The organism is Streptomyces sp. NPDC047081, assembly GCF_040643775.1.
Lineage (GTDB): Bacteria > Actinomycetota > Actinomycetes > Streptomycetales > Streptomycetaceae > Streptomyces.
Genome location: NZ_JBEYUY010000023.1, coordinates 57,672 through 169,014, shown reverse-complemented (window position 1 = coordinate 169,014; position 111,343 = coordinate 57,672). Strand labels below are relative to the sequence as shown.

The 111,343-nt window shown below is 70.3% G+C and carries 107 protein-coding genes, 2 pseudogenes and 1 riboswitch (2 of these 110 only partly in view); of the genes and pseudogenes, 54 read left to right on the top strand and 55 right to left on the bottom strand.

Annotated elements, in window-relative coordinates:
* A protein-coding gene (locus ABZ848_RS35015; RefSeq protein ID WP_360838456.1) for a PH domain-containing protein crosses the window boundary here: on the bottom strand, positions 1-509 show its 5' portion. Its footprint begins 127 nt before the window's first position; the window shows 509 of its 636 coding nt (coding positions 1-509); the start codon lies at positions 507-509; its stop codon lies beyond the left edge, outside the window.
* Between the two features lie 226 nt (positions 510-735).
* Between ABZ848_RS35015 and deoC the strand changes: the two genes are divergently transcribed.
* The 5 genes and pseudogenes from deoC to ABZ848_RS34990 all read left to right on the top strand — a co-directional run bounded on the left by deoC (position 736) and on the right by ABZ848_RS34990 (position 4,599).
* Positions 736-1,689 (top strand): deoxyribose-phosphate aldolase, encoded by a 954-nt coding sequence (gene deoC / locus ABZ848_RS35010; RefSeq protein ID WP_360838488.1) that lies wholly within the window; start codon positions 736-738, stop codon positions 1,687-1,689.
* 6 nt (positions 1,690-1,695) lie between these two features.
* On the top strand, positions 1,696-3,126 hold the full coding sequence (locus ABZ848_RS35005) for an aldehyde dehydrogenase family protein (protein WP_360838455.1): 1,431 nt from the start codon (positions 1,696-1,698) through the stop codon (positions 3,124-3,126).
* Positions 3,119-4,024, top strand: coding sequence for an aldehyde dehydrogenase family protein (locus ABZ848_RS35000; RefSeq protein ID WP_360838453.1), 906 nt, complete (start codon positions 3,119-3,121; stop codon positions 4,022-4,024). The genes ABZ848_RS35005 and ABZ848_RS35000 overlap by 8 nt, the downstream gene beginning before the upstream one ends.
* A gap of 71 nt (positions 4,025-4,095) precedes the next feature.
* Positions 4,096-4,351, top strand: a pseudogene (locus ABZ848_RS34995) (type II toxin-antitoxin system Phd/YefM family antitoxin).
* Positions 4,348-4,599, top strand: a complete 252-nt coding sequence (locus ABZ848_RS34990) for a type II toxin-antitoxin system RelE/ParE family toxin (protein ID WP_360838451.1) — start codon at positions 4,348-4,350, stop codon at positions 4,597-4,599. Before ABZ848_RS34995 ends, ABZ848_RS34990 begins: the two are co-directional and overlap by 4 nt.
* Positions 4,600-4,664: 65 nt before the next feature.
* On the opposite strand, the gene ABZ848_RS34985 is transcribed toward ABZ848_RS34990, so the two are convergent.
* Positions 4,665-5,069 carry a hypothetical protein gene (locus ABZ848_RS34985; RefSeq protein WP_360838449.1) on the bottom strand — a complete coding sequence of 135 codons (405 nt, stop codon included), beginning with the start codon at positions 5,067-5,069 and terminating at the stop codon, positions 4,665-4,667.
* Between the two features lie 137 nt (positions 5,070-5,206).
* Here ABZ848_RS34985 and ABZ848_RS34980 point away from each other — a divergent pair, with 137 nt between their 5' ends.
* Positions 5,207-5,854 (top strand): uridine kinase, encoded by a 648-nt coding sequence (locus tag ABZ848_RS34980; protein ID WP_360838447.1) that lies wholly within the window; start codon positions 5,207-5,209, stop codon positions 5,852-5,854.
* A gap of 373 nt (positions 5,855-6,227) precedes the next feature.
* On the opposite strand, the gene ABZ848_RS34975 is transcribed toward ABZ848_RS34980, so the two are convergent.
* Positions 6,228-6,971, bottom strand: coding sequence for a SigE family RNA polymerase sigma factor (locus ABZ848_RS34975; RefSeq protein WP_360838446.1), 744 nt, complete (start codon positions 6,969-6,971; stop codon positions 6,228-6,230).
* Positions 6,972-7,202: 231 nt separating this feature from the next.
* On the opposite strand from ABZ848_RS34975, the gene afsQ1 reads away from it, so the two are divergent.
* From afsQ1 to ABZ848_RS34950, 5 genes are all read left to right on the top strand, one after another.
* Positions 7,203-7,880, top strand: coding sequence for a two-component system response regulator AfsQ1 (gene afsQ1, locus ABZ848_RS34970; protein ID WP_020141253.1), 678 nt, complete (start codon positions 7,203-7,205; stop codon positions 7,878-7,880).
* Positions 7,877-9,457 carry a HAMP domain-containing sensor histidine kinase gene (locus tag ABZ848_RS34965; protein WP_360838444.1) on the top strand — a complete coding sequence of 527 codons (1,581 nt, stop codon included), beginning with the start codon at positions 7,877-7,879 and terminating at the stop codon, positions 9,455-9,457. Before afsQ1 ends, ABZ848_RS34965 begins: the two co-directional genes overlap by 4 nt.
* Entirely contained in the window at positions 9,457-10,095 is a 639-nt protein-coding gene (locus tag ABZ848_RS34960; protein WP_360838442.1) for a hypothetical protein, read from the top strand. Before ABZ848_RS34965 ends, ABZ848_RS34960 begins: the two co-directional genes overlap by 1 nt.
* A 204-nt stretch (positions 10,096-10,299) precedes the next feature.
* The gene (locus ABZ848_RS34955; protein ID WP_360838486.1) at positions 10,300-10,878 is read left to right on the top strand and encodes a VanZ family protein; all 579 of its coding nucleotides are present in this window, start codon (positions 10,300-10,302) and stop codon (positions 10,876-10,878) included.
* Positions 10,879-10,971: 93 nt separating this feature from the next.
* The gene (locus tag ABZ848_RS34950; RefSeq protein WP_360838440.1) at positions 10,972-11,175 is read left to right on the top strand and encodes a PspC domain-containing protein; all 204 of its coding nucleotides are present in this window, start codon (positions 10,972-10,974) and stop codon (positions 11,173-11,175) included.
* Positions 11,176-11,249: 74 nt separating this feature from the next.
* On the opposite strand, the gene ABZ848_RS34945 is transcribed toward ABZ848_RS34950, so the two are convergent.
* Together ABZ848_RS34945 and ABZ848_RS34940 are read right to left on the bottom strand one after the other, a co-directional pair.
* Entirely contained in the window at positions 11,250-11,609 is a 360-nt protein-coding gene (locus tag ABZ848_RS34945; protein ID WP_242771426.1) for an ATP-binding protein, read from the bottom strand.
* Between the two features lie 140 nt (positions 11,610-11,749).
* Entirely contained in the window at positions 11,750-12,907 is a 1,158-nt protein-coding gene (locus ABZ848_RS34940; protein WP_360838438.1) for an adenosine deaminase, read from the bottom strand.
* 113 nt (positions 12,908-13,020) lie between these two features.
* On the opposite strand from ABZ848_RS34940, the gene ABZ848_RS34935 reads away from it, so the two are divergent.
* Positions 13,021-13,782 carry an alpha/beta hydrolase gene (locus tag ABZ848_RS34935; RefSeq protein WP_360838436.1) on the top strand — a complete coding sequence of 254 codons (762 nt, stop codon included), beginning with the start codon at positions 13,021-13,023 and terminating at the stop codon, positions 13,780-13,782.
* A gap of 2 nt (positions 13,783-13,784) precedes the next feature.
* On the opposite strand, the gene ABZ848_RS34930 is transcribed toward ABZ848_RS34935, so the two are convergent.
* Positions 13,785-14,738: a LysR substrate-binding domain-containing protein gene (locus ABZ848_RS34930; protein WP_360838435.1), complete on the bottom strand. Its 954-nt coding sequence runs from the start codon at positions 14,736-14,738 to the stop codon at positions 13,785-13,787.
* A 63-nt stretch (positions 14,739-14,801) separates the two neighbouring features.
* Between ABZ848_RS34930 and ABZ848_RS34925 the strand changes: the two genes are divergently transcribed.
* Positions 14,802-16,070 (top strand): MFS transporter, encoded by a 1,269-nt coding sequence (locus tag ABZ848_RS34925; RefSeq protein WP_360838433.1) that lies wholly within the window; start codon positions 14,802-14,804, stop codon positions 16,068-16,070.
* A 105-nt stretch (positions 16,071-16,175) separates the two neighbouring features.
* Positions 16,176-17,198: a sigma-70 family RNA polymerase sigma factor gene (locus ABZ848_RS34920; protein WP_360838431.1), complete on the top strand. Its 1,023-nt coding sequence runs from the start codon at positions 16,176-16,178 to the stop codon at positions 17,196-17,198.
* Here ABZ848_RS34920 and ABZ848_RS34915 read toward each other — a convergent pair.
* Entirely contained in the window at positions 17,082-17,468 is a 387-nt protein-coding gene (locus ABZ848_RS34915; protein WP_360838430.1) for an STAS domain-containing protein, read from the bottom strand. The two genes, ABZ848_RS34920 and ABZ848_RS34915, sit on opposite strands and share 117 nt — an antisense overlap.
* A gap of 120 nt (positions 17,469-17,588) precedes the next feature.
* On the opposite strand from ABZ848_RS34915, the gene ABZ848_RS34910 reads away from it, so the two are divergent.
* Complete coding sequence (locus ABZ848_RS34910) at positions 17,589-18,509, top strand: AEC family transporter (protein ID WP_360838428.1); 921 nt, start codon at positions 17,589-17,591, stop codon at positions 18,507-18,509.
* A 34-nt stretch (positions 18,510-18,543) separates the two neighbouring features.
* Here the strand turns inward: ABZ848_RS34910 and ABZ848_RS34905 are convergent, their stop codons facing one another.
* From ABZ848_RS34905 to ABZ848_RS34875, 7 genes are all read right to left on the bottom strand, one after another.
* Entirely contained in the window at positions 18,544-19,821 is a 1,278-nt protein-coding gene (locus ABZ848_RS34905; RefSeq protein ID WP_360838484.1) for a thymidine phosphorylase, read from the bottom strand.
* Positions 19,822-19,848: 27 nt separating this feature from the next.
* On the bottom strand, positions 19,849-20,241 hold the full coding sequence (locus ABZ848_RS34900) for a cytidine deaminase (protein WP_360838427.1): 393 nt from the start codon (positions 20,239-20,241) through the stop codon (positions 19,849-19,851).
* The gene (locus ABZ848_RS34895) at positions 20,238-21,524 is read right to left on the bottom strand and encodes an ABC transporter permease (RefSeq protein ID WP_360838425.1); all 1,287 of its coding nucleotides are present in this window, start codon (positions 21,522-21,524) and stop codon (positions 20,238-20,240) included. The genes ABZ848_RS34900 and ABZ848_RS34895 overlap by 4 nt, the downstream gene beginning before the upstream one ends.
* Positions 21,524-22,651, bottom strand: a complete 1,128-nt coding sequence (locus ABZ848_RS34890; RefSeq protein WP_360838423.1) for an ABC transporter permease — start codon at positions 22,649-22,651, stop codon at positions 21,524-21,526. The genes ABZ848_RS34895 and ABZ848_RS34890 overlap by 1 nt, the downstream gene beginning before the upstream one ends.
* Positions 22,648-24,228, bottom strand: a complete 1,581-nt coding sequence (locus tag ABZ848_RS34885; protein WP_360838482.1) for an ABC transporter ATP-binding protein — start codon at positions 24,226-24,228, stop codon at positions 22,648-22,650. Before ABZ848_RS34885 ends, ABZ848_RS34890 begins: the two co-directional genes overlap by 4 nt.
* Before the next feature lie 169 nt (positions 24,229-24,397).
* Positions 24,398-25,453 (bottom strand): BMP family ABC transporter substrate-binding protein, encoded by a 1,056-nt coding sequence (locus ABZ848_RS34880; protein WP_360838421.1) that lies wholly within the window; start codon positions 25,451-25,453, stop codon positions 24,398-24,400.
* Positions 25,454-25,759: 306 nt separating this feature from the next.
* Positions 25,760-26,980 carry an amidohydrolase gene (locus ABZ848_RS34875; protein WP_360838480.1) on the bottom strand — a complete coding sequence of 407 codons (1,221 nt, stop codon included), beginning with the start codon at positions 26,978-26,980 and terminating at the stop codon, positions 25,760-25,762.
* Positions 26,981-27,275: 295 nt separating this feature from the next.
* Here ABZ848_RS34875 and ABZ848_RS34870 point away from each other — a divergent pair, with 295 nt between their 5' ends.
* Both ABZ848_RS34870 and ABZ848_RS34865 read left to right on the top strand, forming a co-directional pair.
* Complete coding sequence (locus ABZ848_RS34870; RefSeq protein WP_360838420.1) at positions 27,276-27,554, top strand: hypothetical protein; 279 nt, start codon at positions 27,276-27,278, stop codon at positions 27,552-27,554.
* Between the two features lie 14 nt (positions 27,555-27,568).
* On the top strand, positions 27,569-28,237 hold the full coding sequence (locus ABZ848_RS34865) for a methyltransferase domain-containing protein (RefSeq protein WP_360838418.1): 669 nt from the start codon (positions 27,569-27,571) through the stop codon (positions 28,235-28,237).
* A gap of 11 nt (positions 28,238-28,248) precedes the next feature.
* On the opposite strand, the gene ABZ848_RS34860 is transcribed toward ABZ848_RS34865, so the two are convergent.
* The 4 genes from ABZ848_RS34860 to ABZ848_RS34845 form a co-directional block, all read right to left on the bottom strand.
* Positions 28,249-29,313 carry a hypothetical protein gene (locus tag ABZ848_RS34860; protein WP_360838416.1) on the bottom strand — a complete coding sequence of 355 codons (1,065 nt, stop codon included), beginning with the start codon at positions 29,311-29,313 and terminating at the stop codon, positions 28,249-28,251.
* A 40-nt stretch (positions 29,314-29,353) separates the two neighbouring features.
* Positions 29,354-30,292: an N-acetylneuraminate synthase family protein gene (locus ABZ848_RS34855; RefSeq protein WP_360838415.1), complete on the bottom strand. Its 939-nt coding sequence runs from the start codon at positions 30,290-30,292 to the stop codon at positions 29,354-29,356.
* Between the two features lie 15 nt (positions 30,293-30,307).
* Positions 30,308-31,573, bottom strand: coding sequence for an N-acylneuraminate cytidylyltransferase (locus ABZ848_RS34850; RefSeq protein WP_360838413.1), 1,266 nt, complete (start codon positions 31,571-31,573; stop codon positions 30,308-30,310).
* Positions 31,574-31,710: 137 nt separating this feature from the next.
* Positions 31,711-33,081, bottom strand: a complete 1,371-nt coding sequence (locus ABZ848_RS34845; protein WP_360838411.1) for a DUF6716 putative glycosyltransferase — start codon at positions 33,079-33,081, stop codon at positions 31,711-31,713.
* 198 nt (positions 33,082-33,279) lie between these two features.
* Here ABZ848_RS34845 and ABZ848_RS34840 point away from each other — a divergent pair, with 198 nt between their 5' ends.
* From ABZ848_RS34840 to ABZ848_RS34815, 6 genes are all read left to right on the top strand, one after another.
* Complete coding sequence (locus ABZ848_RS34840; RefSeq protein ID WP_360838409.1) at positions 33,280-34,266, top strand: glycosyltransferase family 2 protein; 987 nt, start codon at positions 33,280-33,282, stop codon at positions 34,264-34,266.
* A complete protein-coding gene (locus tag ABZ848_RS34835) occupies positions 34,266-35,603 on the top strand; it encodes an alpha-2,8-polysialyltransferase family protein (RefSeq protein ID WP_360838407.1) in 1,338 nt (445 codons plus the stop codon). The genes ABZ848_RS34840 and ABZ848_RS34835 overlap by 1 nt, the downstream gene beginning before the upstream one ends.
* 178 nt (positions 35,604-35,781) lie before the next feature.
* On the top strand, positions 35,782-36,756 hold the full coding sequence (locus tag ABZ848_RS34830) for a class I SAM-dependent methyltransferase (RefSeq protein ID WP_360838405.1): 975 nt from the start codon (positions 35,782-35,784) through the stop codon (positions 36,754-36,756).
* Positions 36,757-36,850: 94 nt separating this feature from the next.
* A complete protein-coding gene (locus ABZ848_RS34825; RefSeq protein WP_360838403.1) occupies positions 36,851-37,843 on the top strand; it encodes a glycosyltransferase family 2 protein in 993 nt (330 codons plus the stop codon).
* Entirely contained in the window at positions 37,833-38,234 is a 402-nt protein-coding gene (locus tag ABZ848_RS34820; protein ID WP_360838401.1) for a GtrA family protein, read from the top strand. The genes ABZ848_RS34825 and ABZ848_RS34820 overlap by 11 nt, the downstream gene beginning before the upstream one ends.
* Positions 38,231-39,502: an NAD(P)/FAD-dependent oxidoreductase gene (locus ABZ848_RS34815; RefSeq protein ID WP_360838399.1), complete on the top strand. Its 1,272-nt coding sequence runs from the start codon at positions 38,231-38,233 to the stop codon at positions 39,500-39,502. The genes ABZ848_RS34820 and ABZ848_RS34815 overlap by 4 nt, the downstream gene beginning before the upstream one ends.
* Here ABZ848_RS34815 and ABZ848_RS34810 read toward each other — a convergent pair.
* Genes ABZ848_RS34810 through ABZ848_RS34800 form a run of 3 tightly spaced genes read right to left on the bottom strand, consistent with a single transcriptional unit; the run spans position 39,492 to position 44,983 of the window.
* On the bottom strand, positions 39,492-41,192 hold the full coding sequence (locus tag ABZ848_RS34810) for a hypothetical protein (RefSeq protein WP_360838398.1): 1,701 nt from the start codon (positions 41,190-41,192) through the stop codon (positions 39,492-39,494). The genes ABZ848_RS34815 and ABZ848_RS34810 overlap by 11 nt on opposite strands.
* 3 nt (positions 41,193-41,195) lie before the next feature.
* Positions 41,196-43,520, bottom strand: coding sequence for a glycosyltransferase (locus ABZ848_RS34805; RefSeq protein ID WP_360838396.1), 2,325 nt, complete (start codon positions 43,518-43,520; stop codon positions 41,196-41,198).
* Positions 43,517-44,983, bottom strand: coding sequence for a glycosyltransferase family 29 protein (locus ABZ848_RS34800; RefSeq protein ID WP_360838394.1), 1,467 nt, complete (start codon positions 44,981-44,983; stop codon positions 43,517-43,519). The genes ABZ848_RS34805 and ABZ848_RS34800 overlap by 4 nt, the downstream gene beginning before the upstream one ends.
* A gap of 215 nt (positions 44,984-45,198) precedes the next feature.
* Between ABZ848_RS34800 and ABZ848_RS34795 the strand changes: the two are divergent.
* A pseudogene (locus tag ABZ848_RS34795) lies at positions 45,199-46,242 on the top strand (acyltransferase); the annotation flags it as partial.
* A gap of 23 nt (positions 46,243-46,265) precedes the next feature.
* Here ABZ848_RS34795 and ABZ848_RS34790 read toward each other — a convergent pair.
* Positions 46,266-46,919, bottom strand: coding sequence for a TetR/AcrR family transcriptional regulator C-terminal domain-containing protein (locus tag ABZ848_RS34790; protein ID WP_360838392.1), 654 nt, complete (start codon positions 46,917-46,919; stop codon positions 46,266-46,268).
* 71 nt (positions 46,920-46,990) lie between these two features.
* Between ABZ848_RS34790 and ABZ848_RS34785 the strand changes: the two genes are divergently transcribed.
* Positions 46,991-48,412, top strand: a complete 1,422-nt coding sequence (locus ABZ848_RS34785; RefSeq protein ID WP_360838390.1) for an FAD-dependent oxidoreductase — start codon at positions 46,991-46,993, stop codon at positions 48,410-48,412.
* Here ABZ848_RS34785 and leuE read toward each other — a convergent pair.
* From leuE to ABZ848_RS34770, 3 genes are all read right to left on the bottom strand, one after another.
* Complete coding sequence (leuE, locus tag ABZ848_RS34780) at positions 48,409-49,056, bottom strand: leucine efflux protein LeuE (RefSeq protein WP_360838388.1); 648 nt, start codon at positions 49,054-49,056, stop codon at positions 48,409-48,411. The two genes, ABZ848_RS34785 and leuE, sit on opposite strands and share 4 nt — an antisense overlap.
* 44 nt (positions 49,057-49,100) lie before the next feature.
* On the bottom strand, positions 49,101-49,673 hold the full coding sequence (locus ABZ848_RS34775) for a Uma2 family endonuclease (RefSeq protein ID WP_360838478.1): 573 nt from the start codon (positions 49,671-49,673) through the stop codon (positions 49,101-49,103).
* A gap of 99 nt (positions 49,674-49,772) precedes the next feature.
* A complete protein-coding gene (locus tag ABZ848_RS34770; protein ID WP_360838386.1) occupies positions 49,773-51,353 on the bottom strand; it encodes a methylmalonyl-CoA mutase family protein in 1,581 nt (526 codons plus the stop codon).
* A 149-nt stretch (positions 51,354-51,502) separates the two neighbouring features.
* Between ABZ848_RS34770 and ABZ848_RS34765 the strand changes: the two genes are divergently transcribed.
* Positions 51,503-52,336: a L,D-transpeptidase family protein gene (locus ABZ848_RS34765; protein WP_360838384.1), complete on the top strand. Its 834-nt coding sequence runs from the start codon at positions 51,503-51,505 to the stop codon at positions 52,334-52,336.
* A gap of 209 nt (positions 52,337-52,545) precedes the next feature.
* On the opposite strand, the gene ABZ848_RS34760 is transcribed toward ABZ848_RS34765, so the two are convergent.
* A complete protein-coding gene (locus tag ABZ848_RS34760) occupies positions 52,546-53,658 on the bottom strand; it encodes a hypothetical protein (protein WP_360838383.1) in 1,113 nt (370 codons plus the stop codon).
* Positions 53,658-54,320 carry an RNA polymerase sigma factor gene (locus ABZ848_RS34755; protein ID WP_360838382.1) on the bottom strand — a complete coding sequence of 221 codons (663 nt, stop codon included), beginning with the start codon at positions 54,318-54,320 and terminating at the stop codon, positions 53,658-53,660. Before ABZ848_RS34755 ends, ABZ848_RS34760 begins: the two co-directional genes overlap by 1 nt.
* A 563-nt stretch (positions 54,321-54,883) precedes the next feature.
* On the opposite strand from ABZ848_RS34755, the gene ABZ848_RS34750 reads away from it, so the two are divergent.
* A complete protein-coding gene (locus ABZ848_RS34750) occupies positions 54,884-55,474 on the top strand; it encodes an RICIN domain-containing protein (RefSeq protein ID WP_360838380.1) in 591 nt (196 codons plus the stop codon).
* Between the two features lie 404 nt (positions 55,475-55,878).
* On the top strand, positions 55,879-56,202 hold the full coding sequence (locus ABZ848_RS34745; RefSeq protein WP_360838378.1) for a hypothetical protein: 324 nt from the start codon (positions 55,879-55,881) through the stop codon (positions 56,200-56,202).
* Between the two features lie 9 nt (positions 56,203-56,211).
* Here the strand turns inward: ABZ848_RS34745 and ABZ848_RS34740 are convergent, their stop codons facing one another.
* The 4 genes from ABZ848_RS34740 to ABZ848_RS34725 form a co-directional block, all read right to left on the bottom strand.
* Positions 56,212-57,297 (bottom strand): acyltransferase, encoded by a 1,086-nt coding sequence (locus ABZ848_RS34740; RefSeq protein WP_360838376.1) that lies wholly within the window; start codon positions 57,295-57,297, stop codon positions 56,212-56,214.
* Positions 57,298-57,659: 362 nt separating this feature from the next.
* Positions 57,660-58,403, bottom strand: coding sequence for a hypothetical protein (locus ABZ848_RS34735; RefSeq protein ID WP_360838374.1), 744 nt, complete (start codon positions 58,401-58,403; stop codon positions 57,660-57,662).
* Between the two features lie 222 nt (positions 58,404-58,625).
* Positions 58,626-59,243 carry an RNA polymerase sigma factor gene (locus ABZ848_RS34730; protein WP_360838372.1) on the bottom strand — a complete coding sequence of 206 codons (618 nt, stop codon included), beginning with the start codon at positions 59,241-59,243 and terminating at the stop codon, positions 58,626-58,628.
* Positions 59,244-59,343: 100 nt separating this feature from the next.
* The gene (locus ABZ848_RS34725) at positions 59,344-59,793 is read right to left on the bottom strand and encodes a hypothetical protein (protein WP_360838370.1); all 450 of its coding nucleotides are present in this window, start codon (positions 59,791-59,793) and stop codon (positions 59,344-59,346) included.
* Between the two features lie 221 nt (positions 59,794-60,014).
* Between ABZ848_RS34725 and ABZ848_RS34720 the strand changes: the two genes are divergently transcribed.
* Positions 60,015-62,123 (top strand): peptidoglycan recognition protein, encoded by a 2,109-nt coding sequence (locus tag ABZ848_RS34720; protein WP_360838368.1) that lies wholly within the window; start codon positions 60,015-60,017, stop codon positions 62,121-62,123.
* A gap of 6 nt (positions 62,124-62,129) precedes the next feature.
* Here the strand turns inward: ABZ848_RS34720 and ABZ848_RS34715 are convergent, their stop codons facing one another.
* Both ABZ848_RS34715 and ABZ848_RS34710 read right to left on the bottom strand, forming a co-directional pair.
* Positions 62,130-63,602: an MFS transporter gene (locus tag ABZ848_RS34715; RefSeq protein WP_360838366.1), complete on the bottom strand. Its 1,473-nt coding sequence runs from the start codon at positions 63,600-63,602 to the stop codon at positions 62,130-62,132.
* Positions 63,603-63,710: 108 nt separating this feature from the next.
* Entirely contained in the window at positions 63,711-64,118 is a 408-nt protein-coding gene (locus ABZ848_RS34710; RefSeq protein ID WP_360838364.1) for a hypothetical protein, read from the bottom strand.
* A gap of 167 nt (positions 64,119-64,285) precedes the next feature.
* Here ABZ848_RS34710 and ABZ848_RS34705 point away from each other — a divergent pair, with 167 nt between their 5' ends.
* Complete coding sequence (locus ABZ848_RS34705) at positions 64,286-64,771, top strand: DUF1877 family protein (RefSeq protein ID WP_360838363.1); 486 nt, start codon at positions 64,286-64,288, stop codon at positions 64,769-64,771.
* 77 nt (positions 64,772-64,848) lie between these two features.
* Here ABZ848_RS34705 and ABZ848_RS34700 read toward each other — a convergent pair whose 3' ends face one another.
* The 3 genes from ABZ848_RS34700 to ABZ848_RS34690 all read right to left on the bottom strand — a co-directional run bounded on the left by ABZ848_RS34700 (position 64,849) and on the right by ABZ848_RS34690 (position 67,769).
* The gene (locus tag ABZ848_RS34700) at positions 64,849-65,421 is read right to left on the bottom strand and encodes a hypothetical protein (protein WP_360838362.1); all 573 of its coding nucleotides are present in this window, start codon (positions 65,419-65,421) and stop codon (positions 64,849-64,851) included.
* A gap of 96 nt (positions 65,422-65,517) precedes the next feature.
* Positions 65,518-66,021 (bottom strand): hypothetical protein, encoded by a 504-nt coding sequence (locus tag ABZ848_RS34695; protein WP_360838360.1) that lies wholly within the window; start codon positions 66,019-66,021, stop codon positions 65,518-65,520.
* A gap of 122 nt (positions 66,022-66,143) precedes the next feature.
* Complete coding sequence (locus tag ABZ848_RS34690) at positions 66,144-67,769, bottom strand: glycoside hydrolase family 20 protein (protein ID WP_360838477.1); 1,626 nt, start codon at positions 67,767-67,769, stop codon at positions 66,144-66,146.
* A 209-nt stretch (positions 67,770-67,978) separates the two neighbouring features.
* On the opposite strand from ABZ848_RS34690, the gene ABZ848_RS34685 reads away from it, so the two are divergent.
* From ABZ848_RS34685 to ABZ848_RS34660, 6 genes are all read left to right on the top strand, one after another.
* Positions 67,979-68,527: a 2-oxo-4-hydroxy-4-carboxy-5-ureidoimidazoline decarboxylase gene (locus ABZ848_RS34685; protein ID WP_360838358.1), complete on the top strand. Its 549-nt coding sequence runs from the start codon at positions 67,979-67,981 to the stop codon at positions 68,525-68,527.
* Positions 68,528-68,718: 191 nt separating this feature from the next.
* Entirely contained in the window at positions 68,719-69,099 is a 381-nt protein-coding gene (sdhC, locus tag ABZ848_RS34680; protein WP_079061657.1) for a succinate dehydrogenase, cytochrome b556 subunit, read from the top strand.
* 5 nt (positions 69,100-69,104) lie between these two features.
* Positions 69,105-69,587: a succinate dehydrogenase hydrophobic membrane anchor subunit gene (locus ABZ848_RS34675; protein WP_360838356.1), complete on the top strand. Its 483-nt coding sequence runs from the start codon at positions 69,105-69,107 to the stop codon at positions 69,585-69,587.
* 23 nt (positions 69,588-69,610) lie between these two features.
* Entirely contained in the window at positions 69,611-71,365 is a 1,755-nt protein-coding gene (gene sdhA, locus ABZ848_RS34670) for a succinate dehydrogenase flavoprotein subunit (RefSeq protein ID WP_360838354.1), read from the top strand.
* On the top strand, positions 71,365-72,126 hold the full coding sequence (locus tag ABZ848_RS34665; RefSeq protein WP_242771816.1) for a succinate dehydrogenase iron-sulfur subunit: 762 nt from the start codon (positions 71,365-71,367) through the stop codon (positions 72,124-72,126). The genes sdhA and ABZ848_RS34665 overlap by 1 nt, the downstream gene beginning before the upstream one ends.
* Positions 72,127-72,275: 149 nt before the next feature.
* Positions 72,276-72,794: a hypothetical protein gene (locus ABZ848_RS34660; protein WP_360838352.1), complete on the top strand. Its 519-nt coding sequence runs from the start codon at positions 72,276-72,278 to the stop codon at positions 72,792-72,794.
* Positions 72,795-73,407: 613 nt separating this feature from the next.
* Here the strand turns inward: ABZ848_RS34660 and ABZ848_RS34655 are convergent.
* The 4 genes from ABZ848_RS34655 to ABZ848_RS34640 all read right to left on the bottom strand — a co-directional run bounded on the left by ABZ848_RS34655 (position 73,408) and on the right by ABZ848_RS34640 (position 77,821).
* Positions 73,408-73,770, bottom strand: a complete 363-nt coding sequence (locus ABZ848_RS34655) for a hypothetical protein (RefSeq protein ID WP_360838350.1) — start codon at positions 73,768-73,770, stop codon at positions 73,408-73,410.
* 90 nt (positions 73,771-73,860) lie between these two features.
* Positions 73,861-74,784 carry a hypothetical protein gene (locus ABZ848_RS34650; RefSeq protein WP_360838348.1) on the bottom strand — a complete coding sequence of 308 codons (924 nt, stop codon included), beginning with the start codon at positions 74,782-74,784 and terminating at the stop codon, positions 73,861-73,863.
* A 155-nt stretch (positions 74,785-74,939) separates the two neighbouring features.
* A complete protein-coding gene (locus ABZ848_RS34645) occupies positions 74,940-77,429 on the bottom strand; it encodes a DUF4132 domain-containing protein (RefSeq protein WP_360838347.1) in 2,490 nt (829 codons plus the stop codon).
* Complete coding sequence (locus tag ABZ848_RS34640; protein WP_360838346.1) at positions 77,429-77,821, bottom strand: hypothetical protein; 393 nt, start codon at positions 77,819-77,821, stop codon at positions 77,429-77,431. The genes ABZ848_RS34645 and ABZ848_RS34640 overlap by 1 nt, the downstream gene beginning before the upstream one ends.
* Before the next feature lie 68 nt (positions 77,822-77,889).
* Here ABZ848_RS34640 and ABZ848_RS34635 point away from each other — a divergent pair, with 68 nt between their 5' ends.
* The 4 genes from ABZ848_RS34635 (at position 77,890) to ABZ848_RS34620 (ending at position 80,081) form a co-directional block, all read left to right on the top strand.
* On the top strand, positions 77,890-78,300 hold the full coding sequence (locus ABZ848_RS34635) for a VOC family protein (RefSeq protein ID WP_360838345.1): 411 nt from the start codon (positions 77,890-77,892) through the stop codon (positions 78,298-78,300).
* A gap of 95 nt (positions 78,301-78,395) precedes the next feature.
* Positions 78,396-78,803, top strand: a complete 408-nt coding sequence (locus ABZ848_RS34630) for a hypothetical protein (protein WP_242771850.1) — start codon at positions 78,396-78,398, stop codon at positions 78,801-78,803.
* A 5-nt stretch (positions 78,804-78,808) separates the two neighbouring features.
* Positions 78,809-79,309: a DCC1-like thiol-disulfide oxidoreductase family protein gene (locus ABZ848_RS34625; protein ID WP_360838342.1), complete on the top strand. Its 501-nt coding sequence runs from the start codon at positions 78,809-78,811 to the stop codon at positions 79,307-79,309.
* Between the two features lie 19 nt (positions 79,310-79,328).
* Positions 79,329-80,081 carry a TetR family transcriptional regulator gene (locus ABZ848_RS34620; protein ID WP_360838476.1) on the top strand — a complete coding sequence of 251 codons (753 nt, stop codon included), beginning with the start codon at positions 79,329-79,331 and terminating at the stop codon, positions 80,079-80,081.
* A gap of 5 nt (positions 80,082-80,086) precedes the next feature.
* Here the strand turns inward: ABZ848_RS34620 and ABZ848_RS34615 are convergent, their stop codons facing one another.
* Positions 80,087-82,492 carry an MMPL family transporter gene (locus tag ABZ848_RS34615; RefSeq protein ID WP_360838474.1) on the bottom strand — a complete coding sequence of 802 codons (2,406 nt, stop codon included), beginning with the start codon at positions 82,490-82,492 and terminating at the stop codon, positions 80,087-80,089.
* A gap of 166 nt (positions 82,493-82,658) precedes the next feature.
* On the opposite strand from ABZ848_RS34615, the gene ABZ848_RS34610 reads away from it, so the two are divergent.
* Entirely contained in the window at positions 82,659-83,348 is a 690-nt protein-coding gene (locus ABZ848_RS34610; protein ID WP_360838340.1) for a response regulator transcription factor, read from the top strand.
* Positions 83,345-84,826, top strand: a complete 1,482-nt coding sequence (locus ABZ848_RS34605; RefSeq protein ID WP_360838338.1) for a HAMP domain-containing sensor histidine kinase — start codon at positions 83,345-83,347, stop codon at positions 84,824-84,826. The genes ABZ848_RS34610 and ABZ848_RS34605 overlap by 4 nt, the downstream gene beginning before the upstream one ends.
* A gap of 48 nt (positions 84,827-84,874) precedes the next feature.
* Here ABZ848_RS34605 and ABZ848_RS34600 read toward each other — a convergent pair whose 3' ends face one another.
* From ABZ848_RS34600 to ABZ848_RS34585, 4 genes are all read right to left on the bottom strand, one after another.
* Positions 84,875-85,285: an ATP-binding protein gene (locus ABZ848_RS34600; RefSeq protein WP_360838337.1), complete on the bottom strand. Its 411-nt coding sequence runs from the start codon at positions 85,283-85,285 to the stop codon at positions 84,875-84,877.
* 95 nt (positions 85,286-85,380) lie between these two features.
* The gene (locus tag ABZ848_RS34595) at positions 85,381-86,937 is read right to left on the bottom strand and encodes an ABC transporter substrate-binding protein (protein ID WP_360838336.1); all 1,557 of its coding nucleotides are present in this window, start codon (positions 86,935-86,937) and stop codon (positions 85,381-85,383) included.
* A 203-nt stretch (positions 86,938-87,140) separates the two neighbouring features.
* Positions 87,141-88,481 carry a metallophosphoesterase gene (locus ABZ848_RS34590; RefSeq protein ID WP_360838335.1) on the bottom strand — a complete coding sequence of 447 codons (1,341 nt, stop codon included), beginning with the start codon at positions 88,479-88,481 and terminating at the stop codon, positions 87,141-87,143.
* 59 nt (positions 88,482-88,540) lie between these two features.
* A complete protein-coding gene (locus ABZ848_RS34585) occupies positions 88,541-88,780 on the bottom strand; it encodes a hypothetical protein (RefSeq protein ID WP_360838334.1) in 240 nt (79 codons plus the stop codon).
* Positions 88,781-88,871: 91 nt separating this feature from the next.
* Between ABZ848_RS34585 and ABZ848_RS34580 the strand changes: the two genes are divergently transcribed.
* A complete protein-coding gene (locus ABZ848_RS34580) occupies positions 88,872-90,170 on the top strand; it encodes a D-alanyl-D-alanine carboxypeptidase (protein ID WP_360838332.1) in 1,299 nt (432 codons plus the stop codon).
* Here the strand turns inward: ABZ848_RS34580 and ABZ848_RS34575 are convergent.
* From ABZ848_RS34575 to ABZ848_RS34560, 4 genes are all read right to left on the bottom strand, one after another.
* Positions 90,118-91,071 (bottom strand): YihY/virulence factor BrkB family protein, encoded by a 954-nt coding sequence (locus ABZ848_RS34575; protein ID WP_360838330.1) that lies wholly within the window; start codon positions 91,069-91,071, stop codon positions 90,118-90,120. The genes ABZ848_RS34580 and ABZ848_RS34575 overlap by 53 nt on opposite strands.
* Positions 91,059-91,487, bottom strand: coding sequence for a GtrA family protein (locus ABZ848_RS34570; protein WP_360838472.1), 429 nt, complete (start codon positions 91,485-91,487; stop codon positions 91,059-91,061). The genes ABZ848_RS34575 and ABZ848_RS34570 overlap by 13 nt, the downstream gene beginning before the upstream one ends.
* Before the next feature lie 167 nt (positions 91,488-91,654).
* Entirely contained in the window at positions 91,655-92,665 is a 1,011-nt protein-coding gene (locus ABZ848_RS34565; protein WP_360838328.1) for a decaprenyl-phosphate phosphoribosyltransferase, read from the bottom strand.
* Positions 92,658-93,176 (bottom strand): phosphatase PAP2 family protein, encoded by a 519-nt coding sequence (locus ABZ848_RS34560; RefSeq protein ID WP_360838326.1) that lies wholly within the window; start codon positions 93,174-93,176, stop codon positions 92,658-92,660. The genes ABZ848_RS34565 and ABZ848_RS34560 overlap by 8 nt, the downstream gene beginning before the upstream one ends.
* A gap of 133 nt (positions 93,177-93,309) precedes the next feature.
* Here ABZ848_RS34560 and ABZ848_RS34555 point away from each other — a divergent pair, with 133 nt between their 5' ends.
* On the top strand, positions 93,310-94,665 hold the full coding sequence (locus tag ABZ848_RS34555) for an FAD-binding oxidoreductase (protein ID WP_360838325.1): 1,356 nt from the start codon (positions 93,310-93,312) through the stop codon (positions 94,663-94,665).
* A gap of 12 nt (positions 94,666-94,677) precedes the next feature.
* The gene (locus tag ABZ848_RS34550; RefSeq protein WP_360838324.1) at positions 94,678-95,433 is read left to right on the top strand and encodes a decaprenylphospho-beta-D-erythro-pentofuranosid-2-ulose 2-reductase; all 756 of its coding nucleotides are present in this window, start codon (positions 94,678-94,680) and stop codon (positions 95,431-95,433) included.
* 60 nt (positions 95,434-95,493) lie between these two features.
* Here ABZ848_RS34550 and ABZ848_RS34545 read toward each other — a convergent pair whose 3' ends face one another.
* Positions 95,494-96,072, bottom strand: a complete 579-nt coding sequence (locus ABZ848_RS34545; protein WP_360838322.1) for a 2'-5' RNA ligase family protein — start codon at positions 96,070-96,072, stop codon at positions 95,494-95,496.
* Between the two features lie 136 nt (positions 96,073-96,208).
* Complete coding sequence (gene trpS / locus ABZ848_RS34540; protein ID WP_360838321.1) at positions 96,209-97,222, bottom strand: tryptophan--tRNA ligase; 1,014 nt, start codon at positions 97,220-97,222, stop codon at positions 96,209-96,211.
* 89 nt (positions 97,223-97,311) lie between these two features.
* On the opposite strand from trpS, the gene ABZ848_RS34535 reads away from it, so the two are divergent.
* The 4 genes from ABZ848_RS34535 (at position 97,312) to ABZ848_RS34520 (ending at position 100,708) form a co-directional block, all read left to right on the top strand.
* Positions 97,312-97,914 carry an RNA polymerase sigma factor gene (locus ABZ848_RS34535; RefSeq protein ID WP_242771909.1) on the top strand — a complete coding sequence of 201 codons (603 nt, stop codon included), beginning with the start codon at positions 97,312-97,314 and terminating at the stop codon, positions 97,912-97,914.
* A complete protein-coding gene (locus ABZ848_RS34530) occupies positions 97,901-98,905 on the top strand; it encodes a hypothetical protein (RefSeq protein ID WP_360838319.1) in 1,005 nt (334 codons plus the stop codon). The genes ABZ848_RS34535 and ABZ848_RS34530 overlap by 14 nt, the downstream gene beginning before the upstream one ends.
* 148 nt (positions 98,906-99,053) lie before the next feature.
* Positions 99,054-99,734: a hypothetical protein gene (locus tag ABZ848_RS34525; RefSeq protein WP_360838317.1), complete on the top strand. Its 681-nt coding sequence runs from the start codon at positions 99,054-99,056 to the stop codon at positions 99,732-99,734.
* 308 nt (positions 99,735-100,042) lie between these two features.
* Positions 100,043-100,708, top strand: coding sequence for a hypothetical protein (locus tag ABZ848_RS34520; RefSeq protein WP_360838470.1), 666 nt, complete (start codon positions 100,043-100,045; stop codon positions 100,706-100,708).
* Positions 100,709-100,759: 51 nt separating this feature from the next.
* Here the strand turns inward: ABZ848_RS34520 and ABZ848_RS34515 are convergent, their stop codons facing one another.
* Positions 100,760-102,211, bottom strand: a complete 1,452-nt coding sequence (locus tag ABZ848_RS34515) for a glycine hydroxymethyltransferase (RefSeq protein ID WP_360838315.1) — start codon at positions 102,209-102,211, stop codon at positions 100,760-100,762.
* Between the two features lie 43 nt (positions 102,212-102,254).
* A riboswitch (ZMP/ZTP riboswitch) is annotated at positions 102,255-102,344 on the bottom strand.
* Positions 102,345-102,446: 102 nt separating this feature from the next.
* Here ABZ848_RS34515 and rocD point away from each other — a divergent pair.
* Positions 102,447-103,652: an ornithine--oxo-acid transaminase gene (rocD, locus tag ABZ848_RS34510; RefSeq protein WP_360838314.1), complete on the top strand. Its 1,206-nt coding sequence runs from the start codon at positions 102,447-102,449 to the stop codon at positions 103,650-103,652.
* Between the two features lie 7 nt (positions 103,653-103,659).
* Here rocD and ABZ848_RS34505 read toward each other — a convergent pair whose 3' ends face one another.
* The gene (locus ABZ848_RS34505; RefSeq protein WP_360838312.1) at positions 103,660-104,844 is read right to left on the bottom strand and encodes a glutathionylspermidine synthase family protein; all 1,185 of its coding nucleotides are present in this window, start codon (positions 104,842-104,844) and stop codon (positions 103,660-103,662) included.
* 49 nt (positions 104,845-104,893) lie between these two features.
* Positions 104,894-105,247: a hypothetical protein gene (locus ABZ848_RS34500; RefSeq protein ID WP_360838311.1), complete on the bottom strand. Its 354-nt coding sequence runs from the start codon at positions 105,245-105,247 to the stop codon at positions 104,894-104,896.
* Positions 105,248-105,375: 128 nt separating this feature from the next.
* Here ABZ848_RS34500 and ABZ848_RS34495 point away from each other — a divergent pair, with 128 nt between their 5' ends.
* Positions 105,376-106,197 carry a DMT family transporter gene (locus ABZ848_RS34495; RefSeq protein ID WP_360838469.1) on the top strand — a complete coding sequence of 274 codons (822 nt, stop codon included), beginning with the start codon at positions 105,376-105,378 and terminating at the stop codon, positions 106,195-106,197.
* Positions 106,198-106,779: 582 nt separating this feature from the next.
* Here ABZ848_RS34495 and ABZ848_RS34490 read toward each other — a convergent pair.
* A complete protein-coding gene (locus tag ABZ848_RS34490; RefSeq protein WP_360838467.1) occupies positions 106,780-107,538 on the bottom strand; it encodes a DUF3050 domain-containing protein in 759 nt (252 codons plus the stop codon).
* Between the two features lie 252 nt (positions 107,539-107,790).
* Between ABZ848_RS34490 and ABZ848_RS34485 the strand changes: the two genes are divergently transcribed.
* The 3 genes in view from ABZ848_RS34485 to ABZ848_RS34475 are tightly spaced (at most 41 nt apart) and all read left to right on the top strand, a layout consistent with a single transcriptional unit that may run on beyond the window.
* Entirely contained in the window at positions 107,791-108,369 is a 579-nt protein-coding gene (locus ABZ848_RS34485) for a hypothetical protein (protein WP_360838465.1), read from the top strand.
* Between the two features lie 41 nt (positions 108,370-108,410).
* On the top strand, positions 108,411-110,642 hold the full coding sequence (pabB, locus tag ABZ848_RS34480; protein ID WP_360838309.1) for an aminodeoxychorismate synthase component I: 2,232 nt from the start codon (positions 108,411-108,413) through the stop codon (positions 110,640-110,642).
* On the top strand, positions 110,639-111,343 hold the start of the coding sequence (locus ABZ848_RS34475; protein WP_360838307.1) for a benzoate-CoA ligase family protein. Its footprint extends 891 nt past the window's final position; 705 of the gene's 1,596 nt are visible here — the first part of the coding sequence; its start codon is at positions 110,639-110,641; its stop codon lies off the right edge, out of view. Before pabB ends, ABZ848_RS34475 begins: the two co-directional genes overlap by 4 nt.

Sequence of the window (111,343 nt, the reverse complement as noted above, 5' to 3'; positions counted from 1 at the left end):
TCGCGCAGGTCGTCCATGGCGCGGTCGGACTCGGCGCGGTCGGCGCCCTCGGGGAAGTGCCGGGTGCCTGGGGTGCCGAAGCCGCCGATGCCGGGGCGTACCTGGCCGCTCGCCTGCGCGGCCCTGCGGGTGGCGCGGCGGGCGGCCTTCTTGCGGGCGCGGAGGGAGACCGGGAGGGCCCAGAGCTGGTACTTGGTGCCGGACTTGGTGACGGCCTCGTTCGAGTACGCCGAGCGCAGGGTGGCGATCTCGGCCCAGGGGAGGACGATCACGCGGAAGGGGTTGCGGATGCGGAGGCGGTCGTCGTTCGTGTAGACGGCGGGGCGGATCGTGAAGGCGACGATCAGGGGGACGGCGAGGATGAGGCCGGCGAGGGCGAACCACGGGGTTCGGCCGTGGCCGGTGACGATCGCGTCGATGCCGAGCCAGGCGGCGATGGCCAGCAGTACGGCTCCGCCGATGATGCCGGCACTGGAGCGGTAGGTGCGGTCGCTTTGCTGGGTCGTCATGCTGCGATTCTGTCGTAGAGGTTCGCCCCATCGCCTATGGGGATCTCTGAGTGCGCGAGTGCGAGTCGTGTGTGGCTGGTCGCGCCCACGCGGCGGAGCCGCAAATTGATACAGCCCCGCGCCCCTGGGTGGGCCAGCTCCCCTGCGTCTAGTAGAGCCGCTGAATTCCATCGCGCCCTCCGGGCTGTACAGCCGCTACGCGCGTAGATATGCTCGTCTGGTGACCATGCCCACCACTGCACCCCACGCACTTGCTGACGTCACCGCGTCCGGCAGCACGCTGCGCCGTTTCCTTCACGGGCTGCCCGGCGTCGACGCGGTCGGACTGGAGGCGCGTGCCGCCTCGCTCGGCACCCGTTCCATCAAGACCACCGCGAAGGCGTACGCCATCGACCTCGCCATCTCGATGGTCGACCTGACGACGCTGGAAGGCGCGGACACCCCGGGCAAGGTCCGGGCGCTCGGCGCCAAGGCGGTCCGCCCCGACCCGACCGACCGTACGACCCCGGCGACCGCGGCCGTCTGTGTCTACCCGGACATGGTGGCCACCGCCAAGGAGGCCGTCGCCGGGTCGACCGTGAAGGTCGCCTCCGTCGCCACCGCCTTCCCGGCGGGCCGCGCCGCCCTGTCCGTGAAGCTGGCCGACGTGCGGGACGCCGTCGCCGCGGGCGCCGACGAGATCGACATGGTCATCGACCGCGGGGCCTTCCTCGCGGGGAACTATCTGAAGGTGTACGACGAGATCACCGCCGTGAAGGAGGCCTGCGGGGCGTCGGCCCGGCTCAAGGTCATCTTCGAGACCGGCGAGCTGTCGACGTACGACAACATCCGGCGGGCCAGCTGGCTCGGCATGCTGGCGGGCGCCGACTTCATCAAGACGTCCACCGGCAAGGTGGCGGTGAACGCGACCCCCGCGAACACCCTGCTGATGCTGGAGGCGGTGCGCGACTTCCGGGCCCAGACCGGGGTACAGGTGGGCGTGAAGCCCGCCGGCGGCATCAGGACGTCCAAGGACGCGATCAAGTTTCTGGTTCTGGTCAACGAGACCGCGGGCGAGGACTGGCTGGACAACCACTGGTTCCGCTTCGGCGCCTCCTCGCTTCTGAACGATCTGCTGATGCAGCGTCAGAAGCTGGCCACCGGCCGCTACTCCGGCCCCGACTACGTGACGGTGGACTGATCGATCATGGTTTTTGAGTACGCACCCGCACCCGAGTCCCGTTCCGTCGTCGACATCGCCCCCTCCTACGGCCTGTTCATCGACGGCGAGTTCACTGAGGCGGCGGACGGCAAGGTCTTCAAGACGGTCTCCCCCGCCACCGAAGAGGTTCTCTCCGAGATCGCCCAGGCCGGCGCCGAGGACGTCGACCGCGCGGTGAAGGCCGCCCGCAAGGCCTTCGAGAAGTGGTCCGCGCTGCCGGGCTCCGAGCGCGCCAAGTACCTGTTCCGCATCGCCCGGATCATCCAGGAGCGCTCGCGTGAGCTGGCGGTCCTGGAGACCCTGGACAACGGCAAGCCCATCAAGGAGACGAGGGACGCCGACCTGCCCCTCGTAGCCGCGCACTTCTTCTACTACGCGGGCTGGGCCGACAAGCTGGAGCACGCCGGCTTCGGCGCGAACCCGCGGCCCCTCGGTGTGGCCGGCCAGGTCATCCCCTGGAACTTCCCGCTCCTGATGCTGGCCTGGAAGATCGCCCCGGCGCTGGCGACGGGCAACACGGTCGTCCTGAAGCCCGCCGAGACGACCCCCCTCTCGGCCCTCTTCTTCGCGGACATCTGCCGCCAGGCGGGCCTGCCCAAGGGTGTCGTCAACATCCTTGCCGGTTACGGCGACACGGGCGCCGCGCTCGTCGCGCACCCGGATGTCGACAAGGTGGCCTTCACCGGCTCCACGGCCGTCGGCAAGGAGATCGCGAAGACGGTCGCGGGCACCCGCAAGAAGCTCACCCTCGAACTGGGCGGCAAGGGCGCCAACATCGTCTTCGACGACGCCCCGATCGACCAGGCGGTGGAGGGGATCGTCAGCGGGATCTTCTTCAACCAGGGCCAGGTCTGCTGCGCGGGCAGCCGGCTCCTCGTCCAGGAGTCGATCCAGGACGAGCTGCTGGACTCCCTCAAGCGCAGGCTCTCCACGCTCCGGCTCGGCGACCCGCTGGACAAGAACACGGACATCGGGGCGATCAACTCCGAGGAGCAGCTGGCCCGGATCACCTCGCTGGTCGAGCGGGGCGAGGCGGAGGGCGCCGAGCGCTGGTCGCCGGCCTGCGAACTCCCGTCCTCCGGCTACTGGTTCGCCCCGACGCTGTTCACGAACGTCACCCAGGCGCACACCATCGCGCGGGACGAGATCTTCGGCCCGGTGCTTTCGGTGCTGACCTTCCGCACGCCGGACGAGGCGGTGGCGAAGGCCAACAACACGCAGTACGGCCTGTCGGCGGGCATCTGGACCGAGAAGGGGTCGAGGATCCTGGCCGTCGCGAACAAGCTCCGCGCGGGCGTCGTCTGGTCCAACACGTTCAACAAGTTCGACCCGACCTCGCCCTTCGGCGGCTACAAGGAGTCGGGCTTCGGCCGCGAGGGCGGCCGCCACGGCCTGGAGGCGTACCTCGATGTCTGAGAAGACCGAAAAGACCGACCGGCTGTCGGTCTTCAAGACCTACAAGCTGTACGTCGGCGGGAAGTTCCCGCGTTCCGAGAGCGGCCGGGTGTACGAGGTGACGGACTCCAAGGGCAACTGGCTGGCCAACGCTCCGCAGTCCAGCCGCAAGGACGCCCGGGACGCGGTCGTCGCCGCGCGCAAGGCGTTCGGCGGCTGGGCGGGCGCCACGGCGTACAACCGCGGCCAGGTCCTCTACCGCGTCGCGGAGATGCTGGAGGGCCGCCGGGACCAGTTCGCGCGCGAGGTCGCGGACGCGGAGGGCCTCGGCAGGTCCAAGGCGGCCGCGGTCGTGGACGCGACGATCGACCGCTGGGTCTGGTACGCGGGCTGGACCGACAAGATCGCCCAGGTGGTCGGCGGCGGAAACCCGGTGGCGGGCCCGTACTTCAACCTCTCCTCCCCCGAACCGACGGGCGTGGTCACGATCGTCGCCCCCCAGGAGTCGTCGTTCCTGGGCCTGGTCTCGGTGCTCGCCCCGGTGATCGCGACCGGCAACACGGCCATCGTGATCGCGAGCGAGAAGTCCCCGCTGCAGGCACTGTCGTTGGGCGAGGTGCTCGCCACGTCCGACGTGCCGGGCGGTGTGGTCAACGTCCTCTCCGGCCGTACGGCGGAGATCGCGACGCCGCTCGCCGCGCACCAGGACGTCAACGCGATCGACCTCGCGGGCGCGGACGACGTACTGGCGAAGGAACTGGAGATCGCGGCGGCCGACAACCTGAAGCGAGTCCTCCGTCCACAGCCTGTGGACGACTGGTCGGCAACCCCCGGCATCGACCGCATGACGGCATTCCTGGAGACGAAGACGGTCTGGCACCCGACGGGGTCACTGGGCGCGTCGGGCTCGTCATACTGAGCCCTCAAAACCGAGCCGCGCTTCCCCTCCGTCCGGGGGAGGCGCGGCTCTCTTTGTGCCACCATCCCAGCATGGTCGAGATCCCCATCAGCGCCGCCCGTTCCCAACTCGGCGACCTGGTCCGCCGCGCTGCCCATGGTCGCGAGACCATCGCCCTCACCGACCACGGACACGTGGCCGCCCTTCTCGTGTCGCCGCAGGTGATAGAGGACCTCGAAGACGCCCTGGCGGTGGCGGACTACAAGCCCCCGCAAGGCCGAGGGGACTCTCGGACCCGGTATCCCGATGGCAGAGGTTCGACGGAGGCTGGGGCTCGAACAGCAGTGAGCCACGAGATCGTCTTCGAGCCGCACGCCCTCGACTCTGCCGCCCGTTTCCTGGAAGAGGATCCGAACGGCTTCACCCTGGCCCTCGGAGCCATCGGCGAACTGGCCGATGATCCTCGCCCGGTCGGGTCGACCCCGTACATGTCACCCGATGTCCGCCGCCTCCGTGTCGCCGGCCACCGCGCCCTGTACGTCATCGGCGAGGACATGATCCGCATCAGGATCACCCACCTCGGCCGCACCACCTGACCGAAACCCGAGAGCCGCGCTTCCCATCCGTCGCGGGAAGGCGCGGCTCTCTCCTGCGCGTGCCGTCAGTGGTTGAGCAGGGTCGCGGCCTGGCCGAGGACCGGGATCGCGCCGATCGACTGGGCCTGGGCGACCGGGCCGGTCAGGGCCTGGGAGGCGAGGGGCTGGAAGTCGGCCAGCTGGGTGGCGACGCCGTTGTCGAGGGGGTCGACGCCCGTGCCGGCGAGGGGGTTGGGCTTGAGGCCGGCGACCGGGCCGGTGACGTAGCCGACGGTGCCGGTGAGGGCCTGGAGGCCGGACTGAGGGTCGATCTTCCCGAGGGAGGTGGGGCGGGTCCGCAGCACGTCCACGACGGGCTCGGTGTCCGCGGAGGCCGTCGCGGCACCCGCGCCGAGCGCCACGCCTGCCGTCGCGAGGGCGACCAGGGCGCGCTGGGCGGTCGGGGTCGAGGGAGACGAGTGTCGTGCCATTGCTGGTGCCACCTTCTACTGCTTTGCGCTGCACAGGGTAATGAGGACGACACGAAGGGTAGTTGAGGTGTGACGCGCACTCCAAAGACGACCCGCGGGGTCGGCAGGGCGTACGGAATACGTCAAACTGGTGTCCCGTGAGCATCCATCTCCCCTCCTCCGCCCGCGTCGTGCTGCTCTGCGGCCCCTCGGGCTCGGGCAAGTCCCTCGTCGCCGCCCGCTCCGGCCTTCCCGTGCTGCGCCTCGACGACTTCTACAAGGAGGCCGACGACCCGACGCTGCCGCTGGTGGCGGGGAGCTCCGACATCGACTGGGACCATCCGGACTCGTGGGACACGGAGGCGGCGGTGGCCGCGATAGCGACCCTGTGCCGCACGGGCCGTACGAACATCCCCGTCTACGACATCTCGCTCTCGGCCCGCACGGGAGAGGAGACCGTCGACATCGGCAGGACCCCCCTCTTCATCGCGGAGGGCATCTTCGCGGCCGAGATCGTGGACCGCTGCCGGGAGTTGGGCCTGCTGGCGGATGCCCTGTGTCTGAGCCGGGGCCCGGTGCGCACCTTCCGCCGCCGCTTCCTGCGGGATCTGCGCGAGGGCCGCAAGTCGATCCCGTTCCTGCTCCGCCGCGGCTGGCGCCTGATGCGCCAGGAACGCACGATCATCGCCCGCCAGACCACCCTGGGCGCCCACCCCTGCGACCGCGACGAGGCCCTGACCCGCCTGGCGGCGGCAGCGGTGGGCCGCCGCCCGGCACGAACGAATGCGGCGACCTCTCCGTCGTAGGTCCACGACCTGCTGACGGAAAGAACGCCGATGACCACCGCCCTCCGGGCCGGCCGACGCCTGCCCGTGACGACCACGCTGCTCGCCGCTGTCGGATGCTCCGGCCCCGGAGACACGGACCGAGGCGATCCTGGCGACGGTGCACGCTCGTTGAGCGCATACGAAAGCGGGACTGGATGGACCCCCCGGCCCTCCAGTCCCGCTCTCCCCCGTTCCCCCGTGCTCCCCCCGATTTCCCCCGTCTTCCCCGTGGGTACTTCCCCCGTCGGTCCCCCGTGACCCCCGTGGCCCCCTCGGGTCGTGCTCCCCCGTTTTCCTTGCTTCCCCCGTTACTTGCTTCCCCCGTGACTTGCGACTTGCTTCCCCCCAACCCTCAGGCGACGAGCTCCCCGAAGGCGTCCTCCTCGTCACGGCCGAAGGTGAGGACCTCGTCCTCGCGCAGGCGGCGCAGGGAGCGCCAGATGCTCGACTTCACCGTGCCGACACTGATGTCGAGGATCTCCGCGATCTCCGGGTCGGTGCGGCCCTCGTAGTAGCGAAGGACCAGCATCGTCCGCTGGAGTTCGGGCAGCCGGGCCAGCGCCTGCCACAGGACCGCGCGCAGTTCCGTGCCGCGCATCGCGTCCGTGTCGCCGGGCGTCTCCGGCAGTTCCTCGGTCGGGTATTCGTTCAGCTTGCGGCGGCGCCACGCGCTGATGTGCAGGTTCGTCATCGTGCGACGGAGGTAGCCGCCGACGGCCGCCTTGTCGCTGATGCGGTCCCATGCCTTGTACGTCGAGAAGAGGGCGCTCTGCAGGAGGTCCTCGGCCTCGAAGCGGTCACCGGTCAGGTGGTAGGCGGTGGCGTACAGGGAGGCGCGGCGCTCCTGGACGTAGGCGGTGAACTCCGCCTCCGACAGCGACCGACGCTCCCCCGTGTCCTCCCTGTACGCGCTTCCCCCGTGCGGTTCCCCCGTGAAACCGTCAACCACCGTCATGTAACCGGTGTGCTGACGCCCGGCGCCGCGAGCGCACCCCCGCCCGCTCACGGCGCCGGACTCCTTTGAACCCCGGCCCCCGTTCACGTCGTGCAGGCGCGTGATCACTGCGCTGTTGCTGTTGCCGTGCAGCGTGTTCATCTCGCGCCCCCCGTCGTGGACTTCCGGTGTTCGGTCTTTCCGGGCGGTGGTTCCTTGCCCGTGCCGAAAAGCTTGCCCTCGCACCTTCATGGCCGTGTCCGCCGACTGTCACAGACCTGTCACAGGGCCCGGCCGCAGGGAAGACACAGCCCGATCACAGAGAGAAGCGCTACGTGCACGTAGGTGTACAGGAGTCGAAACACCGACCCCGCATGGGCCAGAATGAGCCCCGTGCCTTCCCTGTTGCTGATCGAGGACGACGACGCCATCCGTACGGCCCTGGAGCTGTCTCTTACGCGCCAGGGACATCGGGTTGCCACCGCTGCCACCGGTGAGGACGGACTGAAGCTGCTCCGTGAGCAGCGGCCCGACCTGATCGTGCTGGACGTGATGCTGCCCGGCATCGACGGGTTCGAGGTGTGCCGGCGCATCCGGCGCACGGACCAGTTGCCGATCATTCTGCTGACCGCGCGCAGCGACGACATCGACGTGGTCGTCGGCCTGGAGTCCGGCGCCGACGACTATGTCGTCAAGCCGATCCAGGGCCGGGTGCTGGACGCCCGTATCCGGGCCGTGCTGCGCCGCGGCGAGCGTGAGTCGACCGACGCGGCGAGCTTCGGCAGCCTGGTCATCGACCGCGCGGCGATGACGGTGACGAAGAACGGCGAGGACCTCCAGCTCACCCCGACCGAGCTGCGGCTGCTCCTCGAACTGAGCCGACGGCCCGGTCAGGCGCTGTCCCGGCAGCAGTTGCTGCGGCTGGTGTGGGAGCACGACTACCTCGGCGACTCCCGCCTGGTGGACGCCTGTGTCCAGCGGCTGCGCGCCAAGGTCGAGGACGTACCGTCGTCCCCGACGCTGATCCGTACCGTGCGTGGCGTGGGCTACCGGCTGGACACGCCTCAGTGACGATCGCGCAAGGGGGGGTCCGCGGCTGGGCCGCGACCCGCAAGGGACATCTTTCACGGCTGCGGTTCACGAGTCTCAGGCTCCGGCTCGTCGTCGTCTTCGGCCTGGTCGCCCTGACCGCGGCCGTCTCCGCGTCCGGCATCGCCTACTGGCTCAACCGCGAGGCCGTGCTCACCCGCACCCAGGACGCGGTGCTCGGCGACTTCAAGCAGGCCATGCAGACCCGCGCGGGCTCCCTGACGACCAACCCCAGCCAGGACGAACTCCAGCGCACGGCGGGCCAGATGGCCAACAGCAGCCAGCGCTTCAGCGTGCTGCTGGTCGCCCAGGACTCCTCCGGCAAGACGGTGTACGGCAGTTCGGGCGCCCTCGACGGCTTCTCGCTGCAGGACGTGCCCAAGTCGCTGCGCGCGGCCGTGAACAAGCGGCAGAAAGTCGACTCCGGAAACAAGTACGCGTACCACCTGTACTGGCAGCGCGTCGTCGACAACGGCACGCCCTATCTGGTCGCCGGCACGAAGGTGATCGGGGGCGGGGCGACCGGTTACATGCTCAAGTCCCTTGAGCCCGAGGCGAAGGACCTCAACTCCCTCGCCTGGTCGCTCGGGATCGCCACCGGCCTCGCGCTGATCGGCTCCGCGCTGCTCGCGCAGGCCGCGGCGACGACCGTACTGAAGCCGGTGCACCGCCTGGGCGTCGCCGCGCGGCGCCTCGGCGAGGGCAAGCTGGACACCCGGCTCAGGGTGTCGGGGACCGACGAACTCGCCGACCTCTCCCGGACGTTCAACTACGCGGCCGAGGCGCTGGAGAAACGGGTCGAGGACATGGCCTCGCGGGACGACGCGTCCCGGCGGTTCGTCGCCGACATGAGCCATGAACTCCGTACGCCGCTCACCGCGATCACCGCCGTCACGGAGATCCTGGAGGAGGAGCTGGAGGCCGAGTCGGGGTCGATCGACCCGATGATCGAGCCGGCCGTGCGGCTCGTCGTCAGCGAGACCCGGCGGCTGAACGACCTCGTCGAGAACCTCATGGAGGTGACCCGCTTCGACGCCGGTACGGCACGCCTGGTCCTGGACGACGTCGACGTCGCCGACCAGATCACCGCCTGCATCGACGCGCGCGCCTGGCTGGACGCGGTCGACCTGGACGCCGAGCGCGGCATCCACGCCCGGCTCGACCCGCGCCGCCTGGACGTCATCCTGGCCAACCTCATCGGCAACGCCCTCAAGCACGGCGGGTCCCCGGTGCGGGTCGCGGTGCGCGCCTCCGACGCCAGCGGCGGGGAGGGCGCCGAGGTGGTCATCTCGGTACGGGACCACGGGCCCGGCATCCCGGAGGACGTCCTCCCGCACGTCTTCGACCGCTTCTACAAGGCCAGCGCCTCCCGGCCCCGCTCCGAGGGCAGCGGCCTCGGCCTCTCCATCGCCCTGGAGAACGCCCACATCCACGGCGGCGAGATCACCGCCGCCAACTCCCCCGACGGCGGCGCGGTCTTCACCCTCCGCCTCCCACGCGACGCCTCGGCCCTCACGGAAGACCCGACGAACACGGACCCCAAGAAGGGCGACGCGTGATGAACGTACGACGACGCCCGGCCGACACCCGTCGGGTGGCCCTTCGTCCCCTTCTCGCCCTCCCCGCCATCGCCCTGCTTCTCTCCGGCTGCGGGATCCGTTCCACCGAGGTGCCCACCGACTTCGGGGCGGCGCCCTCCAAGGTGCTCTGTTCGCTCGCCGAGCCGGGCAGCGGTGCGGCGGCGCCGCGGGGGCTGCCGGTGCAGGTGTTTCTGCTGTGCGGGTCCTCGCTCGTCGCCGTGGACCGGACCGTGCGCGTCCCGGACGGTACGGCGGACTCCCAGCGGCGCGTCCTCGTCGCGCAGGGGCTGCTCGACCAGCTCGCGGCGGCTCCGTCGGCGGCCGAGAAGGAGGCCGGCTACACGACGGACGTGCGCGGCGGCATGAACGTGAGCGGCCCCCGCTCCGGCGACCCCGACGACACGCTCCGGCTGAGCACCCCGCCCGCCGACCTCACCTCCTTCGCGCTCGCCCAGGTCGTCTGCACGTTCTCCGACTCGGCCGCCGCCGAGGGCGACGGCTCGGTCATCCTCGGCGGCCCCGGCAAGGAACCCCTGCGCCGCTACGAGTGCACCGACGACGTCCGCTCCCGCCCGGGCAGCGCCGCGCCGCCCTCCGTAGAGGTGACCGGCGGCTGACGTACCGGTGAGGCGGGCGTGTGGCGGAGGCCTCATCGAGGTGCTTGGGGCCAACCCGGAACCGATCCCGCCGGACGCCGCGTCTTGGGGATCGTGCAGCGTCAAGGCGGGACCGGTGAAGCCCGGTGCGATACAGCGCCCCGCAAGGGGCGCGGGCCTGTGTCGTCCTACGGCTCCGGCGCGGGACACGACCGGCCACCGACAGTGCGCGGATTCCGAACCGGCCTCCCCGCGGAGCGCCCCGGCTTCATCGGCGGCAGCGCCGCGATCCGCATCCGTGTGGCAGGAGGGCTCCTGCTCGTCGCGCACCTCGCGTTCGTCGCCTGGCTCACGCTGCGCCCGCTGGACGTCCCCTGGGTGCAGCCGCCCAACCTGCGCCCGTTCGCCGGCATCCGCGCCGACCTCGCGCTGGGCTGGCCGGAGGCGGCGCACCGTATCGGCGAGGCCGTCGCCCTCCTCGCCCCGCTCGGTGTCCTGCTCCCGATGACCCACGGCAGGCTGTGGGTGTCGCCGCTCGCCTCGCTGGTCCGCACGGCCCTCGCCGGCGCCCTGGTCTCGCTCGGCATCCTGCTGCTGCAGACGGGCGTCCCCGGCCGCGTCCCGGACATCGACGCGCTGCTCCTGAACACCGCGGGCGTGGCCCTCGCGCACGCCGCCGTGGTCCCCGCCGCCCGCCTCTGGCTCCGCCGCAGGTCCGAGCGCCGGGAACACGCCGCCCGCCGCCAGGACGAGGCGACTCAGGGTCGGACCCCGACGTTTCCCAGGGTCGGGATAGCCCCGTAGAGCGACGCTTTGCCCCCTTCGTCTCCGTAGCGTTGGAGGCAGTTGAGGACGCCACAAGGGCGGCCTCACTCCGACGCTCACGAAGGAGCCGCAATGTCCGCCCTCGTCCGCCCCACCCACGGCCGCATGATCGGCGGCGTGTGCGCCGGTCTGGCGCGACGCTTCGGCACCTCCGCGACCACGATGCGGGTGATCTTCCTGCTCTCCTGCCTGCTGCCGGGCCCGCAGTTCCTGCTCTACATAGCGCTCTGGATCCTGCTCCCCTCCGAGGACAAGGCCCCCAGCACCGCCTGGTGAGCCCTTCGCGCGTACGCCGATGGGGCGCACCCCGTGTCCAGGGGGTGCGCCCCATCGGCGCGTTCGGGGAAGGGTCAGCCGAGCGGGAGGCCGTTCACCGGAAGGCCGTGCGTGGGCAGGCCGGTCTGGCCGACCGGGAGGCCGCCGAGCAGGCCGGCGACCGGCGCGGTCGGACCGTCGGCGAGCACCCGCTGGGCGGCCGGCTGCACGGCGGCCAGACCCGACGCGAGCGCGGGCTGCGCCTGGCTCACCGCCTCGCCGGCACCCGGCAGCGCCTTGGAGATGTTCTCCGCCGGGAGCGTCTTGGTGACGGTGTCCAGCGCCCCGTTGGTGTCCGGGAGCGCCGGGGCGGCGTTCGCGGCGCCGGCACCCGCGGCGGCGAAGGCGGCACCGAGGGCGGCGACACCGAGGGTCTTGGCAGCAGACTGCTTCATGGATTTGCGTCCTCGAAATGGGGTTACGGAGATGTGAGCGGTCCACGACCGTAAACATGCGCACCCACCCGCCGCAAACATCGAAATGCGGACGGATTGTGAATACCCGCCCGCATTCCGTACCGCCCATTACCGCCCGATCAGCCCTCATGATCCACAGAACCGCTGGTGGAGGCGGTCTGCTGGAACAGCCATTCGGACTTCAGCTCGGCATATCCGGGCTTGATGACGTCATTGATCATCGCCAGTCGTTCATCGAAAGGAATGAACGCTGATTTCATCGCATTGACGGAGAACCACTGCATGTCGTCGAGCGAGTAACCGAACGCGTCGACAAGGTGCTCGAATTCCCGGCTCATGCTGGTGCCGGACATCAGCCGGTTGTCGGTGTTCACGGTCGCCCGGAAGTGCAGCCGCCTGAGCAGCCCGATCGGGTGCTCGGCGTACGACTCGGCGGCCCCGGTCTGCAGATTGGAGCTGGGGCACAGCTCCAGCGGGATGCGCTTGTCCCGTACGTACGAGGCGAGCCGCCCGAGCTTGACCGAGCCGTCGGCGTGCACCTGGATGTCGTCGATGATCCGCACGCCGTGCCCGAGCCGGTCGGCGCCGCACCACTGCAGCGCCTGCCAGATCGACGGCAGCCCGAAGGCCTCGCCGGCGTGGATGGTGAAGTGGTTGTTCTCCCGCTTGAGGTACTCGAAGGCGTCGAGGTGCCGGGTGGGCGGGAAGCCGGCCTCGGCGCCGGCGATGTCGAAGCCGACGACGCCCAGGTCCCGGTAGCGGTTGGCGAGTTCGGCGATCTCCAGGGCGCGGGCGGCGTGCCGCATGGCGGTGAGCAGCGCGCCGACCCGGATGCGGTGCCCGTTCGCCCGGGCGAGCCGCTCGCCTTCCCGGAAGCCCTCGTTGACGGCCTCGACGACCTCTTCGAGAGTGAGCCCGCCCTCCAGGTGCTGCTCGGGCGCATAACGCACCTCGGCGTATACGACACCGTCCTCGGCGAGGTCCTCGGCGCACTCGCGGGCGACCCGGACGAGGGCCTCGCGGGTCTGCATCACGCCGACGGTGTGGGAGAAGGTCTCCAAGTACCGCTCCAGCGAACCGGAGTCGGCGGCCTCCCGGAACCAGGCGCCGAGCTTGCCGGGGTCGGTCTCGGGGAGACGCGCATAGCCCGTTTCGCGGGCGAGTTCGACGATCGTCCCCGGGCGGAGGCCGCCGTCGAGGTGGTCGTGCAGCAGAACCTTCGGCGCCCGGCGGATCTGATCCGGCGTCGGGTTGTTCGAGATGGTCTGGCTCGTCATTTCCGCACTCTAACTCCTACGCGCGTAGATCGCCCGCTGTACAACTCCGTCGATACGTAACGGTGACCGCGAGGAAGGGTCGCGTACACCCACCCTTCTGACACTGTTCTGTCATGGCACACCAAGCGACGCCGGTTCGACGGGCCCGGCTGGGGAGGGCGCTCGGCCCGGAGCCGACGGCGGTGAGCGGCGTCGTACTGCTGCTGCCCGGCGGCGACGCGGAGTCGGCCCGCCGACCGTCACCCATGCTGGCCACCGCGTCCGTAAGGGCGTTGGGGCGCAGGCTGGCGCGGGCCGGGCGCGACGAGGGGCTGGCCACGCATGTCGTCCACTACCGCTATCGCGGCTGGAACGGCAGCGAGGCGCACCTCGCGCGGGACGCGTCCTGGGCCGCCGACGAGGCGCTGCGGCTGTACGGGGACGTGCCCGTCTGCCTCGCCGGGCTCGACATGGGCGGCCGGGCCGCGCTGCGCGCGGGTGGGCACGGGGCCGTCAACTCGGTGCTGGCGATCGCCCCTTGGCTGCCGGAGGAGGACGTGGCGGCTTCGCCTGAACCGGTGAAACAGTTGGTGGGGCGGCGGGTGCTGGTCGTGCACGGCACGAACGACGACGTCTCCGACCCCGAGCTGTCCTTTCGGCTGGCGGCTCGGGCGAAGAAGGCGAACCGGGATGTGTGCCGGTTCGAAGTGCACTCGGACGGGCACGGGTTGCATCAGTACCGGAGTGAAGTGCAGGCGCTGGCCGAGGACTTCGTGATGGGGAGCCTGTTCGGGCGGGCGTTCTCGCGGCCGTTGGAGGACGCGTTTGCTGCGCCGCCGCCGTTGGGGTTGCGGATGCCGTTGGCTGCGGGCTTCGGGAAGTCGCTGAAGCGGTAGGGCTAGACCGGCAACAAACTCCCCCTCCTCGACAACAGGAACTTCTTGAAGGCCGCCACCGGGGGTGTGTCCTGGTGGCCGTCCAGCCACGCCACGCCGATCTCGCGTACCGCCCGCGGGGCCGTCACCGTCAGTTCCACAACCCCCGGGCGGGGGAAGGCCGGCGGCGGCAGAAGGGCCACCCCCAGGCCCGCGGCCACCAGGCCCCGTAGCGTTTCCGCCTCCTCTCCCTCGAAGGCGATCCGGGGTTTGAAGCCGGCCTCCTTGCACAGGTCGTCCGTGATGCGGCGCATGCCGTAGCCGGGTTCCAGGGTTACGAAGGTTTCGTCGGCGGCCTCGGCGAGGCGGATGCGGCGGCGGGAGGCCAGGGGGTGGTCGGCGGGGACGACCAGGCGGAGTTTCTGTTCGTCCAGGCGGCGGCCCACGAGGTCGGGGGCGTCCGGGACCGGGGAGGTCAGGCACAGGTCCAGTTCGCCCGCGCGGAGCTTCTCCAGCATCGCCTCGCCGTAGTTCTGGACCAGGCTGAAGCGGACCCTCGGATGGTCCGCGCGGAAGGCCTGGATGAGGGCGGGGACCGTCTCCGCGCCGAGGGTGTGCAGGAAGCCGAAGGCGACCTTGCCGGTGGTGGGGTCGGCGTCGGCACGGACCTCCTCCGCGGCCCGCTCGATCTCCGCGAGGGCCCGCTCGACGTGGGCGAGGAAGGTGCGGCCGACCGGCGTGAGCGAGACCGTGCGGCCGCGCCGGGCGAACAGGTCGACGCCCAGGTCCTGTTCGAGGCGGACCATCGCGCGGGACAGGGTCGACTGCGGGACCTGGAGCTCCTGCGCGGCCCGGGTGACGTGCTCGGTGCGGGCGACCCCGGCGAAGTGGGCGAGGCGGGGAGCCAGCAACATCGCTATGTCTTCTGTGTCACTGGACGGTGACAGGCGGGGCTGTGAGCTGTGTTGATGCACCATGGGAACGATTATGGCGGTTTCATGCATTGGACGGATCAGCGCAGCCGTACGTAGCTTCGAGGCATGTCTCCCGCCAGTACCGGGGCGTCCGCCGTCGTGGACGCCCGATCGCCTGTCCCTGTCACCGACTCCCGTATGGCCCCGGGCGGTCCCGGCTACCGCCGGATGAGCTTCGCCCTCTTCCTCGCGGGCGTGGCGACCTTCGCGCTGCTCTACTCCACGCAGGCCCTGCTGCCACTGATCTCCGGCGAGTTCGGGGTGGCGGCGAGCGAGGCGAGCTGGACGGTGGCGGCGGCGACCGGCGGACTCGCGCTGTTCGTGCTGCCGATGAGCGCGCTGTCGGAGCGGTTCGGGCGCCGTACGGTGATGACCGGGTCGCTGGCGGTCGCGGTGACCGTCGGACTGCTGGTGCCCTTCGCGCCCTCGCTGCCCGCGCTGGTCGTGCTGCGGGCGGTGCAGGGCGCGGCGCTGGCCGGGCTGCCGGCGTCGGCGACCGCGTATCTCGCCGAGGAGGTCCGGCCGCGGGCGCTGGTCACGGCGATCGGGCTGTTCGTGGCGGGCAACAGCGTCGGCGGGATGAGCGGCCGGGTCATCACCGGCTGGGTCGCGCAGGAGTGGGGCTGGCGGGTGGCCGTCGGGGTCATCGGCGCGATCGCGGTGGCCTGCGCGGTGGCGTTCCGGCTGCTGCTGCCGGCGCCGAGGCACTTCGCCGCGGGCTCACTGAAGCCGCGCGTGCTGCTCGGCACGGTCCGCGAACACCTGGCCAATCCGCTGCTGTGCCGTCTCTACGCCATCGGCGCCCTGTTCATGACCGTCTTCGGCGGCGTCTACACGGTGATCGGCTACCGCCTGACGGAAGCCCCCTTCTCGCTCCCTCAGGGCATCATCGGCTCGATCTTCCTGGTGTACCTGGTGGGCACGGTGTCGGCGTCCACGGCGGGCCGCCTGGTCGGCCGCCTGGGCCGTCGTGGCGCCCTGTACCTGGCAGGCGGTACGACGGCGACGGGCCTGGCCGTGTCCCTGGCCCCGTCGCTGCCGCTGGTCCTGCTGGGCCTGGTCCTGATCACGGCGGGCTTCTTCGCGGGCCACGCGGTGGCGTCCTCGGCGGTGAGCAAGACGGCCACGACGGGGCGCGCGCAGGCCTCGGCGCTGTACCAGTCGGCGTATTACATCGGCTCCAGCGCGGGCAGCACGGTGGGCGCGATCGCCTTCCACGCCGGGGGCTGGGCCGGGACGGTCGCGGTCGGGCTGCTGGCGGTGCTGGGGGTCGTGACCATCACGGTGATCGGCTCGCGCGCGGCCCGCGCGGTCGCTGTCGGCCAACCTGCCTGACCTGCGCCTTTCCCCGCCCGGCACGCCATTGTCAGTGCCCTGCGCTAGCTTCGGACGTGCTGGGCGCAAAGGCGCGTGACAGGAATGCCACAGGGGTGGGTGGACATGAGCGACGGTACGGCGACGACCACGACGACAGATCTCGACATCAGGCTGGAGAAACACCGCGTCGAGCTGACCGGCTACTGCTACCGCATGCTCGGCTCCTCCTTCGAGGCCGAGGACGCGGTGCAGGACACGATGGTCCGCGCCTGGCGGAGCTACGAGAAGTTCGAGGGCCGCTCCAGCCTCCGCTCGTGGCTGTACCGCATCGCGACGAACGTCTGCCTGGACATGCTGACCGCAGGCAACAAGCGCGCCCGCCCGATGGACCTCAGCGAGTCGACCCCGCTCGCCCAGGCCGCCCTCTCCCCCCGCCCGGACAACACCTGGCTCGAGCCGATGCCGGACAACAGGGTGCTGCCCACCACCGACGACCCGGCGGAGGCGGCCGTGGCCAAGGAGTCCGTGCGGCTCGCCTTCATGGCCGCCCTGCAGCAGCTGCCCGCCAAGCAGCGCGCCGTGCTGATCCTGCGCGAGGTGCTGGCCTGGAAGGCGAGCGAGGTCGCCGAGCTGCTCGACACCTCGGTCGCGTCGGTCAACAGCGCGCTCCAGCGGGCCCGCGCGACCCTCGCCGAGCGGGAGGACAGGGCGGCGGGCGCGGCCGTCTCCGACCCGCTGGACGAGGACCAGCAGAAGCTCCTGGACCGCTATGTGGCGGCCTTCGAGGGGTACGACATGACGGCCCTGACGGCGCTGCTGCACGAGGACGCGGTCATGACGATGCCGCCGTTCGACCTGTGGCTGACGGGCCACGACGACATCACGGGCTTCATGACCACGCTCGGCTCCGCCTGCGAGGGCTCCCGTCTGGTGCCGGTGCAGGTCAACGGTCTGCCGGGCTTCGCCCAGTACAAGCCGGACCCGGAGGAGGGCGGCTACACCCCGTGGGCCGTGCAGGTGCTGGAGATCTCAGACGGCCGGCTCACCGGGTTCCACTTCTTCCTCGACACCGCGCGGTGGTTCCCGCTGTTCGGGCTGCCGCTCCACCTCGAAGCGGAGGCCGACCAGGTCGACAAGGGCGAGTAGCGAGGGCGCCGGGTCGCGGAGCCGGATCCCTCCCCCGGCCCGGCGGGCCGCGAGCTGCAGCCGCGCCAGCAGGTCGACGGCGCCGAGCCCGGGCGGTCCGACGGCCGCGACGTCCACCACGACGACACCCGTGCCACCGGCCTCCAGCAGCGCCCGCAGCTCGTCGCACAGCCCCGTCACCTCGTCCCGGGTGACGGGGCCGGCCAGCACGAGTACGGCGGGTGTCATGGCGTCCACGAGCGGTAGACCGGGCGGAGGCGCGGAACTCATCGGGGCCCGCGCAAGGTCACATTGACCTGGGGTGGACCTGCCCCGGAGGGTTAGGTGCATGCCCCACGGATCAGCACCTCCCCGGATACCCGACTGCCTCCTCACGCCTGAGGAGGTGCCGTGCAGGGCGTGTTGACGGGGTTCGCGGTCATCGCGGTGGTCATCGCCGTCGGGTACGTCATCGGCCGCCGGGGCCACCTCGGCGAGCACGGCCGCGAGGTCCTCACCAAGCTGGCCTTCCACGTCGCCTCCCCCGCGCTCCTCTTCACCACCCTCGCCCGGGCCGACCTGTCGGTGATCTTCTCCAGCCGGCTGCTGGTGACGGCGATGAGCACGGCCGCGGCGGCGGGCGTCTTCGTCGCGGTGGCGGTCGTACGGGGCTGGGGTGTGGGCCGTACGACGATCGGGGCCCTGTGCTCCAGTTACGTCAACTCGGGCAACCTCGGCATCCCGATCGCGGTGTACGTGCTCGGCGACGCCTCGCTGGTCGCCCCGGTGCTGCTGTTCCAGATCATCGCGGTCACCCCGATCGCCCTGACGATCCTGGACCTGTCCGGCAAGGGCGAGAAGGGCCCGCTGTGGCTCCGCCTCCTCACACCCCTGCGCAATCCGATCGCCGTCTGCTCCCTGGCGGGCGTCGCGGTCGCGGCGACCGGCGTCCACGTCCCGGACCCGGTCATGGACCCGCTGACCCTGATCGGCAACATGTCGGTCCCCGCGGTGCTGCTGGCCTTCGGCATCTCACTGTGCGGCAGCACGATGCCGGGCCGGGGCGCCGACAAGGGAGCGGTGTTCCTCTCGGTGGCGCTGAAGGCGGTGGGCCAGCCGGTCGCGGCCTGGGCACTGGCGGTCGGGGTGTTCGGGCTGCACGGATCCCGACTCCTCGACGTGGTCGTCACGTCGGCGCTCCCGGCGGCGCAGAACCTGTACACGTACGCGAGCCGCTACCGGGTGGCCGAGGGCCTGGCCCGGGACTCGATCCTGCTGTCGACGGTGGTGTCCGTACCGGTGCTGGTGGTGATCGCGGCGCTGCTGGGGTGACGGACCTCGGCAGCGCCGCGCCGACGGACCCTCGTCAGGCGATGCGCTCCAGCACCACCGGCGACGCCGTGAAGGCCGTCCCCGCCGCCCCGATGTCGTACGAGCCCTCGACCGCCTGGAGGGCGTACTCGAAGCGCTCCGGGGTGTCGGTGTGGAGGGTCAGCAGGGGCTGGCCCTCGGTGACCGTGTCGCCGGGCTTGGCGTGCAGCTCCACGCCCGCGCCCGCCTGCACCGGGTCCTCCTTGCGGGCACGGCCCGCGCCGAGGCGCCAGGCGGCGACGCCGATGCCGTAGGCGTCGAGGCGGGTGAGTACACCGGTCGACGGGGCCTTGATGACGTGCTGTTCCTTCGCCACCGGGAGGGTCGCGTCCGGGTCGCCGCCCTGCGCCGCGATCATCCGGCGCCAGACGTCCATCGCCGAGCCGTCGGCCAGGGCCTTCGCCGGGTCGGCGTCGCGGATGCCCGCCGCGTCGAGCATTTCGCGGGCGAGCGCGATGGTGAGCTCGACGACGTCCGACGGGCCGCCGCCCGCCAGGACCTCGACCGACTCGCGGACCTCCAGGGCGTTGCCCGCGGTGAGGCCCAGCGGGGTCGACATGTCCGTCAGGAGGGCCACGGTCTTCACGCCGTGGTCCGTTCCCAGACCCACCATCGTCGACGCCAGCTCCCGTGCGTCCTCGATGGTCTTCATGAAGGCGCCGGTGCCGACCTTCACGTCCAGGACCAGGGAGCCGGTGCCCTCGGCGATCTTCTTCGACATGATCGAGGAGGCGATCAGCGGGATGGCCTCGACCGTGCCGGTGACGTCACGGAGGGCGTACAGCTTCTTGTCGGCGGGGGCCAGGCCGTCGCCGGCCGCGCAGATGACCGCGCCGGTCCCGTCCAGTACGGAGAGCATCTCCTCGTTGGAGAGCAGCGCGCGCCAGCCGGGGATCGACTCCAGCTTGTCCAGGGTGCCGCCGGTGTGGCCGAGGCCGCGGCCCGACAGCTGCGGGACGGCCGCGCCGCAGGCGGCGACCAGGGGGGCCAGCGGGAGGGTGATCTTGTCGCCGACGCCGCCCGTGGAGTGCTTGTCGGCGGTCGGGCGGGCCAGGGACGAGAAGTCCATGCGCTCGCCGCTCGCGATCATCGCGGCCGTCCAGCGGGCGATCTCACGGCGGTTCATGCCGTTGAGGAGGATCGCCATGGCGAGCGCGGACATCTGCTCGTCGGCGACCTCCCCGCGGGTGTACGCGTCGATGACCCAGTCGATCTGCTCGTCGGTGAGTTCGGCGCGGTCGCGCTTGGTGCGGATGACGGAGATGACGTCCATGGCCATGCGGGGCTTTCCTTCCGGGAATTACTTGGTGAGGTGCTCCGGCCCGAAGGCCTGCGGCAGCATCTCCGACAGCGGGAGGATCCCCGCCGGGGTCTCCAGCAGCAGGCCGGGGCCCCCGAACTCGTACAGGAGCTGGCGGCAGCGGCCGCAGGGGACGAGCACCTCGCCCCGGCCGTCCACGCAGGTGAAGTGCGTGAGCCGGCCGCCCCCCGTGTTCTGCAGCTGCGAGACCAGACCGCACTCCGCGCACAGGCCGAGGCCGTAGGAGGCGTTCTCGACGTTGCAGCCGGTGATCGTACGGCCGTCGTCGACCAGGGCGGCCACCCCGACCGGGTAGCCGGAGTAGGGGGCGTAGGCCCGGGTCATCGCGTCCCGGGCCGCTTCCCTGAGCGCGCCCCAGTCGACGGCCGTCACTTGCCCTGGCCCTTCCGGTAACGCATGCCGTCCGCCTTCGGCATCCGCAGGCGCTGCGCGGACAGCGACAGCACCAGCAGCGTGACGACGTACGGGGTGGCGCCCACGAAGTCGCTCGGGACCTCGTCGGTGACCAGGTACCAGACCAGGACGCCCGCGGCCACCAGCAGGCTGATGCCGCCCTGCCAGTGCGCCTTCTTGTACAGCTTCCAGCCGGCCATCGCGATGAGCAGCACGAACAGCAGGAGCAGCAGCGCGTGGACGGTCTCGCCGCCGTTGCGCAGCTGGAGGGCGTCCGAGTAGCCGAAGAGGCCGGCGCCCATGGCGAGGCCGCCCGGCCGCCAGTTGCCGAAGATCATGGCGGCGAGACCGATGTAACCGCGGCCGCCGGTCTGGCCTTCGAGGTACGTGTGCGAGGTGACCAGGGCGAGGAAGGCTCCGCCGAGGCCCGCGAGGCCGCCGGAGACGGCCACGGCCGCGTACTTGTACTTGTAGACGTTGACGCCGAGGGACTCCGCGGCGATCGGGTTCTCGCCGCAGGAGCGCAGGCGCAGGCCGAACGGGGTGCGCCACAGCAGCCACCAGCTGCCGACGAACAGCAGGATGGCGAAGACCGTCACCACGGACAGGTCGGTGACGATGCCGCCGAGGATGCCGGCGATGTCCGAGATCAGGAACCAGTGGTGGTTCTCCAGGGACTTGAGGCCGTCCGAGAGACCGGGGATGTCGAAGTTGGGCAGCGAGTCCACGGGCGGGGACTGCTTGGGGTTGCCGCCCGCGTCGGCCGCCTTGCCGTCCGAGAAGAAGATCTTGGCGAGGTACTGGGTGGTGCCGAGCGCGAGGAGGTTGACGGCGACGCCGGAGACGATGTGGTCGACGCCGAAGGTGACGGTCGCGACCGCGTGCACCAGACCGCCGAGGACACCGAAGCCGATGCCGCACAGCAGGCCGAGCCAGGGGTTGGACTGCCAGCCGATCCAGCCGGCGCCGAAGGTGCCGAGGATCATCATGCCCTCGAGGCCGATGTTGACCACGCCGGAGCGCTCCGACCAGAGGCCGGCGAGGCCCGCGAGGCCGATCGGGACCGCGAGGCCGAGGGCGGCGGAGACCTGGCCCTCGGAGGTGAGCTGGTTGGAGCCGGTGATCACGCGGACCGCGGCTACGAGCAGCAGCGCACCTGCGACGATCATGAGGATCTGGCCGAGCGAGCGGCCCGAGCTCTTGGTGGCGGCGTCCGCCTTGGGTGCCGCGGGGGGCGGCGTGTCGGTCATCGTGGCAGTCATCACGCCACCTCCTGCTTCTGGGTCGGGGCGGCGGCCTGGGCGGCGAGTTCCGCGCCGACCCGCTGCTGCTGGCGCTTCAGGCCGTAGCGGCGTACGAGCTCGTAGGCGATGACGACGCACAGGACGATGACGCCCTGGATGACGCCGAGGATCTCCTTGTCGTAGCCCTCGAACTCGAGGTGGTTGGTGGTGCGCTCCAGGAAGCCCCACAGGAGCGCGCCGAGCGCGATGCCGACCGGGTTGTTGCGGCCGAGCAGGGCGATGGCGATACCGGTGAAGCCGATGCCGGTCGGGAAGTCGTTGCTGAACTGGTGGCTGTCGTTCAGCAGGGTCGGCATGCCGATCAGACCGGCGACCGCGCCCGAGATGACCATGCTGGTGGCGATCATCTTCTTCACCGAGACACCGCTCGCGGTGGCCGCGGACTCGGACTGGCCGACGGTGCGCAGGTCGAAGCCGAAGCGGGTGCGGCCGAGCACGAACCAGTAGGCGATGCCGACCAGGACGGCGATGAAGATGAAGCCCCACAGCTCGCCGGCCGCGCCGGTGTTGATCTGGAAGAAGTACGAGTCCTTCGGCAGCGGCTTGGTGGAGATGACCGTGCCGCCGCTCTGCAGTTCGGCGAGCTTTCCGGGCTGCAGCAGGTAGGCGATGATCGCGGTGGCGATCGAGTTGAGCATGATGGTCGAGATGACCTCGCTGACGCCCCGGGTCACCTTGAGGATGCCCGCGATGGCCGCCCACACGGCGCCGGTGCCCATGGCGCACAGGATGATCAGCGGGATGGAGATCCAGCCGGGCGTGGTCAGCGCGCCGCCGAGGACGGCGGCGAAGAACGCGGCGATGCGGTACTGGCCGTCGACGCCGATGTTGAACAGGTTCATCCGGAAGCCGATGGCCACCGCGACGCCCGCCAGGTAGTACGTCGTCGCCTTGTTCAGGATGTAGACCTGGCTGTCGCTGGCGGTGCCGTAGGTCAGCATGTCGCTGAAGGCCGCGCCGGGGTTCTTGCCGGTGGCGAGGATCACCAGGGCGGTGACGACGAGCGCGGCGACGATCGCGAGCAGCGGGGCCGCGATGCCGAGGAGCAGCCGCTCCTTGTCGATGCGTTGGGTCAGCTTGTTCATCGGGCGTCGTCCTCGTGGTCCTCTGCGGAGTCCTCGGTGTGCTCCAGGTGGCCGGTGGCCGCACCGGTCATGGCGGAGCCCAGCTCCTCGGGGGTGATGGTCGCGGGGTCGGCGTCGGCGACCAGCCGGCCGCGGTACATCACCCGCAGGGTGTCGGACAGGCCGATGAGCTCGTCCAGGTCGGCGGAGATCAGCAGCACGGCCAGGCCCTCGCGGCGGGCCTCGCGGATGTGGTCCCAGATCGCGGCCTGCGCGCCGACGTCCACACCGCGGGTGGGGTGGGCGGCGATGAGCAGCTTGGGCGCGTGGCTCATCTCGCGGCCGACGATCAGCTTCTGCTGGTTGCCGCCGGAGAGGGAGGCGGCGGTGACGTCGATGCCGGGGGTGCGGACGTCGTACGCCTGGATGATGCGCTCGGTGTCGGTGCGGGCGGCCTTGATGTCGAGGAGCTGGCCGCGGGAGTTGGGCCGCTCGGTGACGTGGCCGAGGATGCGGTTCTCCCACAGCGGGGCTTCCAGGAGGAGGCCGTGGCGGTGGCGGTCCTCGGGGATGTAGCCGACGCCGGCCTCGCGGCGGACGCGGGTGGGGGCGTGCGAGATGTCGGTGCCGTCGAGGCTGATGACGCCGGCGTCCGGGTCGCGGATGCCCATGATCGCCTCGACCAGCTCGGACTGGCCGTTGCCCTCCACGCCGGCGATGCCGAGGACCTCGCCCTTGTGGATGGTGAGGGAGATCTCGTCGAGGATGACGCGCTCGATGCCGTCGAGGTCGGTCTGCGACAGGTGCAGGCCGTCGACCTTGAGCAGCGCGACCTCGGTGACCGTGGACTCCTCGGTCTCCGGGGTGGGCAGTTCGCTGCCGACCATCAGCTCGGCGAGCTGCTTGGGGGTGGTGCCGGCTGGCTCGACCGTGCCGACGGTGGTGCCGCGCCGGATGACGGTGATCTCGTCGGCCACCGAAAGCACTTCACCGAGCTTGTGCGAGATGAAGATGACCGTGAGGCCCTCGGCCTTGAGCTCGCGCAGGTTGTCGAAGAGGGCGTCGACCTCCTGCGGCACGAGCACGGCGGTGGGCTCGTCGAGGATGAGGGTCTTGGCGCCGCGGTAGAGGACCTTGAGGATCTCCACGCGCTGGCGGTCGGCGACGCCGAGCTCTTCGAGGAGCACGTCCGGGCGGACGTTCAGGCCGTACGCGTCGGAGATCTCCTTGATCTTCGTACGGGCCTTGGCGCCGATGCCGTAGAGCTTCTCCGCGCCCAGGACGACGTTCTCCAGGACGGTGAGGTTGTCGGCGAGCATGAAGTGCTGGTGCACCATGCCGATGCCGCGGGCGATGGCGTCGGCGGGGTTGTGGAAGGTGACCGTCTCGCCGTTCACCGTGATGGTGCCCTCGTCCGGCTGCTGCATGCCGTAGAGGATCTTCATCAGGGTGGACTTGCCGGCGCCGTTCTCACCGCAGAGGGCGTGGACGGTTCCGGTACGGACGGTGATGTCGATGTCCTTGTTGGCAACGACGCCGGGGAAACGCTTGGTGATGCCGCGCAGTTCGACGGCAGCGGGAGGGCTGGACGCGTTGATGGCGCACTCTCCTCGGGGAAAGGGGCTGCGTAGGGGAGGGCAGGCGTCGGCGACGCTAGCGCGGCAACTCCATGCTACACGCGTAGAGTTGACACATTGTTATGGCTCGACGAGGGGGTTTGTCGAACGCCCCCTCGTCGAGCCGAGGTTCCGGCGGGGAACCGTCAGATCAGCTGGTCTTGACCTTGACGGTGCCGTCGACGATCTTCTTCTTCGCGGCGTCCAGCTGGGACTTGATGTCGTCGATGAAGCCACCGCTGGTGGCCAGGCCGACGCCGCCCTTGGCCAGGGAGTAGACCTGGTTGCCGGTCAGCGGCTTGCCGTCGTGGACGGACTTGATGAAGTCGTAGACACCGACGTCGACGTTCTTGACCATCGAGGTCAGGATCGAGTTCTTGTACTTGCTCAGACCCGGGATGTTGTACTGGTCCGAGTCCACGCCGATGGCCCAGGCGCCCTTGACGCCGGAGACGGCCTCGATCGAGCCGTTGCCGGAGGAGCCGGCCGCGGAGTAGATCACGTCGGCGCCGTTGTCGAGCATGCCGGACGCGGCCTCCTTGCCCTTGTCGGGGCTGGCGAAGCCGGAGAGGTCCGAGCCGTGGGTCAGGTACTGGACGTCGACCTTGACCTTGGAGTTGGTGTCCTTGACGCCCTGGACGTAACCCGCCGCGAACTTCTTGATCAGCGGGGTGTCGACGCCGCCGATGAAGCCGACGTGGTCCTTCTTGGTCTTCAGCGCCGCGGCGACACCGGCCAGGTAGGAGCCCTGCTCCTCGGTGAAGGTGATGCTGTCGACGTTCTTGGCGGTCGCGACGGAGTCGATGAGGCCGAAGCTGACCTTCGGGTACTTGGCGGCGACCTTGTCGACCGAGGTGGCGTAGGAGAAGCCGACGGCCACGATCGGGTTGTAGCCGGCGTCGGCCAGGTCGGTCAGGCGCTGCTCGCGGTCGGCCTCGGTGTCGGAGCTCTTCGCGGTCAGCTCCTTGATGGAACCGCCGAACTCCTTCTCGGCCTTGTCGGCACCGCGGGCGGCGGAGTCGTTGAAGGAACGGTCACCACGGCCGCCGACGTCGTAGGCGAGGCCGATCTTGATGCCGCCCTTGCTGCTGGAGGAAGCGGAGGACGAGCTGTCGTTCTCGGAGGAGGTGCTGCCACACGCGGTGGCAGTCAGTGCGAGAGCTGCGGTCGCGATACACGCAGCGGAAAGCTTGGCTACCCGGCGCACGGGAGGCTCCTTCACCTGACCTGAGCGCCTTGTCGGCGCTTCATGTGAGCACCATGCCAGTGCTCGGGCCTGGACGCCCCTGCGGCGTCGGCTTCGCGGCATCGTAACGCGCGTAGATGTCGGAAACAGACCTCTTCCGAAGCCGTTATCGATTCGAGGCAAACACCGTCTGAACTCGGCCTCCTGTCCCTTCACACACCCGGATTTCGAAGAGCGCACGATTGGCTTACGACCATGTTGCGCCGGACGGCGGAAGGGGTTTCGGGGGCGCCGCGGGGCCCGCGGCACCCCCTCAGGCATCCGGCGTCAGCCCGCCGCGTCGATCAGTGCCGCCGCCGTGAACAGCTCCACGCCCACAGTGATCGCCGACTCGTCCGCATCGAAGTCGCCCTGATGCAGATCCCGCACGGTCCGCTCGCCCGGGGTCCGGACGCCGAGCCGGGCCATCGCGCCAGGAACGTGCTCCAGGTACCAGGAGAAGTCCTCGCCGCCGAGACTCTGCTCGGTCCCCTCGACCGACAGCGCCCCACGGCGGGCCGTCATCGCATCCCGCAGCAGCTCGGTGACGCCCCCGTCGTTGACGACCGGCGGCACCCCGCGCACGTAGTTGATCTCGGACTTCGCCCCGTGCAGATTGGCGACCTCGTCGATCGCCGCGACCACCAGGTCCGGCGCCTGCCGCCACGCGCCGAGGTCGAGGCAGCGCACGGTCCCGGACAGCTCGGCGTGCTGCGGGATGACGTTCGGAGCGTGCCCGGACTCGATCCGTCCCCAGGTCACCGCGAGCCCGCTGCGCGTGTCCGCACGGCGCCCGACCAGCGCGGGCACGTCGATCGCGACGCGCGCGGCGGCGGTGACGAGGTCGGTGGTGAGGTGCGGCCGGGCCGTGTGCCCGCCGGGCCCGTCGAGCGCGACCTCCAGCCGGTCGCAGGCGGACGTGATCGCGCCCTCGCGCAGCCCGATCCGCCCGGCGTCCACCTTGGGGTCGCAGTGCACGGCGACGATCCGCCCCACCCCGTCCAGCACCCCGCACTCGATCGCGTCGGCGGCGCCGCCCGGCAGCACCTCCTCGGCGGGCTGGAACAGCAGCCGCACCGGCCGCGGCAGCTTCCCCTGCTTGTGCAGCTCGGCGAGCACGAGTCCCGCGCCGAGCACCACGGTCGTATGAATGTCATGCCCACAGGCATGCGCCCGATCGGGCACGGTCGACCGGTACGAGCACTCGCTCTTCGTGTCCGGGATGGGCAGCGCGTCGATGTCGGCGCGCAGCGCGAGCATGGGCCGCCCGCCGTCCCACTCCCCGATGTCACAGACGAGCCCGGTCCCGATGGCCAGGACACGCGGCTTCAGGCCGGCCTTCTCCAGTCGCGCCTTGATCGCCGCCGTCGTACGGAACTCCTGGTTGCCCAGTTCCGGGTGCATGTGCAAGTCGCGGCGGAAGGCTACGAGTTCGGCGCGCAGGGCCTCGGGCAGCGCACCGGGAAGCTCGGCTTCCCCGGGAAGATCGACCTCGGACTCCAGTGACATCAGTTGCTTCACCCTCTAAAGGGTAGGACGCCGGTGTGGCCAACCACCCCTCGATCAACAAAAGTTCAGCCCGTCAGGGGAAGAAAATCTGACCGCGCGACGCATAAGTACGGATGGAGATGGGTAGGACCATCTTTTCTCTACGCATACCACGCCCTGCCCCTCCCCGGCGTTTCTGTTCACCAGTCGGGACCGGATTGCGGGACAACCGGTCCCGTATCCCGGAATCATCACCTCCGTGCGACGGTCCGGCCACGCAGCGCACACGCCCGCCGTCCGTGGGCAGCCTGCCCCCATGGAGGCGTGTGGCTGCGGTGAGGAACAGATCCCCTGGACGCTCGCGAAATTCGGGGTGCTCGGGACGGCCGGCCTGATCCTGGGCCTGCTGCTCGCGATGATGCTGGCGGGCTGGCTGCTGGTACTGGCGGTGTCGCTGTACCGGCGATGGCGCTACCCGCCGGTCGAGATCGACACCGGGACCGACACCGCGGCCGAGGCCGATGCCGATGCCGAGGTCGCGGAGAGTTCGCGGGACTCTCTCGGCGGGTTCACCTGGCGGACGGAGGACGGCTAGTAGGGTGCGGGCCCGTGAGCTCCGAGATACCGGGCAGCCCGGATTTCCTGAACGCCACCCGTTCCTCGTACGACGCGATCGCCCGCCCGTACACCGAGCAGCTCGCCGACTGGCTGGGCGAGAGACCCCTTGACCTGGCGCTGGTGCACGGTTTCGCCGAGCTGGTGCGTTCGGCCGGTACGGCGCCGGTGGCGGACGTCGGCAGCGGCCCCGGCCATGTCACCGCCCGCCTGGACGCCCTCGGCGTACCAGTCTTTGGCGTCGACGTGTCGCCCCGGATGGTGGCGCTGGCCCGGGAGACGCATCCCGCGCTCCGCTTCCACGTCGGCTCGATGACAGCCCTCGACCTCCCCGACGAGACGCTGGGCGGAGTCCTCGCCCTGTACTCGGTCATCCACGTCCCGGACGACCATCTCCCCACCGCCTTCGCCGAGTTCCACCGTGTCCTGGTCCCCGGCGGCCACGTACTCCTCGGCTTCCAGAGCGGCGAGGAGGAGGGCCACCTCCACCTCACGGAACGCTTCGAGCAGCAGATCGACCTCCACTACTACTGGCGCACCCCGGACGCGGTAGCGGAACAGCTGGTCAAGGCAGGACTGCGACTGCACGCGCGCGTACTCCGGGAGCCGTACGAGGACGAGACGCGCCCGCGGGCATATCTGCTGGCACGGAAGGACGGCTGAGCCGGCCTTCTCTAGACCGCGCTCACCATCGGCAGCCGCGTCACGTCCCGAGCCGTCCCCGTGACCCCCGACAGGAAGCCCTGGGCGCGCGGGGACGCGTTGTCCGTCAGCCAGGTCGGGTCGATGTCGCAGACCGCCACGCGGACCTCCGTGCCGGCCAGGGCCAGGGGGAGGGTGTGGACGACCGTGGAGGGGAAGCTGAGGATCGTGCGGCCGACCGGGCCGCGGCGGGCGATCAGTTCGAGGGGGAGGTCGGGGCGGACGATCTCCAGGCCCGTCTCGGCCGCGAGGCGGTGCAGCTTGGCGGTGCTCTCGCGGCGGTGGGCGAAGTAGCGCGTGGCGCCGTGGGCCTTGGCGAGGTTCTGGACGGCCTCCAGGTAGCGGTCGCCGTCGACCACGCCGGTCTCCACGAGTGACGTGCCGACCATGTCCGCGCCCTTGGTGATGCGGGGCGGGCCGAAGCGGAAGCGGGTCCAGGCGAAGTCGTTGGCGTGGACCGTGACGCCGGGCGGGGTCTCGTCCATCGGCATCGAGGAGAAGATCTCGACGTTGCGCCGGTCGCTCGGGGTGAGGCGGCGGCGGGCCGAGGAGGAGACGGGGGCGAAGAGCAGGTCGCGGGGGCCGGGGCGGCCGCCCTTGCGGTGCCAGCGCACCAGGCGCTCCCCGCTGGCGAGTTGGGCGACGAACTCCATCGTGGCCGTGCCGTCGTCGACGACGACCAGGTCGCGCGCCTTGGTGATGGTCAGCAGGAGTTGTACGTACCGGGAGAAGGGGTCGCCCAGGACGACCCGTTCGGCCCGGCGCAGGCGACCGGTCAGGCCGCCGATCGTCTGGAAGGGGGCCGCCGGACCGCCGCGGGCCTCCTCCCAGCGGACCTCGTGGCCTTCCTCGCGGGCGAGTTCGGCCATGCGGCGCAGCTGGCCGCGGGTCATGGGGTCGGTCGGGGACAGCACGACGAGGGTGAGCCCCGCGCCGGGCGCATGGGCATGCGCCCACTCCAGCACGTTCAGGAGCTGTACCGGGCTCTCGACGAACGCGAGAGTGGAGTGGCCGGCGGATCCGGCGCGGCGGCTCATCGACGTATGACCGTCCCCTTGATCAGTTGCCTGGTGGTCCTCAGACCGAGACCGGCTCGCCCGCGGCGGCGGCGATCTCCGCCTCGGCGACGACACCGGCGACACGGCGCAGCTTCTTCATCGGGCCGAGCTCGGAGTCGTAGACCTTCTTGACGCCGTCACCGAGGGAGGCCTCGATGGTGCGGATGTCGCGCACCAGGCGCTGAAGGCCCTGCGGCTCGACGGAGGCGGCCTGGTCGGAGCCCCACATCGCGCGGTCGAGGGTGATGTGGCGCTCGACGAAGGTGGCGCCGAGGGCGACCGCCGCGAGGGTGGTCTGCAGGCCCGTCTCGTGGCCGGAGTAGCCGATCGGGACGTTCGGGTACTCCTCCTGCAGCGTGTTGATCACGCGCAGGTTGAGCTCCTCGGCCTTGGCCGGGTACGTCGAAGTCGCGTGGCAGAGAAGGATGTTGTCCGAGCCCAGGACCTCTACCGCGTGACGGATCTGCTTCGGCGTCGACATGCCGGAGGAGAGGATGACCGTGCGGCCGGTGGCGCGCAGGGAGCGCAGCAGCTCGTCGTCGGTCAGGGAGGCGGAGGCCACCTTGTGGGCCGGGACGTCGAACTTCTCCAGGAAGGCGACGGCCTCGGTGTCCCACGGGGAGGCGAACCAGTCGATCCCCTTCTCCTTGCAGTACTCGTCGATCTGGCGGTACTCGTCCTCACCGAACTCCACACGGTGGCGGTAGTCGATGTAGGTCATCCGGCCCCAGGGGGTGTCGCGCTCGATGTCCCACTGGTCGCGCGGGGTGCAGATCTCGGGGGTGCGCTTCTGGAACTTCACCGCGTCACAGCCGGCCTCGGCGGCCACGTCGATGAGCTTGAACGCGTTCTCCAGCTCACCGTTGTGGTTGATGCCGATCTCGCCGCAGATGTACACGGGCTGACCGGGGCCGGCGGTACGCGAACCGAACTGGCGCAGACGGGAGTTGGTGCTCATGGCAGTGAACTGTCCTTACTTGTCGAGGGAGTCGAGAGAGGGGCCGAGGATCCAGCTGGCGATCTCTCGGATCGCGCCGTCGCCACCGGGGACGGTGGTGACCGCACGGGCGGCGCCGCGTACCACGTCGTGGGCGCTCGCGACCGCCACGGGCCAGCCCACGAGGGCGAAGCACGGGAGGTCGTTGACGTCGTTGCCGACGTAGAGCACGCGCTCGGGCGCGATGCCCTGCTCCTCGCACCACTGCTTGAGTGCGAGGTCCTTCCGGTCGATGCCGTGCAGCACGGGGAGCTTCAGCTTCCGTGCGCGCGCGGCCACGACCGGGTTCTGCTCCGTGGAGAGGATCAGCATCTTCAGGCCGCTGTTGCGCAGCGCCGCGATGCCCAGCCCGTCCCCGCGGTGCACGGAGACGAACTCCTTTCCATCGGCGTCGATCAGCACCCGGTCGTCTGTCTGGGTGCCGTCGAAGTCCAGTACGACCGCGTCGATGTCGTCGGCGGTCGGCAGCGAACCGGGACGGTCCGCGTCGAAGAGGGGCGCGAGGGCACGCGCCCGCGCCATGTCGTGCGGGTCGTCGATCTCCAGCACGCGGGCGGGGTCGGTGCGCACCAGCTCGGTGCGGCCGAAGAAGCGGTGCTGGTGCTTGCGGAAGCCGGCCGCGTCCATCGCGTAGGCGGCGCCGGTCTCCAGGAGGTCCTGGGGGCGGTCCTGGCGGCGGGGACGGTACGACTTGTCGTGGTTGACGCCGTAGCCGCCGCCGATGGCCGCGTCGGCCTCGGAGACGGTGCCCGCGGCGACCTCGTCCTCGGCGTCGCGCCAGATGAACCCGTGGAAGGGGGCGACGGTCACGGCGGTGTCGGCGCCGTTGTGGACGATGGCGCCCGCGACCCCGTCGATGTCCTCGCGGATGAGGAAGGGGCTGGTGCACTGCACGAACACCACCACGTCGACGGCCGCGCCGTGCAGGGCCTCGTGCGCGTCCATGGCGTGCAGGACGGCGGCCTCCGAGGTGGCCGTGTCCCCGGCGATGGCGGCGGGCCGCAACACGATCTCGGCCCCGGCCTCACGGGCCGCGGCGGCGATGGCGTGATCGTCGGTGGACACCACGACATCGGTCACCAGCCGCGCCGCCAGACACTCCCGCACGGCCCGAGCCACCAACGGCACACCACCGACAGGCAGCAGATTCTTCGCGGGCACACCCTTGGAGCCCCCACGAGCGGGAATAACGGCGAGAACGCGACGCACAGTGGCCCCGGCGTCGGCCGGCGAGTCGGACATTGGGTGCACTCCTAGCGCAGGGTTCACAGAGGTATCGAGGGCGGCGAAGCCGCCCGAAAGGGGCGCGGGGAACTGCGCGAACGGCCCCCGCGGCGCCGCACCCGCCCGACGACCCGAGGCGGCACTCCCGGAGGCGCTCACAGCTCCCCCATCCGCCGGATCACCGGGGCCACCCGCTGCACCCCGTGCCGGTACGCCCCCCGAGCAGCCCTGCGCACGATCTGCCGGACCGGTCCGGGTTCCTTGTCGGCGGCCGGGGCACCGGGCAACGGACTGCCGTCAGGGCCAAGGTGGTGGCGGGCGAGAATGCCGGGCAGATAGCCGGGCGCCGTCGCCGGCGTGTAGTACGGGGTCAGAGGCGCCAACCCACCCACCCGGGCAAGCAACTTGGCGATCCGCTCACGCGCCGCGTCAAAGGCATACGCGTACGAACCGTCCGCCCCGACCCCCTGCCGCCCCACCCAGTCCGAGTCCGGCACCGGCCGGTACCCGGCGTCCAGCTGGTCCCAGGAGGCCAGGCACCCGGACCCGACGAAGTGGTGGTTGCCGAGCGTCTCGCGCACGCCCAGGTCGGTGAGGATCACGGTCGGGATGCGCCGGTGCAGGGACTCCAGCGCGGCCGTGGAACTGATCGTGACCAGCAGGTCGGTGCGGTCGAGGACCTCGCCCATGTTCCCGTACACCAGGCGGAAGTTGGCCGGCGGATCGAGCCGCTGGACCAGCTTCTGGTAGGGCTGCTCCTCGATGTGGGTGGTGTGCTCCCCCGGCTTGGACCGCAGCTTCAGCAGCACCTCACGCTCGGGGTGCAGCCTCGCGTGCTGGATCAGCCGGTTGAGCAGGTACGTACGGTCCTTGCGGCTGTCGGGGACGGACGGCTGTACGGCGAACACGACGGTGTAGGGCCTGCGCCCTTGCTTCGCAGACGGGTCGTGTTCACCTTCGTACGAGGCCCCGCCGAGAAACGGGAGTGCCACCTCGGTCACCGACGAGGCGTCGGCGCCCACACCCTCGTACACCTGCCGGAAACGCTCCGCGTCCTGGCGGGAGTTGGCGAGGACCAGGTCCGCGCCGTGCCGCAGCAGGAGGCCGTCGGCGAGCTTCTCGTAGACGACGCCGACATAGCCGGTGACGACGACGGGGCGCCGCTCGCGGCCCTCCCACACGCGCTTGAGACCGTGCAGCATCGCCTGGACGCCGCCGCCGACGAGGGCGAGGACGACGACGTCGTACTCCTGCTCGGCCATGGCGCGCAGGAACTCGACCGAGGTGACCTCGTCGAGGGAGTCGGCCGTGACACCAACCTCCGCGAGCTGTCGCGCGGTCGGGGTGGCCCGTCCGCGCAGCAGGAAGCCGCTCAGCCGGAAGCCGACTTGCGCGTCCTCGCGCGGTACGGCTTCCATGGACGGACCCGGGGCAATACGGGCCGCGGTCAACGCACCCCATTTCCAGCGGGTGTCGGAGTCCGCGAGTACGGCGATTCGCGTGGGCTTCGTTGTACTTGGTGGCACGACAGAGACGCTAGGAAGCAATTCCTAGGTGCGGCCCAACCGCATCTGGCCAAAAAGTTAACAACACCCCGCCGAGAGCCGAACTGGCTCGCCGAAGCAGAGAAAGTACAGGGGATGCACCGTTCCGTCACATTGAGTTCACCCCCCGTACGGGCACCGGAAAGACTTGCTGCTGGGCCGCCTCCTAGGCTCTCGACCGTGCCAAAGCTCTCCGTGATCGTGCCGTTCTACAACGTGCAGCAATTCGCCCCGGACACCCTCAGAAGCCTCCGCCTCAACGCCCGCAAGGATTTCGAGTTCGTCCTGGTCGACGACCATTCCAAGGACGGAACCCCGGCCATTCTCGAACGCGCGGCCGATGATCTTTCCGATGTCGCGCAGGTGCGCTATATCCGCCACGAGAAGAACGGGGGTCTCGCCACCGCGCGCAACACCGGCCTGGACGCGGCGCAGGGCGAGTACCTCACGTTCCTGGACGGCGACGACTGGCTGGCCCCCGGCTACCTCGCCGAACTGGTGGGCGCCATCGAGGACTTGGGCTGCGACTTCGTCCGTACCGACCATGTGCAGGCGACCGCCCGCGCGCGCACGGTGCACAGAGTGCCGATCGGGCGCCGCTGGGAGGCCTTCGACCCGCGCGCGGCGATCCTGCCCGCGGACCGCACGACCTCGGTGGACTACGCCTACGCCTGGGCGGGCGCCTACCACCGCCGGCTGCTCGACAAGGGTCTGCTGCACTTCACCGACGGGCTGCGCACGGCCGAGGACCGGCCGTGGATCTGGAAGCTGCACCGCGAGGCGGAGTCGTTCGCCGTGATCAGCCTGCTGGGCGTCTTCTACCGGCGCGGGGTGGCCTCCTCGCTGACCCAGATCGGCGACGTCCGCCAGCTCGACTTCATCCGCGCCTTCGACCAGGTGATCGAGGAGACGGCGCAGGACCCGGACGCGGACAAGCTGCTGCCGAAGGCGGTACGGACGTACTGCGCGATCATCGCCCACCACCTCGCCGACGAGAGCAAGTGGGAGCCCGCCGTGGCCAAGCAGCTGCGGACCATGAGCGCGGCGGCGATAAAGCGTATGCCGCAGGACGCGCTCGGCGACGTGCTGGAGACGATGGACATGCACCGCTCCTCCAAGCTGCGGCGGCTGCGGCGCCGCGTCACCACTGCGAAGGCGGCCGCCTGATGCCCCGTACCACCCGCATCTTCTGCGTCTCGACGCTGTACGGCGCGACCACGCTGGCCGCCGCGCTGGAGTCGGACTGCTTCACGGAGGCCGAGGGCGACCGCCGGCTGCTGCTGGTGTTCAACAACTCCGCGACGCCCGAGACCACCCCGCCGGTCGACGCGATGCCCGGCTTCGAGCCGCTGCGCGACCACTTCGACGAGGTGCTGTCCTGGAACGAGGCGATCAGCCCCTTCCACCCCGGCGCCTGGGCCCCGCGCCCGGACGACATCCCGCTCTTCGAGCGCTATCTGCGGCTGCTGTGGAAGCTGGACGACGACCGGGTGGAGCTGGTCCTGGAGTCGATCCAGGTCAGCCCGGCGCTGACGGTGGCCCAGCTGTTCACCGACGCCCCGATCCACGTCTACGCCGACGGCCTGATGAGTTACGGCCCCACCCGCAACAAGCTCGACCCGCTGGTCGGCACCCGGGTGCGGCGGCTGCTCCACCTGGACCTCGTGCCCGGTCTCACGCCGGTGCTGCTCACCGAGTTCGAGGTGCCCGCGGAGATCGTGCCGACCGAGGCCTTCCTCAAGGCGATGGGCGAGCTCACCGCATCCGTCCAGGACCTGCCGGTGCTGCCGGCCGACTCGGCGCTGCTGCTCGGCCAGTACCTGTCCGCGCTGAACATCCTCTCCCCCGAGGAGGAGGAGAACCTCCATGTGCGGATGATGCGCGGGGCGGTCGAGCGCGGTCACCGGTCGATCGTCTTCAAGCCGCACCCCACCGCGCCGGCCCGCTACAGCCGCGCCCTGGAGGCCGAGGCGGAGAAGCTGGGCGTCGACCTCACCGTCCTGGATCTGCCCGTCCTCGCCGAGGTGCTGTTCGAGAAGTCACCGCCCGGGCTGGTCGTCGGCTGCTTCTCGACCGCGCTGTTCACCGCGTCCGCGTTCTACGGCCTGCCGGTCGCCCGCATCGGCACCGAGCCGCTGCTCGACCGCCTGACGCCGTACCAGAACAGCAACCGGGTTCCGGCCGTCCTCGCCGACGCGCTGATCCCGGACCTGGAGGGCCGGGGGGGCGAGGAGACGGTCGCGGCCGACACGCTGAGCGGGCTGGTCGACGCGATCAGCTTCACCATGCAGCCGCAGATCCACCCGGGCCTGCGCCCGGCGGCCGAGCGCTACCTCGCGAAGCACTACGGCCCGCGCACCAAGCGGTACTTCAAGCGCAAGCGGCTCACCTCGCTGGGCCTGCCGGGCGGCATCCCGGAGCGGCTGTCCTTCCTGCCGCGCAACGCCACGGCACGGCGGGTGGTGCGTCAGGCGCGGGCGTTGAGGAAGGCCGTGAAGAAGTAGGAGGGTCCGGAGAGCCACCAGGTTGCCCGGGTTTGAGCAAACGCCGAGTAAATCGCCGATAAAGCCCGAGGAAATGCCGAGTGAGACTTACCTCGCTCCTGTGATTCAACGGTGAAGCGGCTTCCAGGTCCCTAGGATCTCGGAAGCCGCCCCCACCGATTCCTCCGTGAGGCATTCCATGACGAAGCTCGGCCGGCTCTACTCCGAGTTCGACAGCGTCAAGCTGCCGGACGACCTGCCCTACACCCAGTGCAGCACCTGGGAGCTCCAGTTCCTGTACCTCGTGGGGCGCCACCACCTCACCGGCAAGGACCGGATCGTGGAGCTGGGCTCCGGCGGCGGCGGATCGACGTACGCGCTGGCGATGGGTCTGGACGAGAACCCGGCCTTCGCCAAGAAGACGGGGCGGCTGCACGCGTACGACTTCTTCCGGGTCGGCAAGGGCACCTTCGCCTCCGAGAAGTTCTTCACCTCGGGCCACAAGCCGGAGGACGACGACTCCTTCCTCGACGACTTCCGCGGCCGGCTCGAACCCTTCCTGCCCTTCCTGGAGATCCACGCCGGCGACCTGTGGAAGACCTCCGACCCGGACGACACCAGCCCGGTCGAGTTCCTGCACATCGACATCGCCAAGACGGCCAACGTCTTCAAGTGCGTCGCCGAGCGGTTCCTGAGCCGTATGGAGCCCGGCACGGTCGTCCTGCACCAGGACTTCGCCGGGCCGCGGCTGCCGTGGCTGCACCACAGCACGGGCGCCCTGCTGCCGTACATCGAGATCGCCGGACCGCCGATCCGCTCCACGCTCGCCTTCGAGGTGACCAAGCCGATCCCCGCGGAGCTGCTCAAGCGGATCGCCGCGGACGACTACACGGTCGACGAGAAGCTCGCGCTGATCGGTGCCGTCCAGGACCGCGTCGACCGCGACCACACCGACGGCATCCCCTTCAAGTCCGTGCTGGAGCTGGCCAAGGCGTTCGTCTGCCACTACGACGGGCAGCACAAGCGAGCCTGGTCCATCGCCAAGCCGCTGCAGACCGACGAGTACCTCAGCCGCACCCGCGCCGACCACTTCGCGCAACTGCGCAAGGCGTACGAGGCCGAGCCGAAGGTGTCGACGGTGGCGCGGCTCAAGCGGCTGGTGGGAATGAAGTGAAATCCGGCGCCATGAGGTGAAGCGCAACGGGGAAGCCCTCCTTCCGACGCGGAGCGTTTGGGCGCGGTTAACAGAAGGTCCATAGCTTCCCCCAATGCACATAGCCCCCGTCACGCTGGCGACGGTCGAGCCGGTGCCGGCCAGGCGGCCGCTGATCTCGTACGTCCTGCCCGTCTACAACGAGCAGGACGGCATCACCGCCTTCCACACCGAGCTCACCGCCGCCCTCGCCTCCCGGCCCGAGCTGGACTTCGAACTCGTCTACGTCAACGACGGTTCCGCGGACGGTTCGTTGGCCCTGCTCAAGCAGTTCGCCGAGCAGGACCCGCGGGTCCGGGTCGTCGACTTCGCCCGCAACTTCGGCCACCAGATCGCCATCACCGCGGGCCTCGACATCGCCTCGGGCGACGCGGTGATCGTCATGGACACCGATCTGCAGGACCCGCCGAAGGTCAGCCTGGAGCTGGTCGACGCCTGGCGGGAGGGCGCCGAGATCGTGCACGCACGGCGCCGCTCCCGGCAGGACACGCCGTTCAAGAAGGCCACCGCGCACGTCTACTACCGCCTGCTGCGCTCCTCCACCGAGGTCGACATCCCGCTGGACACCGGCGACTTCCGGCTCCTGGACCGCAAGGTCGCCGACGAGCTGCGCAAGTACCGGGAGCGGAGCCGGTTCGTGCGCGGGATCGTCGCCTCGATGGGGTACACCCAGACCGAGGTGGCCTTCGACCGGGACGAACGGTTCGCCGGTGAGACCAAGTACCCGCTGCGCAAGATGGCCCGCCTCGCGGTCGACGGCATGACCAGCTTCTCCACCGCCCCGCTGAAGATGATCACGCGCCTGGGTTTCGTGGTGCTCGCGCTCTCCCTGCTCGGCATCCTCTACGCCCTCGGCATGAAGTTCTTCCGCCCCGAGATCACCGTCTCCGGCTGGACGATGCTGATGTGCGTGGTGCTGTTCCTGGGCGGCACGCAGATGCTGTCGCTGGGCGTCATCGGCACGTACATAGGGCGCATCTACAGCGAGGCGCAGGGGCGTCCGCTGTACCTGGTGCGCGAGGTGATCGGCGGGAACGATGACCGCTGAGGCCACGACCGCCCCACCTCAGCTCTCCCGCCAGCTGATCCGCTACACCCTGATCGGCGGCAGCGGCGTCGCCCTCGACCTCGTCGTCTTCCTGCTGCTGCACAACCTCGCCGGCATGGACGAGCAGCTCGCCAACGGCATCAGCACCACCCTCGGCATCGCCAACAACTTCGCCCTGAACGCGAAGTTCACCTTCGAGCGCCGCGACCGGCTCTTCGTCCGCTTCCTGCGCTTCTACGCCGTCGGCCTGACCGGCATCGCCTTCACCGACCTGCTCTTCCTCGCCTTCACCGACGGCCTGGGGATCGACGCCAACCTGGTCAAGGCGGGTTCGCTGCCGCTGGTCCTGGCGCTCCAGTTCGTGCTCAACAGAAAGTGGAGCTTCGCATGAACCTCGGCATCATCGGCGCGGGTGCCACCGGCCTCACCGCCGCCTGGGACGCCGTACGCGCCGGCCACCAGGTCACCGTCCTGGAGGCGGCCGGTGAACTCGGCGGTCTCGCCGCCTCGTTGGAGGTGGGCGGCGTCCCGCTGGAGCGCTACTACCACCACATCTTCAGGAGCGACCGCTCGATGATCGCCCTGATCGAGGAGCTGGGCCTGGGCGAGGCCCTGCGCTTCCACAAGCCGACCACCGGCATCTACCGGGGCGGCAGGCTGATCGACTTCACCACCCCGTTCGACATGATCCGCTTCCCGGAGTTCTCCCCCGTCGACGCCATGCGCTTCGCGGGCTCCTCGGCCGCGCTGAAGGCCGTGCGCGACGGCGAGCGCTTCAACGACCTCACCGCCCTCGCCTGGCTGCGCAAGTGGGCCGGGAAGAAGGCCACCGCGGCCGTCTGGGAGCCGCTGCTGAAGGGCAAGTTCGGCGACCGTGCCGAGCAGGTGTCGATGGCCTGGCTGTGGGCCCGTATCCACTGCCGGACCTTCGAACTCGGCTACGTGGACGGCGGGTTCGAGCGGGTCTACGCGGCCCTCAGGGACGGCATCGAGGAGCGCGGCGGGAAGGTCGAGTTCGGCAAGGCGGTGGAGGCGATACGGCAGGACGACGACGCCTCGCCCGCGGTGGTTCGGTGCGCGGACGGGTCGTCGTACGACTTCGACCGGCTGATCGTCACCACCCCGCAGCCCGCCTTCGCGAAGGCCGCCGGGCTGCCCTCCGAGGACACCGTGTGGAAGAACCAGTACCTGGGCGCGACCTGCTTCGTGCTGGAGCTGGACCGCAGTGTGATCCCGTACTACTGGCTCAACATCAACGAGCCCGGCTTCCCGTTCCTCGCGGTGGTCGAGCACACCCGGATGATCGACCCGTCGGTGTACGGCGGCCGGCACATCCTCTACGTCGGCAACTACGTCGAGCGCGAGGACTGGCGGTTCACCACCGAGCCGGGCGAGCTGCTGACCCGGTTCGTGCCGTATCTGCGGAAGATCAACCCGGAGTTCGACGCCTCCTGGATCAAGGAGTGGCACTTCTCGAAGGCCGGGTTCGCACAGCCGGTCGTGACGCCCGAGTACCGTGCGCTGATCCCGGCCCACGAGACGCCCATGAGCCGGGTCACGCTGGCGACGATGGCGCAGATCTACCCGCAGGACCGCGGGCAGAGCTACTCGGTGGCCATGGCCCGCAAGGTCACCGAGTCGCTCGGCCTCAACGCCTGACGCAGAGCACGATCCTCGACCCGGGGCTCGCCGCCTTGGGGCAGTCGTAGACCGCCTTGATACGGCGCCACAGCTCCGGGTCGACCAGTCCCGGCCGGAACCACGGCCGCTCCAGGACCGCGTACGGGGCCGGGTGGTGGTCGACGCAGTCGGCGTTCTCCAGATACGACTTGAGATCGGCCACGTCCGGGAGGTAGCGGGTGCGCTGGAGGAAGGTCGAGATCGGGTAGCGGCACTGGGCAGCGTGGTCCACGTAGTACGTGGTGTCGCCGAAGGCGAGGTAGAGGACCGGGGCGTTCGCGGGCATCTCGGCCCGCACCCGGTCGGCCTCCTGCTGGGTGAGCCGCATCTCGTGCAGGTACTGGCTGCTGGTCTCGGTGACCCTGCCGTCGAAGACGAGGTGCGGGGAGCCGGGCCAGATGGTCGCGGCCAGGCACGCCACGCCGGTGAGGGCGACCAGGACGGCCGGCGCCACACCGTCCGAGCGGGGCCGCCGCTCCAGCACCGCGTCCACGAGGGCCGCGAGCAGCGCGAGGAGCCCGAACGCCCAGATGACGTACGGCCGTTGGTCTGCCTTGGGCGCCTGCGCGTACAACACGGGCAGCACGCCGTACGCCAGTGACACGGCGGCGAAGAACCACGGCACCTTCCGGCGGGAGCCGCTCAGCGCGAGGCCCCACAGGGCGGCGGCGAGGACCGGCATCTGGGCAGCGTGGTAGAGGAACCAGTTGCCCTGCACGACGACGACCGCGAGGGCGGCGGTGCCGATCAGCAGGGCTACGAGCAGGACTTCGGCCCGCCGCCAGCGGCCCCGGACGCGGCTGAGGACCAGCAGCAGGGCACCCGGCGCGAGCAGCAGCACCGGAGTGGCGATGGCCCGGTCGGCGAGGAACTCGTAGGACCGGGTGAGGATGAAGTGCGGGTGGATGCCCGTCCTGCTGAGCGCCGACTGGTTGATCAGCGGCATGTCGTGGGTCCACTGCAGCTCGTGCGAGCCGATGAGAGCGCTCAGCCCGAACAGGGCCGCCGACGCCGGTACGGCGATCAGGGCGGCCCGGACCGCGCGGCCCCGGTCGACGACGTACACGAGCAGGATGCCGATGGCGGCGGTCGCGGCGGTGGAGTACTTCATCATCACCGCGAGGCCCAGCGGGAGGCACGCCAGCAGGGCCGCCCGCCACGGCTTTTCGGGGCCGAGTGCCGCGGCGACGCCGAAGACGGCCAGGACCACCGCGGTCCACTCCGGCTGGAGGAAGTCGTTGCGGGGCGCGAGCGCCAGCGCGAGGCCGGTGGCGCCCGCGGTGAGGGCCGCCTCCCGGCCGGTGACCCGGCGTTGCAGCGCGGCGAACAGGGCGAACGCGGCCGCGGCGGCGAGCAGGACGCCGGCCGCTCCCATCAGGGCCTCGCGGACGGCCGTACTCCCGAAGGAGGTCAGGTCGTCCAGGAGGGCGATGAACCACCGGTAGAAGAACGGGCGGTGGGTGAAGACCTCGGACGGCGAGTAGCCGGCCTTGCCGCCCGTGCGCAGGGCGGCCAGGACGTAGTGCAGGTCCCCCGTGAGCCGACGGGTGGCCACGGTGTAGACGACGGCCACCGCGGACGGCACGGCGACCGCCGCCCACCACAGGGGTGAGCGGCGGCCGCTTGGCACGGGCCGGACGACCTTGTCGTCGGCCAGAGTTGTCGCCATGCCTCAGCCGCCCAGGATGACCCGCAGGTCGGCGGCGTTCGCCTCGGTGATCTTCCACAGTTCCTGCTGGCGGCCGTGCACGTCGGCCACGGTCTTGGCGTGGTCGGCGAGCAGGTCCTTCGAGCGCTCGACGAGACGCGCCGCGAGGTGCCGGTCGTGGACCGAGACGCCCCACTCGGGGCGCTCGATGTCCCGCAGGAAGTACGCCATCTTCGGGTGCGAGATCAGGCTGATGATGGGCGTGCCGCAGCCGAACGGGATCATGCCCGCGTGGCCGCGCATGCCGATGACCAGCTTGGTGCGCGCGTACAGGTCGCGGATCTCGTCGTTCTCGAAGTCGTACATCGGGATGACGGGCATCGAGATGCCGTGCTCGCGCCGCAGGTCGAAGGCGATCTTCTCGTCGTCGAGGGAGTGCGCCGCGCACCGGACCTCTGCCAGCTCGCCCAAGTCCCGTACCGCCTTGGCCATTTGAGCCAGGAAGTAGTCGTAGTCGTGGCCGAAGCGCAGGCCGGCGCGGTCGTAGGCGGCGTTGATGAGGATGGTGTCCTCGCGGAACGCCGGGTCCTGCCAGCCGGCGACCAGCTGGCGGGTGACCGTCGTCGGGCAGGGCTGGAAGCGGACCTTGTCGTGCAGGCGGGCCGGGAGCATCGCCCGGACCTTCTCGATCGAGCCGTAGTTGCGCAGGCCGAAGAAGCTGGACTTCTCGACGAGGAGCTGCAGCGAGTCGCGGAAGCGGTTGGCGCGGTAGGACTGGCCGTCGAAGGCGTTGAAGCCCACCGCGTAGACCGCGATCGGCACGTCGATGCGCTCCATCAGCTCGTCCGGGACGTTCCACTGCCAGGCGCTGTTGCCGTTGGGCATGGTGTCCGGGATGAACAGGCCGCCGCCGCCGATGACCAGGCCGCGGCGGGCGTTGACCCGCTCCAGGGCCTGCTCGTCGAAGAGGCGGTGGGCGTGGACCGAGTGCCAGCGGCGGGACGTGGTGTCCTTGCCGAAGCCGAGCCGGACGCTCTCCGGGAGCAGCTTGTCGCCCGCGTTGCCCTGCCGGTCCATGTAGAACGCGACGTGCGCCAACTGGTCCTCGGGGGCGCCGAGTTCCTGGGCCGGGACGCTGGCGGCGCGCTGCACCCACAGGCGGCTGGGCCGGTGGGTGGGGTCGACCGCGATGCCGGCCGTGGCGTGCCCCAGCGCGGCGGCGTTGTCGCCGTGCACCCAGGCGATCTGGGCGAGGCGGGCGTACGCGGTCGCGGCCCGGTTGGGCGCGGCCGTGGCGAGCAGCAGCTGGGCCTTGGCCTCGTCGTAGCGCGAGACGCTCATCAGGGCGTGGCCGAGCACCTCGTGCGGCCAGGCCTCGTCCAGCGGGATACGCACGCCGGACAGGACGTCGACGGCGTCCTGGTAGTCGCCGTTCGCGATGTGCGCGGCGGCGACCTTGCGGGCGACCTCGACGTCGCCGGTGCGGGCGACGTGCGGGGTGCCGAAGTGGACGAGCAGGTCGTGGTGGAGGCCGCCCTGCTGCTCCAGGTAGGCGGCGTGGAACTCGGCGTCGGTCAGCTCGAACTCGCGCCAGCGCTCCTCGGCCTGCGCGTACCCGGCCTCGCCGCCCTGCCAGGGCTTGTGGCGGCCGGTGAAGTGCAGGATCGCGGTGTCCTCGGGGACCGGCAGGTCGCCCGACAGCCGCCGCTTGACGAAGTTGTAGCGGGCGTCGAGGCGGACGAAGTCGCCGTCCAGGACGGAGTTGAGGATGCCCTGGTCGTGCTTGTCGAGCTCGTAGTCGCCGGAGCGGCCGCACTTGTCGAGCTTGGCGCAGAAGGCGTCGCTCAGGTACTCGCGCTGGATGACCAGCAGACCGGAGTTGAGCTTGTGCTGCCCGTAGAAGAACTGCGGAACGGCCGCGAGGCCCTCGCGCAGCTGGAGGAGTTCGGTCAGGTCGCCCAGGACCACCATGTCGGTGTCGAGGGTGATGACGGTGTCGTACTCCCGGATCTTGAAGACGTCCAGGATGAAGTACGCCTTGCGGACAAGGTAGTTGTCCTGGTCGCCCTTCTTGTACGAGTCGTAGTGGTCGGCGTCGACCCGCTTCATCACGATCCGCGGGTGCAGGGCGCGGATCTGCGCGATCGAGCCGGGGCGCAGGTCGTCGTAGAGGACGACGAAGTCCTCGCACACGCCCGGGTTGGACAGCGCGAGGCTGCGCAGCAGGACGAGGAAGCCGGGCAGGTAGTTCTCGTCGACGTAGCTCGCGAAGGCGATCTTTCGTTTGCCGGTGAGCGCGGAGGCGTCGGTCACCGGGCCCTGGGCCGCGGACAGGGTGGTGGTCGTCATCGCAGGGATATCCTCATGTCGGTCACGCTCTGGGCACGCTGCATGACCCAGTCCTTCTCGCTGGTGTATTCGTGCACGGACGTGATGGCCAGCTTCATGGCCTCCTGCACGCGGTAGGCGCCGCTCTCGTAGAAGTCGAAGCCGATCAGGTCGAGCTTCGGGCTGACGTCCAGGAAGTCCAGCAGCCACAGCATGTTGAAGCCGGTGGTCGGGATGCCGGACCAGGCCTCGGCGGGGACCTTGCCGATGTTGCGCATCGGCCAGCGCAGCGACTCGTCACCGAGGAAGGTCTGGGCGCCGGGCACCAGGCGGTTGCGCAGGGAGTACTTCCAGTCGCCGGAGATCCCGCCGAAGACCAGGCGGGTGGTGACCTGCTTCTCCCAGTTGAAGCCGTGCTTGTGGATCGTGGCGTGGATGTCCGTCTTGCTGCCCGTGTGCTTCGGGTCGATCTTGTACGAGTTGAAGCGGACGACCAGGTCGTACGCGTCGATCTCGGCGCCCATCGAACTCGCGCCCACACGGCCGGAGTTGGCGATCAGGCAGATCGACTTGCCGGCGATCTGGTTGCGGAACTCGCCCAGGCTGATCCACTGCACGCCGCCGATGGTGGGGTCGGCGACGGGTCCGCGCATCCGGGCGCGGCGCTGCTCGGCGTAGAGCGCGAGGGCCTCGGTGAGGGCGGGAAGGTCGACGCCGGGGGCGGTGGTGCGCAGGTCCAGGTACTGGCTGAGCAGCTCCTGGCGGTCGCCCACCGGAGCCTCCTCGTCGGCCAGCTTCAGCAGCGCGCCCACCAGGCGGGGCTCGGCCGCGGCCCAGTCGCCGACCGCGTGCGCCGCGAGGCCCTCGGCCCACACGTCGGTGGCGGGGCGGCGGGTGAACTCCTCGGCGCGCGGGGACTGGCGGCGCAGCAGCGCGAGCAGCTCGCGCTCCTTCTCGCCCGCGATGCGCAGGCCGGCGATGCGGTTCTTGACGCCGAACCCGTCGTCGTTGGTGAGCTCCAGGTACTTCTCGTACGCCTCCAGCGCCTCCGCCTCTTCGCCGATGGCCTCCAGGAGGCGGGCGCGCAGCCGCCAGCCGGCGCGGGAGTTCTTGCGCTGGGCGAGGACGGTGTCGCTGATGATCAGAGCGAGGTTCAGCTCGTCGTCGTAGCCGGCCTCAAGAGCCTTGTTGGCGACGGCGAGAAGCGCGTCGAGCAGTTCGTTGCCGATGGTGGCGGAGGGGGTCGCGGCGCCCTTCACGGCACGCTTGAGCAGCGCGGTGGCACCGCCGGCCGGGGTCGGCGCGGGTGCGCCTGCGGCCGTCGTGCCCCACACGACGAGCAGCTTGCGCAGCTGCTCGGCGAGTTCGACGCGGCGGCGGTCGATGCTGCCGACGAGTTTGCCGCTGTGCGCGGCGCAGGCCCGCAGGCAGTCGTCCAGCTCCCCTCCGCGTACGCGTGCCCGTCTGTTCTGGACCCTCGTCATGGCGCTCCTGGGTATTGACCAACTCAATGCTGAGTCATTGCTGTGAAGTAGCCGCGGATGACCGAGTCGCTCGACGGGTTTACCGCGCTAAGGGGGGATGCTGGGAAAAATTAGGTAGCGAAAACGACATTCAGGTGAACCGATTGGAACTGGAGAGAGAATCGTTTGCTCGTCAACCAAGCCTTCTTCACGATTCGGGCCAATCGTGCAGGGGCCGGCTGCGGGCGCTGGACGGACTGCGACTGATCGCCGCGCTGATGGTGGCGGTGTATCACTTCGGTGGCCGGGACGGCGAGGTGAGCACGGCCTGGGGGAGCTCCGCACGCGAGCAGTTCCCGACGTTGCACACGTATTTTGCCTACGGCTGCCTCGGCGTGCAGGTGTTCTTCGTCATCAGCGGATTCGTGATCTCCATGAGCGGCTGGGGCCGCCCGCTGAAATCGTTCTTCGCCTCGCGCGCGGCCCGGCTGCTGCCGGCCTACTGGGCTGCGGTGCTGCTCGTCACGGCGGTGTTCGCGCTGCCGGTGGTCGCCTTCAAAACCGTCTCGCCGAGTGACGCCCTGGTGAACCTGACGATGCTTCAGCAGCCGCTCGGCGCGGACCGGGTGCTCGGGGTGTGCTGGACGCTGTGGGCGGAGGTCCGCTTCTACGCGCTGTTCGCCCTGCTGGTCGTGGCGCCGGGTGCGACCAGGCGGCGGGTGATCCTGTTCTGCGCGGGCTGGACGCTGGCGGCGGCGGTCGCGCGGGGCGCGCACGAGCCGCTGCTCGACATCGTCCTGATGCCGGAGCACGCGCCCTTCTTCGTCGGCGGCGTCGGTCTCTACCTGGTCCACCGCGACCGGCGGGACGTGTACGCGTGGGCGATCGTGGCCGGGAGCTGGCTGATCGGGCAGCATCACGCGGTGGCGGGGCTGTGGCGGGCGCCGAGCGCGGACGCGTTCGCCAACCGGTCGGTGCTCGGGATCATGCTGGTGGTGACCATCGGCTTCGCCGCCGTCACGGCGATCGCGCTCGGCCGGCTCTCGTGGGCCGACTGGCCGTGGCTGACGGCGGCGGGCGCGCTGACGTACCCCTTCTACCTGGTCCACGAGCACCTGGGCTGGTCGGTCATCCGCCTGCTGCACGCGGCACTCGGCGTGCCCGCGGACGTCACGCTCGGGCTCACCGTGCTGTCCCTGCTGGGCCTGGCCTGGCTGCTGCACCGGTTCGTGGAGGTGCCGTTCGGGCCACGGCTGAAGCGGGCGTTGGCGTCGGCGTGAGCGGCGGTGGCGGGCCTGCGCGGTCAGCCCGAGCGTCGATACCGCGCCTCGATGCCGGCGACGATGAGCGCTAGCCCCTCCTCGAAGCGCTCGTCGTAGCCCTGGAAGATCTCCCGGCCCACCGCGGCCGACAGCGGGAAGTCGGCCAGCAGCCGGGCCCGCTCCTCGACGTCGTACCCCTCCCGCTGCTCGTCGGGCATGGGCCGGACGCCCTGCTCCTCGGTGACGAAACCGATGGTGTACGAGTACGCGGTGGCGGCGGCGCGCGCGGCCTCGGCGAGGCTGAACCCGGCCGCCGTGAACAGCCGCAGGTTCTCCTCCATCTCGCGCGCGTGCTCCGTGCCCGTGAACCGTGAGCCGCTGTAGACCTTCGCGCCGTCCCGGTAGCCGAGCAGCGCGGCGCGCAGCCCGCGGTTGGCCTTGAGCATCCGCTCCTGCCAGGTGTCGTCCGGGTCCAGCGCCGCCCCGGCGACCATCCGGCGGTACATCTCCGTCGCCATCTCGTCGAGCAGCGCCTGTTTGTCCTTGAAGTGCCAGTACAGGGCGGGTGCCTTGACGTCCAGCTCGCGGGCGATGACACGCAGGCTCAGGCCGTCCAGGCCGACCTCGTTCAGCAGCTTCAGGGCGGTGTCGGCGACCCGCTTGCGGTCGAGGGGCGCGCGTTTCTCCGTACTCACGCTTGACAGCTTAACAGCGTTAAGGGCACTCTCGGAGTCGACGGCACTTAACAGCGTTAAGGAGACGGATCATGAGCGAGACGGTGGACGTGGTGGTCGTGGGCGCGGGCCCGACCGGGCTGGCCCTCGGGATCGACCTCGCGCGGCGCGGGGTGGACGCGGTGGTGGTGGAGAAGGCGGACGGGCTGTTCCCCGGCTCGCGCGGCAAGGGCATCCAGCCGCGCACGATGGAGGTCCTGGAGGACCTCGGCGTGCTGGACGAGATCCTCGCCCTCGGCGGGAGCTACCCGACCGGGATGATCTGGCAGGACGGCAAGCGGGTCGCCGAGCACAAGATGTTCGACGAGGACGAGGTGAAGGCGGCGTCGGCGGGCTCGGCGTTCAACGTGCCGTGGATGGTGCCGCAGTGGCGGACGCAGGAGATCCTGTTCGGGCGCCTGGAGGAGCTGGGCGGGCGGGTCGAGTTCGGCCGCGAGGTCGTCGGCTTCGAGCAGGACGAGGAGACGGTGACGGTCCGCTTCGCGTCGGGGCCGGAGGTGAGGGCCCGGTACCTGGTCGCGGCGGACGGCGGCCGCTCGGTGATCCGCCGGACGCTCGGCATCGGCATGACCGGCGAGACCGTCGACCCGGACCCGATCCTGGTGGCGGACGTACGGATCGACGGCCTCGACCGCGACAACTGGCATGTGTTCCCGCCGAGCGGGGACGGCGAGGTCGGCTACATGGCGATCTGCCCGCTGGCCGGCACGGAGGACTTCCAGCTGGTCGCGCAGTTCCCGGAGGGCACGGCGATCGACCTGTCCCTGGACGGCATCCGCAAGGTGGCCGCCGCACGCTCGCACCTCTCACCCGAGGACATCACGGAGGTCCGCTGGGCCTCGGACTTCCGCCCCCGGGCGGCCCTCGCGGACAGCTTCCGGTCGGGGCGGATCTTCCTGGCCGGGGACGCGGCGCACGTCCACTCGCCCGCGGGCGGGCAGGGCCTGAACACCAGCATCCAGGACGCGTACAACCTGGGGTGGAAGCTGGGGGCGGTGCTGCGGGACGGAGCACCGGCGTCGCTCCTGTCCACCTACGAGGAGGAACGGCGCCCGATCGCGGCGCAGATGCTGGGCATCTCGACGGGCGTCCACCGCGGGGAGATCAAGCGGGGTGCGGCGACGGTCCAACTGGGGCTGGGATACCGGGAGTCGTCGCTGACGGAGGAGACGCGGGCGGACGTGTCCGACGTGCGGGCGGGCGACCGTGCGCCGGACGGAACGGTGGAGGGCGTGCGGCTCTTCGACGCACTGCGCGGACCGCACTGGACGCTGCTGGCCTTCGGCACGGAGGCGCCCGAGCTGCCGGAATCCGTGCGGGTGGTACGCGGTCCGGCGCCGCAGGAGTCCTACGGCACGGGCCTCTTCCTCGTCCGGCCGGACGGTTACGTCGGCTGGGCGGGCGGCACCTCGACCGGTCTCGCGGGCTACCTCACCCGACTGGGCATCCGCTAGGCGCTGGCCAGCGACAGCTTCACCGCGAAGCCCAGGAACAGCGCTCCCGCCGCCGAAGTCGCCGTGGCCGAAAGCCGCTTACGGCGACGGAAGGCGGCGGCCAGCTTGGTGCCGCCGAATATCAGTGCGCTGAGGTAGAGGAAGCTGGCGAGCTGGGCGAAGGCGCCAAGGACGACGAAGGAGAGGGCGGGGTAGGCGTAGCCCGGGTCGACGAACTGCACGAAGAAGGCGACGAAGAAGAGAATCGCCTTGGGGTTGAAGAGGCTGACGACGAGAGCACGCCGGAAGGGCCGCTCGTACGAGACACCCGCCGGGCTCTCCTCGACGGCCTGCTCCCTGCGCGCCTTCCACATCCCCCACGCGGCCCGCATCATCCCGATCGCGAGCCAGGTCAGGTACCCGGCACCGGCGTACTTCACGATCCCGAACAACACGGCGTTGGCCTGCAGCAGGGACGCGACCCCGGCGGCGGAGAGCGTCATCAGCACGGTGTCCCCGCACCAGACCCCGGCGGCGGCGGTGTACCCGGTCCGGATCCCCTTACGGGCGGCGACGGACAGCACATACAGCGAGTTGGGCCCGGGGAGCAGGACGATCAGGACGAGTCCTGCCAGATAGGTGGGGAGATCGATGACGCCGAACATGAGAAGGAGTGTCGCATGCGGGTACGACACCCCTCATCTGTATTTCAGTCGTCGCCGTCGAGGAGGATGTCGACGGAGAGCTCAAGGACGACACCGACGGACTCGGGAACGGACACGGACTCGCCTCGCTTGTAGCGGGTGGGGTCGGGGTACTTGCCGTCGACGGGGTCGGTGTAGAGGAGGACTTCGTCGTGCTTGCGGTCGGCGATGAGGTAGACCGGGACATCGGTTCGGGCGTAGACATCGACCTTGGTTGCCGTGTCATTGGTCCAGTTGGAAGAGGTCACCTCCAGGACCAACCGGAAAACACGCGGGTCGTAGCAGTTCTTCTCGACCAGAGCGTCCCGAAAATCTTCGTCGACGATGGCCAGGTCCGGCACGGCGTAATCCTCGGGTCCCGTCGGTAGCCATAGGCCGATACCCGACACCGTTCTCAGCCCGGCTCGTCGATCTCCTGCCTTGTGGCACTCCACGATCAACCAAGACAGTGTCACATGATGCGGCCCATCCGGCGGCGGTGTCACGACAATGCTCCCGTTGAGGATCTCCACCCGGTGCCCGGGCAGCTCCTCCCAGAGCCGGTCGGCAGCATCGGAAAGCGACGACTCGTGCAGCATCACAGCCACGGCACCCTCCTTTCGGGAACACTCTTCATGAGCGTAACCGGGAACGGGCACCTTCCGCCCATGATCACCCGTACGGAGTAATCGCCCAGCTCAGAAGGCATCCGAGGGCACGTAAGTCCCCCAGACCTCGCGCAGCGCCCCACACACCTCCCCCACCGTCCCCCGAGCCCGCAGCGCCTCCCGCATCGGGTACAGGACGTTCTCCTCGCCCTCCGCCGCCTTCTTCAGGGCCGCCAGTGCCGAGTCCACCGCCGCCTGGTCCCGTTCCGCACGCAGCCGTGCAAGCCGCTCCGCCTGTTGGGTCTCGATCGCCGGGTCCACCCGGAGGGGCTCGTACGGCTCCTCCTCGTCCAGCTGGAAGCGGTTCACGCCCACCACCACACGGGCACCCGAGTCCGTCTCCTGGGCGATGCGGTACGCGTTGTGTTCGATCTCGTTCTTCTGGAAGCCGTGCTCGATGGCCGAGACCGCGCCGCCCAGGTCCTCCACCTTGCGCATCAGGTCCAGCGCCGCCGCCTCCACGTCGTCCGTCATCCGCTCGATGACGTACGAACCCGCGAAGGGGTCGACCGTCGCCGTCACGTCCGTCTCGTAGGCCAGCACCTGCTGGGTGCGGAGCGCGAGGCGGGCGCTCTTGTCCGTCGGGAGCGCGATCGCCTCGTCGAAGGAGTTGGTGTGCAGGGACTGGGTGCCGCCCAGGACCGCCGCGAGGCCCTGGACCGCCACCCGGACCAGGTTCACCTCCGGCTGCTGGGCCGTCAGCTGGACCCCCGCCGTCTGCGTGTGGAAGCGCAGCATCAGCGACTTGGGATCACGCGCGCCGAACTCCTCCCGCATCACCCGCGCCCAGATCCGCCTCGCCGAACGGAACTTGGCGACCTCCTCCAGGATCGTCGTACGGGACACGAAGAAGAAGGACAGGCGCGGCGCGAAGTCGTCGACGTCCATGCCCGCCGCGACCGCCGTACGGACGTACTCGATGCCGTCCGCGAGCGTGAACGCGATCTCCTGCGCGGGGGACGCCCCCGCCTCAGCCATGTGGTAGCCGGAGATCGAGATCGTGTTCCACTTCGGGATCTCGGCCCGGCAGTACTTGAAGATGTCCGCGATGAGGCGGAGGGAGGGCTTCGGCGGGAAGATGTACGTCCCCCGCGCGATGTACTCCTTCAGGACGTCGTTCTGGATCGTGCCCGTGAGCCGGTCCGCCGCCACCCCCTGCTCCTCCGCGACCAGCTGGTACAGCAGCAACAGCAGCGCCGCCGGTGCGTTGATCGTCATCGACGTCGAGACCTTGTCCAGCGGGATCCCGTCGAACAGGACCCGCATGTCGTCGATCGAGTCGATGGCCACCCCCACCTTGCCCACCTCGCCGTGCGCGATCGGGGCGTCGGAGTCGTGGCCCATCTGGGTCGGGAGGTCGAAGGCGACCGAAAGGCCCGTGGTGCCGTGGGCGATCAGCTGCCGGTAACGGGCGTTGGACTCCGTCGCCGTGCCGAAGCCCGCGTACTGACGCATCGTCCAGGGGCGGCCCGTGTACATCGACGGGTAGACCCCGCGGGTGAAGGGGTACGAGCCCGGCTCGCCCAGCTTCTCGGCCGGGTCCCAGCCCGCCAGGTCAGCGGGCCCATAGACCGGTTCGATGGGCAGTCCGGACTCCGACTCACGCGCCATGGGTGTCATGCCTCCCTCGCCGACGGCCCTGTCGCAGTCCAGGTCACCTCAATGCGCCGCCGTTCGCAACCAGTCGCCCGCGGGCAGCATCTCCAGTGACATGCGTGCTCATCGGTGAGACGGCGGGGGTCGTGTTGCGTACTACGGGCATGGGGAGAGCGAGCGCCGCGGCCGCGGTGACGGTGGCGGCGGGTCTGGTCGCCGTGGGCGGATGCACCGTGCAGGGCGCCGACGGCAAGAGTCACTCGCCCGTGCACATCGAGCTGCCGAGCACCAAGCCCCCGTCGTCCTCGTCGTCCCCTTCGACGAAGGCCGACGACAAGGACAGCGAGGCCCCGTCCGCCGCCGGGGCCCCCGTGCTGTGGAAGCGCGGCGACTCGGGGCGTGACGTGCGTGAGCTGCAGGCCCGGTTGCGCCAGGTGCAGTGGCTCTTCGACGGGCCGACGGGGACGTACGACGACCTGACCGAGGACGCGGTCAAGGGCTTCCAGGGCAAGCGCGGGCTGCCGAAGACCGGCGAGACGGACACCGTCACCTGGCAGCGGCTGAAGAAGATGACGCACGAGCCCGGCAAGTGGGACCTGTACCTGATGGGCGGGCAGCCGGCAGGCGCACCCGATCCGCGGTGCCTGACCGGCCGGGTGCTCTGCATCGACAAGACCACCCGCACCCTGCGCTGGATGATCGACGGCCGCACGGTCTCGGAGATGTCCGTCCGCTTCGGCGCGACCGGCACACCCACCCGCGAAGGCGTCTTCCACGTCTACTGGAAGTCGCGCCACCACTGGTCGACGTTGTACGACTCCTCGATGCCGTACGCCATGTTCTTCAGCGGCGGCCAGGCCGTGCACTACTCGTACGACTTCGCGGCCCGCGGCTACTCCGGCGCCTCGCACGGCTGCGTCAACGTCCGGGACGAGGCGGCGATCGCGGATCTGTACGCGCAGGTGAGGAACGGCGACAAGGTCGTCGTGTACTGGTGACGTATGGGGCGCGGGCGGGACCGGGGGAACGTGTCCCGCCCGCGCCGAGGTGCACGAGCCGTGGGTACGGGGGGAACCCCGGCTCTGTGCGACGGCCGATGACCAGTCGGCTCACTCAGTACTGCGTGGAGGCGGCCGAAAACGTTACTGGCCCGGCCGAAAAAACTTCGGACGATACGAAATCGCAGGTCACCCGGGGTGCGACAGGCTCAGAGGGCGCTGTACGTCGGGTCCGGCGCCGGCGTCGGGGACTCGGTCGTCAGGAGATGCCCGGGCAACAGGGGCGTGACGGTGGCCTGGACATCGCCACCAACGCCGGAGCCGCCCCCACCGGGGGCTATGTGATTGCCGTCGTCGTCACCGCCCTGGCCGCCGCTGTTCGGGCCGCCGCCCTGCTCGCCCTGGCCGTTGCCGTTGCCCTGGCCGTTCTGGTCGCCCTGGCCGCCGACGCCGCGCTCCTGGCCCTTGCCGCTCTTCTTGCCGTCGTGGGAGGTGACGTCGCCGCCGCTGAGGACCTGCTTGCAGTACTTCCAGACCCGCTCGGGGGCCAGGCCGCCCGCCGCGGTCTCCAGCGCCTGCTTGCGGTTGGGCGCGAGTTCCTTGCCGCCGAGCGCGTCCCGGCAGGTGGACGGGGCGTGCTGCTTCCACCAGCCGCCGGCCTCGGCGCCGGGCTTGCCCGACGAACCGGGGCTGGGCGTGTGCTGCGGGGTGGCGGTGCCGCCGGTCGAGCCGTCGGGGGTGGGCTTGCCCAGCAGGCCGTTCGGCGAGGGCGAGATCAGCGGGCGGTCCGGGCTGACGGCGGCCGAGACCGAAGCCCCGGGGGCCGGGTCGTCGCCGCCGATCGGCAGGATTCCGCTGGTGGCCGCGACGGCGACCCCGCCGGCCATACCGGCCGCCAGTACGGCCGTAAGCCCGAAGCGCATGGGCCGGCTCAGGGCACGGCGCCGGTCGTCCCCACCGGGCCGACCCCCGATCCGGACGAGCCCGGCGTCGGAGGCGTGGCTGCGGGTGCGGTGGCCGGGGGCGGGCTGGTCGGGGCGGCCGTGACGCGCGGGGGCCGGATCCGAAGCGTGGACGTCCGCCGACGCGCGGGACTCCTGCGCCCGGGTCCGTGACCTCGCCGTGCGGAAGGCGGCCAGGGCGGCGGCCTCGCCGGGGAGTTCGGCGCTGCTCGGGGAGGGCTGCGAGGTGAGCGACTCAAGGGTCTTCGCGAGGCGTTCGGCCTGGTCACGGGCGGTCGCGTCGACAGCTTCCAGTGACTCACCGCGCAGCAAAGCCTCCGCCGTTTCGCGGTTGAGCCACCTGTACTGCTCGTCGGCCATCACATGTCCTTCTGCGTCCGCGCGCGCATATGCGTCACACTCGCGGACGTCACCGCGCGACCGCGCGGTTCTCGCTGGGGCGGCAGCGCGTCCAGGCCGCCGGCCGATTCCGGATCCTCGCCGAGCAGTTCGGCCAGGCGCTTGAGACCGCGGTGCGCCGCCGTGCGTACGGCACCGGGCCGCTTGCCGAGCGTCTCCGCCGCGGTCTTGGCGTCGAGGCCCACGACCACGCGCAGTACGACGGCCTCGGCCTGGTCCTGCGGGAGTCTGGCGATGAGGGAGAGCGTGTGGTCGGTGGCCAGGGCCTCGATCGCCTCGCCCGCGGTGTCGGACTCGGCGGCCTTGCCGGTCAGCTCGGTCTCGTCGCCGCCTATCGCGGGGCGGCGGCCACGCATGCGTATGTGGTCCAGGGCGCGGTTGCGGGCGATCCGGGCGGCCCAGCCGCGGAAGCGGTCCGCGTCTCCGTCGAAGCGGTCCAGGTCACGGGCGATCTGCAGCCAGGCCTCGGAGGCGACGTCCTCCGCGTCCGGGTCGCCGACCAGGGTGCGGACGTAGCCGAGCAGCCGCGGGTGCACCGCTCGGTACACAGTCCGGAACGCGGTCTCGTTCCCGTCCTGTGCCGCAAGCACCGCGGCGGTCAGCTCCGCGTCGTCCCCCAGCACCCGATGGTTCCTCAGTCGATGGTCGCGGCTGTGGCCGCCGGTCGCCTGCGATGGTCACTCGTCATCCGCGTCCGGCGCGAAAGGCACGTTACGACCTGAAACCGCTGCTCGTCCATGTCCGCACAACCTGCAACCACCTTGTGACGGGGCGGCTCACATGCGGGGTGTGACAGAAACCGCAGTCATGGCGCTGTAGGAAGTACGGGCCGCCGCGCGGCCCGACCGCGCGACGGCCGGGGCCTCTCCTGTGGGGGGTGGCGGCCCCGGCCGTCTCCCGGGCTCAGAGCCCCGGTGGACGTGACCGTCCACTGCTGGGCGGCACCGCTCATTCCCGCGAAGAAGCTCGACGGCGTCGTGCGGAGTGTGCGTGGCGGCCGAAAACCGTACCCCCGGCCGCGAAGGCGAGGTCCGCGAGCAGGGCGTCCGGGTCGCCACACATCCGGCATGCACTCGTCAAGAAAGCGCTTCAAGTCAAGGTGTTCGAACACTCTGGCGATCCCTCCGTGAGGCCTGGTTGAGTACCCGCGGTAACACCAGGAGCACCGAAAACGAGGGGATGCACCATGCGGATAAGACGCACCAGAAATCTCGTCGGCGCGGTTCTGGCCGGGACCTTGCTGGCGGTCGCGAGTCCCGCGATCGCCGACGCCCAGTCGCCTCAGAGCGACACCCCGACGCCCGTGGCGTCCACGAACGTCAAGTCCACGACCGGTGCGTCCACGAACAGCCTGGCCGCGATCTCGTGGTACTACGTCAAGAACTACAAGTCCCAGAAATACCTGCAGCCTTCAGGCGGCAGCACCGCCGTCGGCGCCAGGATCGTCCAGGAGCCGGCGAACACCTCGGCCACGCAGCTGTGGGCGCTCGTCGCGGACGGCAGCTACGTGAGCTTCTGGAACCAGGGCTCGGGCCTGAACATGGGCATCGACGGCGCCAGCACGTCGGCCGGCGCGGCGGCCATCCAGGCGACCGGTTCCTCCGCCACCAATCAGGACTGGCTGATCACCTGGCGCTCGGACACCGTCTTCGAGATGAAGAACCGCAAGAGCGGCCTGTGCCTGGGCATCGACGGTGCCAGCACGTCGAGCGGCGCGGTGGCCGAACAGTTCGCCTGTGACGGGTCGGCCAACCAGGGCTGGGTGTTCGCGCAGTAGCCGGCGCCCGGCGACCTGACCCGCCTCGGCGCACCGACGTGCGCCGAGGCGGGTCGGGGATTCCGCAGATGGTCAAGACTGAGTCAGTGGACACCGGTGGCTGAGAGGGAGAGAGCCCGCCTACGTACCAAGGGAGCAAGCAGATACGGCTCCTGCAGAAGGGCGACTCCTTGATCCCGCGACGCACAGTCCCGAACCTGGTCGCAGGGCTCGCTTCCGCGTTCCTGCTGGCAGCATGCGGCTCCTCGACCGGCACCGGCCCCGCGAACGCGGCTCCGACAGCGCCTGCCGTGTCGGCTCCCGCGCCCTCCTCATCGGCTGCTTCAGCACCGGGCGACGCCGGTACCTCCGAGAGCGGGAACCCGGCCACGACCACATCCGTGATGGCCAGGACGATGAGCGGCGTGGGCATTGTGGTCACCGACGACAAGGGGCTGGCCCTCTACCGCTACGACAAGGACCAGCCGACCCCCTCCAAGTGGACGTGCGCCGGTACGTGCACGAAGACGTGGATACCTGTCATCGTGCAGGACTCCGTACAGACTTCAGGGGTCGAGCAGAGCCTCCTCGGTACGGTCCACCGGAACGGCGAGAAGCAGCTGACCCTCGCCGGCTGGCCGCTCTATCGGTACATCGGCGACACAGAGGCCGGACAGGTCAACGGCCAGGGGAAGGACGGAGAGTGGTACGCCGTCACCCCCTCCGGACAGAAATCCGCCGAACAGTGAGGCTTCCCCTCACTTCCCCTCACTTCCCCCGGCGATCAAAGACTTCCAGGATCTGTTCTTCTTGAATGGGATCTCGAAGATCTTGGAAAACAGCCAGGCGCCGATTACTGAGACCGGAAGCGCCAGGGCAAGCGTGAACCCGAATGTGGGCAGCCCGGGTGACACGAAGTGCGGCGCCACGCGGCGAATCACGGCCATGACGATCGGAAGATGAATCAGGTAAAGGCTGTAGGAGAAGTTCCCGAGGCCGCGAACGGGGCGCGTGGTCAACAGCCGTACGAGGAAGGCGGGTTTGCCGGTGGCAACCGCCGCGAGCACCATCGTCATGGCCGGGGCGATGGCGAGGTCTATCCAGAAATAGTGGTTCACCGTCCAGACGGAGCCCCGGACGGCACCAAGAGCCAGGACGGGCAGCGCAGCCAGGACAGCGAGCCATCCCCAGGGCAGACGTCGAATCCTGTCCGACGCACTGATGGCCCCTGCGCCGATCACGCCGGCGGCGAACACCGGGGCGAGATGCGGGGCGAGCCAGTTGTCGCCCTCCACGGGGGATGCGTTGGCCGCCATCAGCCCACCGGCGACCACCGGAAGTGTCACGCACACAGCCAACACCGCGGCGCCCCACCGTCGACGGACGAACAGGAGAAGCGGAAAGAGCAGATAGAGCTCGGACTCCACCCCGATCGACCAGAAGGCGCCATTCGGTGTCGGAGCGGTGACCATGTCCTGGGCGACGAGGCCGTACACCAACACCGTCGCGCCGGTCGGTGGCCCGAAGTGCGATGCCGGCACCACGAACCATGAAATGAGCAGGCTCAGGATCAGCGCCGCCCAGTACGGGGGCAGGATGCGCCAGGCGCGCCGGCGCAGGAACTGGCCGACGCCACCCGACCGCCAGCCGTGACGCGCCGGGGAGATCGCCAGGGAGAACCCGGACAGCACCAGAAAGAAGACGACCGCGAGACGCCCGAACATCAGGCCGTCCAGCCATGGCGGCGCCGAACTGTTCGGGTAGCCCGGGAAGGTGTACAACCAGCAGTGGAACAGGACGACGTACAGTGCCGCCAGACCACGGAGACCGTCCAGGCCCGACACCTGCCGAGGGACATGCGTTCCGCTTCCGGTCCCGTCCTGGCCCGACGGAGCGGCCAGGCGGAGAGCGCTGCCGGCGGGACGGCTCGAATCCACTGAGATTGTTCAGCCCTTCCTCCGGTCACCGGCTACCGCACACCGGCGACACTCCCTGACGGCCCGATACCGCCCACAGGACCTGATACGTCATGTCGGGCCGAGCCGTTCAACGGCCGTGGGCGGCTCGGTGGCGGCCGTCGGGTTCCTCGGGATCGGCTTCTTCGCGACTCACCGAATTTTATGTCGGAACGCGCGACAACCGCCCCGGCAAGCGGCCACACCGACCTGGCCGAGGCGATCCGCGAGGCGCTGATGGGCCCGCAGGGTCAGTTGTTCTTGGCGTTGCCCTTGTCGGCGCTCTTGCCGTTGTTCGCCTTCGCGGTCGCGTCGGAGTCGTCCGACTTGGCGGCCTTGTTGGCTTTATCGCTGTTGCCCGGCTTGGTTGCCGATGCTGTGGCCGTCGGCTCTCCCAGTTGCGCGGCGCAGTAGGCGGCCACGTTCTCTTCGCCGCCCGCGGCCTCGATCAGGCGCTGCCAGGCCGTGGACTGCAGGGCCTTGCCGCTGTCCTTGACGTTCTCGTACGCGCGGCAGTGTGCCGCGGTGTCCTTCGCGGTGGCCGGGCGGTCCGGTGTGGCGGAGGCGCCCGGCGTGGTCGGGGCGGAGGCCGAGGGGCCGGTCGGCTGGTGCTCGCGCTGCCGGGCCGCGTGGCCGTCGTCGTGCGTGGAGCCGCCGCCCGTGCCGATCGCCGCGTACGCGACGCCGCCCAGGGTGAGGCCGGCCAGCGCCAGCGAGAGCGTGGCCTTCAGGGAGCGGCGGGTACGGCGCTGCTCGCGCGGCCGCCAGTCGTCGCGGCGCCGGGTCCGCGCCTTGAGCGCACCCGTGTCCCGGGCTGTCCGGAACGCGGCCACCGCCCGTTGCTCGGCCGCGGTGTCCACCGCCTCCGGGCGCATCGCACCGGCCAGCAGTTCCTCCAGCGCCGGGCCGGCCGCCCGGTCCTCGGGGCCCGACACGGCGCCGGCGTGCACGCGCCGAGGGCCATGCGCCCCACCGTCGCTCCGCCGCTCACCCATGTCCGTATCCGTATCCATCCATGTACGACGACCGTCCGCCGCCACCACTCCTGCCACCCATGACGTCCCACCCGCCACGAGCGTTCACCCGATCAACGACACCCGGACCACAACCACCGCCCGCGCTCCGACCACCGCCACGACGACCGACACCGCCGCTGCGACCGATCGCGCCGCGACCACCGCCACCGCGGCCCTTGACGTTCATGCCGTCGCTGTCGTTCATTTCGACTCCCCCAGCGTCCGGGGATCCTCATTCGTCACACCTGCGCCGCCGAGGCGGTCGGCGAGGCGCTTCAGGCCCCGGTGGGCCGCCGTGCGTACCGCGCCGGGGCGTTTGCCGAGGACTCGGGCCGCGGCGGGGCCGTCGAGGCCGACGACCACGCGCAGCAGCACCGCCTCGGCCTGGTCGCGCGGCAGGCTGCGGACCAGCTCCAGGGCGCGCTCGGTGGACAGCGCCTCCAGGGCCTGGTCGTGGGTGCTGGCCGGGCCCGGCAGCTCCAGTACGTCCTGTTCGAGCGCCGAGGACCGCGGCCGTACCTTCTGCCGGCGCAGATGGTCCAGCGCCCGGTGCCGCGCGATCGTCGCCGTCCAGCCCCGGAAGCCCGCCCCGTCGCCCTTGAACCGCCCGAGGTCCCGGGCGATTTCCAGCCACGCGTCGGACGCCACGTCCTCGGCGTCCTCGCCGACGATCCCGCGCAGATAGCCGAGCAGTCCGGGCTGCACGATCCGGTACGCCACCGCGAACGCGGCCTCGTCGCCCTCCTGGGCCCGCGCGACGGCCGCGCCCAGCTCCCCGTCGTAAGCCTGTGCGCGGCGGGGTTCCCGTCCCTGGCCCAACAACTGTCCTCGTCCGTACGAGTGCGAAGGGGGCTCTGCCGAACCCGCGCCGCGCGCCATCCGTCCGTGCGCACGCCTCCACTGACCTCTGCGTCCGGCATCACGGAAGTGTCACAGGGGGCCTGCGGGACGGGCGGGACCGGCCGTGCAGGGTCAGGTAGAACGTGCGCAGGGAATCCTCCGCGCCGCCCGTCTCGAAGCGGTTGCGGACCTTGCCGACCGGGTTCCACACCCGCCCGTCCGGCATCCGTACGCCGACCGGCTGGCCGAAACACGCCCGCTGGTCGGCATCGAGGTCCACCCACACCGCCCCGGCCCGGCGCACCAGCACCTCACCGACGTACGCCCCGAGCCCGAACAGCGTGTCCCGGGCCCCTTCCGGGTCGGCGCCGCCCTTGCGCAGGCCGTCGATCAGGAAGTCGACGATCCGCAGGCTGGGCTCGGAGTAGTCCAGCGGAAGTCGGTTGCGGGCGGTGACGCGGGCGACGAAGCCCGCGGCGCACCCCCGCATTCCGCCCGCTCCCGGAACGCGCCCACCTGCACTGTTCATGGTCCCCACCCCTGACTCGACCTGCGGGAGGCTCCCCACCCCCCGTTCAGCAAGCGGATATGGGGCCGGGAACGTCACGGGCCGCGAAAGGTGTGACGTTTGGCCAGAGGTCGACGCTGAGTTGTAAGTGCCACCTGTGTGACAGGTGTGGCAGTCATGGTCTTTTTCTAGGGGTGGGGTAGTTGAGTCCTCGTGGGACGCGTGCGTACAGACCGCTGAGCATGAAGAAGCGGGCCTGGCTGACGCTGGGGGCGGTCGTCCTGGGCGGTGGGGGTGTGGTGTCGTACGCCGTCGCCAGCCCGTCCTCCGGCCAGGGGGCCGTGGGGCAGGCCAAGCGGCCGGTGAAGGTGTACGACCTGTCGCTGAAGGACACCGCGAGCGGCAAGCGGGAGCTGCCGCGCACGGAGACCAAGCAGTTCTCGATGCTGGGCGTCTCCTGGACGGGCGCGAAGGCGCGGCTGCACGGGACCGCCCAGGTCCGCACCCGCAGCGTCGAGACCGGCGAGTGGACGGCCTGGAAGGACCTGGAGGCGGACGTCGACCCGCTGCAGGACCCGGAGGCCGACGCCGACGCGCGCGGCGCCTCCGAGCCGCTGTGGGTCGGCCCCTCCGACGGCGTCCAGGTCCAGGTCGTGCACAAGGACGGCTCCACCAGCACGGGCCTGCCCAAGGGCCTCCAGGTCAACCTGGTCGACCCGGGCGTGGCGACCGCGGCCGAGCAGAAGGCACCCGCCCCGGCCGCGTTCGTGGTCGAGGAGTCCCCGAGCGCCACCCCGTCGGCCACCACGAGCACCCCCACCGCGCCGCCGTCCACCGTGCCCGAGCCGCCGATCACCTCGCGCGCCGACTGGGGCGCCGACGAGTCGCTCAGCCCGGACCCGTCGGAGTACAACACCGACGTGAAGGCCGTCTTCGTGCACCACACGGACGGCACGAACGACTACTCGTGCGCCGACTCCGCGGCGATCGTGCGGGGCATCTACGCGTACCACACGCAGACCAACGGCTGGAACGACATCGGCTACAACTTCCTGGTCGACAAGTGCGGCACGATCTTCGAGGGCCGCAAGGGCGGCGTCGACCTCCCGGTGCTCGGCGCGCACACCTACGGCTGGAACCGTGAGTCGGCCGGTATCGCAGTGCTCGGCGACTACACGACCACGGGTGCCAGCAACGCGGCCCTGGAGTCGGTCGCCCGGATCGCCGCCTGGAAGCTCGGCCAGTACGACGCGGACCCGAACTCGACGGTCCAGCTCAAGGCGGGCGCGACCCAGACGAACTACTTCGGCACCAGCTTCACCAGCGGGAGCTCGTACACCTTCAACCGGATCTCCGGCCACCGCGACGGCTACAACACCCAGTGCCCCGGCAGCTCCCTCTACGACCAGCTGCCCACCGTCCGCGCCTGGGCGTCCGGCCCGGTCCAGGGCCTGAAGCTGACCTCGCTGTCCGGCGCGGGCCTGTCCGGCTCGACGTACTACACGAAGGGCGCGATCACCGCCAAGTGGTCGACGACCACGCCGGGTTCGCTGATCTCCAAGTTCGAGCTGCTGGTGGACGGCCAGGTCGCCGCCTCCGCCTCCGGCACGGCCGGCTCGGTCGGCGCCACGCTCGCCGCGGGCAGCCACACCGTCGCCGTACGCGCCGTGCACCAGTCGGGCAAGACCACGACCACGGCCGCCGTGAAGGTCGTGACGGACACCACCGCACCCACCTTCTCCACCGCGCCGAAGCTCTCCCTGCGCACCGGCACGGTCAACACCACCGCCGTCCCGGTCACCCTCGGCTGGAAGGCCGCCGACAGCCAGGCACTGAAGTCGGTGAGCCTGCTGACGCCGACGACGGCCACCTTCGGCCCGACCACGACCAGCTCCAAGCGGACCGCCAAGTCCGGTACGGCGTCCACCTGGTCGATGAAGGCGTACGACTACGCGGGCAACACCCGCACCTCCTCGCCGTCCTTCACGCCGGTGATCCTCCAGGAGACCTCGGCGACCAAGTCCGGTACCTGGACGAGCCGTTCGTCCACCAGCTACCTGGGCGGGAAGTCGTACTCCAGCAGCTCCAAGGGAGCGAGCCTGAGCTGGACCTTCACCGGGCGCTCGGCCTCCTGGGTGGTGAGCCGGGCATCGAGCAGCGGTCAGGCGTACGTCTACGTCGACGGCGTGAAGGTGAGCACGGTGGACCTGAAGTCCTCGACGACCGCCTACCGTCAGGCGATCTGGACGAAGACCTGGTCGAGCAGTGCCAAGCACACCGTGAAGATCGTGGTCGTCGCGACCAGCGGCCGCCCGACGATCACGACGGACGGCCTGGTCTACATCAAGTAGCCGGTCTCAAGTAGCCGTATCGACCGGTTCGGGCGTCCGCTCCTGCGCGGCTTGCGGGGTGGGCGCCCGGTCCGCGTTCACGACCACGCCCGCGATCGCCGCGGCCAGCAGCAGCGCGGCCAGTGCCCAGTAGGTGGCGACGTTGAAGCCGTGCACGGTGGCCTTCGCCGCGAGCAGCCGCTTGTCGACGCCCGGGCCCGCGTGGGCCGTCACATAGCGCGCGGTCACGCTCGCCGCGATGGTGTTCAGCAGCGCCGTACCGATCGAACCGCCCACCTGCTGGGCGGTGTTGAAGGTCGCGGAGGCCGCGCCCGAGTCGCGCGGCGCCACGCTTCCGGTGGCCAGCGACACGGAGGTCATCATGGCCGTGCTCATGCCGAGACCCAGCATGATCATGCCGGGCAGGACATGGGAGGCGTACGCCGGTTCCACGCCGACCTGGGCGATGATCGCGAGCCCGCCCGCGGCCACCAGCAGTCCCGGCACGAGCAGGAAGCGGGGCGGCACCTTGCCCAGCAGCCGCGCGGCGATCTGCGTCGAGCCGATCACCATCGCGACCGTCATCGGCAGATAGGCGACGCCGGTCTTCAGCGGCGACCAGCCGAGGACGCCCTGAAGGTAGTAGGTCAGGAAGAGGAAGGTGCCGAACATGCCGATGGTGACGAACAGCGTGGTCAGGAAGGCCCCGACGCGCTGCCGGTCCTTCACCACGGACATCGGAAGCAGCGGCACCTTCGCCCGGGTCTGCCACAGCCCGAACAGGCCGAGCAGCAGGACGCCGACGACCAGCATCGTCACGACGAGCCCGTCGTGCCAACTGCGCGACTCCGCCTCGGAGAAGCCGTAGACGATCGACAGCATGCCGGCCGAGCCGAGCAGCGCGCCCGGCACGTCGAGCCGGGCGTCGGGGTGGCGTTCGCCGACCTCCAGCAGCGCGAGCGCGCCGAAGAAGGCGACCAGCGCGATCGGGATGTTGACGTACAGGCACCAGCGCCAGTCGAGGTACTCGGTGAGGATCCCGCCCGCGAGCAGCCCGACCGCGGCGCCCGCGCCGATGATCGCGCCGAAGATGCCGAAGGCCTTGCCCCGGTCCTTGGGGTCGGTGAACGTCGTGGCCAGCAGCGACAGCGCGGACGGCGCGAGCAGCGCGGCGAACACGCCCTGCAGGGCCCGCGCCCCGAACAGCATCCCGGAGTTGGCGGCGGCCCCGCCGAGCGCGGAGGCGGCGGCGAAGCCGAGCAGGCCGATCACGAAGGTGTTCCGGCGCCCGACCAGGTCGGCGATCCGGCCGCCGAGCAGCAGCAGTCCGCCGAAGGCCAGGGTGTACGCGGTGATGACCCACTGCCGGTTCCCGTCCGACATGTTCAGGTCGGCCTGCGCGGAGGGCAGCGCGATGTTGACGATGGTCATGTCGAGGACGACCATCAACTGGGCGAGCGCGATGACGACCAGCGCCCACCAGCGGCGGTTCTCGGCCATGGAGGCCTCCCGAATCGAGCCGAGTCGTACCGTCCCGAGGTCGACTCCATGCTCCCTCCAGGATCCGCCGTTTGGGAACGCCAGCGTCTCTTATTACGCCGATTTTGCCTACGCGGGTCCCTGCGGGCCGCCGGTCGCGTCCCGGCACAGCAGCCGCAGCGAACCGTCGTCGAAGAAGCACCGCCGGGCCTCGTCGAGCGGGTCCCACAGCCGCCCGTCCGGCGTCCGCACCCAGTACTCGCCGCCGCCGGCCCACCACTCGCCGCCGGTGTGCCGGACGACCACCTCACCGGCGTACGCGCCGAGCCCCCGCAGCACGCTCTCCACCGCGGCGTACGGCGCGCCCTCCCGCCGTATCTCCTCGATCACCCGGTCCACCCGCCACAGACTCTGCGCCGAGTAGTCGAGGCGCAGCCGCGCCCCCTCGCGCATCGTCGCCACCGCGTCGGCCGCCCAGCGTGCGGGCTTGGCCGCGGCCGAGGGCCGTCCTGTCGTCACTTGCTGCGCTGTCGTCACACCGGGGACAGCGCTCGGGAGGAGCGACGCGTCACGTGGATTCCGGGGACTCCCCCGGACCGGTGCAGGACCGCCCCAGCTCCACCCCACGACGGCCACAGTCCCCTCTCACATGGGGCTTTCGCCCGGGAGTGACGCTTCGCCCCTTCCGTGCGCTCCTCTCACTGATGAACGTGTACTTCCACCTCCGCGCGGTGCCGCCCTCGGCCCTGCGCAACAGCGCGAACTGGATGCAACGGCTGTTCGAGGACGACTGGAACGCGGTGCGCGAACGAGTGGACCGCCACCGCGAGGAGTTCCTGGACCGCCGCTACGCCGACCACGACGTCCTCTACACCGGCGCGGATCCGGAGGAGGGCCCACGCACACATGTGGTCCTGGGCGGCTGCCCGATACCCCACCCCGACAAGGAAGCCCCGCCCTTCCTGATGCTGACGGCGGCACAGACGGCCAGGGTGGCCACATTCCTCACGTCAACGGACTTCGAGTCCTTGTGGAACCTGGCCCGCGACGAACTACTCCCGCGCTACGGCGGCACGGAATCGGAGCAGGAGGCAAGAAGCGTCTTCGCCTCGACCCACCGGGACTTGACGGCGTTCTACGCACAGACGGCGGAGTACGGCGACGCGGTGGTGAAGTGGCTCATCGACTGAGAACTCGGGTAACTACAGGCGCCTTCAGGGGCGCGGGGAACTGCGCGACAAGCCCCCACACAGCCGCACCCGCCCAACTACCCACGAAACGTACGAGCCCGCCGCGATACAACCGCCCGCAAAACCCGCCGCCCCTCGGTCGAAACCTCCAGCGCCCGCCGCAGCCCACCCGCACCATGCCCGGCCAGAACCTCCAGCACCGTCACCTGCCGCCGCAACTCCGCAGCGACCAACGGCGAGATCCCCTCCGTACGCCCCTCCCGCCGCGCATCCACGGACGACCCGTCGTCATCCAGCGGATCCAGCATCCGATGTATCTGCAAGGCGGCGACAGAACACGCGTCGGCCCACACCCGCACCTCCGCAGCCCCCCGCTCCACCGGCGCGGCCGCCAGCATCCGCCGCGCCAGCAACGCCGCCCCGTCCTCAAGGGACTCCGCGTACGCCTCCGGCCCGGCAAGCTTCCCGCGCACCTGCTCCAGCCGCCCGCCCCACTCTCCAGCGTCACCGTCGTCCGCGAGGCACCCCCACAACGGCCGCAGCACCTCGTCGTCGGCCCCAAGCAGCGGCACGCACCGATCCAAACAAGCCAACCCGCTGGCGGCCAGCCCACGCTCGTCGGCCTGAGCTATCAGTTCCACCAGACTCATCCGGCCCTCCTTCTGCGGCGCGTCCGCGAGGCGCGACGGGCGTCATCCATGACGGAACCCGCACTTCCCCTTACTGCGTGCGACGGCCCGGGAGTGTCACAGCGGCACCACGCCCAACCGGTCGAGCAGCCGGAAGAAGAGGTTTTCGGCCAACGGGTCGGGATCCGCGGTCAGTACGTCGACCAGCGGCCCGGCGTCCACGTCGTGCCCCGCCTCCGCGGCCCAGGCGACGGCCCGCTCGGCCGCGTCGCGCGGCTCCAGGAAGTAGTCCTCGAGGGTGAGCCCCTCGTTCCCGGCGTTCAGGTACCCGGCCATCGCGGCCCGCGCCAGACACGTGGTCCACGCGCCACTCTCCGGCGCCGCCGCCTCCACGACCACCGACGCGCTGTCCATGACGTACCCGAAGAGCGCGGGCGCCCCGCTCTGCGCGGCGAGGACGTTCATGTTCCCGACCTCGCCGTCCCCGCTCGGGTACTCCCACACCTGCCAGCCGCCGGGCGCCTCGACCCGTAACTCCATGTCCTTGGCGCCGGCCAGCGCGTCCAGTTCGGTGAGCGGCCGCTCGCTGCGGCCCACGACGTAGTACCCCCAGTAGCCCATGTCCCGTTCCCCCACGGCTGTCTCTGCTTCGGCTCGCGCCGAATACACCACAGTCGTACGGCAGTTCGCAGCGGTATGGGCAAGAAGTCCCGGCGCAGAAGCGTCGGTGTCGAAGTCCGGCGTCAGCCGAGTTTGCCGGCCAGCGTCCTGAACTGGGCCCACGTCAGCTTGGGCCGCCCGGGATCCCACAGCTTCTGCACGGTCGCCCGCAGCGGCATCCGGATCCCGGCGGCGACCTGGTCCTGTGTCTGCGCGTTCGCGAGATCGCACCACACCGCGAAGGACCCGCCGAGGATCTGCGAGTCGTACCTCGACGAAACCGCCTGTGTGCCGCGCACGACGAGCGGCGTCCACTGCTCGTAGATGCGCTGCCCGGTCGGGTAGACGAAGTTGTTCGGCTGCCCGAGCACGTAGTAGAGGAACTCGTCGTTGTAGTTGACGAGCTTCCGCCCGGCGCTCAGGTACTCCACCGGCTGCCGCGCCCCGATCTCCTTGCCGGTCCAGTACCCCACCCGCAGATCCTTGGCCGGCTGCACGGACGTACCCCGGAAGAACCCGTCGTTCCACACGCGCATGGTCCGGTCGTGCCGGCGGACGGTGTCGGCGCGGTCGTTGAGCCAGCCGGTGGTCAGGTCGGCGACGGTCGCGCCGGAGCCGTACCTGCTCTTGGCGGCGGCGGAGAGCTGCGGATAGGAGGTCGCCGGGCTGGACACCGTCAGCGCCTGGTACTCGTCCCCGCCGAGGTTCCACTGATCACCCGGGAAGAGACCGGCGTACTCGTTGAGCAGGTCGTCGACGATCTGCGCGGCGGCGGGCTTGGAGATGTCGACCGCGCCCCTCGTCGCCACGCCCTGCGCGTTGCGCAGCTGCAGATCCGGATGGGCGGCGATGACCGCTCCAAGGTGCCCGGGCGAGTCGATCTCGGGCACGACGGTGATGTGGCGGCTCTCGGCGAGCGTGACGATCCGCTTGACCTCGGCCTTCGTCAGATGCGGCTGGGAGACGACCTCGGGGTGGCTGTCGGACTCGATCCGGAAGCCCTGGTCGTCGGAGAAGTGCAGCCCGAGCTCGTTGAACTTCAGATCGCCGAGTTCCTTGACCCGGTCCTCGATCCACTTCGCCGTGTAGTGCTTGCGCGCGATGTCGAGCATGAACCCGCGCACCGGCTTGGCGGGTTCGTCGCGCACGACGCCCTCGGGCGCCGTACCACCGCCGTGGACCTCCTGCTTCAAGGTCCGGGTGCCGTAGAACACCCCCGCTTCCCCCGGCCCGCTGATACTGACCCGCCCACCGCGCACGGTCATGCTGTACGACTCCGGGTCCGCGCCTTCGTCGTCGTTGAGCGCCAGCCGCACGTCCCCGGCCCGCACGTCGTCCTTCTCACCGGCATAGGCCAGCCCCAGCTCGGAGGCGATCAGGCGGCCCTCGTCGGCCAGTTCCGCGTCGTTCACGACCACGCGCTCGGCGCGCGCCGGACGCCAGCCGGGCCCGCGCGCCGCGGTGTGCGAGCGCACGGCGGGGATGGTCCGGGGGGCCTGCGAGAGGGCGTACGACCGGGACGGGCTCGGCGAGGGACTGGTGCCGCTCGCCGCGCCGGGCGAGGCCGCCGACCTGGCGTCGGTGGGCCGCTCCTGCCGCTGGGCAGACCCCGCCGGACTGCTGTCGTCGCCGGACGCCCACAGCCCGAAGCCCACCCCGGCGCCGACCGTCACGGCGAAGGCCGTGCCGATCACCACCCGCGTCCTCATGTTCCGCGCCGGCCGCCGGCGCCTGTGCTGGCTCACCAAGCCAACCTAAGACCCTCGGAGGGCCGGATGCGTCCACCACACGTTCCGAAACTCTCCCCTCCGGGTGAAATTCGGGCATCCGTCGGACACGTCACGCCCACGACCGATAACGTGACGCAACACCCTTCACAGCTTCCCCTGCCCACTCTGCCTACTCTGCCGAAACCCACGTGACGCCCACACACCTGCCTGGCCGAGTGGCCATACCGTCCCTGCCCAGCATCCTGGGCGCGTTCAACACCGCGCCGTCGGCCGACGCCCGCAAACTCCTGCTGGACTGCCTCCGCAGCCTCCGCTGGGCGGACCGGATCGCGGCACACCGCCCGTATCCCGACGTCGACTCCCTCCTGGCGGCCTCGGACGAGGCGGCGTACGACCTGTCCCCGGGCGACCTGGCGGAAGCGCTGGCCGCGGAGACCCTCCCCACCCTGCCGGACGGAACGTACTCGGCCGCCCACACCGCCATGAGCGCCGCCCACGCCGCATACGAGGCAAAGTTCGGCCACGCCTTCGTGATCTGCCTGGAAGGCCTGCCGACGGAGGAGGCCTTGGACCACGTACTGGAGGCCATCCGATCGCGCCTGGCCAATGATCCGGAGGAGGAGCGGGTCGTGGCCGCAGAAGAACTGCGTCGCCTCGCAAAGGTGCGGTTGGGACTTGCCCTAAGGGGCGCGGGGAACTGCGCGACCAGCCCCCACGGCGCCGCACCCGGAAAATAACAGGACAAACCACCCCAGATGCCGTCGTTACTCACCCATACGCGTGCCACTTTGATCACACCGGTAGGCCCCGCGTAAGCCCAGCGGCAGCGCGTCGCTACGATGCTGGGGGCCGGTGGACCGTACCCGGCCGGGCCCGACCGACAGGCAAAGCCGGCGCGGCCCCAATCCCCGCTCCCGGAGGGACTTCCGTGCCGGCTGGAACGCTGTACCGCGGCCGGGAAGGAATGTGGTCCTGGGTGGCTCACCGAGTCACCGGCGTCCTCATCTTCTTCTTCCTGTTCGTTCACGTGCTGGACACCGCTCTCGTCCGTGTCTCCCCCGAGGACTACGACAAGGTCGTAGCCACGTACAAGACCCCGATCGTCGCAGTGCTGGAATACGGCCTCGTCGCCGCGATCCTCTTCCACGCGCTCAACGGCCTGCGTGTCATCGCCGTCGACTTCTGGTCGAAGGGCCCGCGCTACCAGAAGCAGATGCTCTGGTCCGTCGTAGGCATCTGGGTCGTGCTGATGCTCGGGGCGATCTACCCCGTCCTCGGGCACGCCGCTCGTGAACTGTTCGGGAGCTGACACCGATGGCCACCACTGAATCCACTGCTTCCGGGATCGGTCCCGTCGAGGGCGAGTCGCTCTACAACGTCGACAACCCGGCGCCCCTCATCGAGGCCCCGCGCAAGCGCACCAAGAAGACCCCGAAGTCCACCCGGGGCAACTTCGAGATGTACGGCTGGCTGTTCATGCGCCTGTCCGGCATCGTGCTGGTCGTCCTGGTCCTGGGCCATCTGCTGATCCAGCTCGTGCTGGACGGCGGCGTGTCGAAGATCGGCTTCGCCTTCGTGGCCGGCCGCTGGGCGTCCCCGTTCTGGCAGGTCTGGGACCTGCTGATGCTGTGGCTCGCGATGCTGCACGGCGCCAACGGCCTGCGCACGGTCATCAACGACTACGCGGAGCGCGCGAACACCCGCCTGTGGCTGAAGGGCCTGCTCTACACCGCCACGGTGTTCACCATCCTGCTGGGCACGCTGGTGATCTTCACCTTCGACCCGAACATCCGCTAGGCACGGGGCTGAGGTAACTACCGATGAAGATCCACAAGTACGACACCGTCATCGTCGGCGCCGGCGGCGCGGGCATGCGCGCGGCCATCGAGTCCACGAAGCGCAGCCGCACCGCGGTCCTGACCAAGCTGTACCCCACCCGCTCCCACACGGGCGCCGCGCAGGGCGGCATGGCCGCCGCGCTGGCCAACGTGGAGGAGGACAACTGGGAGTGGCACACCTTCGACACGGTCAAGGGCGGTGACTACCTGGTCGACCAGGACGCCGCGGAGATCCTGGCGAAGGAGGCCATCGACTCGGTCCTCGACCTGGAGAAGATGGGCCTGCCGTTCAACCGGACGCCGAACGGGACGATCGACCAGCGGCGTTTTGGTGGGCACTCGAGGAATCACGGCGAGGCCCCCGTCCGCCGGTCCTGCTACGCCGCGGACCGCACCGGCCACATGATCCTCCAGACGCTGTACCAGAACTGCGTCAAGGAGGGCGTGGAGTTCTTCAACGAGTTCTACGTCCTGGACCAGCTGATCACCGAGGTCGACGGCGTCAAGAAGTCGGCCGGTGTGGTGGCGTACGAGCTGGCCACCGGCGAGATCCACGTCTTCCAGGCGAAGGCCGTGATCTACGCGTCCGGCGGCTGCGGCAAGTTCTTCAAGGTGACGTCGAACGCGCACACGCTGACGGGTGACGGCCAGGCGGCGGTCTACCGCCGTGGTCTGCCGCTGGAGGACATGGAGTTCTTCCAGTTCCACCCGACCGGCATCTGGCGCATGGGCATCCTGCTGACGGAGGGCGCCCGTGGTGAGGGCGGCATCCTCCGCAACAAGGACGGCGAGCGCTTCATGGAGAAGTACGCGCCGGTCATGAAGGACCTCGCGTCCCGAGACGTCGTCTCGCGCTCCATCTACACGGAGATCCGCGAGGGGCGGGGCTGCGGCCCCGAGGGCGACCACGTCTACCTCGACCTCACGCACCTCCCGCCGGAGCAGCTGGACGCCAAGCTGCCGGACATCACCGAGTTCGCGCGGACGTACCTGGGCATCGAGCCGTACACCGACCCGATCCCGATCCAGCCCACCGCGCACTACGCGATGGGCGGCATCCCGACGAACGTCGAGGGTGAGGTCCTGTCGGACAACACGACGGTCGTCCCGGGCCTGTACGCGGCCGGCGAGGTCGCGTGTGTGTCCGTGCACGGCGCGAACCGCCTCGGCACCAACTCCCTGCTGGACATCAACGTGTTCGGCCGCCGGGCAGGCATCGCGGCGGCGGAGTACAGCCAGAAGGCGTCCTTCGTCGAGCTGCCGGAGAACCCGGCCGAGCTCGTGGTCTCGACGATCGAGCAGCTGCGTACGGCGACGGGCACCGAACGGGTGGCCGTGCTCCGGCGTGAGCTGCAGGAGACCATGGACGCCAACGTCATGGTGTTCCGCACCGAGCAGACGATCAAGACGGCCGTCGAGAAGATCGCCGAGCTGCGCGAGCGCTACAAGAACGTGTCGATCCAGGACAAGGGCAAGCGGTTCAACACGGACCTGCTCGAGGCCATCGAGCTGGGCAACCTGCTGGAGCTGGCCGAGGTCATGGCGGTGTCGGCGCTGGCCCGCAAGGAGTCCCGCGGCGGCCACTACCGCGAGGACTACCCCAACCGCGACGACGTCAACTTCATGCGCCACACCATGGCGTACCGCGAGGTGGGCGACGACGGCACCGAGTCCGTCCGTCTCGACTACAAGCCGGTCGTCCAGACCCGCTACCAGCCGATGGAGCGTAAGTACTGATGGCAACGCCTGTTCTGGACAAGGTGGAGGCAGAGTCCGCCGCGTCCCCCTACATCACGGTCACGTTCCGGGTCCGCCGCTTCAACCCGGAGGTCTCGGCCGAGGCGACGTGGGAAGACTTCCAGCTGGAGATCGACCCCAAGGAGCGCGTCCTCGACGGCCTCCACAAGATCAAGTGGGACGTCGACGGCACGCTGACCTTCCGCCGCTCGTGCGCGCACGGCATCTGCGGTTCGGACGCGATGCGGATCAACGGCAAGAACCGCCTCGCGTGCAAGACGCTGATCAAGGACATCAACCCGGAGAAGCCGATCACGGTCGAGCCCATCAAGGGCCTGACGGTCCTGAAGGACCTGGTCGTGGACATGGACCCGTTCTTCCAGGCGTACCGGGACGTGATGCCGTTCCTGATCACGAAGGACACGAACGAGCCGACGCGCGAGCGCCTCCAGTCCGCCGAAGACCGCGAGCGCTTCGACGACACCACGAAGTGCATCCTCTGCGCGGCCTGCACGTCCTCGTGCCCGGTCTTCTGGAACGACGGCCAGTACTTCGGCCCGGCAGCGATCGTGAACGCCCACCGCTTCATCTTCGATTCGCGTGACGAGGCGGGCGAACAGCGCCTGGAAATCCTGAACGACCGCGACGGCGTATGGCGCTGCCGCACGACGTTCAACTGCACGGACGCGTGCCCGCGGGGCATCGAGGTGACGAAGGCGATCCAGGAAGTGAAGAGGGCACTGATCACTCGGCGCTTCTGATCTTCTCGCGCTTACAGTTGAGGGCTCTGTTTCCGGTGTTGCCGGAGATGGAGCCCTTCACTGTTTTGTCATGTTCTCGAACTTCCGACGGACTGATTCCGCCTACACAATTCCCGAGGACTCGATTGCAGGGCGGAGGTGGGGCAGGAGTGCGCGAAGGCGCAGAGCGTCATGGATTCGGCGCTGCAGCGAAGGAAGCCCATTTCATCGCGGCCCCCCTGCTGACTGCGGCCGCGCTCTCGTTGGCAGGAGTCGTCGCGGGGGCTGACGACGAGTTCAGGTGGCCGGGCGTCACGCTGCTGCTGCTCGTGGCCACGTCGATGACTCTCATTGCCAGCATTCAGATTTCGTACTACGCACTGCAGTTCAAGTTCACCGCGGAAGATCGAGAAACGCGTAGGAGTGCCCGCGACTGGGCTAAGCCCACCGAGGACGAGCTGAAAGTGATTCTGCGGGAGTCGCAGATCGCATACGAGGACAATCTCAGGTATGCAGGCGTTGTCTTCAACTGCGGGACCCTGATGCTGGGGCTCGGCATCGCAGCGGCGCTCGTGCCTCCCCCTTGTGGGGACCATGACCAGACCTGGTGGCGAATAGCCTCAGCCATTCTCGTTCTGGTGTGCACCGTGGCTGATGGCATTTGGGTGTGGATCTTGCTCAGGAAGTAGCGGGCCACCCGTCGGTGGCTTCACTAGGGAGGGCAGATGTACCAAGAAGTCGTACTGCCTGGTTTTGCGGTCCCGGCGCATCCCTGTCCAGGCTGCGGGAGGGATGTGCCGCGCGGGTGCTCCGGTTTGCTCATGCCGCACTCAGTCAAGCAGAGGCACGCGAAGAGCGATGTCCTAAGTGGAGCAATCCAGCCCGTACAGCCCGGGGAACGCACAAACCACCTGTCCCGTTGCCCTTTCCAGTGTCTCCACCCGACACTACTGCTCGCGTGCAGGACCAAGGACGATGTGTACGAGTTGCTTGCGGAGCTGAACATCAACGCGGCGGACGTTGGACCCAGCGCGTAGACCACTCCCGTGGTTACCATAGCGCCGCGGCAACTCAAGGTTCCGCGGAACCAGGAGGCGGCGCGCGGCGATGGCACAGAGCGAGGGAGGTGGCCGTGCCGCACGGGCTCGGATATGGGCGGGCATTTTTGCCGTGGCTGTCGGGGCCTTCATCGCCGGGGATCCGCTCCATCGCGCCCAGGCGGCGTGGGAGTTGGTATCCCAATGGTGGCCATGGGCTCTCCTGACTTTGGCATCCCTGAACGTGCTGAGGTCAGCCGTCCCGTCAGGTTCGCTCATTGGCCCCCTGATCCTCAGCTCTGTCGCAGCGATCGGCTTTGGCGTCAGCCACCGACTGGACGGACACGTCGCCCGTGACCAGTTGGTTCCGGCTCTCCTGGCCGTGGCGGGAGCGGCCCTCGTTCTGTCGTCGGCCCGCCTCGACCTCCGGGCCAGCTGGACCCGTCTGCTGACTACGGGCGATGTCGTCGTGCCTGCGGCTGTGGGCCGTCTGCTCACCTTGCGGGCGGTGCTCGGTGAACTCCGGGCAGACCTTCGCCAGGTTGAGGACCAGGTCGAAGTGAACGTCACGGCCATTGCCGGGCACGTGCGCCTCACCGTCCCACGCACGAGCGCGGTGCACGTCCATGCACCGGGAGCATTTCTCACCCGGCTCACCCTGCCGACAGCGGAGCGCCCTCAACCGTCCTGCCCGGAGCGAGAGTTCATCGTCCACGTCCTAGGCATCTGCGGAGCCGTGAGCATCGCGCGCGTCTGATGGCTGGTGTCTGTACCTGCGCTGCCCTTGTCGATGTTCGTAGGGGAGATCGGAATTGCCTTGGCCTCCGAACGACTGGGATACCTGCCAAAAAGTGTCCATCTCGCTGGTCCGATTGGGCAACGGATGATGCAGGGCATCCAACAGATCGAACCGATGCAGGTCATAGACGACATGCATGAGCCCCGCGTATGCCTGCGCAGCCGTCACCGATCCCTTGTACGCGAGCGCGGCGAGCAGCATGGCCAGCAACGGCAGCCAAAGCATGCCCGGTTCGTCACACAGCGCAATCGACGCCACGATTGCGCAGGCGAGAAAGCTCCAGCAAAAGTTGACCGCGGTATCGAGCGCGGATCTGGCAGAGTGCAACGCGCCTGCCAGTCGATCGGAGACTTGCATGTGGATTCGCGGCCAGGAAGAGAGCGTCACCAAGCCATAACGCTCACCCGCGCTGAGCTCACCTGCTCGAAGAGCGTTGCCGAGCGCCGTCGGGAGAAGCCATTCCTCCGGCGGCACGGCGGCCAGACGCCTGGCGGCGTCTGCCGCAACGTGTGAGGAATGAGAATCGGTCCGGGGCGCGGCGGCGATCCGTTGCCTGAGAGCCTGCCTGCGACGGCGCTGCACTTCCGTCAGTACACCGGCTAACCCAGCGGTAGCCGGCCATCGGTCCCAGTACCCCTCGAGTACACGAACCGCCCGTACCTGAAACGGGTACAGCAACAGGCCGAGTATGGCTGCTCCTGAGCCAACCAAGAGCAGAGCACCACCGATGGCACTCCAGCTCATCCGGAGGATCAGGTCCCAGTTCCCCTGCCCCGAAAAACTACCACTGAGTACCAGCGCGTAGACGCAGGCCCCAAAGAGCGCACACGGCACGAAATGCACCGCCAACACCCGTCGCACGTAAGCCGCCCCCTCGTGACCCCAGCCCAAGCATTCTGATGTCCCAAGTGTCACTGAGCACTCATCAGTATCGCTTCAGGTGGGAATCGCCGACGTGGACAACATCTCTGCAGGGAGGGCCAATCCAAAGGCGCCCATCACAGCTGGCTCAGGATCGTCGGGTCCGTGATTCTCGTGTCGTCCGCCAGCATGATCGCCTTGCTCAGGATCACCCCCAGCATCCGGTCCCCCTCGTACGGCAGGTAACCCGCCTGCGGGGCGGCCGCGTTGGACTTCGGGACGATGCACAGGTACTGGTCGTTCGGGGTCATGAGGATGTTGCCCGAGCCCAAGTGGATTTTGTACGTGTGGCGTTCGCCCTTCACGTGCAGGAAGCGGCCCTCGACGGTGCAGCGGTCGGCTATCGCGAGGCGGGGTATCAGGCGGTTCAGCAGGGCGCGGCGGGTCTCCGCGCTCTGGTTGAGGTCGCCGAAGCCGTACGACGTCCAGTACTCGCGGAAGCGGCCGCCGGGGCCGCCGTCCTGCCAGGTCGGGTCGTTGCCGACGCTGGCCACGCCCACGAACAGGTCGACGTCGCGCAGGACTTCGGAGAGGACCAGGGGTGGGATGTCCGTGAGGGGGACGGGGTCCACCCGCTCCGCGCCGTCGCGTAGCCACATCGTGTACTCGCCGCCGCAGCAGTGCGCCCAGTTCTCCGGCGCGTCGACCGGGTAGAAGCGGACCTGGTCGGTGCGCAGGCGCAGGAAGCTGCCGGACTCCGTGGTGTCGGTGCCGTAGTGCTCGCCCTCGCCCTCGATCCAGTACTCGGCGCGCAGGCCCCACTGCGGCAGCTCGCGCGTGGCCGGCGGTGCCTCGTCGTCGACCATCAGGCGCAGTTTGTTGCGCCAACCCCTGATCGCCGCAAGTGAGTTGAACTGGTGCTGGCGCAGCACATGCGCCGCGAAGCGGTTCGAGTACGTGCCCGTCGCCCGCTCGGCGTCCGTGAGGAGGTACACCTCCCGGTGCGCCTGTTTGAACGGCTGGGTGACGGCGTGCCGCTCCAGCCAGTCGCGCCAGGCGACCGTCTCGGCCGGGTCCTGGTCGACCGGGTGCCAGAGGCGGACCTCGGTGGCGTCCGTCACCGCGTCGTCGGTCAGGGTGCGCAGCTCGCCGTCCGCGTAGCCCACCGTCGTCCCGTCCACCGTCCACAGGAGGCGGCGGGCCAGGGTGCCGACCAACGGGTGGTCCAGGTAGCGCTCGCGCCAGGCCGCGTACGGCCAGGTGCGGCGGGCCAGGAACTGGCGGTCCAGGCGCTCACTCTGCGCCGAGAGCATCTTGTCGATGTCCTTGACGGCGGCCTTGAGCTCCTTGAGTTCGTCGGGGTGGTCGCGCTTCACCGCCGCCGGGACGCTCTTGACGGTCTTGCCCGCCGCGTTCTGCCAGCTCAACTGGGCTCTGGTGCCGTGCACTTCGAGGACGGCGGTCGCCTCGCCCAGGACGAACTCCGCGCGTCCGACCTCCGTCAGGCCGTACGCCGGCACCGCCAGTTCCTCGATTTCCTCGCGGCTGAGGCCGAGGGCGGTGGCGCGGGCGTCCAGTGCGGTGTTCAGCAGCTTGAGCGTGCCCTTGTACGTGACGCGGGTGGCCAGGCGGGCCAGTTCGGCGAGGGACGTCTCGCCGTCGATGCGGGCGAGGGCGTTGACCGAGGCGTTGGCGATCTTCGGGTTCATCGGTCCGAGGCCCTGGACCTTGCGCAGGGCGGTCTCGACCAGGGCGCCGAGGGCGCGGTCGGAGTCGGGCCGGCCGGGCAGGAAGGAGAGCAGCCAGGTCAGTCCGCGCAGCGCATCGGCGTTGTACGCGTCCAGGGTCGCGTTCGGGTCGGCTCCCCAGCCCCGGTCGAGGAGCAAGCGCGTACGGGGTCTGCCCACCAGCCGCAGCCAGGCCGTCACCCGCTCGCGCACCGCCTCGGCACCGAGCTCCTCGATCAGCGCCGTCGCGGTCTGCTCCCACTTGGCCGAGGGGCGGGCGGAGTTGGCGGTGGCCGCGTGCGCGAGCAGTTGCTCCCAGCTCGGGTCGAGGCCGGCGACGTCGGCCAGGGCAAGGTCCGCCCAGGCCTCCCCGGGGTTCACCACGGGCCGGCTGAGCTTGGCGGCCAGCGGGCCCAGCTGCGCCTTGCCGTTCCACACAGCCAGCTGCGTGCGTCGGACCACGGCCACGAACTCCCCGGGCAGCTCATGGCCGTCGGCCAGTTCGAGCTCGGCCAGCCGGATCAGCTCCCCGGCGCTGTAGTGCACGTCCTGCTCGCCGGCCAGGCGGATCAGCACCGCGCGCGTGTCGAGGGGCTGGTCCTCGCCGGGCGGCTCCGGCAGCTGCAGGTTGGCGAGCAGGGCCACGATGCTGCGCCGAGCGGGCGTACCCGGCTCCAGTTCGTGGAAGCGGGCGGCCAGCGCGTGCACCAGGCGTTGCCGGAAGGGGCCGTCCGCGTCGCGCACCGCGTCGATGACCTTGCGGTGCCGCGAGCCCCAGTGGTTGCCGACCGTCTCGGCGTGCGCGAGCAGCCGGGGGACGATCCCGTCGACCTCCCCGGCCGCGACGAGGGCGCGGACGTCGCGGACCAGCCGGGAGTACTCGTCAGGGGACATGTCCATCAGCCACCCACCAGCGGTACGAGCTTCAGGAACGTCACCTCGGTGCCGAGCGGCAGCTCGACCTCCTCGTCCACCTCGGTGACCTGGCGGTCGCCGACCAGCACCAGGAAGCCGTTCCCCGCGAACGCCTGCAACGCCAGCTCGGTCTGCGCCTCCGGGTCTATCCGGCGGGGCGTGCGCAGCGCGTACCCGTTCAGCGCCCGCTCCGCGTCGCGCGGCTGCACCAGGCCCTGGAACACCTCCGGCGTACGCGCGTTGTACTCGGCGACCTCCTGGAACACCCGGCGCCGGATCAACTCACCCACGGCGAGCCGCTCCTCGGCGACCTCCAGCTCCCAGCCGGCGCCCCGCTCCCCCGCAGTCGTCTCGTCGACGAACGTCACGAATCCCATGCCGACGACAGTAGAGGCCGCCACTGACAATCACCGGTCCCGGGCGATACGGCACCTATTCTGACGGTATGTCAGATGACCAGTCGTACGAACTGCTCGGATTCGACAACGTGCTGCTGCCCGTCGGGGACCTCGCCGCCGCCGTCGACTTCTACGAGCGCGCCGGGTTCGCGGTGGGGTTCCGGTTCGACGAGGCCGGGATCGCGCTGCTGAAGGTCGGGGGCGAGACGCCCGGGATCCTGCTGCGGCAGGAGGAGGCGCTGGGGCACCGGCCGCCACCGTGGCCGTCGCCGCGGCTGTGGATCGAGGTGGCGGACGCGAGGACGGCGGCCCGCGTCCTCGCCGCGGCCGGGATCCCGCTCCTCGACGAACCCTTCTCCGTGGCCACGGGCTGGACCGTCGAGGTCGCCGATCCGTGGGGGAACGTCATCGGGTTCACCGACTACACGAAGCGGCCGGAGCTGGGGCGCCGGCCGTAGGGCAAGTCCCGCCCCCAGCTGGGTTGAACGTGTTCAAAAACAGGTCTACAGTCCTTCCTGTCAGCGTTTTGAACGCGTTCAAGAAGGGGTGGGGCATGGACCGCACGGTCATCGCCTACGTCATCTACCTGCTGGTCAGCATCGCGCTGACCATCTGGGTGGCCCGCACGCTCAGCCGCAACGGGCGGATCTTCCTCGCCGACGTACTACAGGGGAACGAGAAGCTCGCCGACGCCGTCAACCACCTCCTGGTGGTCGGCTTCTACCTGGTCAACCTCGGCTTCGTCGCCCTCTACCTGAGCGGCGACGAGACCATCGAGGACACCCGGGGGATCTTCGAGGCCCTGTCGACCAAGCTCGGCGTGGTGCTCCTGGTGCTCGGTGTCATGCACCTGGGGAACGTGTACGTGCTCAACAGGATCCGGCGCCGCAGCGTCATGGAGCGCGAGCAGGTGCCGCCGGTCGGGCCGCAGGACTGGGTCGCCCCCTCGGTCGGGGCGTGAGGGCCGTGACGACCCTCCAGGGCCGGAGCGCGGGGCGCGTCCCGGTCCGCCGGCTCACCGTCCTGTACGACGCGGACTGCTCACTGTGCGCCTTCCTGCGCGACTGGCTGACCCGGCAGCCGCAGCTGGTGCCCCTGGAGCTCGTCCCCGCGGACTCGGAGCGGGCCCGGCGGCGCTTCCCGGGCCTCGACCACCGGGCCACTCTCGACGACATCACCGTCGTCGGGGATTCCGGTCAGGTCTACCGGGGGACGGCCGCCTGGATCGTCACCCTGTGGGCGCTGCGCGAACACCGGCCGCTGGCGCACCGGCTGAGCACGCCTTCGGGGATGCCGTTCGCCAAGGGCGCGGCGCTGGCGGCGGCCAAGTGGCGGGGCTCGCAGTGGGGGCAGCGGCAGTGGGGCGGGAAGGGGTATCGGGCGGCCGACGGGTGGGCGTACGACCCGGCGGCGGGATGGACGTACACCGCACCGGGCTGCGGCGACGGTACCTGCGTCACCCCGTAGGCTCTCGTCCGTGCCTGCGATGAACGACAGCCCGAACAGCGACCACCCGCACGGTGAAGGGCCCGAGGAGGGCGGGGCGCCCAGCAAGTCCGAGCAGACCCGCGCGCTGATCCTGGAGACCGCGATGCGGCTCTTCCAGGAGCGGGGCTACGACAAGACGACCATGCGGGCGATCGCGACCGAGGCCGGGGTGTCGGTGGGCAACGCGTACTACTACTTCGCCGGCAAGGAACACCTGATCCAGGGCTTCTACGACCGGATCGCCGCCGAGCACCAGGTGGCGGTCCGGGAGGTGCTGGAGCGGGAGACCGACCTGGAGGCGCGGCTCGCGGGCGTCCTGAAGGCGTGGCTGGACATCGCGAAGCCGTATCACGAGTTCGCGGTGCAGTTCTTCAAGAACGCGGCGGACCCGGACAGTCCGCTCAGCCCCTTCTCCCCGGAGTCGGAGCACGCGCGCGTGGAGGCCATTTCCGTCCACCGCGAGGTCCTGGCGGGGGCGACGAAGACCAAGGTGCCGGAGGAACTGCGGGACGTCCTGCCCGAGTTGATGTGGCTGTCCCAGATGGGGCTCGTCCTGTACTGGATCTTCGACCGCACGGAGGGCCGCGAGCGCAGCTACCGGCTGGCCGAGCGGGGGGCCAAGCTGACCGCCCGCGGTGTGTCGCTGGCCCGCTTCCGGGTGCTGCGGCCGCTGGTCCGTGAGGTGCACGAGCTGTTCACGGACTTCCTGCCGGGGATGACCAGGGTGCTGCCCACCCCCGGCAAATCCTGACGCGGTCAGTTCACCGCGTCCACCTCACCCTCGGCGAGCTCGACGTCGTACACCAACGGGCCCTCCGAGACGATCACATGGCCCACCCGTGAGCCGTACGACGTCGCCGTCGTCGCCAGCAGGTACGTCCCCGGCGCCGGCACCGACACGATGTACGAGCCGTCGGCCAGCGACTCGACGCGGTCCAGCTGGCGGCCGCCCTTCGACAGCAGGGTCACCGAGGCGCCGTCCACGGGCTCGCCGTCGGCGGTGCGGATGAAGCCGTGGACCACCGAGGCCGGGCCGTCCGTGGCCGGCGCCTCGACGGCGTCCTCCCTGGGCTCGACCGCGAGGTGCGGCAGCCGCTTCTCCAGCCAGGACGGCAGCCACCAGTTGGAGTTGCCGAGCAGGTGCATCGCGGCCGGCACCAGCGCCGTACGGAGGATGAAGGCGTCGAGCGCCACCGCGGCCGCCAGGCCCACGCCCGCCATCGCCGCGCCCGAGTCACCGCTGAGGACGAAGGCGAGGAAGACGCAGACCATGATGAGGGCCGCGGAGTTGATGACCCGGCTGGTCTCGGCGAGGCCCACGCGCACCGCGCGCGCGTTGTCGCGCGTGTGCACCCACTCCTCGTGCATCCGGCTCACCAGGAAGACCTGGTAGTCCATCGAGAGGCCGAAGAGCAGGGACAGCATGATGACCGGCAGGAAGGCGTTGATCGGGCCCTCCTTGCCGAGGCCGAGGAGGTCCAGGCCCCAGCCCCACTGGAAGATCGCGACCAGGACGCCGAAGGAGGCCGCCGCGGCGATCAGGTTCATCAGGGCGGCCGTCAGCGGCACGACCAGGGAGCGGAAGGCGACCAGCAGGAGCAGGAAGCCGAGGCCGATGATCGTCGCGATGAACAGCGGCAGCCGGTCGCCTGTGACGGACGCGAAGTCCTTCGACACCGCCGTCACACCGCCCACGTGGGCCTGCGCGCCGGCTTCCGGGATCACCTTGTCGCGGAGGGTGTCGATGAGGTCGTCCGTCGCCTTGGACTGCGGTGACGTCGTCGGCACGACCTGGATCACCGTGACGCCCTTCGCGGGCGGCAACGCGGCCACCCGGGCGACCCCGGAGGTCGACTCGATGCCCTTGACGAGGGTGGTCGCGTCGCCGCCGACGGTGACCACCTGGAGCGGGCCGTTGAATCCCGGTCCGAAGCCGTCGGCGAGGAGGTCGTACGCCTTCCTGGTGGTCGTGGACGCCTGGTCGTTGCCCTGGTCGGTGGCGCCGAGGCGCAGCGACAGCACGGGGATGGCCAGCACGGCCATGACGACCAGGGCGAGCGCGGCGATCCGGCGGGGGCGCTTCTCGACGTTGACCGACCAGCGGGCGGCGAGACCGCTCGTCTTCTCCGGCGCGGGGCCCTCCGCGGCCAGCCTGCGGCGCTGGCGGCGGCTGAGCACGCGCGGGCCGAGGAAGCCGAGGAGCGCGGGCAGCAGCGTCGTGGCGGCGAGCACGCTGAGGACGACCGTGAGAGAGGTGCCGATGACCACACCGTCCAGGAAGCGCAGCTGCGTCACGAGCATGCCGGCCAGGGCGATGCAGACCGTGCCGCCCGCGAACAGCACCGCGCGCCCGGAGGTGTTGAGGGCGGTGACCGCGGACTCCTCGGGGTCGAGGCCGCGCTCGATGCCGCGCCGGTGCCGGGTGACGATGAACAGGGCGTAGTCGATGCCGACGCCGAGGCCGATCAGGGAGGCCAGCAGCGGGGCGATGTCGGGGATGTCGGTGGAGTGGCTGAGCAGCTGGGTGGAGAACAGGCCCATGCCCACCCCGAAGATGGCGATGGCGATCGGCAGCATCATCGCGAAGAACGAGCCGAAGGCCAGGAACAGCACCACGGCGGCCGCGATGATGCCGACCATCTCGGAGAGGCCCTGCGGGGGCTCCTGGACGCGCTGGATGGCCTGGCCGCCCAGTTCGACCTGCAGTCCGCTCTTCTCGGCCGCCTGGGCGGTGTCCAGGACCTTCTGGACCTGCTCCTTGGGGATCTCGTTCGCCCGCTTGGTGAAGGTGAGCTGGGCGTACGCGATCCTGCCGTCCTTGCTGATCTGCGTGGCCCCCTGCGCGCCGGCATAGGGGCTGGTGACCGCGCCGACACCGGGCAGCTTCGCGATCTTGTCGAGGGCCGGCTGGACGCGGTCCTGGACGGCCGCGTCCTTCACCGAGCCCTGGTCGACCTTCCAGACCACGGTGTCCGTGTCACCGGACGTGTTCGGGAAAGCCTTTTCCATCAGGTCGTACGCGCTCTTGGAGTCCGTGTCGGGGAGGGAGAAGACGTTCGCGTAGTTCGTCCCCGCCGAAGAGGCCGAGAAGCCCAGGCCGAACAGTGCCCCCACCCACAGCAACAGGACCACCAGCCGGTGCCGATAGCACCACCGTGCCAATGCCGCCACGATCAAAGCTCCTTGTCGGTCGTCGGTTGGTCCCCCAGGTCCTGGGCAACAGAATTGGGGGCGGCACGCGCGCGTGGACACGACCCGGCCATGACTCTCAAGGAACTCCAAAGACCGATCCGGCCCGGCTGTCAGTGGCCCGCCCGATACTGGGGGCATGACGACGGCTCCAGGCACCGTGCTGGTGGTGGAGGACGAGCCGAGCATCGCGGACGTCCTCGCCATCGCCCTGCGCTTCCACCGCTTCGAGGTGATGGTCGCGGGCAGCGTCCGCGAGGCCCGCGCGCTCACCGAGCGCACCCGGCCCGACGCGGCGCTGCTCGACGTCATGCTGCCGGACGGCGACGGGCGCGCACTGGGGCGCCAGCTGCGCGCCGAGCGGCCCGACCTGGCCATCGTCTTCCTCACCGCACGCGACTCGCCGGCCGAGGTGGTCGGCGCCCTCGGCTTCGGCGACGACTACATCACCAAGCCGTTCAACATCGACGAGGTCGTCGCCCGCATCACGGCGGTCCTGCGCCGCACGCGCGCGGCGGACGTCCTGCCGCAGCGCCCGCCCCTCAGGTACGGCGACCTGGAGCTGGACGAGACGACGTACAGCGTCCACCGCGCGGGCCGCAGCGTCGAACTCACCCCCACCGAGTACGCGCTTCTGCGCTTCCTGGTGCGCAACGGCGGCCGGATCGTGCCCAAGGAGCAACTCCTGCGCCACGTCTGGCAGTACGAGCACACCCCGCCCGAGTCGACGGTCGTCGAGACCTACATCAGCTATCTGCGGCGCAAGCTGGACACCCTGGGGCCGCCGGTGATCACCACGCGGCGTGGCGTCGGATACGGGCTGGCATGAAGCGGCTCCGGTGGCTCCACTGCGAGCGCGGCCTCCACTCGCTGCGCGCCAAGCTGACCCTGGCGAACGTGGCGCTGCTCGCACTCGGCATCGTCGCGGCCACCGCCGTCAGCCTGATGGGCATGCGGTACTACCTGCTCGGCCAGGTCGACACACAGCTCACCAAGACCCGTGACTCCCTGGGCAGTACGCAGCTCACCATGCGGCAGATCGACTCGCTCAGCGTGGTGAGCTTCGTCCGCGACCGGCTCGCCCCGGAGCACGTCGACGAGCACTCGACGCCCGACTCGATCTACGCGGCCGTCAACAGCAAGGGCAGGACCGTCGGCATGTTCGGCTTCAAGCCGACCGAGGCCCAGAACAGCCTGGCCAACACGGTCGGCGACCCGCGCCCCCTGGTGAAGGACACCGACCCGCACGACGTCACCGTGCACGGCGCCAAGTACCGGGTGACGGCGACGCGCCTGGCCGACGGCACCTACATCCTGCTCGCCACCTCCACCGAGGCCCTCCACCAGGGCATGTTCAAGGCCCTCAAGCTTGATCTCGCCATCGGCGGCCTGCTGCTGGTGCTGCTGGCCTGGCTGACCATGATGAGCGTCAGCCGCCGGATGCGGCCGCTGGAGGACATGGTGGAGACGTCCTCCGCGATCGCCGAGGGCGACCTGACCCGGCGCGTGCCCTCCAGCACCCATCCCACCCAGGAGGTCGAGCAGCTGCGCATCGCCCTGAACTCGATGCTGCACCAGGTCGAGTCGGCGTACCGCACGCGCGAGCACAGCGCCGCCCAGCTGCGCCGTTTCGTCGCCGACGCCTCGCACGAGCTGCGCACCCCGCTGTCCGCGATACGCGGCTATCTGCAGCTCTACGACAAGGGGATGCTCTCCGACCCGGACGAGCGCAAGCGGGCCTGGGAGCGGGTGCTCGCCGAGACCGACCGCATGGGGCGCCTGGTGGACGAACTGCTCACCCTGGCCCGCCTGGACCAGCAGCCCGAGCTGCGGTTCCGGAACGTCGACGTGAGCCGTCTGGTGCGTGACGCCGCCCAGGATCTGCGGGTGCAGCAGCCGGACCGGCCCATCGAGGTCGCGGCCGACGGTTCTTTGCTGGTGCACGCGGACGAGTCGGGGCTCAGACAGGTGCTGGGGAACCTGGTGGGCAACGTCCGCACTCACACACCCGCCGAGGCGCCGGTGCGGCTCGGCGTGGAGCGGGAGGACGGGATCGTACGGCTGTGTGTCGCCGACGAGGGTCCGGGGCTGTGCGAGGAGGACGCGGCACGGGTCTTCGACCGCTTCTTCCGCGCCGGCGGCGGCGCGGGCAGCGGCCTCGGCCTCGCGATCGTCCAGGGCGTCGTACAGGCCCACGGCGGCGAGGTGACGGTACACACAGCACCGGGCGAGGGGCTGGCGGTGACGGTCACGCTGCCGGCGCGGACGGCGGCCGTACGGGCGGGACTTCTGTTACGACGGCTGTAGTGGCGCCGGGAGTCCTGGCACGACGGCTGTAGTTCCGCCGTAACTCCCCTACGGCGCTGACGTGTTGGCGATGACCAGGGCCCACACCGTCTTTCCGTGGCGGCCTCTGGTCCACACTCCCCAGGCCGCCGCGATGCCCTCCACCAGGTGCAGGCCCCGGCCGGTCTCCTCCCACTCCTCGACCACCCTCAGCCGGGGCACCAATTGGCCCTCGTCCGAGACCTCGATGAGGCACGAGCCGTCGGCGAGCGCGGTCACCGCGACCTCGAACTCCCGCTCCAGGAGCGGGCCGTGGCGTACGACGTTGGTGGCGAGCTCGGACACCAGCAGCACCGCGTCCTGCAGGGCAGGGTCGTCAGGCCCGTGGCCCCAGTCGGCCAGATGGTCCCGCACCCGGCGCCTGGCGAGACCGACGGAAGCCGGATGCCGGGGCAGCCGGAAGGAGTTGCGTCTCAGCACGTTTGCTCCTCACCCCACGCACACCTCCGTCACATCGTCCTGCGTTGGGTGGGCGCCCGGCGTCACTCGGGCGAATGTCAAGGCCGCGAGATCCGTCAGATCCAGTTCAGGCTCCACAGCCGGAACACGCCGGTGCCGTCGTCCAGATACTGGCTGCCGCCGACGTCCTCGCTGCTGAGGACGTACTCCTTGCCCTGCCACAGCGGGATCACCGGCACATCGCGGGCGACGTCCTGCTGGACCGTGCGGAAGTCGGAGGTGGCGTCGCCGCGGTCGGGGTACTGCTGGCTGCTGAGGATCAGATCGTCGACGGCCTTGTTGCTGTAGCCGGTGTTCATGGTGCCGTCGGTGCCGATGAGCGGGGCGCCGTAGGTGTCCGGGTCGGGGTAGTCGGCGACCCAGCCGACGGCGTACGCGTCCAGCTTGCCGGTCGCCCAGTGCTCCTGGAAGTCGGTCCACTCGTAACCCTTGAGCGTGACCTTGAACAGGCCGCCCGCCTCCAGCTGCTTCTTGAGCGCCTCGGCCTCCTCCTGGGAGGAGCCGCGGTTCTCGGCGTAGCCGTAGGTGAACTTGACCGGCACGCTCACGCCGGCCTCGGTGAGCAGCGTCTTCGCCTTGCTGACGTCCTGCTTGGGGTAGGCGTCGAAGAACGACGTGGTGTGGCCGGTGATGCCCGTCGGGATCAGCGAGTACAGCGGGTCCACGGTGCCCTCGTAGACCGTCGCCGCGAGCTCCTCGCGGTTGATCAGCCAGGCCATGGCCTGGCGGACCCGGACGTCGTGCAGGGGCGAGCTCGCGCGGGTGTTGAGGTAGAGGTTGCGGGTCTCGGAGCTGTCCGACTCGGAGACGCGCTGGTTCGGGTCGCTCGGCGAGAGCGCCGACAGCACCTTGGGCGGCAGCTGGCGGGTGGCGACGTCGATCTGCTTGTCGTCCCACGCCTTGTTCAGGGCGTTCGCGTCGGTGTAGTAGAGCAGGTCGATGGGCCGCCCGGTGCTGGAGAGCGCGCCCTGGTAGTGCTCGTTCGGGCTGAGGACGGCCTTCTTGTTCTTCTTGTACGACGTCAGTGTGTACGGCCCGGTGCCGTCGACACCCTGGTCGGTGCGCAGGCCGTTGCGCGGGTACTTGTGGCTGTCGACGATCGAGCCCGCCCCGGTGGCCACCTTGAACGGGAAGGTGGCGTCCCGCGAGGACAGGTGGAAGGTGACGGTCAGACCGTCCGCGTCCACCGACTTGAGGGTGGACAGCAGGGACGACGGACCGACCTCGGACTTGATCTTCTTGACCCGGTCGAAGGAGAACTTGACGTCCTCGGCGGTCATCGTGCGGCCACTGGGGAAGGTGAGCCCCTTGCGGAGCGTGCAGCGGTACGTCTCCAGGTCACTACCGGCGAATCCGCAGCTCTCGGCCGCGTCCGGTACCGGCGCGGCGCCGCCCGGCTCGAAGGTCAGCAGGGACTGGAAGACGTTGCTGAACAGCGCCCAGGAACCCGCGTCGTAGGCGCCGGCCGGATCGAGCGCCGTGACGGCGTCCGTGGTGCCGACCGAGATCGTCTTTCCCTTGTCCTCTTGCGACGGCAGCAACTGCCAGCCGCCGACTCCCACGCCTGCCAGTACGAGCAGCGTCGCGAGAATCCGCATGCGAACCGAGCGCATCGGTGGCCCTCTCCGGGCCCCACAGGCCCCGCCCCACATGCCACTCCCCTAGTGGCGCGGCTCACCTAATCACACGTATTTCACCTGGAGGAAGAGGGGTTTATTGAATTGAGAAAGAAGTTACCGCAAGGGGTTTCCAGCAGATTTCACAGCGCTCTCACAGAGTCTGCGGCGAACCGTTTCCACCGGGCCGCGCATTTCGGTCACGCGCGCGTGGACGCCAACTCGATCACCGTGATGTCCGACGGCGCGCCCACGCGCGTGGGCGGGCCCCAGGCGCCCGCGCCCCGGCTGACGTACAACTGCGTGTCGCCGTAGCGGTCCAGGCCCGCGAGGGTCGGATTGGCCGCTGCGGCAAGCAAGTTGCCGGGCCAGAGCTGGCCGCCGTGGGTGTGGCCGGAGAGCTGGAGGTCGACGTCGTGCTTGACGGCCTCGTGGATCTGGACGGGCTGATGGGCGAGGAGCACGCACGCGCGTGCCGGGTCGCGGTCGCCGAGCGCCTTGATGAAGTCGGGGCCCTGGCCCTCGCTCTCGCCCGCGATGTCGTTGACGCCTGCGAGGTCGAACCAGGGGAGTTCGGTACGGGCGTTCTCCAGGGGGCGCAGACCCAGCCGCCGTACCTCCTCGACCCACTGTGCGGCGCCGGAGAAGTACTCGTGGTTGCCGGTGACGAAGTAGGAGGGCGCCTTCAGCTGCCGCAGCGGGGCCGCCGCCGGGCCGAGGTCCTTCACGCTGCCGTCCACCAGGTCGCCGACGACCGCGACGATGTCGGGCTGCGTGGAGTTGATCGTGTGCACGACCTGCTCGGTGAAGCCGCGGCCGAGGATCGGGCCGAGGTGGATGTCGCTCACCACGGCGATCCGATAGCCGTGTGCCGCGCGCGGGAGCTTGGCCAGCGGCACGGTGACGCGCTTCACGCGGGGGCCGCGGAGGACGCCGTAGGTGCCGTAGCCAACGGTCGCGAAGGCGGCGGTGGCGGCGGCACCGGCGACCAGTCGGGAGACGAAGAGGCGGCGGGTGGGGGTTGGGAGGGGGGTCTCGGTGGAGGTGGGGAGAGGTGTCTCGGTGGAGGTGGTGAGGGGCGCTTGGGTGGGCGCGGGATCTTGGAGGGGCGCGGGTTTTGAGGCGGGCGCCGGTTCGGGGGTTGCGCGATCCGGCGTGGGCGCGGTGTCTGGGGTAGTGCGCACGGGCTCGCGCTCCGGCGCGCGCTCCGATTCGCGCGCCCGCCCTTCCAACACGCGCCGCAGCAGGGGGCGTACGAGCTCTCCCGCCACCACTGCCAGCAGCAGGTAGATCGACAGCGCGAGCCACAGGAAGCCCGGCCAGGCCAGGGTCTGCTGGAGCCAGAACGGTGCGCCCGTGCGTTCGCCGGCAAGGGCGCCGATCGCCGCCGCCCAGCCGCCCGCGATGAGCACCGCTCCCGCGCGGCGGGCGAGGCCCGGGCCCCGGGTGGTGTCGCGGAACAGGCGGCGCCACAGGTACCAGTTGGCAGCCACCAGGACGCCGAGGGCCAGCAGGGCGAATACGCCGAAGACAATGCCCACCGTGGAGTGAACCCCCGCTGTCGGTTCCATTGCCGTCCGGTTTGTTGCGGTACGGCTGGTTATGAAGTGCGGCGCAATGCGCGCAGTCCGCGCAACCCGATGCCCCCGACGACCGTCCCCAATACGAAGGAGACGACGGCCAGCGTGAGATGCACCCAGAAGAACGCTGTCGGGTGGCCGTCGTCGAAGGCCTGACCGCTGCTGTCCTTGACAAGGTTTTTGACGAAAGTGACCCAGATGACCCAGCTCCACACCCCGAAGGCGAGCAGGAACCAGGAGACCGGGCGGCTGAGCTTCATGGCTTCAGTATCGCCGCCCCGCCTCCGGCTCCGTCCCCGGGGTGGGGTGGGAGGTGGGACTTCACGCCCCGTGGCATGTACGTTCTCGTCCGTGCCCGCACCCAAGAAGACCGTCAGGCGATCCCTGCTGGTCACCTCAGCCGCCCTGTCGTCGCTCGCGCTGACCGCGCCCGCAGCCCTCGCGGCCCCCAGTCCCTCGACGAGCCCGTCCCCGAGCGCCTCGGCAAGCCCGTCGGCCACTCCCCCGGCGAACATGTCGAGCGTGGGCGGCACGCGGCTGGGGCAGCCGGGCACTCAGGTCGACCTGGGCAGCGGCGCCCCGGTGATCCCCAAGGACATCACCGCGCGCTCCTGGATCGTCGCCGACGCCGAGTCGGGCGAGGTGCTCGCCGCACACAACGCGCACTGGCGGCTGCCCCCGGCGAGCACGATGAAGATGCTGTTCGCCGACACGGTGCTGCCGAAGTTCCCGAGGAGCGAGAAGCACAAGGTCGTCCCCGCCGACCTGGCCGGCATGGGCGCCGGCTCCAGCATGGTCGGGATAAAGGAGGGCGAGACGTACACGGTCCACGACCTGTGGCTCGGCGTCTTCCTGCGCTCCGGAAACGACGCCGTGCACGTGCTGTCGGCGATGAACGGCGGCGTCGACGACACCGTCAAGGAGATGAACGAGCACGCCGAGGAGCTCCAGGCGCTCGACACGAACGTGGTCACGCCCGACGGCTACGACGCTCCCCGGCAGGTCTCGTCGGCGTACGACCTGACGCTGTTCGCCCGCTCCGGGCTGCAGAAGAAGGACTTCCGCGAGTACTGCTCGACGGTTCGCGCCAAGTTCCCCGGCGAGACGACGAAGGGCAAGAAGGGCAAGTCGGTCCGCGAGTCCTTCGAGATCCAGAACACCAACCGGCTGCTCAGCGGCGACTCCGACGTGCCCGTCTACCAGGGCATCGCCGGCGTCAAGAACGGCAACACGACCAACGCGGGCGCGACCTTCACCGGCGTCGCCGAGCGCAACGGCCGGGTGCTCCTCGTCACGGTCATGAACCCGTCCAAGGACGAGCACAACGAGGTCTACAAGGAGACCGCCAAGCTCTTCGACTGGGGCTTCCAGGCGGCCGGCAAGGCGCGTGCGGTGGGTGAGCTGGTGCCGCCGAAGAGCGCCGCGCAGGCGAGCGCCCAGCCGGGTGCGAACGCCTCCGCGGACCAGGCGGGCGGCGAGGACTCCTCGGCCGCGCCCAGGACGAAGGCCGCGGCCGAGGAGTCCTCCGGCGGCATGGGGGTCGCGTTCGCGATCACCGGCGGGCTGCTGGTGCTGCTGGCCGCCGCCGCGTTCCTGGTCAACCGCCGCTGGCCGCTGCCCGACCTGGTACGTCGTCGTCCTCGTCCCTGACCTTGCGGACCACGCCCTCCCGGTCCTCGCGGTCCCACTCCTCGATCTCCTGCTCCTTGCTCTGTGTCGCCGTCCAGGCGGCGCAGAACAGGACCAGCTTCGAGGTGAAGTTGATCCACAGCAGCAGGGCCACGGGGACGCCGAAGGCGCCGTACATGCTCTTCGCGGCGACGCCCTGCATGTAGCCGCTCAGCAGCGTCTTCAGCAGCTCGAAGCCGACCGCGCCGATCAGTGCCGCGACCATCAGACGGCGGCGGTGCGGTTCGACGCCGGGCAGCAGCGTGAGGACGTACAGGAGCAGCAGGAAGTCCGCGAACACGGCGACGGAGAACGCGACGACGTACAGCAGGATCCCGCCCCAGCCGCCCTTGTCGATGCCGAGCCGCTCGGTGATCCAGCCGACCATCGCGGAGGCGACGGTGGAGGCGGCGAGCGTGATGAGGACCGCGCCGCCGAGGCCGATGAGGATGCCCAGGTCCTTCGCCTTGCGCAGGAGCGGGTTCTCCTCCCCGTCGGGCAGCTCCCACACCGCCCGCAGACACTCGCGCATGGAGCCGGCCCAGCCGATGCCGGTGAACAGCAGCAGGGCGCCGGCGATGAGACCGATGGTGCCCGCGTTCTGGACCAGGTTGTTGATGTCGAGCTGGTCCGAGATGCCGGGCACCTGCTCGGCGATCTTGTCCTGCAGATCGTTCTGCTGCTGCTCGCTGAGCGTGGCGGCGGCGATCGCGGCGGCCACCGTGAGCAGCGGGAACAACGCGATGAAACTTGTGAACGTCATCGCGGCCGCCAGGCGCGTCCACTTCACGCGGTCGAGCCGTTCGTACGACCGCCACGCGTGCGTGGCCGTCAGGCGCGCCACCAGCGGCCCGACGACGGGGAGCTTTTTCAGCCAGTCCATGATCCGACTCTGCCCTCGGTGCGGAAGACCAATGTGCGAGTACCCCAAAAGCGCAGCACTGTGGCGAGCGCCATGCCGATTCCCGCTCCGGATACGGTGTCCGCACGCTGCGAGGTGAGGCCGAGACCGTAGTGGCTCACGGCCAGGCAGAGTAGTTGTACGACGGCTCCGGCGATGTTCACCGCGAAGAACACGGCGTAGGGGCGCACGCCCTTCACGCGCGCGTGCCGGTACGTACCGAGCGCGTTCCCCGCGTACGCCACCGAGCAGCCGGCGAGGAACGAGAGCGCCTTGGCGGTGATCGGGTCGAACCCGGCGGGTCCGCGCAGGAACGTGAACAGGGCGAGGTCGACGGCGTAGGCGAGGAGGCCGACGGCGGCGAAGCCGACGAGTTCACGGCGGGGCGGGGAGCTCAGGCGGGCCGGGCGGGGCTGGAGGCTTGGACGGGCCGGGTGAGGCTGGGGGCTTGGGCGGGCCGGGTGAGGCTGAGGGCTTGGGCACGCGCTCGAGGTCGGCGATTCGCCGCCGTCTCTCCACGCGCGCGTGGCCGGCGGTTCGCTTCGGTACGTCCACGCGCGTGTGCTCACCAATTCGCCACCGCCAGGCCGTACATCGCGAGCCAGACCAGGCCGATGAGGGCGAGGGCGCGGTCGCGCAGGACGACGTCCTCGGGCTCGCCCGCGGTGCCGCGGTCGGCGAAGACGGCGTATCTGAGGATGGCGAGGATGAAGGCGACCATGGACAGCTGGCGCCAGGGCAGCACGCTGGTGTGCGGGACGCCGCCCTCCTCGAGGGCCCACAGGCAGTAGCCGAGCACGGCGACGCCGGCCGCGAGCTGCCACACGAAGCGGAGATAGCCGGTGGTGTACTCGGTGAGCAACGCGCGCGTGGCGCCCGCTTTCCCGGCCATCTGCACGGCCTCGGAGTAGCGCTTGGCCGACACCATGAAGAGCGCGCCGAACCCGGTCGTGATCAGGAACCAGCGGGAGAGCGGGATCCCCAGGGCCAGCCCGCCGATCATGGCCCGCATCAGGAACCCGGTCGTGACGACCACGAGGTCGACGACCAGGACGTGCTTGAGGCTGACGCAGTACGCCAGTTGCATGCCCAGGTAGGCCGTCAGCAGCGCCGCGACGACCGGCGAGACCAGCCAGACCGCGGCGACCGGCGCGAGCACCCCGAGGGCGCCTCCGACGGCGTACGCGGCGGGCACGGGCACGTCTCCCGCGGCCACCGGGCGGTGGCGCTTGGTGGGGTGCGCGCGGTCGGCCTCGGCGTCCCGGGCGTCGTTGATCAGGTAGACGGCGGCGGCGCAGGCGGTGAACAGCACGAAGACCAGGGCGAGTTGGGCGAGCGCGTGGCGCGAGAAGAGCTGGCCGGCGGCGGCCGGGGCGGCGACGACCAGGAGGTTCTTGACCCACTGCTTGGGGCGGGCGGTCCTGAGCAGGCCGCGCAGGAGCGCGCCGGCGCCGCCGCGCGGGGTGCGGGCGCCTTTGTGCTGGGGTGGTGCGGGGGTCCGGTGGGGCGTGCGTTGCTCGAGAAGCGCCGTGTCGTGGGTGCGTGCGCCTCCCGTGATGGGCGCTGTCTCAGTCATGCGCGCCCCCCGCCATCCAGCGCGACCCGGCGCGCGCCGTGAGCGCCCCGAGGGCCGCGCCCGCGGCCACGTCCGAGGGGTAGTGGACGCCGACGACCAGGCGCGAGAGGCACATCGCGGCGGCGAGCGGCGGGATCGCGTGGGCGCCGAGCGCTCCATAGGCGACGGCGGCGGCCGCGGCGGAGGTCGCGTGCGAGCTCGGGAAGGAGTGCCGCCCGGCGGTGCGCACGAGGGGTTCGACGTGTGCCGGGCGCGGACGGCGCACCACCCTTTTCACGCCCATGCTGACGAGGTGCGCGCCCGCGGTGAGCGCCGTGCCGCGCAACCAGGCGCCGCGCCGCGCGCCGTCCACGGCGGCTCCCGCGAGGCCGGCCGCGAGCCACAGCGCACCGTGCTCACCGGCCCAGGAGAGGGCGCGTGCGGCACCGGCGACGCGCGGGTCGCTCCCGCACGCCCGGAACACGGAAAGGATTCGGCGGTCCATATGGTCCATGTCATCCATGTCGTCCATGTGGACTCACTGTTCACGTCAACACCGCCGGAACTCCGGCAATATTGAGCGACATCCCATTAATCACCCATTTCGGGGAGAGCATTCACGTTTCAAAACTAATCGGTCACAGATGGGCGATACGGTCACCTTCATGTCTGCCGACACCGCTCCCGTGACCGTCACCGGATGGGGCCGCACCGCGCCCACCGCGGCCCGTCTGATCCGCCCCCGGACGTACGAGGAGGCTGCCGCCGCCGTCCGGGACTGCGGAGCCCGCGGAAGCATCCCCAGGGGCCTGGGACGGGCGTACGGGGACGCGGCGCAGAACGCCGGCGGTGCGGTGCTCGACATGACGGGCCTGGACCGCGTCCACGCCATCGACGCCGACGGCGGCACGGTGCTGTGCGACGCGGGCGTCTCCCTGCACCGGCTGATGGAGGTGCTGCTGCCGCTGGGCTGGTTCGTGCCGGTGACGCCGGGCACGCGTTATGTGACCGTCGGCGGTGCGATCGGCGCCGACATCCACGGCAAGAACCACCACGTGTCCGGCTCCTTCTCGCGGCACGTCCTGTCGCTCGAACTCCTCACCGCCGACGGCGAGATCCGCACGGTGAGCAGCGGCACGCCCCTGTTCGACGCGACCGCGGGCGGCATGGGCCTCACCGGCGTGATCCTGACCGCCACCATCCGGTTGCTGCCCGTCGAGACGTCGCTGATGTCGGTCGACACCGAGCGTGCGACGGACCTCGACGACCTGATGGCGCGGCTGACCGCCGACGACCACCGCTACCGCTACTCGGTCGCCTGGATCGACCTGCTGGCACGCGGCACGGCGACGGGCCGCGCGGTCCTCACCCGCGGCGACCACGCGCCCCTGGACGCGCTGCCTGCACGCGCGCGTAGAGGACCGTTGGATTTCCGGACCCCGCAGTTCCCGGCCGCCCCCGCCTTCTTCCCGGAGGGCCTGCTGAGCCGTACGACCGTGGGTCTCTTCAACGAGCTCTGGTACCGCAAGGCACCACGCGCGCGTACCGGCCAACTGCAGAAGATCTCCACCTTCTTCCACCCCCTGGACGGCGTGCCCCACTGGAACCGCGTCTACGGCCGCGGCGGCTTCGTGCAGTACCAGTTCGTCGTCGGTCACGGCCGGGAGGACACCCTGCGCCGGATCGTGCGGCGCATCTCCGAGCACCGCTGCCCGTCCTTCCTGGCCGTCCTCAAGCGCTTCGGGGAGGCCGACCCGGGCTGGCTCTCCTTCCCGGTGCCCGGCTGGACGCTCGCCCTGGACATCCCGGCCGCGCTGCCCGGCCTCGGCGGCTTCCTGGACGAGCTCGACGAGGAGGTCGCGGCGGCCGGTGGCCGCGTCTACCTCGCCAAGGACTCCCGGCTGCGCCCCGAACTCCTCGCCGCGATGTACCCGCGCCTCGACGACTTCCGCGCCCTGCGCGCCGAACTCGACCCGCGCGCGGTGTTCACCTCGGACCTGTCCCGCCGTCTCGCCCTCTAGGAGCTGCTCGTCGTGAAGGACGCCTTCGGTCTCCCCCAGTCCCTGCTCGTCCTCGGCGGTACGTCCGAGATCGCGCTCGCCACCGCCCGCCGTCTGATCGCGCGCCGCACGCGCGTGGTGTGGCTCGCCGGGCGCCCCTCGCCCGCCCTGGAGCAGGCGGCCGAGCAACTGCGCGGCAGCGGCGCGGACGTGCACACCGTCGCCTTCGACGCGCTCGACCCCGGCTCCCACGAGACCGTGCTCGGCAAGGTCTTCGCGGAGGGCGACGTCGACATGGTGCTGCTCGCCTTCGGGATCCTCGGCGACCAGGCGAACGACGAGCGCGAGCCGGCCGCCGCGGTGCGGGTCGCGCAGACCAACTACACGGGCGCGGTGTCGGCGGGCCTGGTGAGCGCACGCGCGTTGCAGGCACAAGGGCACGGCTCCCTGGTGGTGCTCTCCTCGGTCGCCGGCGAGCGGGCCCGCCGCAGCAACTTCATCTACGGCTCCAGCAAGGCCGGCCTGGACGCCTTCGCGCAGGGCCTGGGCGACGCGCTGCACGGCACGGGCGTGCACGTCATGGTCGTACGCCCCGGGTTCGTGCGCTCCAAGATGACCGCCGGGCTCCCGGAAGCACCGCTCGCGACGACTCCGGAGGCGGTCGCCACCGCCGTGGAGCTGGGGCTGCGGCGGCGCTCGGAGACGGTTTGGGTGCCGGGCACGCTGCGTATGGTGATGTCGGTGCTGCGGCACGTCCCGCGCGGGGTGTTCCGCCGGCTGCCGATCTAGGCGGGCCGCTCCGGGCGCGAGCTTGCGGCCGGGTGCCGCGGGCCGCGGCGAAACAAGCGGCTACCGGCTGCCGATGGTGCCGTGCTCGACGTGGCCTGCCTGCGGCGGCACGACGGCGCCCCCGAAGGCGTACTCGCGCAGCTTGCGCCACACGCCGTCCTCGCCCTGTTCGTACAGCGCGAAACCGGTGCACGGCCAGTCGGCCTCGTAGTCGGCGAGTTCCTCGAAGGCGCGGTCCATCGACTCCTCGTCGATGCCGTGCGCGACGGTGACGTGCGGGTGGTACGGGAACGCCAGTTCGCGTGCCACCGGGCCGGAGGCGTCGCGGACCTGCTTCTGCAGCCAGGTGCAGGCCTCGCCGCCCTCCACGACCCGCACGAAGACGACGGGCGACAGGGGCCGGAAGGTCCCGGTGCCCTGCAGCCGCATCGGGAACGGCCGGCCGGCCGCGGCGACCTCGGTCAGATGCGCCTCGATGGCCGGCAGGTCCGCGCTGTCCACCTCCGTCGGCGGCAGCAGGGTGACGTGCGTGGGGATGCCGTGAGCAGCGGCGTCGCCGAAGCCCGCGCGCAGCTGCTGGAGCTGGCTGCCCTGTGGCTCCGGGACCGCGATCGACACGCCGATCGTTACGGTCCCCACGTCGTCTCCTGTCGTCGTGACGGATTTGTTCCGGGCCGTCGGCTATCGACTGTACGGCCACGGCTGTGTTGCGGGCAGGCGCAACCATAGTGATGTGCAGCGCTCTGCCCGGTGGTACGTCTGTGCGAGGTGCGCGTCAGTGCTTGGCGGGCAGGAAGCCCACCCGGTCGTAGGCCTGGGAGAGGGTCTCCGCGGCCACGGCACGCGCCTTCTCGGCCCCCTTGGCCAGAATCGAGTCCAGCGTCTCCGAGTCGTCGAGGTACTGCTGGGTGCGCTCCCTGAACGGCGTCACGAACTCGACCATGACCTCGGCGAGGTCCGTCTTGAGCGCGCCGTACATCTTGCCCTCGTACTCCTGCTCCAGCTCGGCGATCGACTTGCCGGTGAGGGTCGAGTAGATGGTGAGCAGGTTGCTGACGCCCGGCTTGTTCTCGGCGTCGTAGCGGATGACGGTGTCGGTGTCGGTGACCGCGCTCTTGACCTTCTTCGCGGTGGCCTTGGGGTCGTCGAGGAGGTTGATGAGGCCCTTCGGCGTGGACGCCGACTTGCTCATCTTGATCGACGGGTCCTGCAGGTCGTAGATCTTCGCCGTCTCCTTGAGGATGTACGGCTTCGGGATCGTGAAGGTCTCGCCGAAGCGGCCGTTGAAGCGCTCGGCGAGGTCGCGGGTCAGCTCGATGTGCTGGCGCTGGTCCTCGCCGACCGGCACCTCGTTGGCCTGGTACAGCAGGATGTCCGCGACCTGGAGGATCGGGTACGTGAACAGGCCGACGCTGGCCCGGTCCGCGCCCTGCTTGGCGGACTTGTCCTTGAACTGGGTCATGCGGGAGGCCTCGCCGAAGCCGGTGAGGCAGTTCATGACCCAGGCGAGCTGGGCGTGCTCGGGTACGTGGCTCTGGACGAAGAGCGTGCAGCGCTCCGGGTCGAGGCCCGCGGCGAGCAGCTGGGCGGTGGCGAGCCGGGTGTTGGCCCGCAGCTCCGCCGGGTCCTGCGGAACCGTGATCGCGTGCAGGTCGACGACCATGTAGAACGCGTCGTGGGACTCCTGCAGGGCCACCCACTGGCGGACGGCGCCGAGATAGTTGCCGAGGTGGAACGAGCCTGCGGTGGGCTGGATTCCGGAGAGCACGCGGGGTCGGTCAGAGGCCATGTTCACCATTCTCTCAGGTGTCGGGGGCCGATCCGGAACTGGTCGGAAACAGATGGGAACCGATCCGTCCCCGGCGGTGTAACAAAGGTGTGAGGACGCGGGAGGGGGGCCGCATCGTCGATGAGGCCGCGGTGATCGCCCGCGTACGCGCCGGAGAGCCGGAGGCGTACGCGGAGCTGGTGCGGGCCCATACGGGCATCGCGCTCAGGGCGGCCGCGGCGCTCGGGGCAGGTGCGGACGCAGAGGACGTGGTGCAGCAGGCCTTCGTGAAGGCGTACTGCGCGCTGGGCAGGTTCCGGGACGGCTCGGCCTTCAAGCCTTGGCTGCTGTCGATCGTGGCCAATGAGACGAGGAACACAGTGCGCACGGCGGCGCGACAGCGCACGCTCGCCGGCCGGGAGGCGGCCTTCGTCGAGGCGGAGCCGCTGATACCGGAATCGGCGGACCCGGCGGTGGCGACCCTCCAGACCGAGCGCCGCGCGGCCCTCCTGTCCGCCGTCGAGAAGCTGAGCGAGGAGCACCGCCTGGTCGTGACCTACCGCTATCTCCTGGAGATGGACGAGTCCGAGACGGCCCAGGCCCTGGGCTGGCCTCGCGGGACGGTCAAGTCCCGGCTCAACCGCGCCCTGCGCAAGCTGGGCCGACTACTGCCGGATTTCGAGCCTCGGGAAGGGGGTGATGAGCGTGAGTGAGGGACGACAGTCGTACGGCGGTGAGGGCGGCCGTGGCCCGGAGGGCGCCGGGGGCCGGGGGCCGCGCGGGCGTGGCGGTGACCGGGGTCCGGGTGCGCGGGGACGCTCGCGGGGGCGAGGAGATGAGGATGTCTCCCGGCTGCCGGAGGAGCTGAAGGCGCTGGGCCGGTCGCTGGACGCGGCCGACGGTTCCGGGGGCTCGGAGACGATGGTCGAGCGGGTGCTGGGTCAGATACTGGCCGAGCAGCTGCCTGCCCCGGTGGCCGAGCCGCGGGGCGCACGCGAACGGCTGCGGGCGGTCAGACGCTGGACACGGCTGCGGTGGCGCTCGCTGACCGCGGCGTTGTGCGGCCTGCTGACGGTGCTCGCGCTCACGCCTCCGGTGCGGGCCGCGGTGATCGACTGGTTCGACTTCGGCGGGGTCGAGGTGCGGTATGACCCGTCGGCGGTGCCCTCGCCCGGCGCCGAGGTGCCCGACTGCGGCAGATCGGTGTCGCTCGGGCAGGCCGAGCGCCGGGCCGGCTTCGAGCCGGTGGTGCCGGACGCGTTGGGTGTACCGGACACGGTGGCGGTCACCGGCGAGCCGCAGGCGCGGTTCCTGGTCAGCCTGTGCTGGCGAGAGGGCGGGGACACGGTCCGGCTGGACGAGTTCCCCGCCTGGCTGGACGTCGGCTTCGCCAAGACGCTGCGGGATCCTCCGGAGTGGCTGGAGCTGGGCGGACAGCCGACCGCGGACGGCGTCCAGGAGTACGCCCTGTGGTTCCCGCGTCCGCATCTGCTGAGCTTCTGGCTGGTCGACGCGGACGGCGACCGCTTCACCCGCAAGGACCGGACAGCCGGACCGACGCTGCTGTGGACCCACCGGACCGCTGAGGGGGCGGTGACGCTGCGGTTGGAGGGGGTGGCGCCGAAGGCCCGTGCCGTGCAGATCGCGAAGTCGCTGGAGGACCCGGCCGGGGAGTCCGGGAGGTCGGGGAAGCCCGCCAAATAGTTCGCGGAGGGTGGGAACCCCGGCGGGTCGGGCGGTGTACCAGAAGTGACACACGGCTCGCGGACGGGCCGCAGGGGACGACTGGTTGGGGGATGCGATGCGTGGATGGAGGCGCAGGGTTCGTGAACTTGCCGCACTGGCAGGGGCGTTGACGGCAACGCTGGCGCTGATGGTGTGGGGCGCGTCATCGGCTTCGGCGGGCGGCCCGACGAGCGTGCTGGTGACCTCGCCGTCGAGCGGGGAGGTTGAGGCGCTGTATTACTCGGACAAAGAGTACGGAGAGCTGGCGCACCTGCTGGGCCCACCGGACACAGGCACCCGGGAGACGCCTCCGGGGACCGATCTGGCGAACGCCCGCCAGATAAACGTCACTTGGCTCGCCCACGACATATCGCCGTGGCGGACGGACCGGGTCTTCCCCGGCGACTCGGCGACCGAGGCCGTCTGGATCCACACGGCGGCACACGTGCCGGACACGATGAACGGCTACTGGCACCGCGCCGACCACCCCACCGAGTTGCGCGCCCTGCTGAAGAAGCTGGGCGTTATGGGCAGGGCCACCAAGGGCGAGGGTTACTCCGGGATCTTCCCGGCACCTTGGGAGTCGGAGGGGGTGGATGCCGACGCCGGGACGGCCTCGCTGACAGTCGGCACGCCGACGCCGGACGACGGCACGGACTGGTGGGCCAACTGGTGGTGGACGTTGCCGGGGGCGGCGATCGGGGCGGGGCTGGCGCTGGTGCTGCGGCCGTACGTGTCACGGCTGTCCGACGGTGAGTGGAGGCGGGCGCGGGAGGACGGGCCGAGGCAGGAGTTGCGGGACGTATGAGGAGTGGTCGCTGGGGAGGGGGACGGATGAGGGGCCGGAGGGAACGGGACGGAGAGGGGGCGGGCAGGGGGAGGACGCAGGCGCGGCTTGCAGCACTGGTGCCGGCGGTGGTGGCGCTCGGGGGGTGCGTGGTGTGTGGGGTGCTGGTGGCGTACGCGGGGGCGGTGGGTGGCTCGGCGGACGCAGGGGCCGTGGGCGACTCGGCGGACGGGGTGATCGCTGCGGGCGTCGCGGTGGACAGAGCGGTCTATGCGAGCCCCGTTACGGACGACGCGCTGCCTGCGGGGCGGGGATCTGCGGCACTGGCGATGACCGAGCATCCGCAGGCTTCACCGACCCAGGCCCGGGATGTCCCCGACCTGGCCATGATCGTCGCCGGCGGCACCGGGCGGACGATGGTGCTGCAGTCCGGTGAGCCGGCCTTCGCCCGGCTGCGGCAGCTGCTGCGACCGAGCTACACCGGGACGGAGCGGGTGCCGGAGGCGTGGAGCGAGGGGCGTTATCCGCCGGTGGCCTTCACGGTGATGTGGGGGCTGACGGGGGTCGGGGGCTGGCCGCAGACGAACCGGGCGCCGGGCGGTGATGTGGCTGTCGAGCGGCAGGATCAGCTGTTCGTGGCGACGGACGGTACGCCTTGGATACGCAGCGATCCCGCGCCGGATGTGGCCGACGACGACATCCGCTGGCATCGGGCGCCGCGCTCGGTGTTCGCACAGCTGGAGCGGGAGAAGGTGCTGGTCGGACTGGGTGAGGGGGTATCTACGGCTGGAGACTTCGGGGAGGGAGGCGCCACGGGGCGGGCTGCCGGGGAACGGGGTGACGAGGGCCGCGGCAGCGTCTGGTGGGCGGCGCCGGGGCTGGCTGTCGGGGTTGTGGTCGGGGTCGGCGGGAGCCTGCTGATACGCCGCGCGGCGGCCCGGCCGGGTGGCGGACCGCCGCGGGAGGAGCCACGACAGGAACTCATCGATCTCTGAGAGCCGATCCTTGACAACTCAAGAGGGAGCGCAGGCCGGCCAGGGGCGTGCTCAGCCCAGGTCGATCTCCGGGTAGAGCGGGAAGCCGGCCACGAGGTCGGTGGCGCGGCGGGAGATCTCGTCGGCGATCTTCGGGTCGAGGATGTGCTGGGCCTTGGAGGGGGCGCCCGACTTGGTGGTGCCCGGCTCGGCGGTGGTCAGGACGCGGTCGATGAGGCCGGCGACCTCGTCCATCTCGGCGGTGCCGAGGCCGCGCGTGGTCAGCGCGGGGGTGCCGATGCGGATGCCGGAGGTGTACCAGGCGCCGTTCGGGTCGGCGGGGATGGCGTTGCGGTTGGTGACGATGCCGGACTCCAGGAGGGCGGCCTCGGCCTGGCGGCCGGTGAGGCCGTAGGAGGTGGCGACGTCGATCAGGTTGAGGTGGTTGTCCGTGCCGCCGGTGACCAGGGTCGCGCCACGGCGCATCAGGCCTTCCGCCAGGGCCCGGGAGTTGTCGACGATGCGCTGGGCGTAGTCCTGGAAGGAGGGTCGGCGGGCCTCGGCGAGGGCGACGGCCTTGGCGGCCATGACGTGCGGGAGCGGGCCGCCGAGGACCATCGGGCAGCCGCGGTCGACCTGGTCCTTGAGGGAGTCGTCGCACAGGACCATGCCGCCGCGCGGGCCGCGCAGCGACTTGTGGGTGGTGGTGGTGACGATCTGGGCGTGCGGGACCGGGTCGAAGTCGCCGGTCAGCACCTTGCCCGCGACCAGGCCGGCGAAGTGCGCCATATCGACCATCAGGGTCGCGCCGACCTCGTCGGCGATCTCTCGCATGATGCGGAAGTTCACCAGGCGGGGGTAGGCGGAGTAGCCGGCGACGATGATCAGCGGCTTGAACTCACGGGCGGAGGCGCGCAGGGCCTCGTAGTCGATGAGGCCGGTGGCCGGGTCGGTGCCGTAGGAGCGCTGGTCGAACATCTTGCCGGAGATGTTCGGGCGGAAGCCGTGGGTGAGGTGGCCGCCCGCGTCCAGGGACATGCCGAGCATGCGCTGGTTGCCGAAGGCCTGGCGGAGCTCGGCCCAGTCGGCGTCGGTGAGGTCGTTCACCTGGCGGGCGCCGGTCTTCTCCAGGAAGGGGGCCTCGACGCGGTCGGCGAGGACCGACCAGAAGGCGACGAGGTTGGCGTCGATGCCGGAGTGCGGCTGGACATAGGCGTGGCGGGCGCCGAAGAGTTCCTTGGCGTGCTCGGCGGCGAGGGACTCGACGGTGTCGACGTTGCGGCAGCCGGCGTAGAAGCGGCGGCCGATGGTGCCCTCGGCGTACTTGTCGCTGAACCAGTTGCCCATCGCGAGGAGGGTGGCCGGGGAGGCGTAGTTCTCGGAGGCGATCAGCTTGAGCATCTCGCGCTGGTCGTGGACTTCCTGGCCGATGGCGTCGGCGACCCGGGGTTCGACGGCGCGGATCACGTCGAGGGCGGCTCGGAAGGCGGTGGACTCGGTGGAGAGGGGCTGCTGCTCTGACATGTCGTCGGCCTCCGGACGGCGTGGCTTGAAGCGTTCACGGTTCACGGTTGGCCCAGGCGCACGGCACTCGCTCACACACAGGCCGCTCCCCGATGGTCGGTCCCATCCCAGCGCGCCAGTCACGGCCCGCCGGTCAGCCTACCGGGCGCGTCGAAGAGCCGAGGTCCCGCGTCCACCATGCGAGCGACGATAGGAAAGGGGGCACCCTCAGCACTCGGCACCTTCTGGAGATCCCGTGACCACTACGGAGACACTCATCGCCGCCGCCGAAGCGCACAGCGCGCACAACTACCACCCGCTGCCCGTGGTCGTCGCCTCCGCCGACGGGGCCTGGATGACGGATGTGGAGGGGAGGCGGTTCCTGGATCTGCTGGCCGGTTACTCGGCGCTCAATTTCGGCCATCGCAACCGGCGGCTGGTGGAGGCGGCGAAGGCGCAGCTGGAGCGGGTGACGCTGACGTCGCGGGCGTTCCACCACGACCGGTACGCGGCGTTCTGCGAGCAGCTCGCCGAGCTGTGCGGCATGGAGATGGTGCTGCCGGTGAACACGGGCGCCGAGGCGGTGGAGACCGCGGTGAAGACGGCCCGGAAGTGGGGGTACAAGGTCAAGGGCGTGCCCTCGGAGATGGCGAAGATCGTGGTCGCGGGCAACAACTTCCACGGCCGTACGACAACGCTGATCAGCTTCTCCACCGACCCGGAGGCGCGGGCGGACTTCGGGCCGTACACGCCGGGTTTCGAGATCGTGCCCTACGGGGACCTGACGGCGTTGCGGTCGGCGGTCACGGAGAACACGGTCGCGGTGCTGCTGGAGCCCATCCAGGGCGAGGCGGGGGTGCTGGTGCCGCCGGCCGGTTATCTGCCGGGGGTGCGGGAGCTGACGCGGGAGCGGAACGTGCTGTTCGTCGCCGACGAGATCCAGTCGGGGCTGGGGCGGACGGGAAAGACCTTCGCGTGCGAGCACGAGGGTGTGGTGCCGGATGTGTATGTGCTCGGGAAGGCGCTGGGCGGAGGGATCGTGCCGGTGTCGGCGGTGGTGTCGAGCGCCGAGGTGCTCGGGGTGTTCCGGCCCGGGGAGCACGGGTCGACGTTCGGCGGCAATCCGCTGGCGTGCGCGGTCGCGCTGGAGGTGATCGCGATGCTGCGCACGGGCGAGTTCCAGGCCCGGTCGGCGGAGTTGGGCGGGCATCTGCACCGCGAGCTGGGGGCGTTGGCGGGCACGGGACGGGTGACGGCGGTACGGGGACGGGGGTTGTGGGCGGGCGTCGACATCGCCCCGGGTCACGGGACGGGGCGGGAGGTGTCCGAGAAGCTGATGGATCGCGGAGTACTGGTCAAGGACACGCATGGAGCGACGGTGCGGATCGCGCCGCCGCTGGTGATCGGAAAGGAGGACCTGGACTGGGGGCTCGGTCAGCTGCGGGCGGTGCTCGGGGTGTAGGCCGCGGTCACCGGATCACATGGGGCAGGAAGCGTGCGTACTCGTCCGTGATCAGGCCCGACGACTCACGGATGCCGAGGCCCGCCGACTCGTTCTCGACGACCCAGGCGCCGAGGACGACGCGGTTGCCGTCGAAGTCGGGCAGGGGGGCCAACTCCTGGTAGCAGCACGGCTCTTCGCCTAGGACAGGCTCGGTGCCGGGTTCGTGGACGGTCACTCCGGCGCCTTCGCGGCCGAGCAGGGGCTTGGCGACGTAACCGGTCGTCGTGGCGAGTTCGCGGGGGCCGTCGAGGTAGGACGGGAGGAGGTTCGGGTGGCCGGGGTAGAGGTCCCAGAGGACGGCCAGGAGGGCCTTGTTGCTCAGGAGCATCTTCCAGGCCGGTTCGATCCACAGGGTGGTGCCGGTGCCGCCGCCGTTGTCGAGGGTGTCGAGGACGTGGCCGGCGAAGGCGTCCGTGGTGAGCCACTCCCAGGGGTAGAGCTTGAAGCAGCTGCGGATGAAGCGGAGTTGGTTGTCGACGAAGCGGCCGGAGAGGTGGTCCCAGCCGATCTCCTCCATGGAGATCCAGTCGGTGTCCAGGCCCGCCTGTTCGGCGGTCTCCTTGAGGTAGGCGACGGTCATCAGGTCCTCGCCGAGCTCGTCGTCCGAGGAGTGCGCGAAGTACAGGGGGCTGCCGGGCGGGAGGAGGGCGGACTGTTTCTTCCAGGCGGCGACCAGGCGTTCGTGGAGGGAGTTCCACTGGTCGGCGCCCGGGAAGCGTTCCTCCATCCAGAACCACTGGGGTGAGGCGGCCTCGACCAGGGACGTGGGGGTGTCGGCGTTGTACTCCAGCAGCTTCGCCGGGCCCGTGCCGTCGTAGCGGAGGTCGAAACGGCCGTAGAGGGACGGGAGTTCGTCCCGTCGGCGCCAGGCCTCCGCGACCGCTTCGGCGAGGCGCGGGTCGGTGATGCCGAGGTCGGCGAAGCGGCCGGCCTCGACGATGTGGTCGGCCGCCGCGAGGCACATGGCGTGGAGTTCCTCGACGACCTCCTCCAGGGCCTCCACCTCGGGGAGCGTGAAGGAGTAGTAGGCGCTCTCGTCCCAGTAGGGGCGCAGAGAGCCGTCGGGGTGGCGGGTGAGCGGGTAGACGAGACCCTGCGCCTCGACGGTCTGCTGCCAGCCGGGGCGCGGGGTGATGGTGTGGCGTTCCATGGTGTACGGCGTCTGCTCCGGTTCCGGGGTCCTGTGCCGGGGGTCCTGGTCAGCCGCCCGAGCTGCCCTTGCCGCTGCCGAAGCCGCCGCGGGAGACGCCGTGGCCGCCGCTGGTACCGCCGGAGCCGCTGGAGGCCTTGCGGGGCTTGGTGAAGGAGCCGCCGTCAACCCAGTTGCCGCGCTTCTCGCCCTCGTAGTACCAGGCGCTGTTGGCCGAGGACTTGGTGGTCGTGCAGTTCTTGTCGGCGACGACCTTGTAGCCCTTGGTGAGGTTGTAGCTGTCGCGGTCGACGCAGCGCTTGTCGGGGTCGTCGGAGGAGCAGGCGGTGAGGGCGGCGGCGAGGAGGCCCATGCCGCCGAGGACGACGGTGCCCGAGCGGAGTTGTCTGCGTGCGTCGGCCATGTTCGTGTCTCCCCGTTGGTGGTGCCGGTGTTCGGTGTGCGGTCGCCAGCCTAAAGATCAGTGTGAGCCCCGGCGCAGGCACCCCGGTCCTCTCGCCCCTCCCCTACAGTCGCTTTGTGATCTTTGGGATGGTGTGCGCGCTCGGGGCGGCGGTCTGCTTCGGTACGGCGACGGTGCTGCAGGCGGTCGCCGCGCGGGCGGCGAGCACGGGTGGGGGCGGGGACGCGGCGCTGCTGCTGCGGGCCGTGCGGCAGTGGCGGTATCTGGCCGGGCTGGCGCTGGACGGGCTGGGGTTCCTGTTGCAGATCGCCGCGTTGCGGTCAATCCCCATCTACGCGGTCGGGGCGGCGCTGGCCTCCAGCCTGGCCGTGACGGCGGTGGTGGCGGCGCGGCTGCTGCGGGTACGGCTGAGCCGGAGCGAGTGGGCGGCGGTCTGGGTCGTGTGCGCCGGGCTCGCGATGCTGGGGCTGGCGTCCGGGGGCGAGGGGGACCGGGAGGGGTCGACGGCGCTGAAGTACGCGATGCTCGCGGTCGCCGTGGCGGTGCTGCTGCTCGGGCTGGTGGGTGGGCGGTGGTCCGGGCGGGGGCGGGCGCTGGTGCTCGGGCTGGGGGCGGGGTTCGGGTTCGGGGTGGTGGAGGTGTCGGTGCGGCTCATCGACTCGCTCGCACCCTCGGAGCTGCTCACCAACCCGGCGACGTACGCGCTGCTGCTCGGCGGGGGCGCCGCGTTCCTGCTGCTGACGTCGGCCCTGCAGCGCGGCTCGGTGACCACGGCCACGGCGGGCATGGTCCTCGGCGAGACGCTCGGCCCGGCAGCGGTCGGCGTGGTGTGGCTCGGCGACCGCACACGGGAGGGCCTGACCTGGCTGGCGGTACTGGGCTTCGCGGTGGCCGTGGCAGGGGCGTTGGCGCTGGCCCGCTTCGGGGAGGCGCCGGCCGAGGAGGCGTGAGCGCCCGTACACCCCCGACCACGCACCCCGTCACGGCACGCTCTCAGCCACGCACGCCCTCGGGCACGCCCCCCTGGCACGCATCCCCGGCATGCCTTCGGCCACGCACGCCCTCAGGCACACCTCTGGCACGCCCTCAGCCACGCACGCCTCAGGCCCGCACGCCCTCAGCCACGCACCCCTGGCACGCCCTCGGCCACCCACCCCCACCCCGTGCACGTCCGGCCACGAACTCGCTGCACCCACTCCACTCGGGCACGCACCTCCGGCGCGCCGCCGACCAAGCCCGACCCACCCGTCACGGCATGGCCCAGCCGCCACGACCCCTGCGGTTTTCGTCCAGCGGCCCCGCGCTGCTCCCCCAGTGCCCCCGCGGTCCGCGCATGGCGCCCCGCAGTTCCCACCTCGCAGCCCCCACGGAGCTCACCCCACGGCCCACTCACACACGGCCCGCGCACCCACGGCCCGCGCACCCCACCCACCGCCTCGGCCCACCAGTCCCGCAGCCCGTCAGTCCAGCAGCCCACCAGTCCAGCAGCCCATAGCCACCGCCCCCACTCATCTCCTCATCTCCTCATCTCCTCACCCCATGGCCTCCAAAATCCCGTCCCACAGCCCCACCCGCGCCTCCAGCGCCACCACCGCCGTCTCCGTCGCCTCCTTCCAGCGGACCTCGTCCGTGCCGCAGAGGTCGGCGACCATCTGCATGGCCATGGGGGTGTGTTGCTCGCCGTCGACCTCGATGTGGCGGGCGAGGTAGTCGCAGAAGAGGGGTAAGCGGTCCGTGCCCTCCTTCCTGATGACCTGGTCGAACATGTCGGGGATCAGGTCCTCGCGGGAGAAGGCGAAGGCGGCGGCGCGGCAGTGCAGCGGGCGGTCCTCGATGATGGCGAAGGTGGTGCGGACGAACTCGTTGGCGGGGCCGGGGACTTGGGCGCCGCGCAGGGCCGCCGGGACGCCGTGGCCCTCGATGAGGAGGGCGAGGAAGGCGTCGATGCGGGTGGTGTCCGCGCCGGCCTCCGCCATGCCGGCGCGGTAGAGCTCGAAGTGGCTGGTGAAGCCGCCGTTCAGCTCGTCGCTCTCCTCGACCAGGACGATGTCGTTGATGAGCCGCCGGCTCACCTCGGTGCCGCGCGGGACCCAGGGGACGTCGACACAGGTCAGTTCGCGTTGCAGTGACTTGAGCAGGGACATGAAGTCCCAGACCGCGAAGACGTGGTGGGCCATGAAAGTGACCATGTCGTCGCGGGTGTTTATCCGCTGGTAAATGGGGTGCGCGGTCACTTCTTTCCGCGCGGATTCGATCACGGAACGGGCGTGGTCAATTCCTTCGTGGTTCATATCCCAGTCGTACCTGGACATGTTCCTCCTTGGTTCGGGGGGAGGTTCGGGGGAATTGATACTGCGGCTTGACCGGACAACCGGCAAGCGCTTCACGGGATTTGCGGGAAGTTACCTTCAGTACGGATCGACAGAGGGCGGCAAGGGCGTCGAAAGGCTGATAAAGAGTCACGATACGGACAGTCAAACGGACTGCCAAAAAACTTCGTTGAAGATTTGAACGTGGTGTGGAGGCTTTGCGTACTGGACGACGTGACCAGTAATCCCGTCACAGTCACCGTGGCCTATCACGTGCTGCCTGGCCGCGAGGCCGACTTCCACTCGTGGGGGTGGGCCATGCTCGGCGCGAGCTCGCAGCAGCCGGGCTTCCTGGGGGGTGGCGTCCTTGTCGACCGAGAGGCGGAGTGGCATGTGGTCTATCGCTTCGCCAGCGAGGGAACAGCCCGGGCCTGGGAGGACTCGGTGGACCGGGCGGAGTGGGCCACCCGGACCGCGCCCTTCGCGCGGGAGACGGAGCGCAGGAGCGTGCGGGGCTCCAAGGTGTGGTTCGACTCCCAGACCACCGCGCCCAAGGCGCCGACACCGCCGCCGAAATGGAAACTGTGGTTCATCAACATGAGCGCGGTATTTCCGCCGGTGCTCCTGTTCAACCTGATCGTCATTCCTTATCTCGGCGGACTGAATCCGCTCGTCCGCACGCTGCTCCTGTGCCTGTGCGTCACGGCCCTCGTCACCTGGATTCTCATGCCGCGGCTCCAGCGTTTCTTCAAGAAATGGCTGTATCCGCCGCTGCAGGCCCTGCGCGGACGGCACAAAAGACGGACCGCATAGGCCCTTGCACGTGCCCGGAACGAACCGAGGGAGGTGGGCGGGTGAAGACCCTGCTCATCGACAATTACGACTCGTACACCTACAACCTGTTCCAGCTGATCTCCGAGGTCAACGGGCAGGAACCGGTTGTGGTCGTCAATGACGCCGTGGTCGGTGACCCGAACGGCAGAATTCCCGATCTCGGCGAATACTCGGATCTTGGCGAATACCTCGCGGAATTCGACAACGTCGTGGTGTCGCCGGGGCCGGGGCACCCGGCCGAGCCGCGGGACTTCGGCATCAGCGCCGCCGTGCTCGCCGAGGCCACGATCCCGGTGCTCGGTGTCTGCCTGGGCCACCAGGGGATCGCGCTCGGGGAGGGCGCCCGGGTGACGTCGGCGCCGCAGCCGCGGCACGGGCATCTGACCACGGTCCGGCACGACGAACGAGACCTGTTCCGGGGGCTGCCGCAGGGCTTCGCCGCGGTCCGCTACCACTCGCTCGCGGTGCACGAGCCGTTGCCGGAGACGCTGGAGGCCACCGCCTGGGCCGAGGACGGGGTGCTGATGGGGCTGCGGCACCGCAGCCGGCCGCTGTGGGGGGTGCAGTTCCATCCGGAGTCGGTGCTGACCCAGTTCGGCCACCGGATGCTCGTCAACTTCCGCAATCTGACGGCGGAACGGGCCCGTAGGCCCCGTACGAAGAACACCGCCGTCACCCCGGACGCCGCGGCCATCCCCGTGCCGGCCGCGGCCGTCCCGCGCCCCCGGCGCGCCTCCCCCGCCTACCGCCTGCACACTCGGCGGATCGCGACCGCGGTCGACGCGGAGGCGGCGTTCGCGCGGATGTACGGGGCGTCGCGGCGGGCGTTCTGGCTGGACAGCGCGATGGTGGAGGAGGGGGTGTCGCGGTTCTCGTTCTTCGGGGACGACAGCGGGCCGCTCGCGGAGTTCGTGCGGTACGACGTCGACAGCGGCCGGTGCGAGATCGAGCGGGCGGGGCGGCCGACGCGGAAGGTCACGGCGAGCGTCTTCGACTATCTGCGGCGGCAGTTGACGAGCCGTCGGGTGGACGCGGAGGGGCTGCCCTTCGACTTCACCGGTGGTTACGTCGGCTACTTCGGCTACGAGACGAAGGCCGACTGCGGCTCACCGAACCGGCACTCGTCCGAAGTCCCGGACGCGTGCTGGCTGTTCGCGGACCGGCTGATCGCGGTGGACCATCTGAAGGGGTTCACCTACGCGGTCTGTCTGGCCGAGGACACCGCGCAGGCCGCGCGGGAGGCGGACGACTGGCTCGAAGGGGCGCTGGCCCAGCTGACCTTCGTGGCCGCGGACGCCGAGCGGCCGGTGGGGTGGGCCGAGCCCGACGCCGGGGCCGCCGAGCCGTGGCTGGTACGGGACAAGGGGACGTATCTGGCCGATATCGAGGCGTGTCAGCGGGAGTTGCGGGCCGGGACGAGTTACGAGATCTGTCTGACGAACTCGGCCCGGTTACCCGCGCCGCCGGACGCGTTCGAGTTCTACCGGGTGCTGCGGCGGGTCAACCCGGCGCCGTATGCGGCCTTTCTGCGGTTCGAGGACGTGGACGTGGCCGGTTCCTCGCCGGAGCGGTTCCTGCGGATCACGCGGGACGGGGTCGCGGAGGCGCGGCCGATCAAGGGGACCGCCCCGCGCGCGGAGGATCCGGAGGAGGACGGCCGCCTGCGGGACGCGCTGGCGGCGGACGCCAAGACGCGCGCCGAGAACCTGATGATCGTCGACCTGCTCCGCAACGACCTGGGGCGGGTGTGCCGTACCGGATCGGTGCGGGTGACCCGGCTGATGCACACGGAGTCGTACGCGACCGTGCACCAGCTGGTGTCCACCGTCGAGGGGCGGCTGCGGGCGGGCACGGACGCGGTGGAGTGCGTGCGGGCCTGTTTCCCCGGCGGGTCGATGACCGGGGCGCCGAAGCTGCGCACGATGGAGATCATCGACGGGCTGGAGACGGAGGCCCGGGGTGTGTACTCGGGGGCGCTCGGTTATCTGGGGTGCAGCGGGGGCGCGGATCTCAACATCGTGATCCGTACGGGGGTGTTCGCGGACGGGCTGATGCAGCTGGGCGCCGGGGGCGCGATCGTCCTCGACTCCGACGCGGAGGCCGAGTACGACGAGATGCTGCTGAAGACCGCGGCCCAGATGCGGGCCCTGCATCTGCACACCGCGGACCGGATACGGGAGCAGCGTGAGCACTCGGCGGCGCGGGCTGACGTACGCCGGGAGCGCGCGGCGAGCGAGGAGCCGGTGCGATGACGACTCAGCGGTCCGCCGCGTCCGTACGAGCGACCGTCCCGCAGCAGCGGACGGCGGCCGCACCGCACTCCCCCGCCCAGCTCGTGCCGGCCCCGTACGACGCTGAAGCCCCCGGCAATCTCGCCGCTCAGCTGGCGGACCTGGCAGAGCGCCGAGGCTGGACCGGCCTCGCCGCCTTCCACCAGGGCCATCGGGTCTGGGCCCACGGTGAGGTGCACGCGCTCGCGGCGCGGGCGGCTTCCGTGCTCGCCGGGTACGGGGTGCGGGCCGGGGACCGGGTGGTGCTGGCGATGCCCGACGGGATCGCCTGGGTGACGGCGTTCCTCGCGGCCGCGCGGCTGGGTGCCGTGGCCGTACTGGTCAACCCCGAACTGCCTGCCGCCGACCACGCGTTCATGGCCGACGACACGGATGCCGTGCTGTGTGTTACGGGGCCCGGCCTGGAGGACCGGTTCGGCGAGCGGGCCCGGCTCGGGGCCGACCAGCTGCTCGCGCTCAGCGCCGCCGCCGAGCCGGCGCCCGCGCACCCGGTGGACGCGCACGACGCGTTGTACGTGCAGTACACGTCCGGTACGACGGGCCGGCCCAAGGGTGTCGTGCACACGCACGGTGATCCGAAGGCGTATCACGACCTCATCGGGCGGCGGCTGCTGCGGATCACGCGGGACGACGTCACGCTGTCCGTGTCGAAGCTGTACTTC

Excerpts from the sequence above, each read along its gene's own strand:
- deoC (WP_360838488.1), top strand. The coding sequence starts at position 736 with ATGCCCACCACTGCACCCCACGCACTTGCTGACGTCACCGCGTCCGGC.
- ABZ848_RS35005 (WP_360838455.1), top strand. The coding sequence starts at position 1,696 with ATGGTTTTTGAGTACGCACCCGCACCCGAGTCCCGTTCCGTCGTCGAC.
- ABZ848_RS35000 (WP_360838453.1), top strand. The coding sequence starts at position 3,119 with ATGTCTGAGAAGACCGAAAAGACCGACCGGCTGTCGGTCTTCAAGACC.
- ABZ848_RS34985 (WP_360838449.1), bottom strand. The coding sequence starts at position 5,069 with ATGGCACGACACTCGTCTCCCTCGACCCCGACCGCCCAGCGCGCCCTG.
- ABZ848_RS34975 (WP_360838446.1), bottom strand. The coding sequence starts at position 6,971 with ATGAACACGCTGCACGGCAACAGCAACAGCGCAGTGATCACGCGCCTG.
- ABZ848_RS34960 (WP_360838442.1), top strand. The coding sequence starts at position 9,457 with ATGAACGTACGACGACGCCCGGCCGACACCCGTCGGGTGGCCCTTCGT.
- ABZ848_RS34950 (WP_360838440.1), top strand. The coding sequence starts at position 10,972 with ATGTCCGCCCTCGTCCGCCCCACCCACGGCCGCATGATCGGCGGCGTG.
- ABZ848_RS34945 (WP_242771426.1), bottom strand. The coding sequence starts at position 11,609 with ATGAAGCAGTCTGCTGCCAAGACCCTCGGTGTCGCCGCCCTCGGTGCC.
- ABZ848_RS34940 (WP_360838438.1), bottom strand. The coding sequence starts at position 12,907 with ATGACGAGCCAGACCATCTCGAACAACCCGACGCCGGATCAGATCCGC.
- ABZ848_RS34935 (WP_360838436.1), top strand. The coding sequence starts at position 13,021 with ATGGCACACCAAGCGACGCCGGTTCGACGGGCCCGGCTGGGGAGGGCG.
- ABZ848_RS34930 (WP_360838435.1), bottom strand. The coding sequence starts at position 14,738 with ATGGTGCATCAACACAGCTCACAGCCCCGCCTGTCACCGTCCAGTGAC.
- ABZ848_RS34925 (WP_360838433.1), top strand. The coding sequence starts at position 14,802 with ATGTCTCCCGCCAGTACCGGGGCGTCCGCCGTCGTGGACGCCCGATCG.
- ABZ848_RS34920 (WP_360838431.1), top strand. The coding sequence starts at position 16,176 with ATGAGCGACGGTACGGCGACGACCACGACGACAGATCTCGACATCAGG.
- ABZ848_RS34915 (WP_360838430.1), bottom strand. The coding sequence starts at position 17,468 with ATGAGTTCCGCGCCTCCGCCCGGTCTACCGCTCGTGGACGCCATGACA.
- ABZ848_RS34905 (WP_360838484.1), bottom strand. The coding sequence starts at position 19,821 with ATGGACGTCATCTCCGTCATCCGCACCAAGCGCGACCGCGCCGAACTC.
- ABZ848_RS34895 (WP_360838425.1), bottom strand. The coding sequence starts at position 21,524 with ATGACTGCCACGATGACCGACACGCCGCCCCCCGCGGCACCCAAGGCG.
- ABZ848_RS34890 (WP_360838423.1), bottom strand. The coding sequence starts at position 22,651 with ATGAACAAGCTGACCCAACGCATCGACAAGGAGCGGCTGCTCCTCGGC.
- ABZ848_RS34875 (WP_360838480.1), bottom strand. The coding sequence starts at position 26,980 with ATGTCACTGGAGTCCGAGGTCGATCTTCCCGGGGAAGCCGAGCTTCCC.
- ABZ848_RS34870 (WP_360838420.1), top strand. The coding sequence starts at position 27,276 with ATGGAGGCGTGTGGCTGCGGTGAGGAACAGATCCCCTGGACGCTCGCG.
- ABZ848_RS34860 (WP_360838416.1), bottom strand. The coding sequence starts at position 29,313 with ATGAGCCGCCGCGCCGGATCCGCCGGCCACTCCACTCTCGCGTTCGTC.
- ABZ848_RS34855 (WP_360838415.1), bottom strand. The coding sequence starts at position 30,292 with ATGAGCACCAACTCCCGTCTGCGCCAGTTCGGTTCGCGTACCGCCGGC.
- ABZ848_RS34850 (WP_360838413.1), bottom strand. The coding sequence starts at position 31,573 with ATGTCCGACTCGCCGGCCGACGCCGGGGCCACTGTGCGTCGCGTTCTC.
- ABZ848_RS34835 (WP_360838407.1), top strand. The coding sequence starts at position 34,266 with ATGCCCCGTACCACCCGCATCTTCTGCGTCTCGACGCTGTACGGCGCG.
- ABZ848_RS34830 (WP_360838405.1), top strand. The coding sequence starts at position 35,782 with ATGACGAAGCTCGGCCGGCTCTACTCCGAGTTCGACAGCGTCAAGCTG.
- ABZ848_RS34825 (WP_360838403.1), top strand. The coding sequence starts at position 36,851 with ATGCACATAGCCCCCGTCACGCTGGCGACGGTCGAGCCGGTGCCGGCC.
- ABZ848_RS34820 (WP_360838401.1), top strand. The coding sequence starts at position 37,833 with ATGACCGCTGAGGCCACGACCGCCCCACCTCAGCTCTCCCGCCAGCTG.
- ABZ848_RS34815 (WP_360838399.1), top strand. The coding sequence starts at position 38,231 with ATGAACCTCGGCATCATCGGCGCGGGTGCCACCGGCCTCACCGCCGCC.
- ABZ848_RS34810 (WP_360838398.1), bottom strand. The coding sequence starts at position 41,192 with ATGGCGACAACTCTGGCCGACGACAAGGTCGTCCGGCCCGTGCCAAGC.
- ABZ848_RS34805 (WP_360838396.1), bottom strand. The coding sequence starts at position 43,520 with ATGACGACCACCACCCTGTCCGCGGCCCAGGGCCCGGTGACCGACGCC.
- ABZ848_RS34800 (WP_360838394.1), bottom strand. The coding sequence starts at position 44,983 with ATGACGAGGGTCCAGAACAGACGGGCACGCGTACGCGGAGGGGAGCTG.
- ABZ848_RS34785 (WP_360838390.1), top strand. The coding sequence starts at position 46,991 with ATGAGCGAGACGGTGGACGTGGTGGTCGTGGGCGCGGGCCCGACCGGG.
- leuE (WP_360838388.1), bottom strand. The coding sequence starts at position 49,056 with ATGTTCGGCGTCATCGATCTCCCCACCTATCTGGCAGGACTCGTCCTG.
- ABZ848_RS34775 (WP_360838478.1), bottom strand. The coding sequence starts at position 49,673 with ATGCTGCACGAGTCGTCGCTTTCCGATGCTGCCGACCGGCTCTGGGAG.
- ABZ848_RS34770 (WP_360838386.1), bottom strand. The coding sequence starts at position 51,353 with ATGGCGCGTGAGTCGGAGTCCGGACTGCCCATCGAACCGGTCTATGGG.
- ABZ848_RS34765 (WP_360838384.1), top strand. The coding sequence starts at position 51,503 with ATGGGGAGAGCGAGCGCCGCGGCCGCGGTGACGGTGGCGGCGGGTCTG.
- ABZ848_RS34760 (WP_360838383.1), bottom strand. The coding sequence starts at position 53,658 with ATGGCCGACGAGCAGTACAGGTGGCTCAACCGCGAAACGGCGGAGGCT.
- ABZ848_RS34750 (WP_360838380.1), top strand. The coding sequence starts at position 54,884 with ATGCGGATAAGACGCACCAGAAATCTCGTCGGCGCGGTTCTGGCCGGG.
- ABZ848_RS34735 (WP_360838374.1), bottom strand. The coding sequence starts at position 58,403 with ATGGGTGAGCGGCGGAGCGACGGTGGGGCGCATGGCCCTCGGCGCGTG.
- ABZ848_RS34725 (WP_360838370.1), bottom strand. The coding sequence starts at position 59,793 with ATGAACAGTGCAGGTGGGCGCGTTCCGGGAGCGGGCGGAATGCGGGGG.
- ABZ848_RS34720 (WP_360838368.1), top strand. The coding sequence starts at position 60,015 with ATGAAGAAGCGGGCCTGGCTGACGCTGGGGGCGGTCGTCCTGGGCGGT.
- ABZ848_RS34715 (WP_360838366.1), bottom strand. The coding sequence starts at position 63,602 with ATGGCCGAGAACCGCCGCTGGTGGGCGCTGGTCGTCATCGCGCTCGCC.
- ABZ848_RS34705 (WP_360838363.1), top strand. The coding sequence starts at position 64,286 with ATGAACGTGTACTTCCACCTCCGCGCGGTGCCGCCCTCGGCCCTGCGC.
- ABZ848_RS34700 (WP_360838362.1), bottom strand. The coding sequence starts at position 65,421 with ATGAGTCTGGTGGAACTGATAGCTCAGGCCGACGAGCGTGGGCTGGCC.
- ABZ848_RS34695 (WP_360838360.1), bottom strand. The coding sequence starts at position 66,021 with ATGGGCTACTGGGGGTACTACGTCGTGGGCCGCAGCGAGCGGCCGCTC.
- ABZ848_RS34690 (WP_360838477.1), bottom strand. The coding sequence starts at position 67,769 with ATGAGGACGCGGGTGGTGATCGGCACGGCCTTCGCCGTGACGGTCGGC.
- ABZ848_RS34675 (WP_360838356.1), top strand. The coding sequence starts at position 69,105 with ATGGCCACCACTGAATCCACTGCTTCCGGGATCGGTCCCGTCGAGGGC.
- sdhA (WP_360838354.1), top strand. The coding sequence starts at position 69,611 with ATGAAGATCCACAAGTACGACACCGTCATCGTCGGCGCCGGCGGCGCG.
- ABZ848_RS34665 (WP_242771816.1), top strand. The coding sequence starts at position 71,365 with ATGGCAACGCCTGTTCTGGACAAGGTGGAGGCAGAGTCCGCCGCGTCC.
- ABZ848_RS34655 (WP_360838350.1), bottom strand. The coding sequence starts at position 73,770 with ATGGACGTGCACCGCGCTCGTGCGTGGGACGGTGAGGCGCACGTGCCC.
- ABZ848_RS34645 (WP_360838347.1), bottom strand. The coding sequence starts at position 77,429 with ATGGACATGTCCCCTGACGAGTACTCCCGGCTGGTCCGCGACGTCCGC.
- ABZ848_RS34640 (WP_360838346.1), bottom strand. The coding sequence starts at position 77,821 with ATGGGATTCGTGACGTTCGTCGACGAGACGACTGCGGGGGAGCGGGGC.
- ABZ848_RS34635 (WP_360838345.1), top strand. The coding sequence starts at position 77,890 with ATGTCAGATGACCAGTCGTACGAACTGCTCGGATTCGACAACGTGCTG.
- ABZ848_RS34630 (WP_242771850.1), top strand. The coding sequence starts at position 78,396 with ATGGACCGCACGGTCATCGCCTACGTCATCTACCTGCTGGTCAGCATC.
- ABZ848_RS34620 (WP_360838476.1), top strand. The coding sequence starts at position 79,329 with ATGAACGACAGCCCGAACAGCGACCACCCGCACGGTGAAGGGCCCGAG.
- ABZ848_RS34610 (WP_360838340.1), top strand. The coding sequence starts at position 82,659 with ATGACGACGGCTCCAGGCACCGTGCTGGTGGTGGAGGACGAGCCGAGC.
- ABZ848_RS34605 (WP_360838338.1), top strand. The coding sequence starts at position 83,345 with ATGAAGCGGCTCCGGTGGCTCCACTGCGAGCGCGGCCTCCACTCGCTG.
- ABZ848_RS34595 (WP_360838336.1), bottom strand. The coding sequence starts at position 86,937 with ATGCGCTCGGTTCGCATGCGGATTCTCGCGACGCTGCTCGTACTGGCA.
- ABZ848_RS34585 (WP_360838334.1), bottom strand. The coding sequence starts at position 88,780 with ATGAAGCTCAGCCGCCCGGTCTCCTGGTTCCTGCTCGCCTTCGGGGTG.
- ABZ848_RS34575 (WP_360838330.1), bottom strand. The coding sequence starts at position 91,071 with ATGGACTGGCTGAAAAAGCTCCCCGTCGTCGGGCCGCTGGTGGCGCGC.
- ABZ848_RS34565 (WP_360838328.1), bottom strand. The coding sequence starts at position 92,665 with ATGACTGAGACAGCGCCCATCACGGGAGGCGCACGCACCCACGACACG.
- ABZ848_RS34560 (WP_360838326.1), bottom strand. The coding sequence starts at position 93,176 with ATGGACGACATGGATGACATGGACCATATGGACCGCCGAATCCTTTCC.
- ABZ848_RS34555 (WP_360838325.1), top strand. The coding sequence starts at position 93,310 with ATGTCTGCCGACACCGCTCCCGTGACCGTCACCGGATGGGGCCGCACC.
- trpS (WP_360838321.1), bottom strand. The coding sequence starts at position 97,222 with ATGGCCTCTGACCGACCCCGCGTGCTCTCCGGAATCCAGCCCACCGCA.
- ABZ848_RS34530 (WP_360838319.1), top strand. The coding sequence starts at position 97,901 with ATGAGCGTGAGTGAGGGACGACAGTCGTACGGCGGTGAGGGCGGCCGT.
- ABZ848_RS34520 (WP_360838470.1), top strand. The coding sequence starts at position 100,043 with ATGACCGAGCATCCGCAGGCTTCACCGACCCAGGCCCGGGATGTCCCC.
- ABZ848_RS34515 (WP_360838315.1), bottom strand. The coding sequence starts at position 102,211 with ATGTCAGAGCAGCAGCCCCTCTCCACCGAGTCCACCGCCTTCCGAGCC.
- ABZ848_RS34505 (WP_360838312.1), bottom strand. The coding sequence starts at position 104,844 with ATGGAACGCCACACCATCACCCCGCGCCCCGGCTGGCAGCAGACCGTC.
- ABZ848_RS34500 (WP_360838311.1), bottom strand. The coding sequence starts at position 105,247 with ATGGCCGACGCACGCAGACAACTCCGCTCGGGCACCGTCGTCCTCGGC.
- ABZ848_RS34495 (WP_360838469.1), top strand. The coding sequence starts at position 105,376 with ATGGTGTGCGCGCTCGGGGCGGCGGTCTGCTTCGGTACGGCGACGGTG.
- ABZ848_RS34490 (WP_360838467.1), bottom strand. The coding sequence starts at position 107,538 with ATGAACCACGAAGGAATTGACCACGCCCGTTCCGTGATCGAATCCGCG.